The sequence below is a fragment of the Burkholderia sp. ABCPW 11 genome, from assembly GCF_001523445.1.
Lineage (GTDB): Bacteria > Pseudomonadota > Gammaproteobacteria > Burkholderiales > Burkholderiaceae > Burkholderia.
Window position 1 is genome coordinate 341,794 of the sequence record NZ_LOVM01000046.1, and the last position, 99,854, is coordinate 441,647.

Genomic DNA, 99,854 nt, shown 5'->3' on the forward strand with positions numbered 1-99,854 from the left:
AACGCGCCGCTCGACGATACGCAGCCGTTCGGCAGCGGCGACGACGACGGCGTGCCGTTCGATCGCGGCCGCCTCGTCGGCGAGCTCGACGCGGGGCTTGCGTTTTTCTCGCCGGTGTCGGTGCAGGGCCGCGTCAATCACGCGGTCGGGCAGATATTGAATGCGACGGGCATTCGAGCGCGGCTCGGCGAAATCTGCGAGCTGCGCACGCCGAACCAGCCGACGCTGCTCGCGGAGGTGGTCGGCTTCTCGCGGCAGACGACGCTGCTGACGCCGCTCGGCGACGTGGCGGGACTGTCGCCGGAGACGACCGTCGTGCCGTCCGGGCGCGAGCATGTATTTCCGGTGAGCGAAGGGCTGTTCGGCCGCGTGCTCGACGGGCTCGGCCGGCCGCTCGACGATCGCGGGCCGGTGACGGGCGCCGCGTGGGTGTCGACGCAGCAGGATCCGCCGAACCCGCTCGCGCGCAAGATGATCGACACGCCGTTTCCGACCGGCGTGCGCGTGATCGACGGCCTGATGACGCTCGGCATCGGGCAGCGCGTCGGCATCTTCGCGCCGTCGGGCGTGGGCAAGAGCACGCTGCTCGGGATGATCGCGCGCGGCGCGCAGGCCGACGTGAACGTGATCGCGCTGGTTGGGGAACGCGGCCGCGAGGTGCGCGAATTCATCGAGCACAGCCTGTCGCCCGAGGTGCGCGCGCGATCGATCGTCGTCGTGTCGACGTCGGATCGCCCGGCGATGGAGCGCGTGAAATCCGCGCTGGTCGCGACCGCGATCGCCGAGCACTTCCGCGATGCGGGCAAGCGCGTGCTGCTGCTGGTCGATTCGCTGACGCGATTCGCACGCGCGCAGCGCGAGGTCGGCCTCGCGAGCGGCGAGCCGCCGACGCGGCGCAGCTTTCCGCCGTCGACCTTCGCGGTGCTGCCGCGCCTGCTCGAACGCGCGGGGCAGGGCGCGCACGGGTCGATCACCGCGCTCTATACGGTGCTCGTCGAAGGCGACGAGGAGTCGGACCCGATCGCCGAGGAAGTGCGCTCGATCCTCGACGGCCATATCGTGCTGTCGCGCAAGATCGCGCTCGCGAACCGCTATCCGGCGATCGACGTGCTCGCGAGCCTGTCGCGCGTGATGCCGCTCGTCGCGAGCCGCGCGCATCAGCATGCGGCCGCGCGCGTGCGCGAGCTGATCGCGAAGTACCAGGAAATCGAGCTGCTCGTGCAGATCGGCGAGTATCGCGAAGGCAGCGACCGGCTTGGCGATCTCGCGCTGCGCGCACGCGATGCGATCGGCGCGTTCTGCGCGCAGGCGTCGGACGAGGACGTGCGCTTCGACACGCTGCTCGCGAAGCTGACGAAGCTGGCGAACGATCATGTCTGAAGCCGACGACCGCCTCGTGCTCGCGACGCTCGCCCGCCTCAAGCGCGTGCGCGAGATGCGCAGCCAGATCGCGCGCGTCGCGGCCGCGCGCCAGCAGGGCATTGCCGCGCAGAGCCGGCGCGCGCTGGCGGCCGCGCAGGCGCAGCTCGCGCAGCAGGTCGCGGCGAAGGCGGCGATCCAGGCGCGCCTGGCCGACGACGTGCGCGAAGCGCGTGCGTTGCAGAACGCGGCGGCCGATACGCGCACGTTCGACCGCCATATCGGCACCGCGAACGCGTCGGTGAGCGAGGCCGCGCACGTGCATCGCGGTCACGAGGCGACGCTCGCCGACCTGCAGCGCGCCGCGCGCAAGGCGAAGGCCGCCGAGGACAAGCTGGAGAAGGCCGGCGAGAAGGCGCTGCACGCGCGCGCCGCGCGGGTCGAGCGCGATGCCGACGAAGTCGCGGACGGCTACGCGGTGCGGCGCTTCGCGACGGGCGGCACTTGGTTGGCCGGCGCGGGCGATGCGTCGGGCCATGCGTCGGGCCATGCGTCCACGCCGCCGGGGGCTGCCGCCGCGTTCGATGCGGCAATGACCGAAACGGAAACGGGCGCCGATAGCGCCGCAGAAGCCGACGCCGAAGCGGGCGCCGCGCCCGACGATCCCGCCCCGCCCGCCGCCGCGGAGCGCCGATGCTAGACCAGGCCGCGGGCTTCAACGACGTCGCCGGCATGCTGCGGCCGCTGCTCTACGTGATGCCGCGCCTGCTGCCGATCATGTTCGTCGTGCCGGTGTTCAACGAACAGATCGTCACGGGCCTCGTGCGCAACGGGATCGCGGTCGTGATCGCGGCGTTCGTCGCGCCGACGATCGATGCCGCGCAGGTGGCCGCGCTGCCGTTCCTGATGTGGTGCGTGCTCGTCGCGAAGGAGGCGATGGTCGGCATGCTGCTCGCGGGCGCGTTCAGCGCGGTGCTGTTCGCGATCCAGGGCGTCGGCTACCTGATCGACTTCCAGACCGGCAGCGGCAGCGCCGCCTTCTTCGATCCGATGGGCGGGCACGAGGGCGGCCCGACCTCGGGATTCCTGAATTTCGTCGCGATCGCGCTGTTCGTCACGGCGGGCGGGTTGCAGGTGCTCGTGCAGCTGTTCGCGCAGTCGTACGCATGGTGGCCGATCGGCTCGCTCGGCCCCGATTTCTCGTCGATGCTGCAGACCTTCATCGTGCGGCAGACCGACACGATCTTCGAATGGATGGTGAAGCTCGCCGCGCCGGTCACGATCGTGCTGGTGCTCGTCGAGCTCGGCATCGGCCTGGTCGGCCGCGCGGTGCCGCAGCTCAACATCTTCGTGTTCTCGCAGCCGCTGAAGAGCGCGCTCGCGGTGCTGATGATGATCCTGTTCCTGCCGGTGGTGTACGCGTCGCTGCATTCGCTGCTGAGCCCCGACAGCGGATTGATGGCGTTGCTGCGCGCGCTGTTCGCCGCGCACGGCGGCGGCTGAGCGCGCCGGAGCCGACATGGCCGAAAAGGACCAGAAACCGACCGCGAAACGCTTGCGCGAGGCGCGCGAGAAAGGCGACGTGCCGAAGAGCGCGGAAACGGTTTCGTCCGCGTTCTTCGTCGGCGTGTGCGTGGCGCTCGCGGTGGGCATCGGCTCGCTGTTCGCGCGATTGCAGGCGCTGTTCCGGCTCGTGTTCGACGCGGTCGGCGCGGCCGATCCGTCCGCGCGGCTCGCGGTGCTGATCGATGGCGCCGCGCGCGACTGGGCGACGCTGTCCGCGCAGATCGCCGCCGCCGGCCTGCTGGCCGGATTGCTCGCGGGCTTCGTGCAGGTGGGCGGCGTGATGGCGTGGAGCCGCCTCGTGCCGCAATTGTCGCGGCTCAATCCGGCCGAGGGGATGAAGAACCTGTGGTCGCTGCGCAACCTCGTCAACCTCGCGAAGATGCTGCTGAAGACGGCGCTGCTCGTCGCGACGCTCGGCTGGCTGATCGTCGAGTCGCTCGACCCGTCCGTGCAGTCGGGCTTCACGCGGCCGGTCTCGATCCTCGCGCTGATCGTGAAGCTGCTGATGCTGCTGTTCGGCTGGGCGGCGCTGATCTACATCGTGATGGCGCTGATCGACATCGTGCACCAGCGGCACGAGTTCAACCAGAAGATGAAGATGTCGATCGACGAAGTGCGGCGCGAGCACAAGGAGGACGAAGGCGATCCGCACATCCAGGCGAAGCGCCGTCAGCTCGCGCGCGAAGTGCAGTTCGCGTCGCTGCCCGACCGGATCGGCTATGCGTCGGTGGTCGTCTATTCGCCGCGTGTCGCGGTCGCGCTCTACTATGGCGGGATCGGCTCGCTGCCGTGGGTGCTCGCGCGCGGCGAGGGCGACGCGGCCGAGCGGATCGTGCGGCTGGCCCGCGACGCGCTGCGCCCGACGCTCGCGAACGTCGGGCTCGCGCAGGCGCTGTACGAGACGACGCCCGAGAACGGCACGATCCAGCCGCAGCATTTCCGCGAGGTCGCTCAGTTGCTGAAATGGGCGACCGGCGCGGGTTGACGAAGGGCGGCATCCCCGTCGGTATGCGGCCCTTTTTTCGATTCGCCAGTATCCGCCGGGCGACCGGCCGATTCGATATGGCCCCGTCGCGCCGCCATGTGCACACGGCGCTTGACGCCTATTTTTTTCCGAATTCCGCCAACATTCACTGGTGAATTATTGCTGATTTATTTCTTCGTAATATGGCTCGACCGTCATGCCCGACGGCGGGCCGCGAGGTTGCGCCGCGCGTGACGGAACAGGTCAACAGGGGCAGACAAATCAATGTGCGGAATCGACGGCTTTCTGAATAGCGTCGCCTTCGATGAGGAGACAGCGCGCGGCACGCTCGCGCGAATGACGGCGAGCCTCGCGCATCGCGGGCCGGACGGGCAGGGCATCTGGGTCGACCCGGAAGCCGGCATCGCGCTCGGCCACCGGCGGCTCGCGATCGTCGACCTGTCGGTGCATGGCCGGCAGCCGATGGCTTCCGCGTGCGGCCGCTATGTCCTCGTCTTCAACGGCGAAATCTACAACCATCGCGAACTGCGCGCGGAGCTCGAGCGCGCGGGGCGCGCACCGGCGTGGCGCGGCCACTCCGACAGCGAGGTGCTGATCGCGGCGATCGTCGCGTGGGGCGTCGAGGCCACGTTGCGCCGCGCGACCGGCATGTTCGCGTTCGCGCTATGGAATCGCGCGTCGCGGGTGCTGACGCTCGCGCGCGACCGGATCGGCGAGAAGCCGCTCTACTACGGCCGGGTCGGCGACGCGCTCGTGTTCGCGTCCGAGCTGAAGGCGCTGCGCGGCTATCCGGGCTTCGACGGCGCGGTCGACCGCGACGCGCTGTGCCTGTACCTGCGCCAGTCGAGCGTGCCCGCGCCTTACACGATCTATCGCGGCATCCGCAAGCTGCCGCCCGGCACGTACATCCAGTTCGAACATGCGCGCGACACGCCGCGCGTGCGGGCGTACTGGACGCTCGAACAGGCGATCGAGGCGGGCCGCGCGCAGCCGTTCGAGGGCAGCCCCGACGAAGCCGTCGGCGAGCTCGACACGGTCCTGCGCCAGGCCGTCGCGCGGCAGATGGAAGCCGACGTGCCGCTCGGCGCGTTCCTGTCGGGCGGCATCGATTCGTCGACGATCGTCGCGCTGATGCAGGCGCAATCGGCGACGCCGGTCGACACGTTCACGATCGGCTTTCACGAGGCCGGCTACGACGAAGCCGGTTACGCGAAGGCCGTCGCGCGCCATCTCGGCACGCGCCATACCGAGCTTTACGTGACGGCCGACCATGCGCTCGGCGTCGTGCCGAAGCTGCCGTCGATCTACGACGAGCCGTTCTCCGATGCGTCGCAGATCCCGACCTTTCTCGTCTCCGAACTGACGCGCCGGCACGTGACGGTGAGCCTGTCCGGCGACGGCGGCGACGAGCTGTTCGGCGGCTATACGCGCTACTTCCTCACGCCGCGCCTGTGGCGCAAGCTGCATCGCGTGCCGGCCGTCGTGCGCGCGCGGATCGCCGCCGCGTTGCATGCGCTGCGGCCCGATCATGCGGACCAGCTCGCGGCCGTCGCGCAGGGCGCGTGGGGCGGCGGCGTGGAGGCGCGCGAATCGTCGTCGCGCATCGGCGATCGCCTGCACAAGCTCGGCCATGTGATGACGGCGGAGAGCCGCATCGGGCTGTACCGGCTGCTGATGTCGTCGGTGCATCATCCCGAGCGTATCGCGTTGACGGGGCAGGAGCCGCCGACGCCGCTCGACACGGTGTCCGCGTGGCCGGCGCACCTGAGCTTCGCCGAGCAGGCGATGGCGATCGACACGCTCACGTACCTGCCGACCGACATTCTCGCGAAGGTCGATCGCGCGGCGATGGCCGTGAGCCTCGAGACGCGCATGCCGTTCCTCGACCATCACGTCGTCGAATTCGCGTGGCGCGTGCCGGCATCGGTGCGCTTGCCGGAAGGGCAGTCGAAGGCGCTGCTGCGCCGGCTGCTCGACCGGTACGTGCCGTCCGCGCTGATCGACCGGCCGAAGCAGGGCTTCTGCGCGCCCGTCGACCATTGGCTGCGCGGCGCGCTGCGCGACTGGGCCGAGGCGCTGCTGCGGCCGTCGCGCTTGCGCGACGAAGGCTTCTTCGATGCGGCGGCGATCGAGCGGCTGTGGCGCCAGCACCAGACGGGCCGGATGAACTGGCAGCACCCGTTGTGGACGGTGCTGATGTTCCAGGCGTGGCTGGAGGCGCAGCGCGCGGGGTGACGGCAGGGTCGCGCCCGCCGCACGTGGCGCGCGGCGGGCCGGCCCTCATCCGACCACCAGAGGCGTGCCGATGGGCAGGTGCGCGGGATCGCGCGCGGCCGACGGATTGAGCTGCAGGATCTCGTTGAGCGCACGCGCATCCTGCTCGCCGCGCGTCATCGCCTGCTGGTCGGCGCGCGACACGTGCGCGGCATCGAGCAGCGACTGGCGATGCTGGTCCGCGATCACCCACAGCGAATCGCCGTCGACGACGATATAGGGCTGCGCGGCGTTCGACGGCGAAGGCGGGTTCGACGGCGTGCCCGGCGGCGACGGTTGCGGTTGGGACGGCGTGGCGCTCGCCGACGGCGATGGCGGGGCACTCGGCTGCGGCGCGTGCGTGACAGGCGCTGGCTGCCCCGGCGTGGCGGACGGCGACGGCGCGACGGCGTGCTGGGTCGAGCCGCCGCCCGGCTGCTGCGTGCCGGATGGCGGCGGCTTGCCGTCGTCGTCCTCGAACGCGGTGTAGATCCACTTGCCGACGTAGATCAGAATCGGCGCGACCATGAGCGAAGTCGGGATCGAGCCGGTGAGCCGCTTCGGCAGGTTCGGGAAGTGCGTATCGATACGCGCGAGTGCGAGCAGCGTCGCGGACGACAGCGACGAAATCGCGATCGGCAAGTCCGAGTGGATCGCGGGATGCGGGCCGACGAACGGCGCGATCGCGCCGCCGGCGATGCTCGCGAGATCCGACATCAGGTCGATGCCGCGCACGACGCGGCTGCGCCGCTCGATGCTCAGGTGTGCGAAAGCACTGCCCTGCACGAGGCCGGTGTACGTGATGCCGAGCAGCGCACCGGCCGCGCCCAGCGCGGGCACCACCGACGGATTCTGCAGCAGCGCATGCAGCGACAGCTCGCCGAGGCTCGCATAGCCGGCGATCGCGGCGGCCCGTCCGGCCTTGCCCATGAAGCGGCGCGGATTCCCGTAATGCAGCTGCTGGATCGAGGTGCCCGCGAGCACGCCCTGCATCTGCTGGAGCATGTCGTTGGCGATCATCTTCGTGTACTCGAGCGTCTTGTCCGCGGGCAGCGATGCGGCCTTGTGCAATGCCAGCTGGAGATGGATCTTCGCGCGCGCGCTTTCCGCGAGCAGGATCAGCGACGCGTTGCGCTGCTCGGCATGCATCTGGTGCGCATCGAGCTGATTGTTCAGGCCGTCGACGAAGCGGTCGATCACGCGGTCGAACAGCCGCGGGTCGCCGCTTTGCAGCGCGCGCACGGTGTCCTGGTGCACGGCCTGCACGAGCCGGCCGGTCCGCACGCCGACGAACGCCGCGTTCGCGGCCTGCTTGAATTTGTCCGGCGTCAGGCCGAAGTGATGGACCGCGAAGCCGGCCGCCGCGCCGATGGCGATCGACATCAGGTTCTTGCCGTTCAGCAGCGCGGCGATCCAGCTGTCCGGCTGATGCAGGCGCAGCGCATGCAGTTCCGCGGCCGCGGCGAGCGGATCGTCGGGACGCATCGGTTCGTTCGTCTGCGCGCTGACGAGCCGGCTTTCGCTGATCGGTTGCGTATCGGCGGCGACGAGGGCCGGCGCGAGGACGGCTTCGCGCCAGGCCTGCAGCGGCTCGACGCCGGTGCCGCCGCCGTCCGTCGTGACGAGCTGTTCGGGCGCCGCGAGCCGCGCGCCGACATCGGCGAGCCACCGTTCGGTGAACATCCGGGCGGCATCGCTGGCCGCGGGCGCACGGCGCGGGTCGGCGGCCCATTGGTCGACCGCGAAGCGCGACGTCGCATAGCGGGCGCGATGCAGCAGTTGCGAGGTGTTGCCTTCGTACAGTTGCTGGCGCAACGCCGCGATCCGCGCAGGCGACATGCCGCGCGCCCGGCCGATGCGGTCGACTTCCGCGAGCAGCAGGCTGTGCTGGTTCATCAGCGTCGTGCGGTCGACGCGGTCGTACACGCGTGTCAGCGCGTCGGCACCGTGCAGCCGTGCGAGCGTCGGGTCGTTCGCCCGGGCGCGCTCGACGAGCAGCGTCGCGAGCGCGGTCGTCAGTTCCTGGTTCGCGACGAAGTCCGAGCCATGCGTCGCGTACGATAACCCGACATGAACCCACGGCAGTGCCGGATGGTCGAGCAGCGATTTCGCGAGCTCCAGATGGCTCGCGCCGGATGCGGGCTCCGGCACGGTGTCCCAGCCGTGGAACGTCACCATCACGTGCGGCGCCGGCTGGCCGAGGTGCTTCCGGTTCCACGATTCGAGCAGCGCGCCGAGCCGCGCGTGGTCGTGATAGCCGGTGTTGGGGCCGGGCTGGTGCCGGTGGTCGACGGACGACACCAGCGCCCGCGCCGGCGCCATTTCGAAGCGCAGCAGGAAACCGGCCTTCGACGACGCGTCGAGCCAGTCGTGCACGTATTGCTCGGCCAGATCGTCGATACGCATCGACTTGCCGTTCGCGCCGGCGATCGTGCCGGTCCAGTAGTCGATCGTCGCGTCCCGGTGGTCGCCGATCGACTTCGCGTCGTGCACGACGGCGGGGTCGTGCTTCGCGCCGCGCGTGGCCGCGAGCGTGTGCGGATCGATCACGACCGTCACGGCCGCCATCACGCCGCCGTGCCTTTCGATCTGCGCGACGAACGTCGCGGGATCGTCGGAAAGCCGGAACGCGCGGCTCATCGGCACGACGCGCTGCTGGTACGCGGGATCGGCGGCGAGGAGCCGGCGGCGCAGCGCGCGATCGGTCGCGAGCGCGGTGCTGAAACGGCTCAGCACCTTTTTTCTGAGCGGAATCGGCGCATAGCGCGAGCCGCCGCCCGACCAGTCTCGCGCGACGTACAGCGGCATGCCGGTGTCGCGCAACGCCTGTGCGTCGGCCATGATCGCCGGCGGTACGCCGTCGACCGCATCGTCCACTTCGAGCGGCGCGGCGCGCGGATCGCGCGCGCGCTGCACGAGCGCATCGATCCGGTCGTAGTGCGCGAGCAGGGCCGACGCGTTGCCGTCGCCATAGCGCTGCAGCGATTCGACCTGCGTCGTGCTGACGAGCGACGGTTGATAGGTCCGCACGTCGAGCACCGGATGGGCCGATGCCGCCTGCCCGTTGCGCGCGGCCGCGGCGTTCGCGCGGCGGATCGCCTGCAGCGCCGCGTTGCGTTGCGACCGCAGCCGCCGCGCCTCGGCCGCGCCCCAGTTGCGCCGCGCGTCGGACGTTGCCGGCGACGGGTCCTTGGCGAGTGCGTCGACGTCCGCGAGGCGGGTCTCGAGCGTCTTGAGCCGCGTGCCGCGCGCGTGTTCCACCAGCGCATCCGGCGCGAGTTCGGTCAGCAGCAGATGGGTGTCGCCGCCGTACGGGCCGCCGCCGATCGGCGACGCTTCGAGCGGTACGCCCGGGCTGTCCGGTTTGCGCCAGTTGTCGTGCCACGTCAGCTCGCCTTCCGCGTTGGCCGTGATCACCGCGCGCGGCTTGCCGAGCCGGTACGCGATGCGGTCGCCGCCGCCATACACGTAGATGAAATGCTTGCCGGGCACGAGGCCGCGCGCTTTCGCGAGACCGAGCAGGTGCACGATGTTGTGGCCGCTGAAATCCAGCGCATGACCGGACGCCGAGGGCAGCAGGCCGGCTTCGAACGTGCGGGGCGCCGGCGCCAGCGCGGCGGTCGCGGGCGGGCGCGTGCCGCCGGCCGGCAGCGGGCGCGTCGCGGGCGACGCGCGGCCGAGCGTCGCGATCGCGCGGGCGCGGCGCAGCGCGATCGCGGCGCCCGCCCCGGTCAGCGATGCGAAGCGGCGCCGCAGGCCGTGCACGCCGCTGATCGCGACATGGCCGCCGTATTGAAGGCCGCGGCGCGGCAGGACTTCGGTCTTGTCCTTCTTCGGTGGCCGCGGCGCGTCGAAGCGGTCGCCGACCCGCGCCAGCATGGCCGGCTCGACGCTGCTGACGAAGAACGTCATCCCACGCGTGCGTGCGCGCGTGAGCGGCACGCTGTGCAGCTTGCCGTTCGGCCGCAACCGGATGCGTCCGCGTTGCGGGTATGCGGCGGCGAGCGGACGCTCCTTCACGTGGGTCTGCGTGTGCGGTGCGTTTTCCTGGTATTGCCAGACACCGGTGGCCGAGTCGTAGCGCGCATGACCGGCGATCTTGCCGGTCGCCTTGTCGACGACGTAGATCGTATCGGCGTGGCCGGCCGTCGCGACGGCCTGCTTCGCGCGTGCGAAATGCCGCGCCTTCGACAGCGCGTCGATCGCATCGACGTACGCATCGCGCACGCGGCCGTTGCGCGTGAATTCGACCGTCTCGCCTTCGCGCGCGGGTTTGATCTTCGCCGGGCCGCCGAGCGCGACCAGTTCGCGGTGCGTGACGGGCGACACATGGAAATCGAACGCGCGGCGCGCGGCGGCGGTGCCGGTCGGATCGCTGCGTTCCATCGCGCTCGACAGCGCCAGCTTCAGCGCCTGCCGTTCCTCGGCGTTCAGCGCGTTGCCGAGAAAGCGCAGGCGGAGGATCGCGCCGTTCGCATCGACGTGCGCCGTCGCGACGAACGTCGGCGGCGCGTCGGGCGTCGGCTTGCCGGCGCGCGCGATCAGCAGGGCCGTGTCGGTGCCGGTCTGCTGCACCAGGTGCCCGAGCGTGGGCGCGTGCTGGCCTTCGGCGCGCGTCAGCGTGCGCATGTCGCGCTCGTCGAGCCACGCGCGCGCGTGCTTCATCGCGTCGCCGTCGACCGCATGGCGGCCGCGCGCCGGCGCGGCGAGCCGTGCCGCGACGGGGCGGCCGGCGGCCGAGCGAACCTGTGCGCCGTAGTAGTCGCGATAGGTCGGATTGCCGGGCGTCGACGTGTGCATGTCGCCGAACGTATCCGCGAGGGCGTCGAGCGCGGCCGGGTCGCGGCTCGTCAGCGCATGCTCGGTCGCCCGGGCGAGCGCGTCGGGCAGCTTCGCGTGGGCCGCGATGTCGGGCCCGCCGGCGGCGAGGATTTCGTTGCGTATCGTGTACGCGTTGACCTCCGCGCGCGCATCCGACTTCAGCAGCGCGGCCACCGCGGCTTCGGGGCTGGCGTGTTCGGCGGCCAGCGCGCCAGTCGCGAGATCGACGCTGTGCTGCAGTTCGTGGCCCCACACGAACACGAGCGTGCCGGCGCGGCGCGTATTCCCGTCGAGCACGATCGTGCGTGTCTGCGCATCGGCGTAATGGCCGCCGCCCGGCGTGCCGACGCGGATCGTCCAGCCGTCGCTGCGGGCCAGCCGCATCTGCGCGCGGAAGGTCGGCGACTGCCGCGCGATCGCATGCGCGCGCATCAGCAGCACGCGGCCGCGGAACCGCTGCACGACGCGCCCGAGCATGCCCGGGCGTTGTGCGTACGCACCGCTTTCGGCATACGCGGGATGGGCGAGGCGAATGCGGCCCGTCGCGATGCCACGCTGGACCGTGTCGATGACCCCGTCGATCCGCTCGACGACGTCGCCTTCCGGGTCCGCCTTGTGCATGACCTGGCCGGGATCGTGCAGCAGCACTTCGCCATGACGGCCGAACAGCACCTGGAAGTCGTACAGCAACCCGTGCTGTTGCGTGACGTTGCGAATGTTCACCAGATCGCCGAGACCGCTGCGTCGGACCACCCCGGGCAGGCCGAGCCCTTTCTCCATCGCGGCGCTGCTCAGAAGGGCGGCCGGCTTGTACACGACACCGACCCGGCCCAGGTGCGAGAACGGGCCGTCGACCGTGCTGACGGGCAGGCCGAGCCGTTTCAGTTCGCGCAGGCCGCCCTGTTCGGCGCCGATCTCCTCATGCGCGACTTCCACGCCGTCCGGCGACGTGTCGCGGAAGAAGCCGATGGCCTGGCCCGTGCCGCCGTCGAATACCGTCTTGTAGAGCCCGGAGCCGACGAGCGGGCCGAGATGGTCGGCGGGGTCGACGGGGCGCGCCGGGTCGCCGGCGACGTGCAGCCGGCCGCCGGTGACCGACAGCTCGCCGAGTGCCGGTTGCGTGTAAGCGGCCGGCACGTAGCGATTCATGCCCGACAGATCGGTCAGGCTGCCGCCTGCACCGACGGCGTCCGGATGCACCGCGTAGACGGGGCGTTGCCACAGGTTCGCCAGTTGCGCGGCCGCGCCTTCGTTCGCGTGCCGTGCGGCCAGGATCACCACGCGCTGGCCCGCGTACGGCGCGTCCGACAGCAGCGAGAAGCCGTGCGGATCGATCGGCCGGCCGTCGGGGCCGAGCAGCGTGCCGTCGGGCTGCGTGTCGGCGTGGACGATCGCGAGACGGTCGGCTTCATCCATCGACACGAGGCCGCGCCGCCTGAGCTCCAGCGCATCGAGCGCCGGCGTCGCGGCGCCGAACGGCGACGCGTTGCGCTCGACATGCGCACGCGACCACGCGACGCGCTGGGCCTGGATCTCGCGCATCGAGCGCGGCGCATCGTCGCGCGGCTTGTCGCGGCCCCCGCGGTCGTGCGGCGGATCGCCCGCATCGCGCGGCGGCGCATCGCCGCGATTGCCGAGGTCGACATCGTAGCGGGCCTCGAACGAATTGAGCTGCCGGCTCGCCTCGGCTTCGAGCGCCTTGCGCGTATAGCGGCCGCCGGGACGCTTGCCGGCGGCGTTCGCGCGCGAACGGTCGCCGCCGAGCAGGCGCATCTGCTGGGCGAGCGTGCCCGACTGTTCGGCGAGCGCGCTGACCTGGTTCGGCAGCGGCGTGCCGCCGGCACGCATCTGCACGTCCGGGCGCTCGAGCTTCACGTCGCCGCGCTCGATCCCGCGCTCGAGCAGCGTGATCTGATCGTCGACGTCCGCCAGGGTCTGACGATACGCGTCGCTGTTGGTCTCGATCGGGCCGGGATCCGCGAGCAGCAGCCGGCCGTCGCGATACACGCCTTGCGGATCGAAATAGAGCCGGTCCTGCTGAATCGCGTCGCGCAGCGTGCGCAAGGTCTGCAGCGATTCGGGGTCGAGCGTCGTCGGCAGCAGCCCGCGCCCGGCATCGCCGGTATGCAGCCCGCCGCGCGGCTGGTACAGCACCGCGACGCGACCGGCGTGCGAAAACGGGCCGTCCATCGCGACGGTCGGGAGATCGTAGCGACGCCGCAGCAACGCGAGCGCCGCGCGCTCGGCGTCGGCACTGGCCCGCTGTTCGGCGCGCGTGCTGAAATCCTCGTAGAGGGCGACGACCGCGTCCCGGCCGAGCGCGAAGCCGCCCTTGTGCGCACCGAAGCCGAGCAGCGCGCCGAGATGCTCGTTCAGGTCCACGGGCTTGCCGCTGTCCGCGTGGAATACCTGCAGGCCGTCCGCCCGCAGTGGCCCGAGCGCGACGTCCGGATGCGGCGCGGGATCGAAGCGCAGGAAGCCGCTGGTCGCGCGGATCGTGCCGTCCGCCGCGAGCGCGCCGCGCGGTGCGACGAAAACCGGGCGGTTCCAGACGTTCGCGAGTTCGGGCGCGAGCCCGGCCTCCGCACCTTCCGCGACGAGCACGATCGGCTCGTCGAGCCGGGACGGCGCCGGCAGGCCGTGGCGCGTGTCGAGCGCGAGTTCGTGGCCGGACAACGGCGTGCCGTCCGGGCGCGTCAGGGGCGCATCCGCGCGGCCGTTGCGCACGACGAACAACGTGCGCCCGCCGTAGCTGTGCTGCTCGACGCGCGGGCCGACGGTCGCGACCGCGACGTCCGCATCGCGGGCGGCGAAGCCCGGCGCGAGCGGGGACGATTCGATCGCATGGAGGACGGTCCAGGCGACACGCTGGCGAAACGTCAGCGGTTCGAGCGGGCCGCTCGAACCGGCTTCGGCGGGATCGGCGACCCGCCGGTACTGGATCGTCCGTGCGTCGCCGCTGCGGCGATCCGCGCGCGATGCGGTGCGCGCATCCTGGTCGTTCTCGGCGGCGCGTTCGCGTACCTGCGCGGACGCGCGGCCCGCCTGCGCGGTCGCGCGCGACGTCGCGGCGGCCGGCTCGGCGACCGCCGCCGTCGGGTCCGTTGCCGCGCGCAGTGCGGACGGGGTCGCGCGAGCCGCATTCGTGCGCGCGCCGTCGTCGTGCGGCGGCGCGGCCTGCGCTGGCGCGGCGGGCGCCGGGGTCGCGCCGCGCGGGGTGCCGACCTGGCTCGGTGCGCGCAGCTCGATGCCGTCGGACAGCGTCAGGCTGCCGTCCCGGCCGGCCGTGATGCGGCCATCGGTGTCGTAGCGGTTGAAGCGCGTGCGCTCGAGGGTGCGCCACGAGCCGTCGACGCGCTCCGCGATCGTGATGCGGCCTTCGTGGTCGACGAACGCGGTGGTGCCGGTCTTGCCGCGTGCGCCGGTATTCACCGCATTCGCGCGGCTCAATACGCGGATCGGCACGCCTTCGTAGGTCAGCACGCGCTTGCCGACCATCAGCGTGCCGTCGCCGGCCACGGTCACGCTGCGGCCGTCGATGGTCGCGCGCGTGCGGCCGAGCCGCAGCGTGTTGGTCGCCGTGTAGCGGCTCTGGCCGATGCGCACGGTCTGGTCGCCGATCTGCACGGCCTGATTGTTCAGGTCGCGGCCGCCGAAGCCGCCGGTGCGCCGCACGATGCCGGTCGTCACGGCCTTGAGCTTCTGGTGGCCTTGCGCGAGGCCGAGATTCAGGATGAACGACGACGCATCGCCGGCGAGCCGGTCCGTATGGCCCGTCAGCGCATCGTGCACGAACTGCACGCCGGCTTCCGCCGCGCCGCCGAGACCGGTGACCGTCGTCGCGCGCCGCACGAACGTGGCGAGCCCCTTCGAGTCGTTCAGCAGCGTGGCGATCTTGCCGACGCCGCCGACGCCGGCCGGCACGAGGTTCAGGTAATCGGCGCGCGCTTGCGCGTCGAGCGGGCTGATGGTGCGATCGTGCTGGATGCGATTGGCGAGGTCGTAGCCGGAGTTCGCGACGGCCGCCGCCGCCGACGTGTAGATCAGCCCGGTGCCGGCCGCATTGAGCGCGACGCCGAGCGGCGCGCCGAACACGGTCGCATCGAGCAGGCCGCCGCCGACTTCGAGCGCGATCCCGCCGAGCAGCATCCCGAGGTTCACGTCGCCGGCGCCGAACGTGTGCATCACGCTTTCCCACCAGCTGTCGTCGTGCGCGGTGTCGTGCCGGTCGATCCGTGCGGCGCCGTTCGCGTCGTAGCCGGTCGCGATGTCGAGCGTGCCGTCCGACGACAGCGAGTTGTCGTCGATGAAGTTGTCGATGCTCGAATATTTCGCGCCCTGATCGTCGACGTAATGCGTGTCGCCGTTCTCGTTCGTGACCTTGAAGATCGCGCTCGTGACGAGGCCGGCGTCCTTCGACGCATAGACGATCGGCATCACGTTGACGCGCGTGCCGGCGCCGCCGCCCACCTTCAGCAGCTCGTCGCGCACCTTGTCGATCGATTCGAGCTTCTTGCCGTCGCTGAACTGCGCGGCGTGCGGGTCGTCGGTCGCGTGGTCCGGCGACAGCCCGAGCGCGACGCCGACGAGATTGCGCTGCTGCGTGTCGTCGAGCTTGCCGAAGTCGATCGTCGCGCCGTGCCGGGTGGCTTCGCCGGCCTTGTCGAGCAGCGACTGCGACAGCTCGCTGCGATGCGCGCCGAAGAAGTCGGACAGCGCCTTCGCGTAATCCTTCTGATCGGATTCGGTCTTCGGATTGCGCAACCGCTCGTCCAGATGCGCGTCGAATTCGTTGAACAGCACCTGCTGATGCAGCGTTTCGCCGAGCAGTTGCGCGCGCTGGACATCCTGGTTCGCCCGATCGAGTTCCGCGAGCGCATCGGCAAGCGGCTTCGCGTATTGATTGACGACGAACGGCACCGGCGCCGTCAACGGAATGTTCTTCGGGGTGCCCTGCGGCTTCGCGATGGAGAACACGCTCGGCGTCGGGCCGATGCCGTGATCGCGGTTCCACTGGTCGTACTGGGCCTGCAACCCGTCGACCTTGATCTTCAGCTCCTGCTGCTTCGCCTGCGCATCGGCGAGCGTCTGCTTCGTCGCCCGCTCGTTGACGGACACGGTCATCCGGTCGTCGGCCTGATGCAGCGCGGACGCGATCGTTTTCAGGCCCTTGATCTCGAGCGGCGTCGGATCGTTCGCGATGCACATCGTCCGGTGGTCGTACCGATCCTGCACGCCGGCGGCGAGATCGTCGTAGTGGATCGCGAGCGCGTTGCCGTAAGCGGCAACATAGCCGTCGTGCGCGAGGCTCGCGGCATCCTTCGCCTTCGACAGTTGCGTGGCGGCGTCTTCGACGCCGAGGTCGGCGCGCGGATCCATCAGCTTGACGCCGGGATGGTCGCGGCGCCATTGCGTCGCGCTCTTTTGCGTGGCGTCGTAGTGCTTCTGCTGTTCGTCGACCTGGCGATTCGCATACAGCATCTGCAAATAGCCGCCGCTCACGCGCGCGCTCGCCTGCGCGTGATTCAGCAGGTCTTTCTGCGCGGCGACCGTCGTGCTCATCACGGTCGGCCCGTACTTGCCGGACACCGCGTTGTACGTGCCCTGGATGTCGGCGACCTTCGCCGCGTCGGTGGCCGCATTCAGGCACGCGTTCGCATAGTTCGCGTCGTCGGCGCTCTGCGTCAGTTGCGTCCGCGCCTCGTCGGGCTTCAGCGCCGGCGGCACGTCGATCACGCGCTCGAGCGGCGCGAGCTGCTTGTTGATACGCGCGATGCCGGCGTCCATCGCATCCGCGTAATCGCCGTTCGACGCATACGACTGCAACTGGGCGAGCGCGAGATTCGAGTTCGCGATGTCGGCGTTGTGCAGCGCCTTCGCTTCGGACAGCTTCGCGTCCGCCCGCTGCCACGCGTCGTAGGCCTGCTTCTGCTGCGGCGTCCAGTTGTCCTGCGACGCCTGGGTCGGATCGTCGCCGATGCCGGGAACCGCCGCTTTCAGCCGGTCGAGCGCCGCATTCGCGTCGGATTGCGCGGAGCCGGCGCGTGTCGGATCGAGCGCTTCGTTGTCGTGATCGGCCTGCTGCGCATACGCGATCATGTAGCCGGCGTCGGTCGTGACGTCGAGTTCCTTTTCCGCCTTCGCGGTGGCCTTGTGCGCGTCGTCGTAGGCGGTTTGCGCGCGGGCCAGCGCGTCCTTCGTCGTGGACGGATCGTTCTTCGCGTTCGTCAGCGCGGTCTGCTTGTCCTGCTCGTCCTGCAGCGCGTTGTCGTATTGCGTCTGCGCGCCCTGGATCGCGGTCTGCGCGGCTTTGGTCAGCGGATCGTCGACCGTGATGTCGGGCGGCTTGGGCCGGTATTGTTCGGCGAGGCTCCGGATCAGCGAGGTCGCGGACGCGATTTCGGCATTGGTCGGCTTCGACGGGTCCGTATCGGGCGTGACCTGCACCGTGATCGGCGGCGGCGGGGGCGTGGCGGTCTGCTGTTTCGACGGATCGCCCGATTGCCGCGCGGCTTCGGCCGCCGCTTGCGCGCGTTCGGCTTCGAGCGTGCGCTCGAGAAACGCCATCCAGTTGGCGCCCATGCCGACGCCGTCGATATCCAGCATCAAACTTCTCCCGGTCGCGCCGTGCTCTCAACGGGGCGCGCATTACGATGCCATTACGATCAAGCTTGGAGTGTAGAAAGGCATGCACCGCGATGACGCAGCGCGTTTCGTAGCGCGACGCCGATGCGCGCGCGCCGCCGGGGCGTCGCTACGAACGGCGGCGAAGTGGAGCGGGCGCGGTGGGGGCGGGCCGACTTACTGATCGAGACACCGCACGCAGAGCCGCTTCGCCTGGTTCGCCGGCAGCCCGCGGCACATCATCAGCACCGGGCGCGCATGGCACGACGGCGCATCCGCGGACGCGGCGGCCGACGGCAGGCGGCGCGCGCGTTCGGGCGGCGTCGCGGCGGCCGCGGCCATGCGCCGCTGGCGCGCCGGCGGCGGCGTGTCGGTCACGACGGGAATCGGTTCGACGCCGCCTTCGCGCGCATTGCGCTGCGCGCTCGCGACGACGCGGCTCACGTAGCCGCTCGAAAAACCGGTCGTGAAGTTGCCGCTGTAGTAGCACGACAGCGCCGCGCGCAACGCGGCCTGCGTGGCGCGGCCGGCGCCCGACGAGCGCGCGAAGCATTCGGTCAGGATCGCGCCGCCGGCCTGCAGGTTGCGGCACGGCTCGAACATCGTCGCTTCGTCGAGCCCGTATTTCGCGAAATTGCGTTCGTTCACCTGCGCGAGGCCCACGCTGTAGCTGAAGCCGCGCGACGACAGTTCGCGCGCCGTCGCGCGCGCCTCGTCGAGCGACGTGGGCTGGCGCGTCAGGTGCCCGCCGACCACGCCGATCGCATACGGATTGAAACCCGACTCGGTGCGCACGAGTGCGGCGAGCGTCGCGGGATCGACGTTCGGTGCGCAGGCGCGCGCCAGTTGCGCGAAACCGGCGCCGCCGCCTGCCGCCTGCACGACGCGCGACGGCAGGCACGCGAGCGCGAGCATGGCCAGCGCGCACAGGCATGCGGCGACGGTTCGCAGGCGGCGCGCGTTCATCCCGCACCCGCCACGCGATACGACAGCACGAGCCCGTGCACGAGCAGCGACCAGCCGTCGAGCGCGACGAACAGCAGCAGCTTGAACGGCACCGAGATCGTCGTCGGCGAGATCATCTGCATCCCGAGCGCCAGCAGGATGTTCGCGACCAGCAGATCGACGACGATGAACACGATGTAGATCACGAAGCCGATCTGGAACGCCTTCGTCAGTTCGGCGAGCGTGAAGCTCGGCACCAGCACGAGCAGATCGTCGTCCTTGATGCCGTCCGCGCGATTCTTCGGCCAGACCGACGTCGCGGTCCGCACGAAGAATTCGCGGTCGCGCTGCCGCGTATGCGATACCAAGAAATCCTTGATCGGCGGTAGCGCCGCATCGGCGAGCACGCCGATGTCCGAGGTCGACAATTGCCCCGACGCATCGAAGTGGCGCGCCTGCAGCGCGTCGCGGATCGACATCCCGACGGGCGCCATGATGAACAGCGACAGGATCAGCGCGATGCCGTTCAGCACGAGGTTCGGCGGCACCTGCTGGATCCCGAGCGCGGAGCGCAGCAGGCCGAGCACGACCACCAGCTTCGTGTAGCTCGTCACCATCAACGCCGCGAACGGCGCGATGCCGAGCGCGGCGATCACCGCGATCAGCGCGACCGGATTCGGCAGATTGCCCATCGTTCAGCGCTCGCGCGGCGCGGGTTGCGTCAGCGTGACGACGCGCACGCCGAGCTTCTGGCCGACCGCGATCAGATGGCCGGTGCCGATCAGCATCCCGTTCGCGACGAGATGGATCACGCTCTGGTTGATCCCTTGCTGCAGCTCGATCACGGCGCCCGGCTGCAGCGCGCTCAGCTCGCCCAGCGGCATCGACGTGGGCGGCAGCTCGAAGCGCAGGTCGACGGCGAGGCCGTCGAGCGAGCGCGGCGCGTCGGCGGGCGGCGCGTCGTGCGTCGTCGGCGGCGAGTCGGTGCGGGTCGGTTCCAAAGGCATCTCCCTGATTCGTTCGACGGTCAGCCGGTTGCCCGACGGCCGTCCGGTGATCTCCCACGCCGGCGCGGCCGGCAGACGCGCGACGCACAGCAGGTTCTGCTCGTGCGCCTGCCAGCGCTCGATCGCGATGATGTCGCCGCCGACGACATCGGCCAGCTCGGCCGTCGTCAGCTCGGTACGGCCGATCTCGAACACGAGCGGCACGGGCAGGGTTGCGTAGGCCGCGCGCGCGTCGGCGAGCGCGGCCGGGGCGGCCGCGAAGAACACGGCCAGCGCATCCGGCGCGTCGAACAGCAGCGCGCCGTGGCAGCGCCACGCGGCGTCGGCGCGCCGCAGCTCGAACCGCAGCGCGGCCGGCGATGCGTGCGAGGCCGGCGCGCCGGCCGGCGGCGGCAGCAGTTCCACGCGCTGCCGCGTCGCGGCCTGCAGCACCGCCGCGAGCGGCGCGCACAGGTCGGCGAGCAATGCCGCGCGGATCACGGCCGGGACCGCCGGGTCGGCTGCATCGCCGAGCCATTCGGTTTCCGCGATCGGGTCGATCCACAGCGTGCCGGCCGCCGGGCCGACGACGAAGCGGTACGCGTGCGCATCGGCGGCCGGCTCGGCGTCGACGCGCCAGCGCACCTCGTACGCGTGCTCGCCGAGCGTGACCGGGACGGCGCCGGTCGCACAGTACGCATGCGACAGCCCGCGCGCGGCAGCGGCGGACAGGCGCGGCAGGTAGGGCGACGCGTCGAGCGCGACCGCGGCCGGCGCGGCGGCGGGCAGCGGGGAAGCGGCGGGCATGGCCCGGTTCGCGGCGTCGCCGGCGTCGGCATTCGTCAGGAACAGCGCAGGCACGGCGGGATCGGGGCGGATTCGGCGTTGGTTCGACGGATTGTTCTGGGGCCGGCGGCGCCGAGGGGCGCGCGGCTGCTGCGTCGATTGTAGGGACGGCGCTGGCCGCGTGCCGCGCCGGAATCCGTAGTCGCAACCGTTGCGTGGAGACGGCGGGAGCGGGGCGCTACGAAGCGCGATGAACGACGGCGGAGGGCGGTGGCGCGCGATGAAGCGGGGCGCTGCCACGGCGGGCGGTCAAAAGCAACCGCCGCCCGGAGGCGGCGGTTGGGGTGCGGCTGGCTGGCGGGCCGGGCGGCGTGCAGGCCGCGTCCGGCCGGCCGGTTGCGAGGTGCTGCGAATCCGCGCAGCGCGGTGGGGAAGCATTGCCGGCGCGCCGCGATCGGGCGGCGCGCGAGTGACGCGTTACGCGTAGTCGGCGGCCATCGACGGTTGCGGCGCCGTGCGCTGCATCGGCGCCGCGTCATGACGCTCGACGTGCGTCATCGCCGCACCGAACAGCACCAGGCGATAGCCGACCGCGTAGATCGGGATGATCCGCAGATTCTTGTCGTGTTCGAGCTGCAGCTTCGAACGGATCCGCGAGATATGGGTGTCGAGCGTGCGCGACGACACGCCGAGCTCGCGGCCCCACACGGCCTCCTGGATTGCCTGCCGCGGCACGATCTTGTTCATGTTGTCGAGCAGGAATTCGACGACGTCGAATTCGCGCGGCGTCACGTCGACGACCTTGTTGTCGATTTCGATCGTGCGGCGCACGAAGTTGATTTTTATATTGTCGATGTACAGGTATTTGCAATCCATGGTGGCCCTCGCATGTCCGTAAAGGAGTGTTTGCGAGCCTTGTGCTGCAACTTCCGGGCCAGGGGTGGATCGTCAGATGGTAATAACGGGCGATCGCGGCGCGGACGGCGCGGCAGCCTTGAATTTACAAGAATTTTTAACGGGAAGCCGCCGGGCGATTGATGAAAGGGTCGGACTGGCGCTGAAGGATTGTTACGTAGCATCGCGTCGCTACGTTACGGGGCGTTACGTCCGACGTAACGTGGGGAGGCGCCGGTAACATGCGCTCGACCGAGGCTGGCGGCGGGCTTCGGAAACCCTACATGGAACCCTACATCGGACCCGACATGTGTCAATGAAAACTCAATATGAATCAGTGACATACGCGATTCAATTGCCGACATCGAACCCTACATGGAACCGTACGAGGAAGCATGACGGCCGTCGCTACCTTCGAACCGTCGTTTCCCGAAGATAGCGTACTCGATCCGCTGCTCGGGCACGCCGCCGAGCGGGTCGATGCTTCGCGGCGGTGGCTTGCCGTCAGCGATACCCCGCTGGCCACCGCGCTCGTGCCGCAATTGCGTGCGATGAATTGTGTTTCCGAGGCTATGGCCTGAAGTCGACCAAGCGTGAGCGACGCCGAGCCGCCCCATGTCATGCGGACTTTGGCCCGGATAAGCGAGGTGTTCTCGCGATGCATTGAAAAACGCCGGCCCCGGGGCATGCGTCGCCCGGCAGCCGGCGTCCCCGCGCATCAGGCCTTCGCGCTATCCGCCGAATCGAACGGCAGCACGTAATGCCGTTTGCCGGTCGCCGCGAAGATCGCGTTCGCCACGGCCGGCCCGACCGGCGCGACGCCCGGCTCGCCGACCCCGGTCGGCGCTTCCGCCGACGGCACGATATGCACTTCGACCTTCGGCATCTCCGCCATCCGCAGCACGTGGTAGCCGTCGAAGTTGCGCTGCTCGACTTGGCCGTCCTTCAGCGTGATCGCGCTGTGCATCGCCGCGCCGAGCCCGAAACCGATGCCGCCCTCCATCTGCGCGGCGACGATGTCGGGATTGATCGCGATCCCGCAGTCGACCGCGCACACCACGCGCTCGACCTTCACCTTGCCGTCCGCGTCGACCGATACCTCGGCCACCTGCGCGACATAGCTCTTGAACGCCTCGGCCACCGCGATCCCGCGCCCGCGCCCCTTGGGCAGCGGCTTGGCCGGATCCCAGCCTGCCTTCTGCGCGGCCAGATCCAGCACCGCACGCATGCGCGGCTCCTTCGCGAGCAGGTCGCGGCGGAACGCATACGGGTCCTTGCCGGCCGCGTGCGCGGCTTCGTCGATGAACGCCTCGACCGCGTAGGCCGTGTGCGAGCTGCCGACCACGCGCCACCACAGCACCGGCAGGCCGACCTGGGTCGTGGTGAGTTCGACCGACACGTTCGGCACCGCGTACGGCAGGTTCGCCGCGCCCTCGACCGACGTCGCGTCGATGCCGTTCTTGACCATGAACGCTTCGAATGGCGTGCCGGCGAGGATCGACTGGCCGACGATCCGGTGGCGCCAGCCCACCAGCCGGCCGTCCGCGGTCAGGCCCGCGTCGAGCTTGTGGAAGTACATCGGCCGGTAGAAGCCGCCCTGGATGTCGTCCTCGCGCGTCCATTGCAGCTTGACGGGCTTGCCGTCCGCGCCGAGCGCCTTCGCGATCGACACGGCCTCGACCACGTAGTCCGACCACGCATTCGCGCGCCGGCCGAAGCTGCCGCCCGCATACAGCGTGTGAATCCGCACCTGTTCGGGTTTCAGCCCGGCCGTCCTGGCCGCGTTGCCCTGGTCGACCGTCTGGAACTGGTCGCCGGCCCAGATCTCGCAGCTGTCCGCCGTCAGCTTGACGACCGCGTCGAGCGGCTCCATCGGCGCATGCGCGAGATACGGGAATTCGTACGTCGCGGCGATCTTGCGCGCCGCGCCGGCGATCGCCGCATCGGCATCGCCGTCCTTGCGCGCCGACGTGCCCGGCTTCTCGGCGAGTTGCCGGTATTCGCGCATGAGCTCGTCCGAGCCGCGCTTTTCCGCCTTCGTTTCGTCCCATTCGACCTTCAGCGCGTCGCGGCCCTGTTTCGCGGCCCAGAAGCCGGTCGCGACGACCGCGACGCCGCCCGGCACCTGCACGACCGACACGACGCCCGGCACGGCCTTCGCGGCCGTCGCGTCGAACGATTTCACCGTCGCGCCGAAGCGCGGCGGCCGCTGCAGCAGCGCGACGCGCATGCCGGGGAACGTCGTGTCGAGCGTGAAATGCGCGGTGCCGTTCGATTTCGACGACGCGTCGACGCGTGGAATCCGGTGCCCGATCAGCTTGAAATCGGCCGGCTGCTTCAGCGTGACCTTGTCGGGCACGGGCAGCTTCGACGCATCGGCGACGAGCGTGCCGTACGCGGCCGTCTTGCCGCTCTTCGCGTGCGTGACGACGCCGTCGGCGGTGGTCAGCTCGGCGGCCGGCACCTTCCAGCGGGCTGCCGCGGCCGACACGAGCATCGCGCGCGCCTTGCCGCCCGCTTCGCGCAGTTGCTGCCACGAGTTCGACATGGCCGAACTGCCGCCCGTGCCCTGCATCGTGCCGAACGCGAGGTTCGCGTAGCGCTTCGCATCGGCCGGCGCGCTTTCGACGCGCACGCTCGACCAGTCGGCGTCGAGCTCCTCGGCGACGATCGTCGCGATGCCCGTATACGCGCCCTGGCCCATTTCGACGTGCTTCGCGATCACCCTGACGGCGCCGTCGGGCGTGATGCGCAGGAATGCGTTCGGCGCGAATTCGCCGGCCGGCGCGGTCGCGGCGAGCGCGCGGCGGCCGAGGCCGGCCCAGTCGAAGCCGATGGTCAGGCTGACGGCGGCGGCTGCCCCCGCGGCCTTCAGGAACGTGCGGCGCGACGGGCGCACCGAATCGGTGTGGTCGAGTTCGATCGTCATGGTCAGGCTCCCAGCGTCGCGGCTGCGTCGTGGATCGCGGCCCGGATGCGGGCGTAGGTCGCACAGCGGCAGAGGTTGCCGTTCATCGCGGCGTCGATGTCCGCGTCGGTCGGCTTCGGATTCTGTTCGAGCAAGGCGGTGGCCGACATGATCTGGCCGGACTGGCAATAGCCGCATTGCGGCACCTGCAGCTTGACCCACGCGGCCTGCACGGCCTGCGCGGGCTTGCTCTGCAGGCCTTCGATCGTCGTCACGTGCTTGCCCGCGATGCCGGCGAGCGGCAGCACGCACGAGCGGACGGCCTGGCCTTCGAGATGCACGGTGCACGCGCCGCACTGCGCCATGCCGCAGCCGAATTTCGTGCCGGTCAGTCCCGCGTGTTCGCGAATCGCCCAGAGGACGGGCATCGACGGATCGGCGTCGAGCGTGACGTTCTTGCCGTTCAGGACAAACGAGGTAGGCATTTTTGATTGTCTCCGTGGGGAAAACCCGGCGTGGGCCGGATTAGCGCGAGTGTGCGCGAGCAGCCGGTTTTTGCGTCTACCCAATCCTGCAAATTTATTGAACAATCCTGCAAATCCCCTGCACGCCGCGAGCCGTTTCGCTATGCTCGCGCGACACGGGAAATCATTCGAGGATGCGTCATGGACATGACCGATATCGTGGCGTCGCGCGAATCCGGGCGGCGCGAGCTGGCGTCGCTGATCGGCCGTTTCGCGCCGGCGGACGGCTCGCACTCGACGGCCGTGCCGGGCCTGATGCTGCATCGGCACACGCGGCCGGTCGATCTCGGCTGCGGCGTGTCGCGCGCCGCGCTGGTGATCGCCGCGCAGGGCGCGAAACGCGTGATCGTGGCCGGCCACGCCTACGAATACGACGCCCACAATTGCCTGATTACGTCGATCGACTTGCCGATCCTCTCGCGCGTGACGCGTGCGTCGGCGGAAGAGCCGTACTTGTGCCTGTCGCTGACGCTCGATCCGCAGCGCATCGTCGAACTGGCGGCCGAGATGCGGCTGCCCGAGCCCGACGCGGGCCCGGAAGGCGAAGGGATCGCGCTCGCGGAGCTGACGCCGCCGCTGCTCGATGCGGCGTTGCGGCTGCTGCGGCTGCTCGATACGCCGGCCGACATCGCGGTCGTCGCGCCGCTGATCGAGAAGGAAGTGCTGTACCGGCTGATGACGAGCGGGCAGGGCACGCGGCTGCGGCACATGGCGATCGCCGGCAGCCAGACGCATCGGATTGCGCGTGCGATCGAATGGATCCGCGATCACTTCGCGGAGCCGATGCGCGTCGAGTCGCTCGCGCAGGCGGTCAACATGAGCGTGTCGTCGCTGCACCATCATTTCAAGCACGTGACGACGCTGAGCCCGCTGCAGTACCAGAAGCAGTTGCGACTGCACGAGGCGCGACGGCTGTTGTTGCGGCAGGGCGGCGACGTCGGGTCGGTGGCGGCCGTCGTCGGCTACGAAAGCGCGTCGCAGTTCAGCCGCGAATACAGCCGGCTGTTCGGCGCGCCGCCGATGCGCGACATCGTGCATCTGCGCAAGAAGGAACTGCTCGGCTGACGGGCGGCCGGCCGGTCATCGATCGGCATGTCGCGATGACGGCGCGTTGCGGTCGAGGATATCGGCGCGACGCGCTGCGGACCGCGCCGCAATGGCCGGACGAGAGAGCGTCGTATGCGACACGGCTCGTGTTCCGCTTTCGCGAGCGTCTTGCACGGATGGCTGCCGATATAGCCCGTTCCCCCTGTCGCGAGCACCTTCATGCGACCGCGCCGGCGATGTCGACGAAGCGCCGCGACAGGCGCTCCGGTTTCGCCGACGACCCCGTTGATGCTTGAACGACGCAAGCATCGATCTATCGGTAGTGGTCTTCATCGCCTTTGTTTCAGTGATGAGAATCCTGCGGATAAATGCTCGAAAACGTTTCTTCAATGAGTCGCTCGCCAATGGCTGGTCGACTGGAAATGAAAAATGATGGCCCGTTTTTATCGGGATCGAGCGTTTACATTTGTTTTAATTATTACGCCCGCAGCGTACCGGATGGCAAAGGTTTTTCACCGCATGATCGTGTGGGTATTTTCACGGATGAATCAAATCCGTTTCGTATTTCGGACGGAACCCGTGTTCCGGCCGTGTCGCCGGCCGCGCGGCGCGGGGCATCGAGCGGCCGGCCCGCCATTCGCCGGGGGTAATGGACGGTTGCCGGCCTGCCGCAACACACGGTTCGTCAGCAGAAACGCGCGAAACGCGGGCCATGCATCGAGAGCGGGCTCTCAAATTTGCAACAACCGTCCGCAGGGACGTCCGGCGAGCCTCGGTGCGCCGGATTCGTCCGTCAAATCAAGGCATTGCGTCGCGGTGTTCAATGATCGCCGCCGCGCGGGTGCCGTTATCGCGATACATTCGTGAAACGAAAAATGCCGTTCCTGGCGAAATGGGCGGGGCTGGCGGCCGCATGCCGCGCGCAATGCGCAGTGGAATATCGCATGGCATGCGGCTTGCGAGATTGGACGCACCGGCGAGCGGTCGACACGATGCAACAATGATGTGGGGGCGGCCAGTTCGTCACGAGCCAGTCGGGGAAGCGGCGATGAACACTATAAGCAGTGGCTTGATCCGCGCGTTTCTCGCGCACCATAGGGGTAGTCGGATCGATGGGGGTAGCGCTTGCGACGCAGTGCCAGCGTCGGTGGTTGCGCCTTGCCGATTTCCCGCCCTCCGCGCGCGTCGCGTGCTGGAGCGGTTCCCGTTTCGCGCGACAACCCGGCGACAGCGATGCTCGACTTCATTCGGTGTTTCCGGATGGGGTGCGCTGTTCGTGCCGGACAGCGTGGCGCCGATTCCTCTTCAACCGTGCAGGAGCCGTTTCGATCGTGCCGGGCCAGTGCCGGCGTGGGCCGGACTAGATCGAATGCGCGTCGGCCGGGTTATCCGGAAGGCCTTTCTCCGTCAGCTCAGGGAGCGGACATGCCGTCTGGTTGCAATGCAGGCCCGTCGTCGCCTGGCTGAAGGGCGCGTGCCGAGCGGGCGCTGCAATTTTCGGTAGTCGATACGTTCGCTAATTTTCAATTCCGGAAATGGGTGCCGGTGCCGGTATCTGTTTTACACAAGGTATTGAAAATCGCAATCCGGAAAGATGTGCGCGTCATTTAGGTAAATTTAATCAATGGTGTTTTGAGTTAATCTCAATGTTAATAAGAATAATTGAAAACACCTACTCGTAAATTTTGGACAACTTAAAAATATAAAACTAGACTTCGGCTGGCCAAAAATAAAAAGTAAATTTTACGAGCCTGAAATAATTTATCTATTCGATAGCAATCCTTATTTTTAAGGGTTGCTCGAGGCGGGAAGGTCGATGGCGTGCGATCTTCCATGCTCATTCTCTCCACGCCGTTATGGAGTCGACCATGAAGAAGCTTCTGATTGCAGCAGCAGTTCTGGCGGTTTCGAGTGCAGCGTTTGCAGCGAGCGGCACGATCTCGAGCAGCAACTCGTCGAGCGGTGGCCAGACGATGGCCGGGGTCGCCGGGTTCGGCCACTTCACCGCAACCGATTCCGGCTCGGCACTCGGCGCAGCCGGCGCAATGGCCGGTGGCGGCAGCAGCGGTTCGGTCTCGTACACGAACCACACGCAAACGTCGACGGTCGGCGGCTTCGGCTTCGGCGGCGCACAAGCAGGCGGCAGCAGCGGCGCGAACGCGGGCTCGACCGGCTGGACGTATCACCACTAAGCCGCGACGCGTAGCGTTCGTCATTGGCTGGCGGCACGGATGCCGGGTTTCGTCCCGCAAGGGCAGGCCCGGCTCCGCCACCGTCGAACTTCCTCACAGCAAGGAATTGCTATGAAAGCCAAAGTCATGTTAGCGACAGCGCTCACCGTCATTTCGTCCGCTGCGTTGGCGGCCGGATCGTCCACGACCAACCAGACGCAGTCCGTTGCGGCGGGTGTTTCCGGTTCGGTGCTGGTCGGCTCCGGCAGCTATACCAGCAATTCGACCTCGACGGCCGGCGCGAATGCAGGCAGCACCGTGACACCCGCCGGCTCCGCCGGCACGGCGTCCGCTTTTCACAACTCGACTTCGACGGCCAGCGGTTCGGGCACGAACGGAGGCGCGTTCGCGGCAGGCGGCGGTATCGGCGCCGCGGGCTCGTTCGCCGGAAACGGCAGCACGAACGAGAACGCGAATGCGCTGTCGGGAGGGGTGACCGCCACGATCGTACTCGGTGCGAACCACTACACGGCCACGGGCGCGAACGACCACGGCATTGCCAACGCGGGTGCCGCGGGGTGGACGGGCGGTGGCGGGTCGGGCGCCATCGCGGGCTCGAATCACTACAACTCGTCGAGCGTGTGGAGTACCGGGCCGGCCGGTTCGCCGTCCGCGTCGGGCGGAAGCCAGGGCGACTCGAGCGCGACCGGGAGCAGTCATTAGTCAGGTGTGGGGGGACCAGTTTCCCAGCGACGCTGGTCTCTTTTCCGCATCGTTGTCACGTAAGGAGTTGGCATGAAGCAGAACCTGATTGCCGCCGCTCTGATGCTCGCGTCTCTGACGGCGTATGGCGCTGACCGTGCTGCCGATGGTGGGCAATCGAATATGCAGACGTCAAACAACCCTTCTCAGACAACCAAACCGTCAGAACAACAAACGCTTTCGTCGGGCAGTGCCATCGGCGGACCGGACACCCGGCAATGGCAGGGCATGTCGGCCGGCTCGTGGTCCCAGTTGGGCAGCGGCTGGAAGCAGTTCGGGGAAGCAGCGAAAACTGAAGGCATTCAGGGGAATTAGTACGGTTGCCTGGGTGGGAGGTCAAACCTCGTCCGGAGAGTGAAATGAACAGCAACAGGATCAAGGTGGCATGTGCGGCGATGTTCGCGATGACCACGATCGGCGCCCACGCGCAAACCGCCGATTCGACGTCGAGCGCGCAATCGTCGACCTCGTCGACGGCGATCAGCCAGGGCGGCGGCTCGAGCATGAACACGAATACGACGAGTTCGCGCGGGGGGAATGCCACCAGCTCCAGCGGGGTGCGCGGCAGCGGCAATTCGAGCGTGAACGTCAACGTGACGCTGCCGTCCGGCACGGCCGGCGGCAACGTCACGCCGCAGAGCGTGAACTCGCTGCAGTCGTCCGGCGCGCCCGGCACCAACCCGTACAACACCCAGATCTCGGAAAACGTCAATTACTCGGGCACGCAGACGATCAAGACGAATCCGTCGATCCAGGCGCCCGGCCTCACGACCACGCTGTCCGATACCTGCATGGGCTCGGTGAGCGTCGGCGTGTCGTTTCCGGGGTTCGGCGCGACGGGCGGCACGACGCTGGTCGACCAGGCCTGCGTGCGGCGTCTCGATGCGCGCGAATTCCGTGCGATGGGTCTGACCGACGTGGCGCTCGCGCTGCTGTGCCAGAGCGATGCGAACCGGCGCGCGGTGGAGGCGACCGGGCATCTGTGCCCGGGCACGACCGCGCCGCTCGCGCGTTCGAACGTGGCGCCCAGCGTCGAAGCGACCGTCGCGGACGACATCAAGTATCGCGATCCGATCGTGCGCGACCGGATGGGCCTGCCGCCGCTCGGCTCGGCCGCGCCAGTGGCCGCGCCGACGCGCCCGATCGAGACGACGTCGATGCGCGCCGCGCCGGTTTCGGTGCCGGTCCCGGTGCCGGCGATGGCGCCTGTCGCCGCCGCTCCGGCAGTTGCGACGCCGGCCGTTGCCGCCGCAGTCCCGGCGCCCGCGGCGGCTGCCGCGCCTGCCGTCGCCGCCACCGCGCCCGCAGCGTCGGTCGTACCGGGTGCCGTCATGGCCACCGTGCCGGCAGCGGCCGTCATCGCCGCACCGGTCGCGGCGGACAAGGCATCGCCAGCGCCTGCCGCGCCGGTCGCCGAGACGAAGGCGCCGGAGCCCGCGCGGCCGGTCGCCGACAAAGCGTCCGAGCCTGCCACGGCAGTTGTCGACAAGGTGTCCGCACCCGCCCCGGCAGTTGCCGACAAGGCGTCCGAGCCAGTGCCGGCCGTCGCGGACAAGACGCCCGAGCCTGCACAGCCCATCGCCGCCAACGCACCGGAGCCGATTCCGGCCGCGACCGAACCGGTGCAGGCCGCAGGCGAGCCGGTTGCCGAACCGATGCCGGCGGCAACCGTCGCCGTGGCGCCGGCCGCCGATGCGAAGGCCGTCGATGCGAAGGCCGCCGAGCCGGCGCCGCAGGCAGCCGCCGAAGCGCCGACCCCGGAGGCCACGCCGCCTGCCGTCGCGGCGGCGCCCGCCGACATGCGGGCAGCCGACGCGAAAGTGCCGGACGCGGTCGAATCCGCAGCCGCAGTGGCTGCGCCGCCGGCCGACGTGCCGGCGCTGACCGATCCCGCGCAAGCGTTGTCGCCGGCCACGGTCGATCGGCAGGCCGCACCGGCTGCACCGATCGCGCCGGCGCCGACCGTCATCTCGACGAGTACCTCGTCGTAGGCACGCGGGCCGGTTTGCCGTGCGACCGGAGCACGTGTCGCACGGCATGCGTTCGCCCCAATGCCGACGGTCTTTTCCGGTTTGACGGGTGTTGTTCCCCTCCCCGAGGTCAACACCTCTTTTTGCGTGACGACGATGCGAGGAGGCCTCGATCATGAGGATCTTTTTGGTCGCTTTGCTGCTGGCCAGCGTACAAGCCGCTGCACAGTCGCTTTTCCAGAATCCCGCGGTCTTCGTCATCCTGAACGAGCAGACCCTCGCGAACGCCGCGAGCGTCCAGCAGGCGCTGTCGACGCTCGGCCGTCCCGACAACACCGCATGCGCGCCGATGGTGATGATCGGCGACCCGCAGATGGTCTACATGATGCCGGAGGCGGGCCATGCGCTGTCGTGGCAAGCGCCGGTATACGGCCGCGGTGCGCCGTTCGACGCGCACGACGAGCCGAAGTCGGCCGGCAAGACGGTCGGCGCGACGCAGCACACCGAGGCGATGCAGACGCAACCGTGGGGCGACGGCAGCGCGATCACGCAGAAGATCGCGGGCGAGTCGAGCGTCGCGGCCGCGGACCGGGTGAACGAATGGCGGTACACCGGGCTCGACAGGATCGAGACGGCCCGCGCGTCGGACGTGACGGTGAACGGCAAGACCTACCGCGCCTATCGCGACGATCTCAACGGCGCGGCGAAGCCTGTCGTCGAGCCGCAGATCTACACGCAGCGCGTCGTGTTCTGCCGATAGCGCGGCGTAGTTCGAGGACGGAGCGGCGCCGCGCCGCGGGACCACGGGCCCGCCACGCGATCGGCAACGGCCGCTTCGATATACAACCTTATGCGGCGAGGCAATCGTGAACCATTGCTGTCAGCTCGGCATGCCGGGCCCGCACGATGTCGAACGGCAGGCGAGCACGCTGCCGTTCGTCGCGGTCCGGCGCAGTCCCGTCGCGCCGTCGCGGCCGCTCGTCTACCTGTCGCGGCAACACGATGCCGCGCTCGTCGATTCGCTCGCGTCGCGCGGCTGGGAGGTGTGGTGCGCCAAAACCGTGGCAGAAGCGCAGAATCTCGCCAAGGCGAACCGTCCGCATGCGGGCATCGTCGATTTCGGCAGCTTCGCGTCGCCGGACGTCGCGTCGTTCGAGGCGCTGCTGCGTGACCCGCGCGTCGGCTGGGTCGCGCTCGCCGACGGCGAGCGGCTGCGCAACATCACGATCGCGCGCCTGATCCGCCGCTGCTGCTTCGACTACGTGCGCCATGCGACGGCCTACACGACGATCGGCTATCTCGTCGGCCATGCATACGGGATGCTGGAGCTCGCGGACGGCGACCCGGCCGCGGAAGCGCCGCCGCCGGGCGGCGCGATGATCGGCGCGTGCGACGCGATGCGCCGGCTGTTCGCGACGATCCGCAAGGTCGCGAACACCGAGGCGACCGTGTTCATCGCCGGCGAGTCCGGCACCGGCAAGGAGCTGACGGCGGCGGCGATCCACCGGCAGTCGTCGCGTGCCGATGCACCGTTCGTTGCCGTGAACTGCGCGGCCATCCCGACGATGCTGGTGCAGGCCGAACTGTTCGGGCACGAGCGCGGCGCATTCACCGGCGCGCACCAGCGCAAGATCGGCCGCATCGAGGCTGCGCACGGCGGCACGCTGTTTCTCGACGAAATCGGCGACATGCCGTTCGAGAGCCAGGCGAGCCTGCTGCGGTTCCTGCAGGAGGGCAGGATCGAGCGGCTCGGCGGGCATGCGTCGATTCCGGTCGACGTGCGGATCGTGTCGGCCACCCACGTCGATCTCGAAGCCGCGATGCAGGCCGGGCGATTCCGCGCCGACCTCTACTACCGCCTGTGCGTGCTGCGTATCGACGAGCCGCCGCTGCGCATGCGCGGCCGCGACATCATGCTGCTCGCCGATGACGTGCTGCGGCGCTATCGCGGCGACGGCGCGTACCGGATTCGCGGCTTCACGCCGTGCGCGATCGAGGCGATCCACAACTATTCGTGGCCCGGCAACGTGCGCGAGCTGATCAACCGGATCCGCTTCGCGGTCGTGATGACGAACGGCCCGCTGATCTCGGCCGCCGATCTCGAGCTGCGTCCGTACACGTCGCTGCGGCCGCCGACGCTCGCGCAGGCGCGCCGGCAGGCCGAGCGGCACGCGATCGAGGCAACGCTGCTGCGTCACCGCCACCAGCATGCGGACGTCGCGGCGGAGCTGGGCATCTCGCGTGCGACGCTGTACCGCCTGATGACCGCGCACGGGCTGCATGGCTGACGCGCCGCTGCGCGCGTGCGCTCAAGACCTCGCGGCGGCGGCCGTTAAAACATGAAACGGCCGGGCCGGAACGCGTGCATCGACGTGCGCGCAACCGGCACGCGGCGCATCACGCTTATCCGAGGTCATCGTGGCAGAGTGCAGTCAGTGCGGCAGGACGTTCCTGGTCGGCGGGCGGTCGATCGACGGCCGCCGCTATTGCGGCCCGGTGTGCGCACAGGCGCATCCGGTCGTCGTCGAGGCCGAACGGGTGCCCGACGCGAAGGTCCGGCAGTACGTCGACGACTGGCGCTACGGGCCATGTCCGATCTGCCTGCGCGAAGGGCAACCGATCGACGTCCACGCGTCGCATCGCGTCGTGTCGCTCGTATTCGTCACGCGCTGGGCCACGCGGCGCCACGTGTGCTGCCGCCGCTGCGGCCGCCGGAAGCAGGCGATCGCGCTGCTCGCGTCGGCCGCGCTCGGCTGGTGGGGGCTGCCGTGGGGCATCGTGCTGACGCCGATCCAGCTCGCGCGCAATTTGCTGGGCCTGGCCGCGCGCGATCCCGAGGCCGCGACGCCGCAGTTCGAGGCGCTCGTGCGGCGCAAGCTGGCCGCCCGCCGGCTCGCGCGCGCGGAGCGGGGCGCCGGCGCCTGATCGCGCCCTCAGGCCGGCCGGTCGAAGCCCGATGCGGCCCAGCGCTCGGCGCTGGCCTTGTTGAGCTTGAACCCGGCCGACACCTTCGCTTCGGCCAGCAGCTCGCCATACGGATCGAACGCCTTGAGCTGCGCATACGGCTCGAACTCGTCGGGCACGATGTCGAGCGTCACCGACACATCCTGTCCGGCTTCGTCCTGCACCGTCACTTCCTTGTGCAGCATCGCGCGCCGCTGCTGTTCGTGACGCATCAGCACTTCGGTCGCGGTCTTCACGAGCGTGCGGAACGCGTTCGCATCCATCGGCTTCGGGTTCTTCTTGTCACGGCCCATGGTCCACGGCCCGACGAGCGCGGGCTCGGACTCGCCGTCCTTGACCATCTCGACGGCCCAGCCGTCGTCGTCTTCGTTCTTGATGATGCGGGCCGTCCAACCGTTGTCGCGCCAGAGGCCGTCTTCGTGGATGGAGGTGTCGTCGGATTGCAGGTCGGAATCGGTCATGAGGAAAGCGGGAGGTCGGGCAAGCCGGCGAAGGGCCGGCGGCGCGCGGCCGGCATCGGCGCGTCGCTCGCCACCGGCGGGCCGGGGTGGCATGCAAACGCGCAATTTTACCCGCTGGCCGGCCGCGCGGCGCGCCACGCCGGCCATCGGGCCGATGCCGCGACGGTCGTCCGCCGGCCGCCGGGCGTTGAACCGGCGCAAATATCAAACCCGTATTACGTCTTCGGCGGCCAATTCGTACGCCGTCCGATATCGCGCGCGCGCATACGTTCATAGAATCGACGTCCAGGCTAAAAATCGCCTGAATGTCCTTTCAACGCCCAACCGGGCGCGCGCGTTCCGCGTGGCGCGGCCGGTGAACCACCAGGAACTCCGCATGAGGAAATTCAATGTTCGCATCGTCTTCGCGTACGACTGGCCATTGACGCTGGCCGGTATCGAGCAGATCGCAGGCGGCGCCTGCGCGATCGAGCTCGCCGCGGTCTACCGGAGCGCGGCAGAACTGGTCGCATCGCTCGGCGGCATCGATTGCGACGTCGTGCTGGTCGACTATGCGATACGCGGCGACGAGCAGATGGATGGCCTCGCGCTGTTCGACTGGCTGCGCCGCACGCGGCCGAACGTCGGGATCGTCGTGCTGGTCGCGAACGAGAACCCGCTGATCTTCCGGTCGATCTTCGCGATCGGCGGCGTGAGTGTCGTCAGCAAGCTCGACGAGGTCGGCCATATCGTCACGGCGATTCATTCGAGCTACAGCGGCGCGACCTACCTGTCGCCGTCGGTGCGTCGCGCGGTCGATGCGCTCGGCACGCGCGGCGACACGCCCGTGAAGCTGTCGGCGCGCGAAATCGAGGTGATTCGCCTGTATCTGTCGGGCGTGCCGATCAAGACGATCGCGCAGCGCCTGAGCAAGGGCAAGCAGACGGTCAGCGCGCAGAAGATCAGCGCGATGAAGAAGCTCGGCGCGAGCAACGACGTCGAGCTGATCCAGCGGGCGGCGGGGCTGGGGCTCGGTAGCGGCGAGGCCGCGCTGCGGGCGGGCAGCGCGGCGTGAGGGTGGGGCGGCGCGCCGTCAAGCCGGCAGCGCGAACCGCGTCACCGCGTCGCGCAGCGCCTCGGCCTGATCGCGCAGCGAATGCGCGGCTGCCGCGGCCTGTTCGACGAGTGCCGCGTTCTGCTGCGTGACCTGATCCATCTCGCCCACCGCGCGGTTGACCTGCTCGATCCCGGCGCTCTGCTCGCGCGATGCGTGGCTGATTTCGTCGAGGATCTCGTTCACGCGCCGTACCGACTGCACGATCTCGGCCATCGTCTCGCCCGCATGCGTGACGAGCGTCGCGCCGTGCTGGACCGTCTCGTTCGACGACACGATCAGCGACTTGATCTCCTTGGCCGCCGTCGCCGAGCGTTGCGCGAGCGAGCGCACTTCGGCCGCGACCACCGCGAAGCCGCGACCCTGTTCGCCTGCGCGCGCCGCTTCCACTGCCGCGTTCAGCGCGAGGATGTTGGTCTGGAACGCGATCCCGTCGATCACGCCGATGATGTCGCCGATCTTGTGCGAGCGGTCGGTGATCTCGTTCATCGTGCGCACGACGTCGTCGACCACCGCACTGCCGCGCGTCGCGACCTGCGCGGCTTGGCCGGCGAGCGACGCGGCCTGCTCGGCGCTGTCCGCGTTCTGCTTCACGTTCGCGGTCATCTCGTCCATGCTCGACGCGGTCTGCACGAGCGCGGCCGCCTGTTGCTCGGTGCGCTGCGACAGGTCCGTGTTGCCGGATGCGATCTCGCTCGCGCCGACGTTGATGTTCTCGGTGCCGGCCCGGACGCGCGACACCATGTCGATCAGCCCGCCCTGCATCGTGTGCAACGCATGCAGCAGGCTGCCGCGATCGTCGTGCTTCACGCTCACGCGGGCAGTCAGGTCGCCCTGCGCGATGCGCCGAGCGGCGTCGAGCGCCGCTTCCAGCTCGCCGCCGAGGCTCGCGCGCACGCTTTTCAGCACCAGCACCATCACGGCCGTCGCGATCGCGCCGAGCACGGCCGTCATCGCGAGCCAGCGGCCGATGCTCGCGAGCACCGCCGAGCGCACGTCGTTCATGTACATGCCGGTCACCAGATACCAGTCCCACGGCGCGAAGCGCTGCACGGCGCTGGTCTTCTCCTGCGGCTTGTCCGCACCCGGTTTCGGCCACAGATATTCGACGAAGCCCTTGCCGCCTTCCGCGTTGCCGGCCTTCACGATCTCGACGAACAGGTGCTTGCCGTTCGGATCGGTGAAATTCGACACGTCCTTGCCGTTGAGCTCGGCCTTGATCGGATGCATCACGATCACCGGCTTCGAATCGTTGACCGAGATATAGCCGTTGGCGCCGTAGCGCATCGCGGCGATCGCCTCGAGCGCCTTCTGCTTCGCATCGGTTTCCGGCATCGCGTTCTGCTGCGACAGCTTGTAGTAATGGTCGGTCACGCTCGCGGCCTGTGCGACCAGCGATGCAAGCTGGTCGCGGCGGTCGGCGATCATCGACGCACGGGTCTGCCATGCGCCCAGCCCGGCGATCACGAGCAGGCCGAGCCACAGGATGACGATCATCGAGGCGAGTTTCTGATTCAGGGAAAGATTGCGCATGGTATGAGGTCGGTCAGTCGAGGAAGCTCGCCGGGACGGCGTGACGGGGTAAGTGTCTTGACGGCGCGCGATGTGCGGCGCTGTAGGCGGGAAATCCCTTAGAAGCGGCTCGTTTCCCGATGCCCGCGACGCGGGCGCGGGCATCTATGCATATGCATAAAAGTGGCCGCTATACTGTCGGGCGATGGTGTATGCGCCACGCCCGCACGGGCCGCGGTGCGACACCGAACCAAACCGAAAGGAGGCAACGATGCGGATTCTGGTAGTAGGGGCCGGCGCGGTCGGCGGATACTTCGGCGGCCGGCTGGCCGCGGCGGGGCGCGACGTGACGTTCCTGGTGCGCGACGGCCGCGCGGCTGCGCTTGCACGCGACGGGCTGCTGATCCGCAGCCCGCGCGGCGACCTGACGCTCGCGAACGTGCAGACCGTGCGCGCGGGCGATGCGGGCGCCGGCGTCGCGCCGTTCGACCTCGTGCTGCTGAGCTGCAAGGCGTACAGCCTCGACGACGCGATTGCGTCGTTCGCGCCGTTTGTCGGCCCGCAGACGCTGATCCTGCCGATGCTCAACGGGATGCGCCACCTCGACGTGCTGCGCGAGCGCTTCGGCGCCGCGCAGGTGCTCGGCGGGCTGTGCGTGATCGCGGCGACGCTCGATCGCGAGCAGCGCATCGTACACCTGAACGACACGCACGGCGTGACGTTCGGCGAGCTTGCCGGCGGCGAATCGCCGCGCGTGCGCGCGGTGGCCGACGTGCTCGGCGGCGCGGGCTTCGACGCGACGCTCAGCGACGATATCGCCGCGCGGATGTGGGAGAAATGGGTGTTCCTCGCGACGCTCGCCGCGAGCACGTCGCTGTTTCGCGGTTCGATCGGCGACATTCTTGCGGCGCCGGACGGCCGCCGCCTGCTCGAAACGATGCTCGCCGAATGCAGCGCGATCGCCGAACACAACGGCCACCGGCCCGACTCGTCGGCCAGCGAGCGGATGCAGCGGATGGTGCTGACGCCGTCGCCGCTGACCGCGTCGATGCTGCGCGATGTCGAGAATCATGCGCGCGTCGAAGCCGATCACGTGATCGGCGACCTGCTCGCGCGGCGCGACCCGCAGGCGGCCGATGCGTTGTCGCTGCTGCGGATCGCGTACAACCACCTGAAGACGTACGAGGCGCGCACGGCGCGCGAGCACGCGGCGGCGTAAGCCAGCGCGGGCGGCCAGCGCGGGCGGCCGTCCGCGCGATTCCGCGCCGCAACAAATTTGCCGTCCGGCGCCGTTTGCGGCCGGATCGCGCAAAAAAGTATCGGAAATCAGGCGTAAAGTTGGTGGAGCCGCGCGCTCGATCGACCTACATTGCTTCCCATGCGACCGGTCCGCATCGCCGCGCGAAACCGCCGGCGGACACGCGAACGAGCCGAACAGGCCGAACAGGCCGGCCAGCGATACATGGGAATGGAGACGCCAACATGATGCACCCCGATCTCGAAGTGGTCGAAGTGCGACGCGACGAGTCGTTCAAGGTCTGGTCGCACGGCTATCCGTATCGCACGATCCGCTGGCATTTCCATCCCGAATTCGAGCTGCACCTGATCGTCGCGACGCACGGCAAGTATTTCGTCGGCGATCACATCGGCTCGTTCGGCCCCGGCCATCTCGTGCTGCTCGGCCCGAACCTGCCGCACAACTGGGTCAGCGACATGGCCGAAGGCGAAACCGTCGAGCGGCGCAATCTCGTGATCCAGTTCGATCCGTCTTTCGTGCGCCGCTGCATGGACGCGTTTCCCGAATGCCGCGACGCGCAGACGCTGCTCGACGATGCGCGGCGCGGGGTCGGCTTCGACGCGGCGACGAGCGCCGCGATCGCCCCGCTGTTCGACGCGTTGCTGACCGCGCGCGGCATGCACCGCATCGCGCTGTTCATGACGATCCTCGAGCGGCTGTGCGGCGCCGCCGAGCGCACGCTGCTCGCGAGCCCCGCATACGACCAGGCCGACGTCACGCCGACGCGGCTCAGTCACGCGCTGTCGTATATCGGCAAGAACCTCGCATCCGAGCTACGCGAATCCGATCTCGCGCAACTGACCGGGCAGAGCGTCAGCGCGTTCTCGCGCGCGTTCCATCGCCACACGGGCATGCCGTTCGTCCAGTACGTGAATCGTCTGCGGATCGAATCCGCATGCCAGATGCTGCTCGCCGACGACGCGAGCATCACCGACGTCTGTTTCCAGGCCGGCTTCAACAACGTGTCGAACTTCAACCGCCAGTTCCGCGCGGTGAAGGGGATGGCGCCGTCCGAATTCCGCGCGCTGCAGCGCCTGAACGCGCGCAGCCGCGAGCTGGCGCTGCATGCGGCGCCCACCGGTAACCCGCTGCCGCCGCGCGTGCTGACGCCCGGCGCACCCGAGCTCGCGCCGCAGCCCGGATGATCGCCGGGCCGCCGCCCGCCCGAGTTTGCTCCGTCGTTTTACCCAGCCGATCGCGTCGCTCACGTCGCGAGGGGCGCATTCATCCACGAAAAAGCCGCACACAATTCAGGAGACACCGTCATGACGCACGCATCGCCCGCTTCATCCTCCCGTCGCGCCGCCCGCCTGGCGGCCGTTGCCGCGCTCGCCGTCGCGGCCCTGCTGCCCGCCGCCGCCCACGCCGCGCCACTGCGGATCGGCATGACGTTCCAGGAGCTGAACAACCCGTATTTCGTGACGATGCAGAAGGCGCTGAACGACGCGGCCGCGTCGATCGGCGCGCAGGTCGTCGTCACCGACGCGCATCACGACGTCAGCAAGCAGGTGAGCGACGTCGAGGACATGCTGCAGAAGAAGATCGACATCCTGCTCGTGAACCCGACCGATTCGACCGGCATCCAGTCGGCGATCACGCAAGCGAAGAAGGCGGGCGCGGTGGTCGTGGCCGTCGATGCGAACGCGAACGGCCCGGTCGATTCGTTCGTCGGTTCGAAGAATTACGACGCGGGCGTGATGTCGTGCGAATACCTTGCGAAGGCGATCGGCGGCAGCGGCGAGGTCGCGATCCTCGACGGCATTCCGGTCGTGCCGATTCTCGAGCGCGTGCGCGGCTGCAAGGCCGGGCTCGCGAAATTCCCGAACGTGAAACTCGTCGACACGCAGAACGGCAAGCAGGAGCGCGCGACCGCGCTGTCGGTCACCGAAAACATGATTTCCGCGCATCCGAACCTGAAGGGCATCTTCAGCGTGAACGACGGCGGCTCGATGGGCGCGCTCGCCGCGATCGAGGGGTCCGGCAAGGACATCAAGCTGACGAGCGTCGATGGCGCGCCCGAGGCGATCGCCGCGATCCAGAAGCCGAATTCGAAGTTCGTCGAGACGACTGCGCAGTTCCCGGCCGACCAGGTGCGCATCGCGCTCGGCATCGCGATCGCGCGCAAGTGGGGCGCGACGGTGCCGAAGGCGATTCCTGTCGACGTGAAGGTCGTCGATCGCGGCAACGCAAAGGGTTTCAGCTGGTGAACGACGTGCGACGCGACGCGAAGGGCGGCGGCGTGGCCGATGCCCTTCGCACGGAGAAGCCGATGGATACGATACTCAGGCTCGGCCACATCACGAAAAGCTTTCCCGGTGTGAAGGCGCTGTCCGACATCGATCTGGAGATCGCGCGCGGCGAGATCCATGCGCTGCTCGGCGAGAACGGCGCCGGAAAATCGACGCTGATGAAGATCCTGTGCGGCATCCACCAGCCGGATGCCGGCACGATCGAGATCGACGGCGCCGCGCGCCATTTCGCGGACTATCACGACGCGGTCGCGGCCGGCGTCGGCATCGTGTTCCAGGAATTCAGCCTGATTCCGCACCTCGATGCCGTCGACAACCTGTTCCTCGGCCGCGAGTTGCGCACGCGCTGGGGGGCGCGCGATCGCAAGCGGATGCGCGCGGCGGCGGCGGCCATCTTCGCGCGGCTCGGCGTGGCGATCGATCTCGATGCGCCGATCCGCGCGCTGTCGGTCGCGCAGCAGCAGTTCGTCGAGATCGGCAAGGCGCTGTCGCTCGACGCGCGCATTCTGATCCTCGACGAACCGACCGCGACGCTCACGCCGGCCGAGGCCGAGCACCTGTTCGCGATCATGCGCGAGCTGAAGCGGCAGGGCGTCGCGATGATCTTCATCTCGCATCACCTCGACGAAATTTTCGCGGTGTGCGACCGCATCACGGTGCTGCGCGACGGCCAGTACGTCGCGACGACCGACGTCGCGCGCACCGACGTCGAGCAACTGGTGCGGATGATGGTCGGCCGCCGGATCGAAAGCAGCTTTCCGCCGAAGCCGGTGCTGCCGGCCGACGCGCCGGTCGTGCTCGACGTCCATGCGCTGCAGATCGAGCGCGACGGCCCGGTGAGCAGCTTCGCGCTTCGCGCCGGCGAGATCCTCGGCTTCGCGGGGCTGGTCGGCTCGGGCCGCACGGAAACCGCGCTCGCGGTGATCGGCGCGACGCGCGCGCATCGCAAGGAACTGCGCGTACGCGGCGCGGCGGCGAAGCTCGCCGATCCGGCCGACGCACTGCGCGCGGGCATCGGCCTCCTGCCGGAAAGCCGCAAGACGGAAGGGCTCGTCACGTCGTTCTCGATTCGCGACAACATCTCGCTGAACAATCTCGGCAAGTACCGGTCGATGCGCTGGCTGATCGACCGGCGCGGCGAGGCGCGTACGACACACGACGTGATGCGGCGCGTCGGCGTGAAGGCGCCGTCGATCCACACCGAGGTCGCGACGCTGTCCGGCGGCAATCAGCAGAAGGTCGTGATCGCGCGCTGGCTGAACCATCACACGTCGGTGCTGATCTTCGACGAGCCGACGCGCGGCATCGACGTCGGCGCGAAAGCCGAAATCTACGGGCTGATGCGCGAACTCACCGCGCGCGGCTACGCCATCATCATGATCTCGTCCGAATTGCCGGAAATCGTCGGCATGTGCGATCGCGTCGCCGTGTTCCGGCAGGGCCGCATCGAGGCGACGCTCGCCGGCGACGAGATCGATCCCGACACGGTCATGACCTATGCCACGGCCGGCACGCGAGGAGCGACCCATGAACCTGCCTGATTCCTCTTCCACGCCTTCCACGACGCTCGCGGCCACGGCCGCCGATGCACCGCCGCCCCGCGCGATGTGGGCCCGGTTGCGCCGCTCGACGCTGTTCTATCCGCTCGTGGGCCTCGTCGTCGTGTGCATCGCGATGATGATCGCGAGCCCGAGCTTCCTGTCCGCCGCGAACCTCGAAAACGTGCTGCGCCAGGTCTCGATCAACGCGATCATCGCGGTCGGCATGACCTGCGTGATCCTGACGGGCGGCATCGACCTGTCGGTCGGATCGGTGATGGCGCTGTCGGGCACGCTCGCGGCCGGGCTGATGGTCGCGGGCGTCAACGCGGCCGCCGCGTTGGCGATCGGCATCGCGGTCGGCCTGGGCTTCGGCTTCCTGAACGGCGTGTTCGTCGCGTTCGCGGGGATGCCGCCGATCATCGTCACGCTCGCGACGATGGGCATCGCGCGCGGCCTCGCGCTGATCTACACGGGCGGCTATCCGATCGACGGGCTGCCCGACTGGGTCGCGTTCTTCGGCAGCGGCAAGGTGCTCGGCATCCAGACGCCGGTGCTGATCATGCTGGCGATCTATGCGATCGCGTGGCTGTTGCTCGACCGGATGCCGTTCGGCCGCTACGTGTACGCGATCGGCGGCAACGAGCAGGCGACGCGGCTCACCGGCGTGCGGGTCGCGCGCGTGAAGCTGATCGTCTACACGCTGGCCGGCGTCACGTCGGCGCTCGCCGCGATCGTGCTGACCGGGCGTCTGATGAGCGGGCAGCCGAACGCCGGCGTGGGCTTCGAGCTCGACGCGATCGCGGCCGTCGTGATGGGCGGCACGTCGATCTCCGGCGGGCGCGGCGCGATCCTCGGCACGCTCGTCGGGGCGCTGCTGCTCGGCGTGCTCAACAACGGGCTCAACATGATCGGCGTGAACCCGTACGTGCAGAACGTGATCAAGGGCGGAATCATCCTGCTCGCGATCTACATCAGCCGCGAGCGATCGCGGTAACGATCGATCCATCGGTTATCCGAATCAATTGAAAAAGAGACAACTCATGACGACACCCGAAGCCCAGCCGCGCATGACCGCGGTCGTCTGCCACGGCCCCGAGGACTATCGCGTCGAACAGGTCGCGAAGCCGCACCCCGGGACGAACGAGCTCGTGATCCGCATCGCCGCTTGCGGCATCTGCGCGAGCGACTGCAAGTGCTATACCGGCGCCAAGATGTTCTGGGGCGGACCGAGCCCGTGGGTGAAGGCGCCGGTGATCCCCGGCCACGAATTCTTCGGCCATGTCGAAGCGCTCGGCGACGGCGCGGCCGAGCATTTCGGCGTGGCGATGGGCGATCGCGTGATCGCCGAGCAGATCGTGCCGTGCGGCAAGTGTCGCTATTGCAAGTCGGGCCAGTACTGGATGTGCGAGGTGCACAACATCTTCGGCTTCCAGCGCGAAGTCGCCGACGGCGGAATGGCCGAGTACATGCGCATTCCGCCGACCGCGATCGTCCACAAGATCCCGCTTGGCGTATCGCTCGAGGATGCGGCGATCATCGAGCCGCTGTCGTGCGCGATCCATACGGTGAACCGCGGCGACGTCCAGCTCGACGACGTCGTCGTGATCGCGGGCGCGGGCCCGCTCGGGCTGATGATGACGCAGGTCGCGCACCTGAAGACGCCGAAGAAGCTCGTCGTGATCGACCTGATCGACGAACGGCTCGAACTCGCGCGGCAGTACGGCGCCGACGTGACGATCAACCCGCGGCGCGACGATGCGCGCGAGATCGTCCGCGCCCTTACCGACGGCTACGGTTGCGACGTCTACATCGAGACGACCGGCGCGCCGGTCGGCGTGAACCAGGGGCTCGACCTGATCCGCAAGCTCGGCCGCTTCGTCGAATTCAGCGTGTTCGGCGAGGATGCGACCGTCGACTGGTCGATCATCGGCGATCGCAAGGAGCTCGACGTGCGCGGTGCGCATCTCGGGCCATACTGCTATCCGGTCGCGATCGACCTGCTCGCGCGCGGGCTCGTCACGTCGAAGGGCATCGTCACGCACGGCTTCGCGCTTGAGGACTGGGACGATGCGATCCGCGTCGCGAAATCGCCCGAATCGATCAAGGTGCTGCTGAAGCCGGCCCGCTGACGGCCGGCGCGCGCCTCACCGGAGACATCATGGAATACGTCATAGGCGTCGACATCGGCACGCAGAGCACCAAGGCGCTGCTGGTCGACCGGCACGGCACGATCGTCGCGCGGCGCTCGGCCGGCTACCAGCCCGATACGCCGCGCCCGCTGTGGGCCGAGCAGTGGCCGCAGGTGTGGTTCGACGCGGTGCTCGACTGCATCGCCGGCTGCGTGAGCGATGCGCGCGCGCAGGGCGTGCCGGCCGATGCGATCCGTGCGGTGTGCGTGAGCAGCCTGTACGGCGGCTCGGGCATCCCGGTCGACATCGACATGCGGCCGTTGCATCCGTGCCTGATCTGGATGGACCGGCGCGCGACCGCGGAAGTCGACTGGGTCAACGAGCACGTGAATGTCGAGCGGCTGCGCGTGATCACCGGCAACGGCGTCGACAGCTACTACGGGTTCACCAAGATGCTGTGGCTGCGCGACCGGCGGCCGGACGTATGGGCGAACGTGCGCTACTTCCTGCCGCCGAATGCATACGTGATCTACCTGCTGACCGGCGAAGTGGCGGTCGATCACAGTTCGGCCGGCAATATCGGCGGCGTGTACGACGTCGCACGCCGCGAATGGTCCGACGACGCGCTCGACATGCTCGGCATTCCGGCGACGATGATGCCGGAACGGCTGGTCGATTCGACGGACATCGTCGGCGGTCTGCTGTCGCAATGGACCGCGCAACTCGGGCTGCCGGCCGGCACGCCCGTCGTCGCGGGCGGCGTCGATGCGGCGGTGGCGACCTTCGCGGCCGGCGCGACGCGTGCCGGGCAGCACGTCGCGATGATCGGCACCAGCATGTGCTGGGGCTACGTGAACCGGCACGTCGATGCGCGGCATGGCCTCGTCAGCATGCCGCACGTGTTCGACGGGCAGCGCGACCTGTACGTGTTTGGCGGTGCGATCACGGCCGGCGCGTCGGTCGCGTGGTTTCGCGATCAGTTCTGCCATGCGGAAGTCGATGCGGCGCGCCTGCTGCCGCACGGCGATCCGCATGCGCTGCTCGAGGAGGCGGCCGAATGTGTGCCGGCCGGCGCCGACGGCGTGCTGTTCCTGCCGTATCTGATGGGCGAGCGCAGCCCGGTGTGGGATGCGAAGGCGAGCGGCGCGTTCGTCGGGCTGAGTCTCGCGCATACGCGTGCGCATCTTTATCGTGCGGTGCTCGAAGGCGTCGCGTTCGCGTTGCGCCACAACATCGAGGCTGGCCGCCGTGGCGCGGTGACGCTGGACGATCGATTGATCGTCGTCGGCGGCGCCGCGCATTCGGCGCTGTGGATGCAGATCATCGCGGACGTGACGGGTTTCCCGGTATGGACGATCGAGCAGGACGTCGAAGCTGCGATGGGGGCTGCGCTGCTTGCGGGTGTCGGAGCAGGGCTCGTGTCGCGCGACGACGCGCAGGGCGGCTGGGTCACGCTCGTCGAGCGCGCACGGCCCGATGCCGACCGCGCGAAAACGTACGACGCGCGTTTTTCGCTGTACACGGCGCTGTATCCGGCACTCAAGCCGATCATGCACGGGTTGGGCACACCATCATGAACACACGATTCGATTTCGGCGGGTCAACGGTGCTCGTCACGGGCGCATCGAGCGGAATCGGCCGCGCGTGCGCGGTCGCGCTGGCGCACGCCGGCGCGCGCGTCGTCGCGGCGGGGCGCGACATGGCCGCGCTCGACATGCTCGCCGGCGAGATTGCGTGCGAGACGTTGCGCATGGATGTCGGCGAGGACGAACGCGCGATCGATGCCGCACTCGCTGCATACGACGCGTTCGACGGCCTGGTCAATTGCGCGGGGATCGCGTCGCTCGAACCGGCGCTCGATGTCGGCGCCGCGCATTTCGATCGCGTGATGGCCGTCAATGCGCGCGGCGCGGCGCTCGTCGCGCGAGCCGTGGCCCGAAAGATGATCGAGCGCGACGCACGCGGCGCGGCGCACGCCCGGGGCAGCATCGTCAACGTGTCGAGTCAGGCCGCGCTCGTCGGCCTGCCCGCGCATCTGAGCTATTGCGCGTCGAAGGCGGCGATGGACGCGATCACGCGCGTGCTGTGCATCGAGCTCGGGCCGCACGGCATTCGTGTGAACAGCGTGAACCCCACCGTCACGCTCACGCCGATGGCGCAGTTCGCATGGAGCGACCCGGAGAAGCGGGCGCCGATGCTGGCCGCGATTCCGCTCGGCCGATTCGCGGAGCCGGACGAAGTCGTCGAACCGATCCTGTTTTTGCTGAGCGATGCGGCGTCGATGATCAGCGGCGTGTCGCTGCCGATCGACGGCGGCTATACGGCACGCTAGACCGCAGTCGCGCGAGGAGCGGGTCGCGTTCGCAAAGCGGCCGGCGCGCTAGACCGGATCCTTGCTCGGCGGTTCGTCCGGCTGCTGCGGGTTGTCGTGATGACCGGGCGGCGACGAGAACGGATCGTTTTCCGGATCGCGGTTCGGGTCGGCAGGTGGCTCGGGCGTCGGGGTCGTGTGATCGCTCATGGAGAACTCGCGCGGTGCGTGACGGCGGTGGCGCGGCGGACGCGCCTCGTCTCCGTTATAGCCAATCGGGCGCGGGTTTGCAGCGGGATTCTTGCGGCGGGTGGTCGATCGTCGCGGAAATCCGCCGATCGGCGGGGTTCGTGCGGGAACGTGCGGGCCTGCGCAATCGACGTCAGCGCAAATCCGCGGGTGTATCGATGTCGCGCAGGATGCCGGGGTCGTCGACGTCGAGCAGTGTCACCGGTGCATTGGCGAACAGCGCGCGGGCGCCCGTGTCGCCGTCGAGGGCGGCGAGCGCATCGAAATGGTGCGCGGCGAAACCGACCGGATGGCCGCGCACGCCGCGATGCGCGGGCGCGACGATCGACGCGTGGTCGGCTTCGAGCGCGCGTGCGACCGTTTCGTAAGTGGACGCCGCGATCCATGGCATGTCGCCGAGCGCGACGAGCCAGCCGCTCGCGTCGGGCGTGGTGCGGACGCCGGCCGCGAGGCTCGCGCCCATGCCGCGCAACGCGTCGGGTGCATAAACGACCTGGCAGCCGGCTTCGTTCAGCAAAATCGCAAGCTTTTCGGCGCCGGGACGCACGACGGCGATCACGTCGGCGGTGGCGGCCGCGAGACGGCGGGCGGCGGCGACCGCCACCGGCGTGCCGTCGGGAAGCCGAGCGAGCAGCTTGCTGTGCAGGCCGCTCGGGTCGAAGCGTTGACCAAGGCCGCCGGCGAGCAGGACGCCGGTGGCGAGTGACGCATAGGACATCGGCGCGAGGGGAGTGAGGCAGGTGCTGCGATTGTGCGGGAGCACACGCGGATCGGCAAGTGAGGATGTTACCGGGTCACGCGTGTCGGATCGGGAAAACCGTCATCGCGACGATACGTCGAGCATGCTTTCGTCGACAGGAGCGTAAATTGCGTGCGATTCGTTCTGCATGACGGCCCAATGGCGATCGCCGAACGAGAGATCGACGAACCGTTCGTGCGACGCCCGCAGGGCGATCGACCGGACGGCGGCATCGGAGAGCGGTATCACGGTAGCGGGCCAATGGCACGAGGACGGTTGCGGGCCACGCACCGATATCGAGAGGGGCGGCCGCGGTCGTTTGGTCAGACGAATCGCCAATATGCTGGAGTCTGGCGGAAGGTGCGCCGCGGTTCGACCCGCGGGCGGGCAACGCTCACCAGAGCGTCTTGACGTGCGCGTACGCGCGGATTTTTTCGTCGCGGGTGACGAGCGGCGCGCCGAGCCGCCGCGCGGTCGCGACGATCATGCGATCGGCCGGATCCTTGTGGAACGTGCCGGGTAGATCGGTGGATTTCGCGGCGATGTCGGCATCGACCGGCACGAAGCGCATGCCGTCGATCTGCGCGACGGTGGCGAGCCATGCGTCGACATCCATCGTCAGTGCGAGGCGGTCGTTGCGCACCAGCATCGCAATTTCCCACGCGGAGATGGCGGATGCGGCGAGCGCGCCTTCGCTCCGTGCACGATCGATCGCGCTTCGCGCCTTCCTGCTGAGCGCCGGGTCGCCCGCTACCCACCACACCAATGCATGTGTATCCAGCACGATCACCGCGACGCCTCCCAATCATCTTCCGCAATCGGATCGAGAGGATTGTCGTAGCGCATGACCGAACCGCGCAATATGTCCAACGGTTGAGTTTCGCGCGAGCGATACGGCCGGATCTCGAGCGTCGGTTTGCCGTGGTCGGTGACGATCAGGCTCTCGCCCGACGCCTCGACGAGCCGGAAGTATTCGAGTGCGCGAGCCTTGAATTCGGATTTCGATACGGGAGCGTGCGGCATCATGATATGAGCATGGTCATTTGACGATGGTCATTTTAGACCTGCTTTTCGACGCGGCGCAAGCGCCGGGGCGTGACCGGCTCGCGCTACGCGTCCGCCCACTTCCTCAACAGGTTGTGATAAATCCCGGTCAATGAAATGACCATCGGATCCTTCGCCCCTTTTTCGGCGGAAAGCGCCTGAATCTGCGTATCGAGCTGAAACAGCAGCGTGCGGTCGCCATCGTCGCGCACCATGCTCTGGATCCAGAAGAACGACGCGACGCGTTCACCTCGCGTCACCGGCGTCACGTGATGCAGGCTCGACGCCGGATACAGCACGAGATCGCCCGCCGGCAGCTTCGCGCGATGCACGCCGTACGTGTCTTCCACGCACAGCTCGCCGCCGTCGTACGCTTCGGGCTCCTCGAGAAACAGCGTCGCCGACAGGTCGCTGCGCACGCGGAAATCCGTGCCGCGCAGCAGCCGGATCGCGTTGTCCACGTGCGTGCCGAACGCTTCGCCGCCTTCATAGCGATTGAACAGCGGCGGAAACACCTTGAGCGGCAGCGCCGCCGAAAAGAACAGCGGATGGCGCGCGAGCGCGTCCTGGATCGCGTCGCCCACCGCGCGCGCGGCCGGCGAGCCTTCCGGCAATTGCCGGTTGCGTTTCGCGAGCGCCGACTGCGCGCCGGACGTCGCGTTTCCGTCGACCCATTCGGCGGCATCGAGCAGGTCGCGGCATTGCGCGACTTGCGCTCGAGTCAGTACGCCGGGGATGTGAAGCATCATGGTGCGGATTCCATTGCGTGCGGCGCCAGTTGCACGGCCGCCGCCCGAAAAGCGTCGACCGGCGACGAAACGAGATACGCACGCATCTTCGCGATGAACGCGGGTGTCGCGGTGGCCGGCACGCGCGCGAGCCAGACGAGCGCTTCGTCGACGCGCCCGCGCTCGGCGAGCAGCCGCGCATAGTTGAACTGGCCGCGGAAGTCGCCGGCAACGGCGGCGCGGCGATAGTGGTCGAACGCGGCGTCGGTGTCGACGGGTACGACCCAGCCGTCTTCGTAGAAGCCGCCGATCAGGTTGATCGATTTCGCATGGCCGAGCGCGGCCGCGCGGCGGAACCAGTCGAGTGCGTCGGCGCGGTTTTCGTCGACGCCGTTGCCGAGCGCAAGGGCAGTCGCGTAGTTGTACATGCCCCAGTCGAGGCCCGCGTGTGCGGCGAGCCGGTACCAGTACACGGCGACCGGCGCGCACGCGGCCGTGCCCCAGCCGAACTCGTAGCAGCGTCCGAGCATGTTCATCGCCATCGGGTGGCCGGCTCGCGCCGCGTGCCGGAACCAGCTGAATGCGGCGGCCGGATCGCGTGCGACGCCGTGCCCGTCGAGCAGGTATTGCCCATAGACGGCCTGCGCGTCGACGATGCCGTGGTCGGCCGCTGCCGCGACCCACGCGGCGGCGCGCTCGGGCGGACCGGCCAGGATGTCGGCGAACGCGCGCGGCGATACCGACGCGAGCGCCTTCAGCGATACGGCTTGCATCGATCAGTAGCGCGCGTTCAGCGTGACGAACGCCGAGCGGCCCGGGGCGATCGACGCATAGTGCGCCGGATACGCCTGATCGAAGTAGGTGCGGTTGAACAGGTTGTTCACGTTCAGTTGCAGGTCGAGCTTCTTGTTGATCCGGTACTGCGCCATCGCGTCGAAGCGCCAGTACGACGGCACGGCGCGCAGGTTCGCGGGATCGCCGAACACTTCCGACATGTAGAACGCGCCGCCGCCGACCGTGAACTTCGGCGTGACGTCGTAGTTCGACCACATCGTGAGGCTGTGCTTCGGCGTGTTCGGGAAGCGGTTGCCGTTGTTCGCGGCGTCCTTGCCGTTGTCGCGCAGCGCGCTCTTCATGTACGTATAGCCGCCGAACACCTGCCACTGCTTCGTGATCTGGCCGGCGAGGCCGAGCTCGAGGCCCTGCACGCGCTTGTTGCCGACCATCGCGTACTGATTGTTCGGCAGCGTCACGCGTGCGTTCGTCGTATCGATCTGGAACAGCGCGGCCGTCAGCGACAGCTTGTCGTTCAGCACGTTCCACTTCGTGCCGAGCTCGATGCTGCGGTTCTTCTCGGGCGCCATCTGGTCGGCGTTCGGCCCGACGCCGCCGCGGCCCGGTGTGAGCGACTGCGTTTCGCTGCCTTCGCCGAGCAGCATGCCGGCGGGCGTCGACGACGTCGCATACGACGCGTAGATACTGCCGTTCCGCGCCGGCTTGAATACGAGGCCGGCCTGCCAGTTGAACAGCGTGTCGTCGCGCGTATAGGTCTTGCCGCCGTTGGCCTTGGTATCGGTGAAGCGGGTCGAGTAGTCGTCGACGCGTACGCCGGCGTTCACCTGCCAGCGCGGCGTGAGCTCGATCGTGTCGAAGCCGTAGATCGACTTCGTCGTCGTGCGCGCATGCGCGTAGTCGTTGTTGCGCGTGATCGAACCGGCCCACGGGTCGTTCGGATTCGGCGACCAGAGGCTCGTGCAGTTGTAGCCCGACGGCGCGCCGATGCCTTTCTGGCAGATCGTGCCCTTGTCGGTCGCGACCGTGTACGAATCGCGCTTGCCCCATTCGCGCGACAGCTCGATACCCGTCGTGAAGCTGTGCTTGAACGGGCCCGTACGGAATTCGCCGAACAGCTCGGTCAGGTTCGCGAGGCTGTTGATCGAGCTGTTGCGGTTGTTGTTGCGGCGCCAGACCTTGCCGTTCACCACGTTGCCCTGGCTGTCGTCCGGCTGCGTCCAGATGTAGTCCTGCGTCGATTCCGTGTAGCGCGTGGTGTTGCGCACCGTGAGGTTCGGCGTGATGTCGTGCTCGATCTTGATCGTGCTGATGTCCGACGTGGTCTTGCGGAAGTCGCGGTCGACCAGGCCGTAGAAGTTGTGGCGATCGACCGGCGCCGGATAGATCGTGCCGACGTTCGCGGGCTTGTTCGACGTCGTGTAGAAGTACGGGATCCCGCCGTCGGGCATGTCGTCCGTCTGCAGGTGGTAGTAGCTCGCGGTCACGCGCGTCGGCGTGCCGAGGCCGAACGCGATCGACGGCGCGACACCCCAGCGCTCGTTGTTGACGGCGTCGCGGCCGGCGACGTCGTTGTTGTGGCTCATCAGGTTCAGGCGGAACGCGGCGTGATCGGCGAACTGCCAGTTGCCGTCGGCGGTGAAGCGGCGATAGCGGTCGGTGCCGAGGCCCGCGCTCGCGGCGGCCGTCGTGCCGAGATGCGGGGCCTTCGTGATCAGGTTGATGCTGCCGCCGGCGCCGCCGCGGCCGCCGTATGCGCCATCGGAACCCTTGGTGATCTCGACGCGTTCGGTGTTGAAGATCTCGCGCGTGGTGGCGCCCGTGTCGCGCATGCCGTCGACGAACATGCTGCCCTGCGTGTCGTAGCCGCGGATGAATGGACGGTCGCCGAGCGGGTTGCCGCCTTCGCCGGCGCCGAACGTGATGCCCGGCACCGTGCGCAGCGCTTCGGTCAGCGTTGCCGCGCCGCTGCTCTGGATCAGTTCCTGCGGGATCACGGTGACGGATTTCGGCGTGTCGACGAGCGGCGCGGTGAATTTCGCGGAAGCGGAAAAGTCGGCCTTGTAGCTGTGCTCGGTCTTGCCCTGGATCTCGATCGGCGCGAGGTGGCCTTCGGTGCTGGCGGGCGCCGCGGGCGGCGTGCCGTCGGCAAACGCGGGGCTCGCGGCGAGCACGCTGCACAGGGTGGTGAATTTACCGAGCTTCAGCTCGTCGGGACGGGACTTCATGGTGCGCTTCGACCTCGCGGTGTGGCCCCGGCACTGCGGAAATGTGCATGCCGCCGGGAATTATTACGATTTGTTTTCAGGCGGCATTCTATGTAATTTTTGTTTGAATGAGAAGCGTTCTTGTTAGCGTTTGTAAGGGAATGGTTGACGAATGTTGCGGAGGGATGGCGGCGGTTGGCCGGCGGGAAACGACCGATCAGCCCACGCGAACGGCCCGATCGTCGCCACGCGAGACGTCGCGCCGTTCGCCGCGGCGGGGCTTCGAGCGATCGATCCGTGGGTGCGGCAGCGTCCGGTTGCAGCCTCCATAAATCGCGCCGAAATGAAAAACGCGCCGTGCAATGCGGCGCGTGTCGAATCGGGCAAGCGTGCCCGCTGCCCCAGGCAATGGCAGGCGGGCGCGGCACTCCGGTGCGGCGTCAGTCGATTCCGTGAAACACCGCATCCTCCGGCCCGAGGTATGCCGGCGGGCGCCACGTCGCGTCGCGCATCGAATGCTGGACGAGATTCTCGACGCCGAGCAATACCGCGAAGATCGCCATTCGCACCGGAATGCCGTTGTCGGTCTGCCGGAAGATCGCGAGACGCGGGTCGCGGTTCAGGTCGACCGACAGGTCGTTCGCGCCCGGCCGGCTGTCGCGCGGCAGCGGGTGCATGATCAGCGTGTCGGGCTTGCACACCGAGTCGACGAGCGCCTGGTTGATCTGGAAATCCGGCGTGTAGCCTTCGAACGACTCGTCGGTGAAGCGCTCCTTCTGGATCCGCGTCGCATAGACGACATCCGCGCCGCGCAGGCCGGCCGCGAGGTCGGTCGTCTGCTCGACCACATGGCCATTCGTCGAGATCTGGTCGACGATGTACGCCGGCATTTCGAGCGTCGGCGGCGACACGAGCGTGAACTTCAGCCCGCGGTACAGCGCGAGCAACTTGACGAGCGAGTGCACGGTGCGGCCGTACTTCAGGTCGCCGACCAGCGCGATGTGCGCGCCGTCGACGATCTTGCCGAGCCGCGAAAACTCGCGCTGGATCGTATAGAGGTCGAGCAGCGCCTGGCTCGGGTGCTCGCCGGGGCCGTCGCCGCCGTTGATCACCGGCAGGTTGGTCGCACGCGCGAATTCGGCCACCGAGCCTTTTTCCGGATGGCGGATCACGAGCGCGTCGACGTAGCCGGCCATCACGCGGCTCGTGTCGTAGATCGATTCGCCCTTGGCCATCGACGAGAACGTGAAGCCCGTCGTATCGCACACCGAGCCGCCGAGCCGGCAGAAGGCCGCGCCGAACGACACGCGCGTGCGCGTGCTGGCTTCGAAGAACAGGTTGCCGAGCACGGCGCCTTCGAGCACCCGCGAAATCTTGTGGCGTCGCGCGATGGGCTGCATGACATCGGCCACGCGGAACAGCGCCTCGACCGAATCCCGCGAGAACTGGTCGACCGAGATCAATTGCGGCTTGCCTTCGAACAGGAATTGCTTCGCGAGCCCTTGTTTGTCTACGCTTTGCGTATAGTTCTCGCCGTCGGGCGCCGAGCGTTCGACGATTTCCGACACGAAACGCTCGACGATCTCCGGCATGCCGCGCGATTCCTGCGAATCGTCCGGAAGCAGCCAGGTATCCAGTGCGCGCCGGCTGACGCCGATGCGATTCGCGAATGCCTCGCGGGTCATGTTGAGGCGGCGCATCGCGTCGCGGAGGAAGGCTTGCTGGGGAACGGTCATCGGCGGCTCCTAGCGGAAAATATACGCGATGCGTATATTAGTTGGTGCCGCGATGAAGTCAAGAAAAATCTGCGAGCGCGCGTGGTGTGGCGCGCAGGACACTCGGCGAGGCCGCACCGGCGCGCGTCTCCGTATAATCAGGTCAGGCCCCGTGTCCGGCAGCGTGCCGGGCGCCACGCCACAAACGATTCGCCCGGTCGGGCTTGTTGATTCGAAGGAGAATGAGAATGACGCGTACGATTGCTGCAATGCTGCTGGTGGTGACCGCCGCGCTCGCCGGTTGCAACACGGTCGCAGGCATGGGCCAGGACATTTCGAAGGGTGGCCAGGCGATCAGCGATTCGGCTGAAAAGGCGAAGTAAGCCGATCGGTTCCGGAATGCAGAAGGCGCCGGGCCTTTCCGCGATGGCGGGAAGGCCCGGCGCCTTTTTTGCGCCCGACGCGACGTCGGTGGCGTCAGGCGCGTTCCACGAACGCGTAGCGGCCTTCGACCTTGCGCGGCGTGAACCAGCCGTAGTCCGGAAACAGCCGGTTGCGGACGAACCACACGTAACCGACGAGCACGACCGTGATCGCGAGGCTCGGCAGCGCGGACGCCGGATCGCGCCCGAGATCGGCAACGGTCTTCGGCATCTGCAGCAGCGACAGCAGGATGAACGCGTGATACGCGCCGACACGATGGGTCGCAAATCCCCAGATGAACAGCAACGACAGCGGCACGGTCAACGCAAGGAAGACGGTGACGAGCACGCCGCCGGCGCCGGACGCGAAGAAGTAGTACGCAAGCATCAGGCTGATGACCAACTGGGCGACGCCGAGGCCGATCAGGATCCGGATGTGCACCTTGTTCTTGCGGCAGCGTTCGGGATCCGGGCGCGACGCGATCAAGTGCGCGAGCACGCGATCCTTGAGCCCCTGTCCGGACAGTTCGGCCAGCGCGTCGGCCTTCCTCGTTCCCGCGGATAGCAGCACCGCGATTCTTGTTTTGGCTTCCTTCCTGTTCATTGCGTGGGGATTGTCGTTCGAGGGTTGTCAAAGGGTGGGGCCACGCGAATATTGCATCTTGCGCAGTCGCGCGCAACGGTTTTGCGGTGCGCGGACACATTCCTACAGCGCCGGTTACGTCGCGGAAAGGCGGGAATCGGCGGGCGATGCGACGGAAGGAGGCCGCCGCCGTTTCCACGGGACGCGCGATGAACGCGAGTCAGTCGGTGGCGGTCTGCGCTGCGAGCGTCCCGCGTGATTCGACGGACGGCCTGCGCCGTCGCGTCGCGCCGACGAGCATGCCGGCGACGACGAGCGCGATGCCGGCGACACGCGTGCCGGTCAGCGTTTCGCCGAACAGCGCGACCGCGAACAGCACGGCCGAAACCGGCGCGACCGCCGTGAACAGGGCCGCCTCGGTGCCGCTCGTGCGCGCCGAGCCCGCATACCAGCACAGGTAGCCGAGCACTGTCGGAATCAACGCGTAGTACGCGATCGCCGACACGGCGCCGACGGTCCAACTGCTCGCCAGCGCATGCCATTCGAACGCGGCCGGCACGAGTGCGAGCACGAAGCCGAGGCCCGACATCGCGGTGGAAAGCGCGAGCGGCGGCAACGGCGCGGCGAGCCGCCGGTTGAGCAGGATGAAGACCGCTTCGCATGCGACGGCCGCCAGCACCAGCGCATCGCCGGCAAGCGTCTGGAGCGACGGCATCGCGTGGCCCGGCGCGAACGTGACGAACAGCACGCCGGCCGTGGCGAGCGCGGCGGCCAGCCAGTCGCGCGGCGTCTGCCGCTCGCGCAGCACGACGGCCGCGATCAGCGTCGACATGGCCGGCAGCGTGCCGAGCATCACGCCCGCATCGAGCGGCGACGACAGCTTCGTGCCGCTGATCAGCAGCACCGTATAGCCGACGCCGCCCGCCGCGGCCTGGATCACGAGCAGCACGGCGTCGCGTGCGCAAATGCGCGGCCAGCGCAAGCGCTGCGCGTGCATCAGCGCGAACAGCAGCGGGGTCGCGATCAGGAAGCGCAGCGCGGTGGCCGCGAACGGCGGCAGGCCGCCGGCCGCGAGACGGCTCGCGACGACGGTGCTGCCGACGCCCGCCATCGCGGCGGCGAGATAGAGATAGCCGATCAGTCGTGTCTTCATGTGCCGCATCGTCGCGCCCCGCGCAGGGTGCGTCTTGAACGAAATTGCAGCACGGAGAGGTGTCGATGCAGTGTGCCGTCGATGTGGACGGGCGCAATGGGGGCGCGGCTGCCGTCGACGCGGCAATCGCCTGCGAATGCAGTGCGCCCGGCGGCCTCGAACTGCGCGGGCGACAGCGTGGCTCAACCCGCCTGCATGAACCGCCCCGGCGTGATCCCGAACTGGCGCGCGAACGCGCGCGTCAGGTGGCTCTGATCGGCGAAGCCGGCCTCGGCTGCGGCATCGGCGATCGGCAGGCCGCCGGCCAGCAGCGCACGCGCGAGCCGCGTGCGCTGCTGAACCAGGTATGCATGTGGCGTAATGCCGAGCTCGCGCGCGAAGCCGCGCAACAGCTGGAAGCGGCTGACGCCGCTCAGGTCGGCCAGCTCGGCGAGCGACACGGGTGCGCCCGGCGCTGCGTCGAGCCGCTCGCGGGCGACGCGGACCGCCGGCGCGACGCCCGCCGCCGGCAGCGTGCGGTTGGCGTGCCGGGCGAGCAAACCGGCGACGAGCATCACGAGCGCTTCGTCGCGGGCCAGCGGCTGGGTTTCGCCTGCGACGATGCGCGCATGCAGCCGGCCGACCGCGGCCGCGAGCCGCGCGTCGCGCACGGCCGGGTGCGCGAGCTCGACGCCGCCGAGGCCTTCTTCCGCCGCGACGCCCGCGACCAGCGCAGGGGCGAGGTACAGCATCCGCCAGCGCCGGCCGGTGCCGGCCTCGAGCGGCAAGCCGTCGTGCATCTCGCCGGGGTTGACCATGATCGCGTCGCCGGCCAGCGCGTCGACTTGCCCGCGGCCGCTCCACGACCGGTGCGCACCGCTGACGATCACGCCGACCCCGAATTCGTCGTGCGCGTGGCGCGGAAACGCGCGATCGGATTCGAGGCTGATTGCCTCGATGCCTTCGTCGCTGCGTCGGTAATGGATGACACGGTGCATGTGCGCTCCTCGCGCCGGTCGCGGCGCGGATCACGTGCACTTTAGCGCGTTCCGGCGCCGCGCGCCCTTCATCCTTTTGGCGGATACCGCGCGGCGCGCGCAGCCCGCACCATGTGCGCATGAGCAGCGTACACGGCCCGCCGGGCCTGAAGCTGCGCGGGAGACGGCAGGTGGAACGACAGGATCCGGTATTCATTCAGGTGGGCGCGCTCGCGGACGGCTTCGCGCCGGAAGCGAACGTCCTCGCACCCGTCGACGCGCTCGTCGGGCGGACGCTGGCGCTCGGCGACGCATCGGGCGTGTGGCGCGTCCATACGTTCGAGCCGGGCGCGCTGCAGTGGCGCGATGCGGCGACCGATACCGGCGGCCGCGCACCGTGCCGCGTGACGCGGCTGCGCGACGGCCTGTACTTCGTCGACTACATCGATGCCACCGCACGCGCGACATCGGTGAGCCTCGTGATCGATCTCGACGCCGGCGTGTGGACGTCGGTCGTCGGTACGCTGCCCACGGAAGCCGACACGCGCATCGATGCGTTTACGCGCGTCGCGCGCGGGCTGCCGCTGACGGCCGTCGATGCGCAATTCCGGCACGGCACGCTCGGCGGCCACGCCCGGCCGGGGCCGCTGCATGCACCCACGCGCGAGCTGATCGGCAAGCGGACGATGTACCGCTACAGCCCGACCGAATGCTACGAGCACATCTACCTGAACGAGAATTTCTACGCGTGGCAGTGCCTGCAGGGTGTCGAAGGCGGGCTGGCCGACGTCGACCGCTGTCATTACTTCAGGATCGCGGACGAGCTGTATCTGTTCGTGTGGCGCGAAAAGGTGGTGCCGACGCTCGGCGTCGTGCTGATCGATCTCGCGCAGCGCAAGACCGACGGCAAGATCTTCGGCTATCAGGGCGGCGATTTCGGCACGCTGTCGAATTTCCCGATCGGCGCTTACGCGCAGGTACTGAACGAAACCGTGCACCCGCTCGGCGGCGAGGGGCAGCGATGACAGCCATGCTGGGCAGCGGCCGCGTGCGTGCGGACTTCAGCGGGCGTGTCGTGCTCGTCACGGGCGCCGCGCAAGGGATCGGCGCGGCGATCGCCCGCCGTTTCGCGGAATCCGACGCGTTCGTCGCGCTCGCCGACCTGAACGGCGACGCGGCAGGCGCGCAGGCCGACGCGCTGGTCAGCGCGGGCGGCGACGCACGCGCGTATCGGGTCGATGCCGCGAGTCGGGACGAGCTGGGTGCGCTCGTTGCGGCAGTCGAGCGCGACGGCGGCCGGCTCGATGTCGTCGTCCACAATGCCGCGTATTTTCCGTTGACGCCGTTTGCGCGGATCGACGAACCGACGCTCGACCGCACGCTGTCGGTCAACCTGTCGGCGCTGTTCTGGCTCGCGCAGGCCGCGTTGCCGGCGTTCGAGCGCGCGGGGGCCGGGCGGCTGCTCGTCACGTCGTCGGTGACGGGGCCGCGCGTCGCCTATCCGGGGCTTGCGCATTACGCGGCGTCGAAGGCCGGCGTGAACGGTTTCATTCGGGCGGCGGCACTGGAGCTGGCGCGCCGCAACGTGACGGTCAACGGCGTCGAACCGGGGATGATCCGCACGCCGGCGGCCGGCAATCTCGGCGATGCGGCGGTCGCGGCGCAAATCGCGCGCGATATTCCGCTGGCACGGATGGGCGAGCCGGAGGACATCGCGAACGCGATGCTGTTTCTCGCATCGGCCGACGCGGCGTACATCACCGGGCAGACGATCGTCGTGGACGGCGGGGCGATCTTGCCGGAGAGCGGAGCGGTGCTGGGGGACGGGTAGCGGCGAGCCAGCGAGGGCGGCGGTTGTGGCGAGGCCGTGCCCGCCGCCGCCGCGACTACAGCCAGCCGTTGCGGATGAATTCGACGATCGAATAGCGACGTTGCTCGAGATCGTGTTGCCGGACGGCCTCGACGATGCGCGATACGCCGTCCGCATAGGGCGTCGCACCGGATACGCGCGATTCGAACTGCAGGCTGCATGCGCCGTCGTCGATGCGTATCCGGTGAACGGCATGGCGGCCGAGCTGATCGTCGGGAATGCCGAATTCGCTGCGCTGCACGGCCGGGTCGCGCACGGAGCGGATGGCTGCCGGCTGCACGCCGAGTGACTGGGCGATACCGACGGCCGTGCCGGGGACGGACGTCTTGCCGGCCTGATGCGACTCGGTCACGCTGATTGCGCAGTCGCGAAACAGGTGGCCGCTGGTTTCCAGCATGCTCATGAACTTGAGCATCAGGATGTTCGTGTTCGGACACAGCACGACCGGAAAGCCGTACGTTCCGGTTTCGAGGTCGGAGCCGGTCGACAACTCGACGAGCGGCGACGCGGTGGCCTGGCAGAACGCGATCGCCGCGGCGAGTTCGCGGCCGGAGCCGGCATGGACGACGATCGACCGGGCGTCGGTTCGCGTGCCGTCCGACCACGGCATCACGCGGCAGGTGGCCGGGTCGAGCTTGTGCGAGCCGAGCAGCTCGTGGGCGAGCTTGCCGGTTCCGATGACGAGTACTTGCATGGGATTGACGGGTTGAGGTTCGGGATGCGGGTCGGCGGCGACACGGGCCGCCGGGCCGGGCGGCCCGGCTGCCGTGCCGCGCGCCGCGCGTGGCGGGCATCGCGCATTATGCCCGGCCGTCCGGCTGCGCGCTCGTCGGGCTTCGCCGGCGGTGCATGGACTGGATCCGTCTCGCGATGCCGCCGCCGCGCCGGCGCCCGACAATCACGGCGAAACGACGGGCGAACCGCATCTCCGCACCCTCGTCGCCGTGCGCACGAACGCGTGAACGGCGCTACGCTGTCGGCATTTCATCCAATCACCCTCGATCCAGGAGAACACATCGATGGAACACGACCTGAAAGGCAAGGCAGTCGCGATCACCGGCGGCTTCGGTCATCTGGGCGTCGCGACGGCCGCGTGGCTCGGCGAGCGCGGCGCACGCGTCGCGCTGATCGGCCGCGGCGCGGCCCCGGCGGCGCAGGCGCTGCCCGGCGTGCCGGCCGATGCGCTGCGCATCGGCGGCATCGATCTCGTCGATCCGCAGGCCGCCGCGCAGGCGCTCGAAACGGTCAACCGCGAATTCGGCCGGGTCGACGCGCTGCTGAACATCGCCGGCGCATTCGCGTGGCAGACGATCGCCGACGGCGACGCCGCCACGTGGGACCGCATGTACGAACTGAACGTGAAGACGGCGCTGAACGCGTCGAAGGCCGCGCTGCCGTACCTGGTGGCGAGCCGGGCCGGCCGCATCGTCAACATCGGCGCGGGCGCGGCATTCAAGGCCGGCGCGGGGATGGGCGCGTATGCGGCCGCGAAGGCGGGTGTCGCGCGGCTCACCGAGGCGCTGGCGGCGGAACTGCTCGATCGCGGCGTGACCGTGAACGCGCTGCTGCCGAGCATCATCGACACGCCGCCGAACCGCAAGGACATGCCCGACGCCGACTTCTCGCGCTGGGTGCGGCCCGAACAGCTCGCGGCGACGATCGGATTCCTGCTGTCGGACGACGCGCAGGCGATCACCGGTGCGTCGATTCCGGTGAGCGGGCGCGTCGCATAGCGCGCCGGGCAAGGGCTCGCCGAGGCAGCCGTGCGTACAATGTCGCACCGGATTGCGCGACCCGAACCCGAGACCATGACTCAGCCCACCATCCTGATCGTCGAAGACGAACAGGCGATCGCGGACACGATCGTCTACGCCCTCGGCACCGACGGCATGCAGACCGTCCACTGCACGCTCGGGCAGGCGGCGCTCGACCGCCTGCGCGACACGCGTGTCGATCTCGTGGTGCTCGACGTCGGCCTGCCGGACCTCAGCGGCTTCGAGGTATGCCGGCGGCTGCGCACGTTCACCGATATTCCGGTGATTTTCCTGACCGCGCGGCACGACGAGATCGACCGCATCGTCGGGCTCGAGATCGGCGCCGACGATTACGTCGTCAAGCCGTTTTCGCCGCGCGAACTGGCCGCGCGGGTGCGCGTGATCCTGCGCCGCTTCCACCGGGCGGCCACGCCGGAACCGGCACCCGCATCCGCGCCGGCGGACGCGTCTGCACCGGTCGCCCCCGGCTTCGCGCTCGACGCCGACGGCGCGCGCGTGTCGTGGCTCGGCCACGCGCTGGACCTCACGCGCTACGAATTCGGGCTGCTGGCGCTGCTGGTCCGGCATCCGGGGCGCATCTATTCGCGCGAACAACTGATGGATCTCGTGTGGCACGAGGCGCTCGATTCGACCGATCGCACGGTCGACACGCACATCAAGACGCTGCGCGCGAAGCTGCGTGCGATCGATCCCGAGCGCGACCCGATCCGCACGCACCGCGGGATGGGTTATTCGCTGCAACCGTAACGACCGGCACCGCCATGCATATCGGCCTGCGCATCTTCTTCGGCTTTTTCCTGATCGTCGGTCTGGCCGCGCTGATCACGCTGCGCGTGTTCGTGCAGGAGGTGAAGCCCGGCGTGCGCGAAGCGATGGAGGACACGCTCGTCGATACCGCGCAGGTGCTGGCGACGCTGGCCGCCGACGACATGGCGAACGGGCATATCGCCGACGGCGCGTTCGCACGGCAGCTCGGCAAACTGCATGAGCGCCCGGTCAGCGCGAACGTGTGGGGCATCCAGAAGAACGCGATCGGCTACCGTCTCTACATCACCGACGCGCACGGCATCGTGCGCTACGACTCGGCCGGCAGCGCGGTCGGGCAGGACTATTCGCGCTGGAACGACGTGTACCGGACGCTGCGCGGCGAATACGGCGCACGCAGCACGCGCAGCGATCCGAACGACGACGGCAGCACCGTGATGCACGTGGCGGCGCCGATCCGGCGCGGCAACGAGATCATCGGCGTGCTGACGATCGCGAAGCCGAACCAGACGGTCGCGCCGTTCATCGCGCGCAGCCAGCGCAAGATCATGCTGTACGGCGCGTTGCTGATGGGCGGCGCGATCCTGATCGGCGCCGCGTGCACGTGGTGGCTGGTGCTCGGGTTGCGGCGCCTGCAGCGCTATGCGCGCGCGATCGCGGCCGGCGAGCGCGCGTCGATGCCGCTGCAGGGCGCGAACGAGCTGGCCGAGCTCGGACGCGCGGTGGAAAGCATGCATCAGCGGCTGGAAGACCGGCAGTACGTCGAAACCTACATCCATACGCTCACGCACGAGATGAAAAGCCCGCTGGCCGCGATCAGCGGCGCGGCCGAGCTGCTGCAGGAAGACATGCCGGTCGCGAACCGCCGGCGTTTCACCGAGAACATCCGCCGTCAGGCCGGCCGCCTCGAACAGATGATCCGCAAGCTGCTCGCGCTGGCCGAGGTCGAGCAGAAGCAGCGCCTGTCGGTGCACGAGCCGGTCGCGCTGCGGCCGGTGCTCGAACAGCTCGTCGACGATATCGAGCCGCGCGCGCGGCAGCGCGGCGTGAGCCTGCACATCGATGCGAACGATGCGGCCGACGGGGGCGGTGCGGCGGTCGTCGACGGCGATCCGTTCCTGCTGCGGCAGGCGCTCGGCAACCTGCTCGACAACGCGCTGGATTTCGCGCCGCAGGGCAGCACGATCCGGATCGCGCTCGAGCGGCGGCCGGCGGGCAGGGCGCACGTCGCGGTCGTGCGCGTTGCGGACGACGGCCCCGGTGTGCCCGACTATGCGCTGTCGCGCGTGTTCGAACGTTTCTATTCGCTGCCGCGCCCCGACGGGCAGGATCGCAGCACGGGCCTCGGGCTGTGTTTCGTGCGCGAAGTCGCGATGCTGCACCGTGGCCAGGTCGCGCTCGCGAACCGGGCGGAAGGCGGCGCATGCGCGACGCTCACGTTGCCGTCGGCGGGCTGACCGCGCGCTTCACACCCGCCACACATTCACTTCACGCCGGCTTCAATCGCCCTTCACCGGGGCCGCTCATGCTGACCGTACCTTCCACTCCGGTACCTGCCAGCAATGAATCGAGTCCTGTTGTTCAAGTCCATGATCACCGCGCTTCTCGCGCTGGCGATCCTGATCCCGCTGCAGATGGTCCAGAGCATCGTGCGGGAACGCGCCGACTATCGGCAAAGCGCGCTGCAGAGCATCTGGGCGAGCTACGCGGGGCCGCAGACGGTGACGGGGCCGGTGCTCGTCGTCCGTTACACGGAAGTCACGCGCGTGAGCGAAGACGTACGCGCCGGCGGCAAGGCGAAAACCACCCTGAAAAGCGAGGCGAAGCGGCTGCTCGTGTTCCCGAAGACGCTGAAGGTCGACGGCACGCTGTCGGTCAGCGTGCGCTATCGCGGCATTCACAAGGCGCTCGTGTACGGGCTCGACAGCCGGATGACGGGCACGCTGCCGCTGCCGGACCTGAAGAAGCTGCCGCAAGCCGACGGCCACGTGAGCTTCAAGGTCGACGACGCCTATGTCGCGCTCGGCATCGGCGACCTTCGCGGGCTGAAGGCGCAGCCCGATCTGCGCATCGGCGGCAAGCGGATCGACGTGGAGCAGGGTACGCGGCTCGACGGCCTGCGCCAGGGCGTGCATGCGAACGTCGATCTCGCGGCGCTGGCGGACGCAAACGCCGGGGCGACGGTCGTGCCGTTCAGCATCGGCCTGCCGCTCGCGGGCGCGGAATCGGTCGCGTTCGCGCCGGTGGGCGACCAGAACGACTTTTCGCTGAAATCGACGTGGCCGCATCCGAGCTTCGGCGGCGAATTCCTGCCGGCGGAGCGCACGATCGATGCGCGCGGCTTCGTCAGTAACTGGCACGTGACGTCGTTCAACACGAAGGCGCGCGAGCAGGTGGCGTCCGGCAACGGCGACGGCGGGATCGAGATGGCGTCGGTATCGGTGATCGAACCCGTGAACGTCTATCTGCAGGCCGAACGCGCGACGAAATACGGTGCGCTGTTCGTGATGCTCACGTTCGCGAGCTTCTTCATGTACGAGCTCGTGAAGCGGCTGCGCATTCACCCGATCCAGTACACGCTGGTCGGCCTGTCGCTCGCGCTGTTCTTCCTGCTGCTGAGCCTGTCCGAGCACATTGCGTTCGGCTATGCGTATCTCGCGGCGAGCGGCGCATGCATCGGGCTGCTCGGCTTCTACCTGTCGTTCGTGCTGCACAGCGTGAAGCGCGGCGCGACGTTCACCGCGCTACTCGCGATGCTGTACGCGGCGCTCTACGGGCTGCTGCTGTCGGAGGACAATGCGCTGATGCTCGGTTCGCTGCTGCTGTTCGCGATTCTCGCCGGCATCATGACGCTCACGCGCCGCGTCGACTGGTATTCGCTCGGCGCCGCGTGGCAGCCGCTGGCCGACAAGCCGGCGGCGCTGAAGCCGGGCGCGCCCGCGAAGTAGGCTAGCGGGGTGCAAGCAAGCGCGCGCCGGTCGGCAAAGCCTCGACCGGCGCGCGTTTTTACGCGGGCCCGATGCTCTTCACGCATGCGACAGCGGACGACGAAACCGCGCCAGCGGAATCTCGGCGATGGCCGCGATCTCGATCAGCAGGTCGGGATGGTACAGCCGCTCGACCTGGACGGTCGTCGTCACCGGATAGGGTTCGGCGAAGTAGGCGTTGCGGATGTCGCCCGCCTGCATGAATGCGTCGATGTCGGTGGCGTAATGGACGAGCGAGATCACGTCGCGCATTTGCCCGCCCAGTGCGGCCAGCACGTCGCGGATGTTCTCGAGCGTCTGGCGAACCTGGGCGCGCATGTCGCCGGCACCGACGACATGCCCGTCGCGGTCGAGCGCGATCTGTCCCTTCAGATGCACGATCCGGCCGTCGCCCTGGATCACGGCCATCGAGAACGCGCCGAACGGCGCCCAGACTTCCGGTGGATTCACGGCTTCGGCCATCGCGCAGCTCCTGTGGGGCGGAATGGGGCGACCGCAGCGGCGTGCCGCACCCGGCGATCGCGCCATGGCGGACGCGTTCATCGTCGATCCGCCCGGCCCGCCGAACGCGGCGGCGGCCCGGATCGCCCTATACTGACCACTCCACATTACCGGAACACGCCGTGCCGAACCAAGTTTCCGGAGATTCGTCCGTCGACGATCCCCGTCCGACCCCACCCGTGCAACCCGAACTGGAAGACTGCTGCAACAGCGGCTGCTCGCCGTGCGTCTTCGACCTGTATGACGAAGCGCTCGCACGCTATCGCGTCGAGCTGGCCGAATGGGAGGCGCGGCACGCGCAGCGCGAGCCTCACCGATGAACCGGAGGCCGGCGAGGTGCCACGCCGCACCTGTCTCGCGCCTGTTGTCCGGTCCGCGTCGGGCTGACGATGCCGTTTCGTCGCGTGCTCCGTGTCACGCATCCGCATGCAGCCGCCGATGCAGTGGCCCCAGCGCCATCGACAGCGCAATGCAGCCCAGCAACACGACCGTCAGCGTGAACATCGACGCCCTGAACCCCTGCACGTAATCGAGCGCGGCCGGATGCACGCCGAGCCGCGCGAAGAACACGCCACCGATCGTCGCGGCGCCGACCGCCGCGCCGATCTGCAGCATCGCGCTGACCATTCCCGACGCGACACCGGCGCGGGCCGCATCGACTTCCGCGAGCACGATCCGCACGACCGACGGCAGCACGAGCCCTTGCCCGATGCCGATCGCCGCGATGCCCGCATAGAAGCCGGGCCCCGGCGCGCCGTCGCGGGCGAGCGTGGCGGCGCTCGCGACGCCGGCCGCGAGCATCGCGAAGCCGAGCGTGAGCACGCGATACCCGCCGAAGCGGGCGACGAGGCGCGGCATCAGCAGCGGGCTCGCGAGGAAGCCGAGCCCGAGCGGCAGGATCGCGAACCCGGACGCGAGCGGCGACCAGTTCAGGCAGCCCTGCAGATAGATCCCGTAGCTCAGGAAGAACGCGCTCAGCATGTAGAACAGGAACGCGAGCAGCAGCCCGAGCGCGACGACCGGGTTGCGGAACAGGCGCACGTCGAGCAGCGGATCGTGGCCGCGCGCGAGCCGGCGCGCTTCGACCGTCAGCAGCGCGCCGAGCATCGGCAGCGCGCCGACGCCGCACACGATCATCCACAGCGGCCAGCCGGCTTCGCGACCGTGCGTGAGCGGGTACACGAGCATCAGCAGGAACAGCGACATCAGCACCGTGCCCGGCACGTCGATGCGCTGGCCGCGCGGCGCGCGGTTTTCCGGGATGAAGCGCCAACTGCCGATCAACGCCAGGATGCCGATCGGCAGATTGACGAGGAAGATCGCGCGCCAGCCGAGCCCGAACGGATGCAGGCTGATCAGTGCGCCGCCGCCGAGCTGGCCGATCACGGCCGCGAGGCCGAACGCGAACCCGTAAAAGCCCATCACGCGCACCTGCTCCTGCGGGCTGAACACGCTGCGAATCGTCGCGAGCACCTGCGGCGCGAGGATCGCGGCGAACAGGCCCTGCAGCACGCGGCCGCCGACGAGCACCGTGCCGTTGCCGGCGAGCCCGCACAGCGTCGACGCGAACACGAAGCCGGCCATGCCGATCATGAACATGCGTTTGCGTCCGTACAGGTCTCCGAGACGCCCGCCGGTGATCTGGACGACCGCGTTCGCGCACGCATAGGCCGATACGACGAGTTGCAACTCGGCCTGGCGTGCGCCGATGCCGTCGCGAATGGCCGGGAGCGCGAGGTTCACGATGAAGTAGTCGAGCGGCGGCAGAATGGCGCCGACCAGCAAGACCACGAGCGCCCAGCCGTGGTGACTGCGTGGCGTCGCGGCAGCCGCGCCGGCCGGCGCGCAGGAAGCAAGGGTGTTGTTCGTCATGAAGGATCCGAAAAATTAGGGGCCTGATGGGTAATGGGCCCAGGCAGGCCGTTGCCCCATTATTCTGGGCATCGCCAATGGTTCGGAAAAGCGGGAAAGAGTGGTAGCATCCATCGGGTTAATCGATGGATGGGGAATGACGATGCGCGGTTTCGATCTGGATCAGTTGCGCACTTTCGCGGCGGTCGCGGATGCCGGCAGCCTCACGGCAGCCGCGCCGCTGCTGCACCTGTCGCAATCGACGGTCAGCGAGCAGGTGCGCAAGCTCGAATCGCGCGCCGGCGTGCCGCTGTTCGTGCGCAGCAAGCGCGGCGTCGAGCCGACGCCGGCCGGCTCGCGGCTGCTGCAGCATGCGCGCCGCATCGTCGCGTTGAACGAGGCGGCGTTCGACGAGTTGCGCGGGCAGGCGATCAAGGGTGAACTGCGCGTCGCGATCACCGACTATTACCGCACGAACGAAGTGGCGGGCATGCTGGCGCGGCTGCGCGAGTGCTACCCGCAGTTGAGCCTGCACGTGAGCGCGATGAAGAGCGCGGATATCGAGGCGGCGCACGCGCGCGGGCAGATCGACCTCGGCGTCGTGATGAACATGTCGAGCGGGCCGTTCCGGCCGGCGTCGGCCGACACGCGCTGGGTGCTGCGGCGCGAGCCGCTGTCGTGGGTCGCGTCGCCCGCGCTCGCCGAACAGTTGCCCGAACCGCTGCCGCTGGTGCTGCTGCCGGACGACTGCATGATGCATCAGGTCGCGGTGCGCTCGCTCGACGAACGGCACACGCCGTACGTGCTCGTGCACAGCGCGTCGGGTGTCGCGGGCTTGCAGTCGATGCTCGCGGCGGGGCTCGGGGTCGGCTGCCTGTGCGCGTCGGCGATCGGCGACGGCCTGATGCGGCTCGGCACGAAATACCGGCTGCCGCCTTTGCCCGACGCGGTGTTTTCGCTGACGCCGCCGTTGCCGGGCGAGCGCGAGACCGTCACCCAGGCGCGCGAGGTGCTGTCGCGTCAGCTGCTGATGTAACACCATGCCGCGCGTCGCGCGGCGGCGCGTCACCGACGGGCGCGCCAGGGGGCTACGGGCATGAACGACGACGAACTGAAGAACCAGATGGCCGCGAAGCTGGAGCATGCGCTGGAGCGCGTGGTCGACGAGCGCTCGCTGGTCCACTTCCTGCGGGTGCTCTGCCATGACTGGCGCACGGAGCGGCAGCTCGAGGCCGATGCGCCGCTGTCGCCGTATGCCCACGCGGCGCTCGGCTGGGAAAACCGTTCGATCGGCGAATACCTGGAAGCGATGATCGACTGGGCCGAGGCGTCGGAAGAGGGGTTGGGCTGCTACGCCATGCCCGACAATCCGTGGCGGCGCATCGCCGACATCCTGTTCGCCGGGAAAACCCACGAATGACGCGGCTCGCGCGATTCACGCACGCCGCTTTCTACTCGGCGACTTCATCGTCCGCGTCCGCATACGCACGCAACCCGTTGGCCAGTGCATCGAACACGGCCCGGCAGCGCGGGCTCGTCCGCAGGTCTTCGTGCATCACGACCCAGGTTTCCAGCCGCATCGCGGGCCCGTCCGGCAGCACGCGCACGAGCCGCGCGTCGCGTTTCGCGAGCGCCGTCTGGCAGAAGCCGATCCCGTAGCCGGCGCGGATCATCGCAAGCTGTGCGAGGTTGCTGTCGGTGCGCAGCGCGAACGCGTCGCGCTTCCACATCGGCATGCCGCGCCCCGCGGAGCGGATGAACGGCGTGACCGTATCGAAGCCGATCAGCGCGTGATGCGCGAGCGCGTCGATCGTCGCGGGCGCGCCGTGGTGCGCCAGGTAATCGTCGCGCGCATACAGCCCGACCTCGATTTCGCCGACGCGCCGCGCGACGAGCGCATCCTGCGCGGGCGGCGCCATCCGGACCGCGATATCGGCCTCGCGCTTCAGCACGTCCTGGATGCGGTCGGTCGGCACCAGTTCGATCACGAGCCCCGGATGGTCGCGCCGCAATTGCGCGAGCATCGGCGGCAGCACCTCGACGGCGATCACGTCGCTGGCCGAAATCCGCACGATGCCGCGCACGCCGGCGCCGTGGCTGGCCGCCGCACGCTCGAACGCGGCCGCCGCGCTGCGCAGCGCCTCCGCATGGCCGCGCAGCGCGAGCGCGGCTTCGGTCGGCAGCAGGCCAGACGGCGAGCGCGTGAACAACGTCTGGCCGAACGCCGCTTCGAGCGCCGCGACATGGCGGCCGGCCGTCGGCTGCGTGATGCCGAGCGCGCGCGCCGCGCCGGACAGCGAGCCTTCCGTCAGCACCGCGAGGAAGGTGCGGTAGCGTTCCCAATTCAGATCGGTGGTCATGCATAAATGTATAGCCGATCTGTCGGGTTAGGCAATTCCTTGATAGCCGGCTGCGCGCCAGAATGCGTGTCGTGATGGTTTCATTCAAGGGGAGCGGCAATGGCGAAGAACGCAGGCGGGACGCAACGGCTGGCACTCGTGCTCGGCGCGAGCGGCGGAATCGGCGGGGAAGTCGCGCGGCAGTTGCGCGATGCGGGCTGGCAGGTGCGTGCGCTCAAGCGCGGGCTCGCTGCCGAGGCCGTGGAGCGCGACGGCATCGCGTGGGTGCGCGGCGACGCGCTGGATCGCGATGCGGTGGTGCGCGCCGCACGCGGTTGCAGCATGATCGTGCATGCGGTGAACCCGCCCGGATACCGGAACTGGGCCACGCAGGTGTTGCCGATGATCGACAACACGATCGCGGCGGCCCGGGCCGCGCAGGCGACCGTCGTGCTGCCGGGCACGGTCTACAATTTCGGCGCCGATGCGTTTCCGGTGCTGCGGGAAGATGCGCCGCAGCATCCGGCGACCCGCAAGGGCGCGATCCGCGTCGAGCTGGAGCGGCGGCTGCAGGACGCCAGCACGCGCGGCGTGCGGGCAATCGTCGTGCGCGCCGGCGATTTCTTCGGGCCGCAGCTCGGCAACAGCTGGTTTTCCCAGGGGTTGGTCAAGCCCGGGCGGCCCGTCGCGGCCATCCGCGTGCCGTGCCGCGGCGTCGGCCATCAGTGGTCGTATGTGCCGGACGTGGCCCGCGTGATGGTCGAGCTGATCGAGCGGCGCGAGACGCTGGAGCCGTTCGCGCGATTTCATCTGGGCGGGCATTGGGATGAAGACGGCATGCAGATGGCGCAGGCCGTGCAACGCGTCGCGCAGCGGCACGGCATGCGGCCGGCGCTGCGCGATTTCCCGTGGTGGCTCGTGTGGGTAGCCGCGCCGTTCGTCACGACGCTGCGCGAATTGCTCGAGATGCGTTACCTGTGGCGCGAACCGGTCCGGATGGACAACGCGCGCGTGACCGCGGTGCTCGGCCGCGAGCCGGTGACGCCGCTCGATACCGCGGTGGAGGCGACGCTGGCGGGGCTCGGGTGTCTCGGGTGAACAAGGGCGGGTAGCCCGGGCTGCGCCCGTGCACGGAAACGCGTCACGGCGAACCGGAGAACGCACGGGGCCACAATTCTCCACATACCCGCGTGCGTCCGATGCGCATCATGTCGGTCAGTACCGATAAGGCGAGAACGGGGGCGCGATGGGGTATTGCGGATGGAAAATGTCGGTTGCGGGGGCAATCGTGTTCGCACTGAGCGGGTGTGCGAACCTGGCCGGTGTGCTGTACTGCGGCAACTCGCAGTTCAACTTCCCGGACTACCACTGCTTCGAGTCGTACAGGTAGGAACGGGCGCGACGACTGAACACCGTCGTGCCCGTGTTCCGTGCGATGTTCCGCTCGCCGTTACGCCACGACCGGCAACACCTCGACTGCATACCGGTGTCGCAAGCTGCGTCCGAGCACCGGATCGTGCAACTCCATCTCGAATGCGTCGCCGTCGTCCATCGCCGCGATCGCGCCGTGCACGGCGACCGTGCCGCCGTACATCGCGCAGCGTGCGGGCATCGTGCGGCGATCGTCGAACCGCTGCCACAGCACGTCGGGCGCGAGCAGGCCGCTGACCGCGCCGTGCTGGTACGCCACCCGTTCGCCATCGCGCGCAATCAGCCACGAACGCATCTCGAGCGTATCCCAGTGATCGGCGACATCCGCATAACGCCACGCGTCGCGGCCGAGCGGCTTCGCGCACACCTGCTTCGACACGGCGACGCCGTACGCTTCGACTTCGCGATCCGTGTGATCGGAGCCGACCGTGACCAGCGTGCCGGCCGGGCTGTCGACCAGCACGCATTCGATTTCGCCGCCGGAGCGCGCGCCGAGCACGCCGATCGACGGCGCCTGCGTGAGCAGCGCGGACGACACGCGATAGAAGCACGGCGTGGTCGACGGCGGTGCGACGCTGAGCGCCGCGAGTTCATCGATGTGCGCGCGGATCGCGGCCGGGTCGCGGCCGGCCCAGCCGGCGATCACGACGCGTTCGACGTCGACGTCGACGGCGGCTGGCGTGCCTTGCGGGGAAATCACGTTGAACGACAGGGTTGGCATGCGGCTATCCGTTTGAAGTGCGAAGGAATGAATCGGGGGGCGGCTGCGCTCAATCCTCGAGCGGCCGGTGCGCGGTCTCGCGCGCGGCGACGAGTGCGATCGACGTGACGACGAGAGCGGCGGCGACGTACAGCGACACGGCCGTCGTCGTGCCCGTCTGCCGGAACAACGTGGCGATCACGAGCGGCGCGAAGCCGCCGCCGACGATGCCGGCGAGCGTGTACGCGAGCGACGCGCCGGCATAGCGCACGCGCGTCGGGAACTGTTCGGTCACGAACGCGCCTTGCGGGCCGTACATCACCGCATGGATCACGAGGCCGATCGCGACGGCCGCGACGATCGCCGCGGGGCGCGCCGAATCGAGCAGCGCGAAGAACGCGAACGCCCACACGATGCCGGCGAGCGCGCCGGCGAGATACACGGGCCGGCGGCCGAAGCGGTCCGACAGCGCACCGAAGAACGGCACCGCGAGCGCGTTGCAGGCCGTGCCGATCATCACGGCCGTCAGCGCGACGGGGCGTGACAGGTGCAGCACGGTCGTCACGTAGGTCAGCGTGAACACGACGATCAGCGCATACAGCACGTCCGAGCCGATCCGCGAGCCGCCCGCGATCAGCAGGCGCTTCCAGTGGTACTTCAGCACGTCTGCGACGGGCACGTCGGCGGTCGCGTGCGATTCGGCGAGCTGCTCGAACTGCGGCGTTTCGTCGACGCCGCGCCGCAGCCAGAATCCGAACACGACCAGCAGTGCGCTGGCCGCGAACGGCAGGCGCCAGCCCCACGACAGGAACGTGTCGGACGTGGTGGACAGCGTGACGAGCGCGATGCAGCCGGTGCCGAGCAGCGTGCCGAACGACGGGCCGATCTGCGTCCACGAGGCGGACAGCCCGCGCCGTTTCTGGTCGCCGTGCTCGACCGAGAGCAGCACCGCGCCGGCCCATTCGCCGCCGAGCGCGACGCCCTGCACGAAACGCAGCGCGACGAGCAGGATCGGGCTCAGGATGCCGGCCTGCGCGTAGGTCGGCAGCGCGCCCATCAGCGCGGTCGTCACACCCATCAGCACGAGCGTGAGCATCAGCACCGCGCGGCGGCCGATGCGGTCGCCGAGGTTGCCGAACACGAAGCCGCCGAGCGGACGCGACACGTAGCCGACCGCATAGGTCGAGAACGCGAGGATCGTGCCGGCCAGCGGATCGACCGACGGAAAGAACAGATGGTTGAAAACGAGCGCGGCGAGCGTGTTGTAGATCGTGAAGTCGTACCACTCGAGCGACGTGCCGATCATGCTCGCGGTCGCGAGTCGGCTGTTGCGGACACGGCGGGGCGCGTGGGCGGCGGGCTGGACGAGAGTGCTCATGGTATCGGGCAGTCGTGACGGATGACGGGATGAAGCGCGGGGCCGGCGTGGGCGTCGGCGTCGAGCGTTCAGGCAGGCAGGGCGGCAGCGGCGGCCGCGTCGGCTCCGGTGTCGCGTCGCCGGGCAGGCAGCGGCGCGGCGGCGCGCCACAGCAGGTCGAAGGTGCGCACGTCGTCGTGCCCGGCGAGCGTCGCCGCCACGCGACGCGTGGCCGCCGCGTCGCTGCCTTCGATCAGCACGAGCGCATCGGCGGCCGGGCGGGCGGCCGCCGCGGCGCCGATCGGCGCGGACAGGTCCGGCGACGTGCGGAAGAGCCGCGCGGCGTGGATGCCCGGTTCGTGCAGCGCGGCGTCGAAGCGCTCGCGCAGGTGCGGCACGTCGATGCGGTCCGGCGGCAACACGAACAGCGCGAGATGCGCGCCTTCGCCGTCACCGGCCTCGATCGTCAGCTCGCCGACGCGCCGCTGCGTGCCCGTCATGCGCTCGAAGTTCGCCAGCGACCACGCGGTCTGCTGCGTGAACGCGCGCCGGTACGCGTCGCCGCGGAATACGTCGAGCGCGTCCGTCACGTACAGCGCGAGGTATCGGCGCGGGCCGCCGTCGGTCGCCCGAAACCGTCGCGCATGCGTGAAGCCGGGAATCGCGACACGCTCCTGCATGTGCTCGCGGTCGTACCACGCGTTGAAATCGGCTTCGTGCGTGGGGTCGATATCCGTCCAGACGCAAAGCTGGCCGTGCGGAAGGGAAAGGCGGGTCATCGCGGGGGGCCTCGTGACGGGGGTGTCAGGAACCTCAGTGTCCCGAAGGCGGGCCGCGCCCGTCCAACAAGAAAACAAATTCGCGGTGAACAGGTTTTCTTATGAGCGGCGCGGGCGGCGTTTCGCGGCGGGTGTGGCAGGCGATGCGGCCTTCGCCGTGCGCTTCGTTTTCGTCGACGTGTTCGTCTTCGTCCCGGTTGCCTTGCGCGTGGGCGCTGCGTCGACGCGATCGGGGGCGGCTGGCTTCGCGAGGTTCGCGGCGGCCGCCGTCGGGCGCGCGACTTCGCTCGCGAGTTCCGCGATGCGCGCGGCGACCGGCAGCCCCTGGCTGCGGTACGTCGCGACGAGCGGCAGCGCCGGGAACTCGGGCTCGACGTCGAGCAGTTCGAGCGTGCCTTCGTGCAGTTCGCGCCCGATGATCGCGGGCGGCAGCGCGGCCACGCCGAAGCCGTCCGCGACGAGGCGGATCATCGCGGCGACCGACGTGATGCAGTTGATGCTGGCCGGCCGTTCGACGGCTGCGAACAGCCGCTCGATCGTCGCGTGCGGCCCCGAGTGGCGCGAGAAGCTGATGATCGGAAACCCGGCCAGGCGCGCGACGTCGAGCGGCTGGCCGCCGAGCCCGAGGCGCGGGCTCGCGGCCCAGCGCACCGGGAATTCGCACAGCGGCAGGTTCGTGAAGTCCGGCCCCGGCACCGGGTCGGTCTGCAGAATCAGGTCGACGCCGTCGGTGCTGAGCAGGCGGATCAGATGCAGCGTCGTGTCGCTCGTGATCTCGACGTCGAGGCGCGGATAGCGCTCGCGCAGTTGCGCCATCAGCGCGGGGAACCAGCTGTGCACGATCGATTCGATCACGCCGATCCGGATCAGGCCCGCATCGCTCGCCGCGTCGATGTCGCGCCGCATTTCGCCGTCGAGCCGCACGATCCGCTCCGCGTAGGCCAGCATGCGCCGGCCCGCGGGAGTGAGCGTGGCCGAGCGCGTGTTGCGGTCGAACAGGCGCACGTCGAACGCCTCCTCGAGCGATGCGATGCGGCTCGACACGGCGGCCTGCGTCGTGTGCAGTTTCTCGGCCGTGAGCCGGAAGTTTTCCAGCTTCGCGAGCCAGACGAAGGTTTCCAGAAACCGGATGTTCATCGCATTCCGAACGGTGAGGCGGTGCCGCGCCAAGCGGCGGATCCGGACGATGTTAATGGATTCGGGCGCGGGCCGGCGCGTGCGACGCCTTCCGGTGGCGTCAAAGCCGGTCGAACGCGAGCGTCGGCACGTCGACGCTCGTCGCGCCGCCGTCCGCGACGAGCGTCGCGCCGGTCACGAACGATGCGTCCGGCGACGCCAGGAATGCGCACACGGCCGCGATCTCGTCGGGTTCGGCCGCGCGCCGCAGCGGCACGTCGGCGCTGACGCGGGCGTACGCCTCGTCGAGCGAATCGCCGTGCGCGGCCATCAGCGATGCCATTTCCGCATCGGCCATCGGCGTGCGGACCCAGCCGGGGCAGACGGCGTTCGCCCGCACGCCGTGCGGGCCGTAGTCGCGTGCGAGCGATCGCGCCAGCCCGAGCAGCGCGTGCTTGCCGACCGTGTAGCCGCATACGCCCGGCCCGGCCGCGAGCGCCGCGATCGACGCGACCAGCACGATATTGCCGCGCTGCGCGACCAGGTCGGGCAGGCACGCGCGCGCGCTGACGAATGCGGTGTCGAGGTTCGCGCGCATCGCGTCGCGCCACTGTGCGTCGTCGGTTTCGTCCGCACGGCCGACACCGTGGCCGCCTGCGCATGCGACGAGCGCATCGACGCGGCCGAAGCGCTCGGCGATGCGCGGCAGGAAGCCGGCCCAGTCGGCGGTGCCGGCGGCGTCGCCCGCGAGCGCGAGGCCGCCCGTTTCGGCAGCCAGCGCGTCGAGCGGCGCCTGGCGGCGCCCGATCAGCACGACGCGGTCGCCGCGACGGGCGAAGCGGCGCGCGCACGCGGCGCCGATGCCGGTGCCTGCGCCGGTGATCGCGATCGTGCGGGCGGGCGGTTGCGTCATGTCGTTCTCCGGAAAAGGGGCGTTCCGGCCACTTTATGCGGCGCGGGCGCGCCCCGGTATCCGCCGAAAGGATGAATGCGGGCTGTCCGGACGGCCGGGCGCGGCGGCCGTCGCGCATTTTGCAAAGGCTGACGATGTTCGCCGCCGAATCGCTCTATCCTCCACATTTTTGCGATAAGCCGCGAAAGCCCGGCAAAATAGCGCGGGCGCGCGCGCGCAGTGGCGCGCGGCGCGTCGGCCGGCCGGTTCCGTCGTACGAATCGGGCGGCAGGCGGGATCGGCGCGAGCGGGCGTCCGCGGCACAGGTATCGCGTCCGCCGACGGCTCGTGCCGCCACGGCGTATCGCCCGGTTGCGCGCTGGCGCGGCCGGACCATCGACAAAAGAACAGGGAGGGGCCGGCAATGAGGCTGGACGACGAAAGAGAAAGCGTCAACGTCGAGGATCGACGCGGCGCCGGCGGGTTCGGCGGCGGGCGCGCGACGATCGGCATCGGCACGATCGTGGTTGCGCTCGCCGCATCGTATTTCTTCGGCATCGACCCGCGCGTCGTGCTCGAAGGCGCGTCGGCGCTGCAGGGCCGACAGCAGCAGGCGCAGCCCGCCCCGACCCAGCACCAGGGCGCACCGGCCAACGATCCCGGCGCGGTGTTCACGCGCAAGGTGCTCGGCAATATCGAACGCACGTGGACGGGCGTGTTCAACACGCAACTGCACGCGCAGTACGAACCGCCGAAGCTCGTGATGTTCACGAACTCGACGCCGACCGCGTGCGGCACCGGCCAGACCGCGATGGGGCCGTTCTACTGCCCGGGCGATCGCAACGTGTATATCGATCTCGGCTTCTACGACGAGCTGCGCAAGCGTTTCGGCGCGGGCGGCGATTTCGCGCAGGCCTATGTGATCGCGCACGAAGTCGGCCATCACGTGCAGAACCTGCTCGGCATCGCCGACAAGGTCGACGCCGCGCGCCGGCGGTCGAGCCAGGCGCGCGCGAATGCGCTGTCGGTGCGCATGGAGCTGCAGGCCGACTGCTTTGCCGGCGTGTGGGCGAACAACGCGCAGCGCGCGAACCAGCGGCTGATGGAGCCGGGCGATTTCGAGCAGGGGCTGAAGGCCGCCGCGGCGATCGGCGACGACCGGCTGCAGCAGCAAGGGCAGGGCTACGTCGTGCCCGAAAGCTTCACGCACGGCACCAGCGAGCAGCGCGTGTACTGGCTGCGGCGCGGGATGGAGTCGGGCGAGGTGAGCGCCTGCGACACGTTCGCCGCGAACGCACGCTGAAACGACGCGCGCACACCGTCGCGCGCCGATATCGTCCCGGTTGAACCGGCCGCCGCGGCCGGGCCGGGACGATTTGCCGATTTGTGCTCACCGGCGCTTTTCGGCGCCGGTAGGCTGGCCCGACCGTCGAGATTCGATGCGTTCGCCTGCCGGCCGATTTCCCATGCCCATCTTGTCCGTTTCCGCCGACCATGCCCGCGCCGACTGGCAACGCGCGCTGCGCGCGTGCGTGGATGCGTTCGACGCATTCGCGAGCCCGTCGGCGATCGTGTTCTACCGGCTCGACCGGAGCGGCGAGCCGGCCGATTTCGAGCTGTTCGGGATGCCGGAATCGATGCATCGCACCTATGTTGCCCGCTACCGGATGCTCGATCCGCTCCATCCGTCGCGCTGCGCGGCGGGCGAATGCGCGGTCGTCACGCTTGCGTCCCAACTGCCCGACGAGCGGCGCGATGCATCCGCGTACTGGACCCGTTTCCTGCGGCGCCACGACGTGGCCGACGTCGTCGAGATCTGGCTGCGCGACGCGGGCCGGACGGTGGGCGCATTCTCGCTGCTGCGCTTCGATATTGGCGACGCGAACGGCAACGGCAGCGGCAGCTCCGGACGGTTCGCACCGGGCGAGATCGACGCGCTCGCGCGGCTGCAGCCGCTCGCCGAAGCCGCGCTGAGCCCGCTGCTGCGCGCGCGGCGCGGCATCCACCGGATCGGCTGCGAAGAACGCCTGACCTACCGCGAGGAGCAGATCGCGCGGCTCGTGCGCGACGGCCGCTCGAACAAGGAGATCGCACGCGATCTCGCGCTCGGGCAACCGACGATCAAGACACACCTGATGCGCATGTACCGCAAGCTCGGCGTATCGAACCGCACCGAGCTGGTCGGGGCGCTGTTCCTGTAATCGTTCCGCGCGCGGGCAGCCCTGCCCGCGGCGATATCGAGCCGGGTTACGGCTCCGCTCCGCCCGTGCGTCGCCGCAGGGGACGAACTCGCCCCTCCCGGCGTCCCACGCGCTGCCAATTTGCGCTCACCGGGCGCGATTCCCCGTCGATACAGTGGTCCGACGCACGCGTGCCTCACCGGCACGCGATCCAGCCACGACCATCAACGAGACGCCCATGAGCAACACGAACTTCGTCGCCGTCAGCGACACCGTGCGCACCTTCGTCGCGCGCGATTTCGGCCTCTTCATCGACGGTGCAATGCAGCCCGCACACGCGGCCGCGCGGCTCGACGTGTACGACCCGGCCACGGGCGAGCGGCTCGCGACCGTCGCCGATGCGGACGCACACGACGTCGACCGCGCGGTCGCGAGCGCGAAACACGCATTCGACGCGCGCGTCTGGAGCGGGCTGCGGCCGGCCGACCGCGAACGCATCCTGCTGAAACTCGCGGACCTGATCGAAGCCGACGCCGAAACGCTCGCGCAACTCGAAACGCTGAACCAGGGCAAGTCGATTCACGTGTCGCGCGCGATCGAGGTCGGCGCGAGCGTCGAATACGTGCGCTACATGGCCGGCTGGGCGACCAAGATCACCGGCCAGACGCTCGACGTGTCGATCCCGTTCCCGCCCGGCGCACGCTATACGGCCTATACGCGCAAGGAGCCCGTGGGTGTGGTCGCCGCGATCGTGCCGTGGAATTTTCCGCTGATGATCGCGGTGTGGAAGCTGATTCCCGCGCTCGCGGCCGGCTGCACGATCATGCTGAAGCCGTCGCCGGAAACGCCGCTCACCGCGCTGCGCCTGGCCGAACTCGCGCTCGACGCCGGCGTGCCGCCCGGTGTGTTCAACGTGGTCACGGGTGGACGCGTCTGCGGTGCGGCGCTCGCGAGCCATCCGTCGATCGCGAAGATCTCGTTCACGGGGTCGACCGCGACCGGCAAGCTGGTCGGCGCGGCGGCCGTGCAGAACATGACGCGCTTCTCGCTCGAACTCGGCGGCAAGAACCCGATCGTGATGCTCGACGACGTCGACGTCGCGCAGGCGCTCGACGGCGTGGCCGCCGGCGCGTTCTTCAACCAGGGGCAGGTATGCGCGGCAGCGTCGCGCATCTACGTGCATCGCAGCAAGTTCGCGCCGCTCGCGGAGGGCCTCGCGGGCGTCGCGCAGTCGATGAAGCTCGGCGCGGGCCTCGACACCACCGCGCAGATCAACCCGCTGGTCTCCGCGCACCATCGCGACAAGGTCGTCGAGCACATCGAAGGCGCGCGCCGCGCGGGCCTCACGTTCCTCGCGGGCGGCACGCCGGCCGACGATCTGCCCGGCTATTACGTGAAGCCGGCCGTGATTGCCGATCCGCATCCGGACAGCGCGATCGTGCGCGACGAGGTATTCGGCCCGGTGATCGTCGTCGTGCCGTTCGACGACGCGGCCGACGCGGTGCGCCTCGCGAATGCGTCGCCGTACGGCCTCGCCGCGAGCATCTGGAGCAACGACCTGAAACGCGTGATGAACCTGGTGCCGCAGATCGAGGCCGGCACCGTGTGGGTGAACTGCCATATCCCGCTCGATCCGTCGATGCCGTTCGGCGGCTACAAGCAATCGGGCATCGGCCGCGAATTCGGCCAGTACGCGATCGAAGGCTTCACCGAAACCAAATCCGTCTGCATCGCGCACTGACGCGCGGCGCTCGAACCCGAACGAATCCGAACGAACCGATTCAACCGATCCGACCATGGAGACTGCAATGAGCTACAACGAAGCGAAATTCTGGCATCCGATGCTGCACCCGAACGAAATGAAACAGCGCAAGCCGATCCGTATCGTGCGCGGCGACGGCTGCTACGTGTTCGACGAGGAGGGGCGCAAGCTCGTCGACGGCGTCGCGGGCCTGTGGAACGTGAACGTCGGCCACAACCGCCAGGAAGTGAAGGACGCGATCGTGCGTCAGCTCGACGAACTCGAATACTTCCAGCTGTTCGACGGTATTTCGCATCCGCGCGCCGAGGAGCTGTCGAAGAAGCTGATCGACATGCTCGAACCGGAAGGGATGCGCCGCGTGCTGTACAGCTCGGGCGGCTCCGATTCGATCGAGACCGCGCTGAAGATCGCCCGCCAGTACTGGAAGGTGCGCGGTCAGGCCGATCGCACGAAGTTCATCTCGCTGAAGCAGGGCTATCACGGCACGCATTTCGGCGGCGCGTCGGTGAACGGCAACACGGTGTTCCGCCGCAACTACGAACCGAACCTGCCCGGCTGCTTCCACGTCGAGACGCCGTGGCCGTACCGCAACCCGTTCACGCAGGACCCGGACGAACTCGGCCGGATCTGCGCGGAAATGCTCGAGCGCGAGATCCAGTTCCAGAGCCCGGACACCGTCGCCGCGTTCATCGCGGAGCCGATCCAGGGCGCGGGCGGCGTGATCGTGCCGCCGGCCAATTACTGGCCGCTGGTGCGCGAGGTGTGCGACCGCTACGGCGTGCTGCTGATCGCCGACGAAGTCGTGACGGGCTTTGGCCGCAGCGGCAGCCTGTTCGGCAGCCGCGGCTGGGGGGTGCGCCCGGACATCATGTGTCTCGCGAAGGGGATTTCGTCGGGCTACGTGCCGCTCGGCGCGACGGTCGTGAACGCGCGGATCGAGGATGCGTTCGCCGCGAATGCCGATTTCGGCGGGGCGATCATGCACGGTTACACGTACGCCGGCCACCCGGTTGCATGCGCGGCCGCGATCGCGAGCCTCGACATCGTCGTGAAGGAAGACCTGCCGGCGAACGCGGCGAAGCAGGGCGCGTACCTGCTCGAAGCGCTGCAGCCGTTCGCGGAGCGCTTCGCGGCAGTCGGCGAGGCGCGCGGCAAGGGGCTGATGCTCGCACTCGATCTCGTCGCGAACAAGGACACGCGCGAGCCGATCGATCCGTTGTCGGGCTATGCGAACGCGGTCGCGGAAGTCGCGCGCGAGAACGGCGTGCTGGTGCGTCCGGTCGGCACGAAGATCATCCTGTCGCCGCCGCTCGTGATCCAGCGCGAACAGCTCGACCGGATCGTCGATGCGCTCGCGGCCGGCTTCGAGGCCGTACCGTTCGCATGACGGCGTGACCGCATGAAGGCAAACCCGCGGCGGAGGGTAAACGCCATCGCGGGTTTGCCGATTTGCGCTATGACCGGATTATTTTGCCTGCGTATTTTTTCGACATCGGATCACGCCGTGATCGACAAGGGCCCCGGGTCTCGTCGGGCTGAAGCACCGCCCGGGGCCGACCGCAGAGCATCCGGCCCCGGCCGCCGATGAAGCGCCGGCTCGGGCCAACCAACGAAGGAGACAACGATGTCGGGATGGTCGGGAATGACCGGCGCCGCGGGCGATACGTCCGCCGGCTTGCCGGCTGAAGCGGGCGGCGGCGCCGCATTGAAGGCCGGTGCGGTCGGTTTCCCGACCGCGCTGGCGAGCGCCGTCGGCCTCATCATGGCGAGCCCGGTGATCCTCACCGCGACGTCGGGCTTCGGGATGGGCGGCTGGGCGTTCGCGGTCGCGATGATCGTTGCGTTCGTGATGATGCAGGCGCAGGCGACCACGTTCTCCGAAGCCGCCGCGATGCTGCCGACGGCCGGCTCGGTTTACGATTACCTGTCGTGCGGGCTGGGCCGCTTCTGGGCGATCACCGGCACGATTTCCGCGTATTTCCTCGTGCACGTGTTCGCCGGCACGGCGGAGACGATCCTGAGCGGCATCATGGCGCTCGTGAACTTCGAGTCGCTGAACGCCGCGTTCGAGAAGCACAACAGTTCATGGCTCGTCGGCGTCGGCCTCGTGGTCACGTTCGCGATCACCAACATCGTCGGCATCAAGGTATTCAGCAAGCTCGAGATCGTGCTGACGGCAGGCATGTGGCTGTCGCTGATGATCTTCGGGATCCTCGGGCTTGCGGCCGCGCCGGCCGTGCATCTCGACGGCTGGTTCGGCGGCTCGGCCGTCGGCACGTCGATCCCGGCCGTGCTGTCGCTGGTCGGGATGGCGATGTTCATGTTCGTCGGCTGCGAGTTCGTCACGCCGCTCGCGCCGGAAATGAAGGCGCCGGGCCGCACGATCCCGCGCGCGATGGCGCTTGGCCTCGTCGGCGTCGCGATCTGCATGTTCCTGTACGGCGCGGCGATCCGCCGCCAGGTCGCGAACGTGCCGGTGAGCCCCGACGGCCTCACGCACCTGCTCGACACGCCGGGCGCGATTCCCGCTTTCGCGCTGCAGGTGCTCGGGCCATTCGGCCGCGTGTGGTTCGGCATCGCGTTCCTGTGCGCGGGCGCCGCGACGATCAACACGCTGATGGCCGGGCTGCCGCGCATTCTGTACGGGATGGCGATCGACGGCGCGCTGCCGCGCTGCTTCGCGTACCTGCATCCGCGTTTCAAGACGCCGGTGGTCGGCATCGTCGCGTCGGCGGTCGTGCCGATCTTCCATGCGTGGCTGATCAACGGCAATCTCGACAGCATCCTGCATCTCGTGCTTGCCGCGACCTGCGCGTGGGGCACCGCGTACCTGCTCGTCACCGCATCGGTCGTGATGCTGCGTATCCGCCGCCCGGACCTGCCGCGGCCGTACCGTTCGCCGCTGTTCCCGCTGCCGCAGATCGTGTCGAGCGTCGGTATCGTGCTTGCGATCTGGTACATCACGCCGCCCGGGATGAACCCGCGCGACATCTACGTGCCGTTCGGCGCGATGCTGGGGCTCACCGCGCTGTACGCGCTGTTCTGGACGCTCGTCGTGCAGCGCCGGCATCCGTTCAAGCCGGTGCCGGTCGAGGACGTGCTGCGCAACGAGCACGTCGCGCCGTGAAGGCCGTACTCGCCCGATGGCGCGCGGCGGCCGATGCGCCGCCGCCCGGTCACAGCTCTGGCGCGATCGCCGCGCGCGTGCTCGCCGATCTGCGGGCCGTGCGCGATGCCGGCGGCGGTGTTGGCGGCGTCGGTGGTGTCACGGCGCGGCTGTCGAACGGCGTGCGCGTGAGCATCGACGAGCGCGTCGAGCGCCAGTTCCTGATGCATACGGTCGGCGTGAAGGTGACGGCGGCCGCCGACGGCCCGGCCGCGCGGGGCAGCGCGCGCGTGCGGCAGACCGGCTGGCTGCGTCGAACCGGCATCGAGGCGGCGCCCGCGCCCGGATGCGACCCGCGCTTCGTCGACACGCTGGCCGCATTGATCGCCGAGCCGGCGCTGGCCGACGCGCTGCGGCCGCTGCACCTGACCGACTGCGCGATCGACGCGCGCGACGGCCGCTGGACGCTCGCGATCGCGCCGTTCGGCGGCAGCGAGGTCGTGAACCGGATGCCGTCGTTTCGCCGCTATGTCAGGCTGATCGACGAGCAGGCCGCGGCGCTGTCGGCGGCCTGTCTTGCGTTCGAAACCGTACTACGCAGGATTTTGCGAGGGTAAGCTATGGCGATGCGTGCCGCGCGAACCCGGCGGCCGCGTCCAGCACCCCCAGGGTTTTACCGGAGACGCCGATGCTGTTCCAGTCACGCTCACACGAAGACGTGCACGATCACGGGCTCGCGATCGCGGGCTGGCATCAGGTCTATCGTCAGATGACGCCGGGCCGCTTCAAGGGCACCGTCACGCAGGTGCTGTACGACGATTTCCACTTCTTCCGCGAGACGACCAACCGGCGTGTCGCGCAAACGGGGCTCGCGCCGCTCGGGCGCACGTCGCTCGCGGTGCCGCTGTCCGTGCCGCTCGCGGGTACGTTCCAGGGGCAGCCGGTCGACGGCTATGCGCTGCTCGCGCTGCGCGCCGGCGAGGATTTCGAATTCCACACGCCGGAAGGGATGGGGCTCGTCGGGATCAGCGCGGCGTCCGACATGGTCGACGAGCTGTGCGAAGCCGAATTCGGTGCGGCTGCTGCGCGCAGGCTGCGGCACGTGACGCGGCTGTCCGATGCGCAGGGCGTCGCGCTCGGCATGCGGTTGTCGGCGCTGATCGACGATGCCCAGCGCAACCCGGGCTGCCTCGAATATGCGGCCACCCGCAAGATGTTTCGCGACGCGATGCTCGGCATGTTTCTCGATGCACTCGAACAGGGCATCGGCGTCGAGCGCCGCGACATCACGCACGCCACCTACAGCGATATCGTGAGCCGCTGCGAGAAGCATCTGCGCGAGCGGCCCGAAGAACCCGTCACCGTGCTCGAACTGTGCCGCGCGCTGCGCTGCAGCCGCCGCACGCTGCAAACGAGCTTTCAGCGCGTGGCGGACGTCACGCCGGTCGGCTACCTGCGCACGATCCGGCTGAACGCGGTGCGTCGCCTGCTGCGCACGACGCCGGTGCAGCAGCTCGGCGTCGGCGAAGCCGCCGCGAGCTGGGGCTTCACGCATCTCGGCTATTTCGCGCGCGAGTATCGCGACCTGTTCGGCGAATTGCCGTCGCAAACCTTGCGGCCCGAATGACGTCCTCCTGCCGCGACGGCGCCGTCGTGCGTCGTCCGTCCTCGTCACCGTTTGCTGATTTGGGATAGGGGTCCGGAATTTTCGCTGGATAAAGTCCTGCCACCCATATCGACAACACCATCGGTTCGCAGTGCAAATCGATGAACATGGAGGGGCGGGACATGAAGAACGGACAAAGACTGGCCGCAGCCGCGGTCATGCTGGGTTGCGTGCACGCGCATGCGCAGACCTCGGGGAGCGTGACGCTGTACGGCACCGTGGACACCGGCATCATCTATTCGACCAACCAGCAGTTCACGCGCGCCGACGGCAGCACGGGCGGCGGCCATGCGTGGCAGATGGGCGGCGGCAACCTCGTGCCGTCCCGCTTCGGCTTCCAGGGCGCCGAGCCGCTCGGCGGCGGCCTCGATGCGGTATTTACGCTCGAGCAGCAGTTCCTGTCGGCGAGCGGGCAGGCGCTGCAGGGTGGCACCGCATTCAGCCGGCAGGCATGGGTCGGGCTGCGCCAGGACGGGATCGGCACGCTCGGCCTCGGCCGGCAATACGACTCGTACACCGACATGCTCGGCGCGTACGTGTCGAGCAACAACTGGGCGACGCCGTACGGCTCGCATCTCGGCGACGTCGACAACCTGAATGCCGCCTTCAACTTCAACAACGCGGTGAAATTCACCAGCGCCGATTTCAACGGGCTCACGTTCGGCGGCACGTTCAGCTTCGGTGGGCAGGCCGGCGATTTTTCCGCGAAGCGCGGCTATGCGGTGGCCGCGACGTACACCCGTGCGCCGGTGGCGTTCTCGGTCGGCTATCTCGACCTGCATCAGCCGCTCGACGCGGCGCTCGGCGGCGCGAGCGGCTATATCGGCGATTTCGCGTGCAGCAACCCGGGCGCGATGTATTGCCTGCTGCAGGATGCCGGCTCGATGCGCGCGTTCGGCGCGGGCGGATCGCTCACGTTCGGCGCGGCGACGGTCGCGCTGACCTACACGCATACGCGCCTGGGCGACAGCCGCTATTTCTCGACCGCCGCACAGCCGCGCACGCAGGCGTTCACGTTCGACGTCGGCGAGCTGAACGTCACGTACATGTTCACGCCGGCGCTGCAAGGCGGCGTCGCGTACATCTTCAACGCCGCGCATACGGACGGGCGCGGTACGACGCGGTTCCACCAGATCAACCTCGGCACGAACTACAGCCTGTCGAAGCGCACGGCGCTGTATGCGGTCGCGATCGGGCAGATCGCGAGCGGCACGGGGCTCGGCACCGACGCGAACGGCAACGCGGCGAACTATGCGCAGATTCCGGTGCTCGCGAACAGCAATTCGAGCCGGCAACTGGCGGTGCTGGCCGGGATTCGCGTGAACTTCTGACGGCTGCTACTGCGGGCATGAGGCGGCCGGGCGCGCATGGCGTGCCTGGCTGACCTCCGGGCCGTCGTCGCGTCACGGCACGATCGATACGGCCGGCGCGAGCGGTACGACGGCAAATGCCGCGCACCGGCATTCGACGCGTGCCATAAATTCTTAACGATCGGCGTGAACAATGGCGTTCGCATCAGGCGGCCAGCCGCGTCTCCCGCGTTGCACACGTGTGCAACGCCTGGCCGTCCCGCCACCACGCCGAACGAGAGAGACCCCATGACCTTGCCGAGCCGCCTGCGCGCGCTGTCCGTCGCCCTTGCGCTGTCCTTCGCCGCCATGCACGCCGTGGCCGCCGATCTCGTCATCGCGGGCCGCGACGACATCTACGGCAAAGGGCTGACCGACGCCGTCGCCGGCTTCAACAAGCTGCATCCGGGCACCGAGATCGAACTGCTCAAGCTGCCGAACGCGAACCTGTACCAGAAGCTCAAGCTGTCGATGCGCGAAGGCACGGGCGCTTACGATCTCGTGATGATGGACGACACGTGGGCGCCCGAATTCATCGGCAACGGCTGGCTGAAGCCGCTGCCCGCGTCGCTTGCGGACGCCGATCTCGTGCCGTCCGCCGTCGCGCTCGGCCGCAATGCGGCCGGTGCGCTGTACGCGCTGCCGATCGTCGGCAACGTCGAGATGTTCGCGTACCGCAAGGATCTGCTCGCGAAGTACAAGCTGCAGCCGCCGCGCAACTGGGACGACGTGCTGAAGATCGCGCAGACCGTCGGTGGCGCGGACAAGAGCGTGTCGGGCGTCGTGTTCCGCGGCACGAAAGGCAACCCGGTCGTCACGGGGTTCCTGCCGATCCTGTGGGCGTACGGCGGCGACGTGTTCGACCATGCCGGCAACGTGACGATCGATTCGCGCGAAGCGCAGGCTGCACTGAAGACGTTCCTCGCGCTGAAGGCGTTCGCGCCGAAGGACGTCGACGTGTACGGCGCGGCCGAAGTGCGCGATGCATTGCAGCGCGGCACGGCCGCGCAGTCGATCGAGGTATGGCCGGCGTGGGTGCCGGCGCTCGACGATCCGAAGCAGTCGCGCGTGGTCGGGCAGATCGCGCTGCAGCCGCCGCCGGGGCAGACCGCAGGCCCGGCACCGATGCTCGGCATCTGGCAGATGGGCATTCCGAAGGACGCACCGCACGCGAAGCTCGCGCAGGACTTCCTCGCTTACCTGAGCGCGCGCGATACGCAGACGCGCCTCGCCGGCATCGGCATTCCGCCGACTCGCCGCAGCGTCTTCAACGATCCGGCGCTGGTGCGCCAGTACCGCTGGTATCCCGATCAACTGAAGGCGCTCGAGGCTGGCCGCGCACGGCCGCGCGTGAAGGACTGGCAGCAGGTCGAGAGCATTCTCGGCGATCAGTTGCAGCTCGCGTTGACGGGGCAGGCAGCGCCCGATGCCGCGCTGCGCCAGGCGCAGCAGAAGATCGCGCAGGCGACGGTCGCGGCCGGCAAGTGAGCGCGCCCGTCGATCCGCTGGCCGGGCGTTCCGCATGAAAGCGTTCGGCCGCGGCCTGCCGTTCGTCGCGCTGCTCGGGCCGGCGCTGCTGGTGCTCGCCGCGCTTGCGCTGTATCCGGTCGCGCAGGTGCTGATCGACTCGTTCTGCCGGGTCGATTACTCGGCCGGCCGCCGCGCGTTCGCGGGGCTCGCGAACTATCGCGCGGTGCTCGGCGACGATGCGTTTACGGCAGGCTTCGGCAATACGCTGCGCTTCACGCTCGTCGCGTCGCTCGCCGAAGTCGTGCTCGGTTTCGGTCTCGCACTGCTGTTCGTGCGTGCGTTTCCGGGGCGGCGCATCGCGCTGCCGCTCGCGATCCTGCCGATGATGCTGTCCACGCTCGTGTGCTCGGCGATCTGGCGCAACTGGCTGAACTTCGACGGTTTCCTCAACGCGCTGCTCGCGGCGTTCGGCATCGACGGCGTGCGCTGGCTGTCCGATCCGCACCTTGCGCTGTGGTCGCTCGCACTCGTCGACGTGTGGCAGTGGACGCCGATGGCGTTCCTGATCGTACTGGCCGGGCTGCAGTCGATTCCGCAGGAACTGTACGAAGCCGCACGCACCGACGGCGCGAGCGAGTGGCAGTGCCTGCGCGACATCACGCTGCCGCTCGCGGCGCCGCAGATCGGCCTTGCGCTGCTGCTGCGCTCGATCGACACGTTCAAGCTGTTCGACAAGGTCTATGCACTGACGGGCGGCGGCCCCGGCAATGCGACGCAGACGCTGTCGACCTATATCTACGACACGGGCTTCCGCTTCTTCAATGTCGGTCCGGCGAGTGCCGCGTCGGTGCTGATGCTCGCGGCGTCCGCGCTGCTGGTCTCGGGGTACGTATGGCAGACGGTTCGCAAGCGGCGCGCATGACGACACAATCGGCGGGCATCTCGTGCGCACGGACGGGCGCCGTATTCGGTCACGCGGTGCCGTGGGCGCTGCGCATCGTCGCACTCGCGCTGTTGCTGCTGCCGTGCCTGTGGATGGCCGGCGCGGCCTTCATGCCGACCCTCGAACGCCTCGATCATCCGTTGCGGATCTGGCCGGCCGCGCCGACCGTCGAGCATTTTGCGTCGGTGTGGTCCAACGGCGTCGGCGCGCCGCTCGCCAATTCGCTGCTGGTCGGCTTCGGCACGACGCTGCTCGCGCTGGCGCTCGCGTTTCCGGCCGCGTATGCACTCGTGCGGCTGCGATTTCCGGCGCGGCTCGACCTGCTGTTCCTGGTGCTCGTGCTGGCGTTGAAGCTGATGCCGCCGATCACGATCGCGGTGCCGCTGTTCGCGCTCGCGAAGCGGCTGCACCTGCTCGATTCGACGCTCGGCCTGACGCTCGCGTACCAGATCTACGCGTTGCCGATGGCGATCTGGATGCTGCTCGCGTTCGTGCGCGACGTTCCGGTCGAATACGAGGAAGCGGCGTGCATCGATGGCGCGGGGCTCGCCCGGCGGCTTGTGCAGATCGTATTGCCGCTGTGCGCGCCGGGGCTGATCGCGACCGCGATCTTCGTGTTCATCGCGGCCTGGAACGAATTCCTGATCGCGCTGCTGTTCGTGTCGACGCCGAGCCGCTTCACGCTGCCGCTCGCGATTGCCGGCTACGTGACGGAGAACGGCATCGACTGGGGCGACCTGATGAGCGCGGGGCTGATGGCGTCGCTGCCCACGCTCGCCGTGGCCGGCTACGTGCAGCGCTACCTGTTGCGCGGGTTCGCGGGCGGGTTGAAGTGACGCGCGGCGTGGCCGCGCCCGGTCCCGCGCCGTCACGCGCAACTGTCCCGCACCACCTGCGTGACCGGTACGACGCACGTGCGCGACGGGCCGTCGAACGTCTGGATCCGGTCGGCGAGCAGGTCGATCGCCGCGTGCGCGAGGCCGTGCGTGTCCTGCCGCAGCGTCGTCAGCCCATACGCATCGTATGCGGCGGCGGGGATGTCGTCGAAGCCGATCACGCGAAGGTCGTCCGGCACGCGCAAGCCGAATTCGCGGCGCGCGACGTCGATCACGCCGAGCGCGAGCAGGTCGGACGAGCAGAACACGCCGTCGGGCCGCTCGCCGGCCGCGAACAGTTGCCGCGCGGCGTCGATGCCGCTGGCGTGGGTGTCGGACGGCGTGTCGAGCACGCGTACGAGCGTCGCGTCGAACGCGTCGCGTTGCCCGATCGCCTGTTCGAACGCCGCGGCGCGCGATCGCGCGCTGTAGCTCGCGCTGCGCGGCCCGACGAACGCGAGCCGGCGCGCGCCGGCCCGCACGAGCCGTTGCGCGGCGTGGACGGCGCCCGCTGCGTTGTCGCTGACGATCACGTCCGCGCCCGGCAGATTCGCTTCGCGGTTGATCATCACGACCGGAATCCGGTGTTCGAGATACTGCTGCGCGACCGACAGCGGCGGCGATGCGGACGTCATCACGAGGCCCGCGATCCGGTAGCGGAGCAGTTGTTCGAGCGATTGCCGGACCTGGCGCGGATCTTCCGCATTGGTCACGAGCGGCGTGAGCGCGCGCTGCCCGAGCGCGGCCATCAGGTCCGACAGCAGCCGCGCGCGGAACGGGTTCTCGAACCCGGCCGTCACGACGCCGATCATGCTGCTGCGCTGCGTGATCATGTCGCGCGCGATCAGGTTGACCTGGTAGCCCAGCGCACGCGCGGCGACCATCACCCGTTCGCGCGTTTGAGGTGCGATGCTTGCCGTCGGCGAGAACGCGCGCGACACCGCGGAGCGCGACACGCCGGCCCGCGCCGCGACATCCGACGCCGTCACCCACGGTTTTCTTTCCTTGTCATTCATCGATTCATGATTCCTTCGCGCCACGATACGTGCATGCCGCCTGCCGACTGGATGTCGGCGCTCGACGACGCGCGGCTGCTGCATACGCTGACCCTACCGGGCAGCCATGACACCTGTGCGTATACGGTCGACGATCCGCTGGTGCGCACGCAGCGTGCGCCGCTCGACGCGCAGCTCGCGCATGGCGTGCGGCTGCTCGACATCCGCTGCCGGCACGTGCGCGACGCGTTCGACATCCATCACGGCGGCATCGCGCTCGGCATGACGTTCGACGACGTGCTGGCAACCTGTACGCGCTTTCTCGATGCGCATCCTCGCGAATGCATCGTGATGTCGGTGAAGGACGAGTGGCCGGCGCATGCGTGCACGCGCGGTTTCGATGCGACGTTCGACGCGCATCGCGCGCGGCATCCGCGGCTGCGCTGGCATGCCGGCGGCACGCTGCCGACGCTCGGCGACGTGCGCGGCGCGGTCGTGCTGTTGCGGCGCTTTCGCAGCGGCCGGCCGCTCGGTATCGACTTGACCGCGTGGTCCGACAACGCGACGTTTACGATCGATCATCCGGACGGCGCATTCGTGATCCAGGACGAATATCGCGTACCGGTGGCAGCGTCGATCGCATGGAAGTGGCGCGCGATCGACGCGCTGCTGACGCACCTGCCGCTGCCGGACAGCGGCCGCTGGGCGCTCAGTTTCTGCAGCGGAACGGGGATGGGGGCGAATCCGTCGGTAGTCGCATTCGGCGATGGCCGGGTGCAGGGGATTCATGCGCGACTGGCCGAGCGCTTGCGCGAGCAGCGCGGCCCGTACGGCGCGGTGCTGCTCGATTTCTGCGACGACGGCGACTGGGCGCTGGTGCGTGCGCTGATCGAATGCAACGATCGCGCGCCTGGGCAGGGCGGCTGGCGCAAGGCGTTTCGCTGCTAGTTAGCGAAGATTCGCGTTGAAGAACGCGAGTGCCTTGGCGTCGAGCGTTTCGTGGAATGTGGCGCGATCGAATCCCTTTGCGTCGGTGCAGATCTCGGGTGCGCTGCGTGCGAGCCCTTCGGAACACGGCGACAGAAACGCGAAATGGGCGGAATGCGGCACGACGTGGAATTCTGGCCGTTGCGGCAGCAGGGCAGCCACTTCGGAGACCGTTTGCGGCTCGACACCGCCGCCGCCCGATGCGGACGCCCACGGACGCCCACAGCTGGATCGGCGCATGCACGTCCTTCAGCATGTCGACGGTCGGAAACATGTCGAACGGATCGGCGAGCACGTAGGCCTTGATGCGCGGATCGTGCGTCAGCGGCGCCTTCGGCAGGTCGCCAGCACGGATCTGCTTCGCACGCAACTCGGGGCCGGTTGCATCGGCGGGGATCCGGACGAACTCGACACCGGCCGCGTGCGCAACCGTGGCGCACAGGCAGAGCAGGACAGCCGATAGCCAGGTTTTCATGTCGATTCCCGAGGCGACGAAGAAGGGAACCGCGCTGCGCGCCCGACGGCGGCTTACCGCGTCGCGATCGCCACCGCCGCGCCGGCCATCGCGGTCGCGCTCGTGCGGTTCGCGATCCGCTTTGCGCGTGCCGACGTGAGCAACGCACGCGCACGCGAAGCGAGCAGCGACCAGAAGCAGTCGGCGAGAATCAGGATGGCGAACATCGTGCCGACGAGCTCGGCCCACGCGACGACACCGACATGCGTCAGATCGACGATCGTCGGCAGCAGTGCAAGATAGAACAGCATGATCTTCGGGTTGCCGAGCGTGACCAGCATACCGGCCACGAACATGCGCCACGGCGACTGGCCGGTCGGCAGCTCGTCCGTGCCCGCCGACGTGGGCGCGGTCCACATTTTCCACGCAAGGAACAGCAGGTACGCGACGCCGAGCAGCTTGAGCACGATCAGGCCCGTCGCGAACGTGCGCACGAACGCGGACAGCCCCGCGACCGCGAGCGTGAGCCACAGCGCTTCGCCGAGCCACATCGCGGCGAGGAACGGCAGCACGTCGCGCACGCCGTTCGTCAGCACGCGTGCAACGAGCGCGGCAACGCTCGGGCCGGGCGTGCCGGCGGTGACGAGCAACGCGAAGGCGAAGACGGCGAGGGCGGACAACGTCATGGCAAGCCTCCTGGGTAGGCGTTCGAAACGTCTGAAGTTTCGATTATAGTGACGGCCGTTCCAGACTGTCTGCCTGAATCGCCGTCATGCCTGCATCGATCCTGATTCGTCCCGCCACGCGGGAAGACGCGGCCGCGATGGCCGCCGTGGAAGTCGCCGCCGCGCAGCGGTTTCGCGCGATCGGCATGGCCGATATCGCCGACGGTGAGCCGACCGATGCGGCCGCCGTGCTTGTGCGGATCGACGACGGTCGCGCGTATGTCGCGGTCGATCCGCAAGGCACGTGCGTCGGATTCGCGTTCTACCGGCTGCTCGATGCGCAGCGGCTGTATCTGGAGGAACTGGACGTCGCGCCGTCGCATGCCGGACAGCGGATCGGCGCACGTCTCATCGAACAGGTGATGGTGCGCGCGGCGCGGGAGCACGTCGAGCAGGTGGTGCTGTCGACGTTCCGCGACGCGCCGTGGAATGCGCCTTACTACGCGCGCCTCGGTTTCCGGATCGTCGACGATGCGGCGCTCGACGACGCGCTGCGCGCGATTCGCGCGCACCACGTCGCGCTCGGTCTCGACGAAACGCGGCGCGTGTTCATGTGCGCCGACGTGCACGCCTGAACCCGCACCGTTCTGCCGTCAGGCCGCGTCGCTCAGCGCCGGGTAGTCGGTGTAGCCCGTTTCGCCTTCCGCGTAGAACGTCTCCGGCACCGGCGTGTTGAGCGGCGCACCGATTTCGAGGCGGCGCGGCAGGTCCGGGTTCGCGATGAACAGCTTGCCCCAGGCGATCGCATCGGCGCTGCCGTTCGCGAGCGCGGCCTGCGCGGTATCGAGCGTGAACTGCTCGTTCGCGATCAGCGGGCCGCCGAACGCCTCCTTCAGGCGCGGGCTCAACTCGTCGCCCGAATACGATTCGCGCGTGAAGATGAACGCGATCCTGCGGCGGCCGAGTTCGCGCGCGACATAGCCGAACGTTGCCGCCGGATCGGAGTCGCCCATGGTATGCGCGTCGCCGCGCGGTGCGAGGTGCACGCCGACCCGGCCGGCGCCCCACACGTCGATCGCCGCGTCGACCACTTCGAGCAGCAGGCGGGCGCGATTCTCGATCGGGCCGCCGTACGCATCGGTGCGGCGATTGGTGCTGTCCTGCAGGAACTGGTCGAGCAGGTAGCCGTTCGCGCCGTGAATCTCCACGCCGTCGAAGCCGGCTGCCTTCGCATTTTCGGCGCCCTTGCGGTACGCGGCGACGATGCCCGGAATTTCGTCGAGTTCGAGCGCGCGCGGCGTCACGTACGGGCGCTGCGGACGCACGAGGCTCACGTGGCCGCCCGCGGCGATCGCGCTCGGCGCGACCGGCAGATCGCCGTTCAGGAACATCGGATCGGAGATCCGGCCGACGTGCCAGAGCTGCAGCACGATGCGCCCGCCGGCCGCGTGCACGGCCTGCGTGATCTGCTTCCAGCCTTCGACCTGTTCGTCGGACCAGATGCCGGGCGTGTCGGCATAGCCGACGCCTTGCGGCGTGACCGACGTCGCTTCGGTAATGATCAGGCCGGCCGACGCGCGCTCGGCGTAGTAGCGCGCCATCAGCGCGTTCGGCACGCGCGCCGCGCCCGCACGGGAGCGGGTGAGCGGCGCCATCACGATGCGGTTCGGCAGGGTCAGCTCGCCGAGGGTAACGGGATCGAACAACGTGGGCATGGCAGATAACCTCTTACGAAAGGCGGGAAAGCCGCCGCGTCGTGTGCGACGGCGCCCCCGCATGGCCGGTTCGGCCGTTGGCTAGAGTTCGCGGCGCAGAGCGTCGAGAAATGCGTCGATGACGGCCTCGTTGCGCTGGAAGAACGCCCATTGGCCGATCCGCGTCGACGTCACGAGCCCCGCGCGCTGCAGCGTGGCGAGGTGGGCGGACACGGTCGACTGCGACAGCCCGCAGCGCGCGTCGATCTGGCCCGCGCAGACGCCGTGTTCGTACGGCAGCGTCTGTTGCGGAAAATGCTCGCCGGGCGTTTTCAGCCAGACGAGGATCTCCCGGCGCACGGGGTTCGAGAGCGCTTTCAGGATCGCGTCGATGTCGAGTTCGGTCGGCATGGAAAGGCTGGGCGTGTCGATCAGGCAACGGGTATCGTCGATGAACGAATCTCATATCGTTATTTTGCGATATGTTTGAAAGCACTGTCGGCAATGGGGTTGATAGCGTGCGGCGATCGCGGGGGCGGATCGACGGCGGGAGGCGCCTTCGACGGAGGAGTGCCGGTTTCTGGCCATCTCGGCGACGATCTCATGTCGCCGCCCGCGTAACATACGTGGCATCGTGCTTGGCTTACGGAGTCTTTCATGCCAGTTCGGGCCGTGATATTCGATTTCGACCTGACGCTGGCGGATTCGTCCGCCGCGATCGTCGCGTGCACCGAGCATGCGCTGGACCGGCTCGGCGCCGCCGGCCCGACGCCCGCGCAGATCGGCGCCGTGATCGGGCTGCCGCTGCCGGACATGTTCCGTTCGTTGACGGGCGAAACCGGCGCGGCGCGGGCCGATGCGTTCGCGCGGCACTTCGTGGCGCGCGCCGACGAGATCATGGTGTCCGGCACCCGCATCTATCCCGAAGTGCCGCCGCTGCTTGCGGCGTTGCGCGAGCAAGGAATCGCCGTCGCGATCGTGTCGTCCAAGTTTCGCTACCGGATCGACGCGATTCTCGAACGTCACGGCTTGCAATCGCGGGTCGACGTGGTGATCGGCGGGGAAGACGTGCAGCGCCACAAGCCGGACCCCGAAGGGCTCGTGCAGGCACTGGCGCGGCTGGGTCTGCCTGCCGCGGCGGCGGTCTACGTCGGCGACCACGCAGTGGACGCGCAGGCGGCCGAGCGCGCCGGCGTGCCGTTCGTCGGCGCGGTGAGCGGCATGACGTCGTTCGAAGCGTGGGCGCGCGCCGGCAAGCAGGCTGTGCCGACGCATATCGGCGAACTGGCCGGCATCGTGCAGCAGATGCAGCGCCGCTCGGGCGAAGCGTGCGCCGACGTCGAACCGGGTGCGCAACCGGCCGGCTGACCCGTTTTCCGCAACGGGCCGGCAGCGCGCGACGGATTCTGCGACCATCGCCGTTCAAGTCATATCCGCCACTCGAGTCGCCGCCATGTCCGTCATATCCGTCGCCTTTGCCCGCATCCGACGCGCCGCGCGTGCGCTGCCGGCAGCCCGAGCGTTTTCATCCGCCGTGCCGCTTGCGGTAGCCTGCGCGGCGGCGGGTATGCTGGCCGCCACACAGCTGGCCGAAGCCGTCACGCCCACGCAGCGCGAACGCCTCGAAGCGCCGGTCAAGGCCGTCGCCGACCAACGGGTGACCGTCGACACGCCGCAGGGCCGCGCGATGCTGCCCGTCTACGCCGATCATCCGCTCGACCGGGCCGCGCCCGACGTCACGCGCGTGTTCATCGTGATTCACGGCACGCTGCGCAATGCCGACGCGTACTACGCAACGGGGCGCAAGGTCGTCGACAAGGCCGGTGCGCTCGGCGCGGGCACGATGGTGGTCGCACCGCAGTTCCTGACACGCGCCGACGTGCGCGCGTTTTCGTTGCCCGCACCGACGCTCGCGTGGACGCAGGAAGGATGGAAGGGCGGCGACCCGGCGCGCGAGCCGGGCCCGATCAGCTCGTTCGCGGCGCTCGACGCGCTGCTCGCGCATTTCGCCGACCGCAGCCTGTACCCGTCGTTATCCACGGTCGTCGTGATCGGTCACTCCGCCGGCGCGCAGTTGCTGCAGCGTTATGCAGTAGCCGGGCGCGAAGGCGATGCGCTGGCGCGGGCCGGCGTCGCCGTGCGCTACGTGGTCGCGAACCCGTCGAGCTACCTGTATTTCGACGACGAACGCCCGAATGCCGACGCGCTTGCAGGCGGCGCTTGTCCGCGCGCGACCGAATGGAAGTACGGGTTGAAATCGGCGCCGCCTTACGTTGCGTCGCAGGACGTGCGCGATCTCGAGACGCGCTACGTCGCGCGCCATGTCGTGTACCTGCTCGGGCAGGCCGACACGAATCCCTACACGCATTTCATCGATCGCTCGTGCGCGGCGATGGCGCAGGGGCCGTACCGGTTGGCGCGCGGGCTCGCCTATTTCGATTACCTGAAGAAGCGGCATCCGGACGATCTCGCGCAGCAGGTCGTCGAAGTGCCGGGTGTCGGGCATGACGGCCTCGGCATGTTCACGTCAGCCTGCGGGCTGGCCGTGTTGTTCGGGCAGGCGTTGCCGCCGTCGTGCCCGGTCGTCGCCGGCACCGCGCCGGACCTGCGCGCAGCGGGGCGGTGAGCCTGCGTGCAAGGCTCGCCCGTGACGAAAAGCGATCGAACGGAAAATGCAGGAATCGCAAGCGAATCCGTCTGCCTGGCGAGCGAAGGGGCGATGGCCTTTGCAGGCGACTGCCGCCCGTGGTTCGCCCGCGCGGTGCGTAGCGGGCCGCGTCATTCGACGGTGATCGTCTCCTTCATGTACGGATGAATCCCGCAGAACACCTTGTAGACGCCCGGCTTGTCGAAGCGGAACGCATACGTCTCGTCCTGGTCGAGCGCCTTCGAATGAAAGATGCCGGCGTCGTTGACGACGGTATGCGGCTCCGCGTCGAGATTCTTCCACGTGATCGTCGTGCCGGCCTTGATCGTGGTCGACATCGGCGAAAACATGAAATTGCGGATCGTCACGAGCGGGCCGCCCGGGCCCTGCGCGAATGCGGCGGGCGGCGTGCCGGCGGCCGCGCCGCACAGGATCAGCATCGCGACGATTCGAGCGCGTTGGAAGCGGATCATGTCGTTCTCCTTATTTTGATCACGCGAGCGTCGCATCGTGCAGCGACGACGCGACCGGGTGACCTGCGAATTCGACGGTCGTCACGCCGAGCATCGACGGCAGCCGGTCGTGCGGCACCGTGAGCGGGACGGGGCCCGGGCCGTTGCCGGCCGTCGGTTGCGGGAACGCGGTCGAGCGGGCGGTATGAAACGTCACATTGCCCTCCACCTTCGACACGATCTGATGGATGTGTCCGTTCAGGACGGTGACCGAGCCGAAGCGGCGCAGCAGCGCCATCGTCTGCGGTGCGTCGCCGGTGCCCCAGCCCCACGGTTCGTAGATGGTCCACATCGGCATGTGCGAGAACACGACGATCGGCGTGCTCGACGAGCGGCCTTTCAGATCCTGTGCGAGCCACGCGAGCTGCTCGTCGCCGAAGCTGCCGAGCCCGTTCGGCTTGAAGTGCATCACGTTGACGAGGCCGATGAAGTGCACGCCCGCATGGTCGAAGCTGTAATAGCCGCGGTTGTCCGACGCCTTGCCGAATCGGCCGAAATATTCGGCGCCCGAACCGTCGGTGACGTCGTGTTCGCCGGGCACCGTATGCAGTTCCGGCACGCGCAGCGCGGCCAGCAACTGCGACGCGTGATCGAATTCTTCCGGCTTCGAGAGGTGCGTGATGTCGCCGGTATGGATCGTCAGCGCGGGCAGCGCAGGCATCCCGTTGACGAGGTCGATCGTCTGCTTCAACGTGGCCGACACGTCGGGATTCGCGTCCTTGTTGAAACCGATGTGCGTATCGCTGATCTGGACGAACAGCGGTCGGCCCGCGTCGGCCGGGCGCGCGTCGCCGGTCTGCGCGAGCGCGAGGTCGAACGGGGTGAGGATGCCGCCCGACAGCGTGAACAGCGTGCCGAGCCCGCCGAAGGCCATGCACTGCAGGGCCTTGCGGCGCGACGGGCGGGTGGGGGTCGATGAAGACATGTAAGCCTCGCATTCGTGTAACGAAACCGGACGGCCGGATCGTCCCTGGAATAAGCCGGCGCCTTCGCATGCGATACCGGCGAGGCGGCGCATTTATTCCCGACCGTTGCGGGATCGACTCCGTGTTCGGGGCCGACGGCGCGATGCATGACGCCCGCCGGATGACCTGTCAATGTCCTGTAAGTGACACGTCACATTTGCGTCACGACCGCCCGATAGCCTCCCACTCCGAATCACCTCTCCGGAGCCCTTCATGCCGAACTTCGCGGCAACGGACACAGTCGATGCGGTCGGTCACCGCATGCGCACCCTCGGCCTCGCGCCGTTTTTTCTGATCGTTGCTGGCGGCATCGCCCATGTCGGCATTCATCCCGGTGCCGGTTTCCGTTTCGTCAAGGCAGGCTCGGTGCTGCCGCTCGCGCGGTCGGCCATCCCATACCGGGCGCTGCACGGGCTGTCCTGATTCGCACCGCGGGTGCGCCGCCCGGCCGCGCGGCACGCGGCCGGACCCATCGATTTTCAATTCGACACAAGACGCTACCGATGGATATCAGTTTCGATCCGAACCGCACCGCGAACGCCTCGGCGTGGCGCGTGCTGCCCAACCGCTGGGATGCCGTCGCGTTTCCGCTGATCATCTGCGTGCTGGCGATGGCGATCGTCGGTTTTCACCAGACGATGGCGCCGATCGGCGTGCTGCAGACGCAGAAGATCTCGCTCGATCCGGCGAGCCTGCCCGAATACGCATTGCGCACCACGCTGCGAATGCTCGCCGCGATGGTCGCGTCGCTCGTGTTTATGCTCGTCTACGGCACGCTCGCCGCGAAAAGCCGCCGCGCGGGCATGGTGCTGATCCCGATCCTCGACATCCTGCAGTCGGTGCCGGTGCTCGGCTACATCTCGTTTACGGTCACGTTCTTTCTCGCGCTGTTTCCGGGGCGCGTGCTCGGTGCGGAGCTGGCCGCGATCTTCGCGATCTTCACGAGCCAGGCATGGAACATGACGTTCAGCTTCTACCAGTCGCTGCGCACGGTGCCGCGCGACTTGAGCGAAGTGTCGCGCGGATTTCACCTGACGTCGTGGCGGCGCTTCTGGAAGCTCGAAGTGCCGTTCTCGATGCCGAGCCTGATCTGGAACATGATGATGTCGATGTCGGGCGGCTGGTTCTTCGTCGTCGCATCGGAGGCGATCACCGTCGGCAACCAGACGATCACGCTGCCGGGCATCGGCGCGTATCTCGCGCAGGCGATCTCGGACAAGAATCTCGGCGCGGTCGGCTGGGTGATCGTCGCGATGTCGGTCGTGATCCTCGCCTACGACCAGTTCCTGTTCCGCCCGCTGGTCGCATGGGCCGACAAGTTCCGGATGGAGAACACCGCGTCGGGCGATGCGCCGCAATCCTGGCTGCTCGACATGATGCGTCGCACGCATCTGATCCATCAGTTGCTCGTGCCCGCCGGCTGGCTGCTGTCGCAGGCCGCGCGGATTCCACTGCGACTGCCGGCGCTGAAGGGCACGCGTGCGCGCGGCGCATCGTCGCGCCGTTCGTCGCGCATCGGCGACATCGTGTGGGGCGCGTTCGTGATCGTGCTGACGGTGTACGTCGTGTGGCGCGTCGTCAGCTTCGTCGCGACCGGCGTGACGATGGCCGAGGTCGGCCACGTGCTCGTGCTCGGGCTCGTGACGCTGCTGCGCGTGCTGGTGCTGATTGCGATCGCGTCGGCGATCTGGGTGCCGCTCGGCGTGTTGATCGGGCTGCGCCCGAAGCTGGCCGAGAAGGTCCAGCCGCTCGCGCAGTTCCTCGCCGCGTTTCCGGCGAACCTGCTGTTCCCGGTGTTCGTGATCGTGATCGTCCGCTTTCACCTGAACGCCGATATCTGGCTGTCGCCGCTGATCGTGCTCGGCACGCAGTGGTACATCCTGTTCAACGTGATCGCCGGCGCGATGTCCTATCCGAACGACTACAAGGAAGCGACGAAGAATTTCCGCATCCGCGGCTGGCAGTGGTGGCGCCAGGCGATCCTGCCGGGCATCTTCCCGTACTACGTGACGGGCGCGATCACCGCATCGGGCGGCGCGTGGAACGCGAGCATCGTGTCCGAGTTCGTACAGTGGGGCGACACGAAGGTCGTCGCGCACGGTCTTGGCTCGTATATCGCGCAAACGACCGCCGCCGGCGATTTCCCGAAGATCATCCTCGGCATCGCCGTGATGTCCCTGTTCGTTACCTTGTTCAACCGCCTGCTGTGGCGTCCGATGTACGCCTATGCGGAATCCCGGCTCCGTCTCGATTGAGAGTAAGCGCGATGCAAAATTCGACCGTTATCAACGCCCCCGTCAAGACGTCCCAGCCGCTGCAGCCGCCCCGGCTCGGCGAGGAAATCCTGCGCGTCGAGCACGTGAACCGCGGCTTCAACAAGACGCAGGGCGAGCTGCTCGTGCTCGACGACGCGAACCTGTCGCTGCGCGAAGGCGAGATCGTCGGCCTGCTCGGCCGCTCGGGCTCGGGCAAGTC

At 68.8% G+C, this 99,854-nt stretch carries 91 protein-coding genes and 1 pseudogene (2 of these 92 only partly in view); 56 read left to right on the forward strand and 36 right to left on the reverse strand.

Annotated features, from left to right (window positions below; genetic code table 11):
• Position 1, forward strand: a 1-nt sliver of a protein-coding gene (gene sctL / locus WS61_RS19770; protein WP_059502604.1) for a type III secretion system stator protein SctL. 629 nt of this gene lie to the left of the window's left edge; just 1 of its 630 coding nucleotides falls inside the window; the start codon falls outside the window, past its left edge; the stop codon is cut by the window's left edge — 1 of its three bases falls inside, at position 1.
• Positions 1-1,380, forward strand: the 3' portion of a protein-coding gene (sctN, locus tag WS61_RS19775) for a type III secretion system ATPase SctN (RefSeq protein WP_059502605.1). The gene continues 3 nt to the left of window position 1, outside the view; only the last 1,380 of its 1,383 coding nucleotides appear in the window; its start codon lies off the left edge, out of view; the stop codon is at positions 1,378-1,380. The genes sctL and sctN overlap by 4 nt, the downstream gene beginning before the upstream one ends.
• Entirely contained in the window at positions 1,373-2,059 is a 687-nt protein-coding gene (locus WS61_RS19780; RefSeq protein ID WP_059502608.1) for a hypothetical protein, read from the forward strand. Before sctN ends, WS61_RS19780 begins: the two co-directional genes overlap by 8 nt.
• Complete coding sequence (sctT, locus tag WS61_RS19785) at positions 2,053-2,862, forward strand: type III secretion system export apparatus subunit SctT (protein ID WP_059502609.1); 810 nt, start codon at positions 2,053-2,055, stop codon at positions 2,860-2,862. The genes WS61_RS19780 and sctT overlap by 7 nt, the downstream gene beginning before the upstream one ends.
• A 16-nt stretch (positions 2,863-2,878) precedes the next feature.
• A complete protein-coding gene (locus WS61_RS19790) occupies positions 2,879-3,910 on the forward strand; it encodes an EscU/YscU/HrcU family type III secretion system export apparatus switch protein (protein WP_059502611.1) in 1,032 nt (343 codons plus the stop codon).
• Between the two features lie 264 nt (positions 3,911-4,174).
• Positions 4,175-6,145 carry an asparagine synthase (glutamine-hydrolyzing) gene (gene asnB / locus WS61_RS19795; protein ID WP_059502613.1) on the forward strand — a complete coding sequence of 657 codons (1,971 nt, stop codon included), beginning with the start codon at positions 4,175-4,177 and terminating at the stop codon, positions 6,143-6,145.
• 45 nt (positions 6,146-6,190) lie between these two features.
• On the opposite strand, the gene WS61_RS35265 is transcribed toward asnB, so the two are convergent.
• The 5 genes from WS61_RS35265 to WS61_RS19820 form a co-directional block, all read right to left on the reverse strand.
• A complete protein-coding gene (locus WS61_RS35265) occupies positions 6,191-17,590 on the reverse strand; it encodes an LWXIA domain-containing protein (protein WP_059502615.1) in 11,400 nt (3,799 codons plus the stop codon).
• A gap of 195 nt (positions 17,591-17,785) precedes the next feature.
• A complete protein-coding gene (locus WS61_RS19805) occupies positions 17,786-18,574 on the reverse strand; it encodes a lytic transglycosylase domain-containing protein (RefSeq protein WP_059502617.1) in 789 nt (262 codons plus the stop codon).
• Positions 18,571-19,245 carry a type III secretion system export apparatus subunit SctR gene (sctR, locus tag WS61_RS19810; RefSeq protein WP_059502619.1) on the reverse strand — a complete coding sequence of 225 codons (675 nt, stop codon included), beginning with the start codon at positions 19,243-19,245 and terminating at the stop codon, positions 18,571-18,573. Before sctR ends, WS61_RS19805 begins: the two co-directional genes overlap by 4 nt.
• A gap of 3 nt (positions 19,246-19,248) precedes the next feature.
• On the reverse strand, positions 19,249-20,400 hold the full coding sequence (gene sctQ / locus WS61_RS19815) for a type III secretion system cytoplasmic ring protein SctQ (protein ID WP_059502621.1): 1,152 nt from the start codon (positions 20,398-20,400) through the stop codon (positions 19,249-19,251).
• A 402-nt stretch (positions 20,401-20,802) separates the two neighbouring features.
• Positions 20,803-21,201 (reverse strand): winged helix-turn-helix domain-containing protein, encoded by a 399-nt coding sequence (locus WS61_RS19820; protein ID WP_059502623.1) that lies wholly within the window; start codon positions 21,199-21,201, stop codon positions 20,803-20,805.
• 413 nt (positions 21,202-21,614) lie between these two features.
• Between WS61_RS19820 and WS61_RS19825 the strand changes: the two genes are divergently transcribed.
• Positions 21,615-21,800 (forward strand): hypothetical protein, encoded by a 186-nt coding sequence (locus tag WS61_RS19825; RefSeq protein ID WP_059502625.1) that lies wholly within the window; start codon positions 21,615-21,617, stop codon positions 21,798-21,800.
• Between the two features lie 137 nt (positions 21,801-21,937).
• On the opposite strand, the gene WS61_RS19830 is transcribed toward WS61_RS19825, so the two are convergent.
• Positions 21,938-24,148 (reverse strand): xanthine dehydrogenase family protein molybdopterin-binding subunit, encoded by a 2,211-nt coding sequence (locus WS61_RS19830; protein ID WP_059502627.1) that lies wholly within the window; start codon positions 24,146-24,148, stop codon positions 21,938-21,940.
• A gap of 2 nt (positions 24,149-24,150) precedes the next feature.
• The gene (locus WS61_RS19835) at positions 24,151-24,612 is read right to left on the reverse strand and encodes a (2Fe-2S)-binding protein (RefSeq protein WP_006480868.1); all 462 of its coding nucleotides are present in this window, start codon (positions 24,610-24,612) and stop codon (positions 24,151-24,153) included.
• Positions 24,613-24,792: 180 nt separating this feature from the next.
• On the opposite strand from WS61_RS19835, the gene WS61_RS19840 reads away from it, so the two are divergent.
• The 9 genes from WS61_RS19840 to WS61_RS19870 all read left to right on the forward strand — a co-directional run bounded on the left by WS61_RS19840 (position 24,793) and on the right by WS61_RS19870 (position 33,526).
• Complete coding sequence (locus WS61_RS19840) at positions 24,793-25,716, forward strand: AraC family transcriptional regulator (protein ID WP_059502629.1); 924 nt, start codon at positions 24,793-24,795, stop codon at positions 25,714-25,716.
• 350 nt (positions 25,717-26,066) lie between these two features.
• Positions 26,067-26,348, forward strand: a complete 282-nt coding sequence (locus WS61_RS33845; RefSeq protein ID WP_157692757.1) for a hypothetical protein — start codon at positions 26,067-26,069, stop codon at positions 26,346-26,348.
• Between the two features lie 1,218 nt (positions 26,349-27,566).
• Positions 27,567-27,890 carry a hypothetical protein gene (locus WS61_RS19845; RefSeq protein ID WP_059502803.1) on the forward strand — a complete coding sequence of 108 codons (324 nt, stop codon included), beginning with the start codon at positions 27,567-27,569 and terminating at the stop codon, positions 27,888-27,890.
• 111 nt (positions 27,891-28,001) lie between these two features.
• On the forward strand, positions 28,002-28,592 hold the full coding sequence (locus WS61_RS19850; RefSeq protein ID WP_059502631.1) for a hypothetical protein: 591 nt from the start codon (positions 28,002-28,004) through the stop codon (positions 28,590-28,592).
• A gap of 72 nt (positions 28,593-28,664) precedes the next feature.
• Positions 28,665-28,946 carry a hypothetical protein gene (locus WS61_RS33855; protein ID WP_060034697.1) on the forward strand — a complete coding sequence of 94 codons (282 nt, stop codon included), beginning with the start codon at positions 28,665-28,667 and terminating at the stop codon, positions 28,944-28,946.
• A 44-nt stretch (positions 28,947-28,990) separates the two neighbouring features.
• Positions 28,991-30,622 carry a hypothetical protein gene (locus WS61_RS19855; protein WP_059502634.1) on the forward strand — a complete coding sequence of 544 codons (1,632 nt, stop codon included), beginning with the start codon at positions 28,991-28,993 and terminating at the stop codon, positions 30,620-30,622.
• A gap of 154 nt (positions 30,623-30,776) precedes the next feature.
• Positions 30,777-31,361, forward strand: coding sequence for a hypothetical protein (locus WS61_RS19860; protein WP_059502636.1), 585 nt, complete (start codon positions 30,777-30,779; stop codon positions 31,359-31,361).
• Between the two features lie 130 nt (positions 31,362-31,491).
• Complete coding sequence (locus WS61_RS19865; protein ID WP_059502638.1) at positions 31,492-32,889, forward strand: sigma-54 dependent transcriptional regulator; 1,398 nt, start codon at positions 31,492-31,494, stop codon at positions 32,887-32,889.
• Between the two features lie 130 nt (positions 32,890-33,019).
• Positions 33,020-33,526 (forward strand): hypothetical protein, encoded by a 507-nt coding sequence (locus WS61_RS19870; RefSeq protein WP_059502641.1) that lies wholly within the window; start codon positions 33,020-33,022, stop codon positions 33,524-33,526.
• An 8-nt stretch (positions 33,527-33,534) separates the two neighbouring features.
• On the opposite strand, the gene WS61_RS19875 is transcribed toward WS61_RS19870, so the two are convergent.
• Positions 33,535-34,026 (reverse strand): hypothetical protein, encoded by a 492-nt coding sequence (locus tag WS61_RS19875; RefSeq protein ID WP_027781097.1) that lies wholly within the window; start codon positions 34,024-34,026, stop codon positions 33,535-33,537.
• A gap of 376 nt (positions 34,027-34,402) precedes the next feature.
• Between WS61_RS19875 and WS61_RS19885 the strand changes: the two genes are divergently transcribed.
• The gene (locus tag WS61_RS19885; RefSeq protein WP_059502805.1) at positions 34,403-35,080 is read left to right on the forward strand and encodes a response regulator transcription factor; all 678 of its coding nucleotides are present in this window, start codon (positions 34,403-34,405) and stop codon (positions 35,078-35,080) included.
• A gap of 18 nt (positions 35,081-35,098) precedes the next feature.
• On the opposite strand, the gene WS61_RS19890 is transcribed toward WS61_RS19885, so the two are convergent.
• Positions 35,099-36,652 (reverse strand): methyl-accepting chemotaxis protein, encoded by a 1,554-nt coding sequence (locus WS61_RS19890; protein ID WP_059502645.1) that lies wholly within the window; start codon positions 36,650-36,652, stop codon positions 35,099-35,101.
• 250 nt (positions 36,653-36,902) lie between these two features.
• Here WS61_RS19890 and panE point away from each other — a divergent pair, with 250 nt between their 5' ends.
• The 8 genes from panE to WS61_RS19930 all read left to right on the forward strand — a co-directional run bounded on the left by panE (position 36,903) and on the right by WS61_RS19930 (position 46,179).
• Positions 36,903-37,850 (forward strand): 2-dehydropantoate 2-reductase, encoded by a 948-nt coding sequence (panE, locus tag WS61_RS19895; protein ID WP_059502647.1) that lies wholly within the window; start codon positions 36,903-36,905, stop codon positions 37,848-37,850.
• A gap of 263 nt (positions 37,851-38,113) precedes the next feature.
• Entirely contained in the window at positions 38,114-39,073 is a 960-nt protein-coding gene (locus tag WS61_RS19900; protein WP_059502649.1) for an AraC family transcriptional regulator, read from the forward strand.
• 120 nt (positions 39,074-39,193) lie between these two features.
• On the forward strand, positions 39,194-40,135 hold the full coding sequence (locus WS61_RS19905; protein ID WP_059502651.1) for a substrate-binding domain-containing protein: 942 nt from the start codon (positions 39,194-39,196) through the stop codon (positions 40,133-40,135).
• Positions 40,054-41,718: a sugar ABC transporter ATP-binding protein gene (locus tag WS61_RS19910; RefSeq protein WP_373557126.1), complete on the forward strand. Its 1,665-nt coding sequence runs from the start codon at positions 40,054-40,056 to the stop codon at positions 41,716-41,718. The genes WS61_RS19905 and WS61_RS19910 overlap by 82 nt, the downstream gene beginning before the upstream one ends.
• Positions 41,705-42,712, forward strand: a complete 1,008-nt coding sequence (locus WS61_RS19915; protein WP_059502653.1) for an ABC transporter permease — start codon at positions 41,705-41,707, stop codon at positions 42,710-42,712. Before WS61_RS19910 ends, WS61_RS19915 begins: the two co-directional genes overlap by 14 nt.
• 46 nt (positions 42,713-42,758) lie before the next feature.
• Positions 42,759-43,847, forward strand: coding sequence for an alcohol dehydrogenase catalytic domain-containing protein (locus WS61_RS19920; RefSeq protein ID WP_059502655.1), 1,089 nt, complete (start codon positions 42,759-42,761; stop codon positions 43,845-43,847).
• Between the two features lie 29 nt (positions 43,848-43,876).
• Positions 43,877-45,424 carry an FGGY-family carbohydrate kinase gene (locus tag WS61_RS19925; protein WP_059502657.1) on the forward strand — a complete coding sequence of 516 codons (1,548 nt, stop codon included), beginning with the start codon at positions 43,877-43,879 and terminating at the stop codon, positions 45,422-45,424.
• Entirely contained in the window at positions 45,421-46,179 is a 759-nt protein-coding gene (locus WS61_RS19930) for an SDR family oxidoreductase (protein WP_059502659.1), read from the forward strand. The genes WS61_RS19925 and WS61_RS19930 overlap by 4 nt, the downstream gene beginning before the upstream one ends.
• 48 nt (positions 46,180-46,227) lie before the next feature.
• Here WS61_RS19930 and WS61_RS35270 read toward each other — a convergent pair whose 3' ends face one another.
• The 7 genes from WS61_RS35270 to WS61_RS19965 form a co-directional block, all read right to left on the reverse strand.
• On the reverse strand, positions 46,228-46,368 hold the full coding sequence (locus WS61_RS35270; RefSeq protein ID WP_175888605.1) for a hypothetical protein: 141 nt from the start codon (positions 46,366-46,368) through the stop codon (positions 46,228-46,230).
• Positions 46,369-46,540: 172 nt separating this feature from the next.
• A complete protein-coding gene (locus tag WS61_RS19935) occupies positions 46,541-47,125 on the reverse strand; it encodes an NTP transferase domain-containing protein (protein ID WP_059502661.1) in 585 nt (194 codons plus the stop codon).
• Between the two features lie 415 nt (positions 47,126-47,540).
• Positions 47,541-47,936 (reverse strand): type II toxin-antitoxin system VapC family toxin, encoded by a 396-nt coding sequence (locus WS61_RS19945; RefSeq protein WP_034206140.1) that lies wholly within the window; start codon positions 47,934-47,936, stop codon positions 47,541-47,543.
• On the reverse strand, positions 47,933-48,172 hold the full coding sequence (locus WS61_RS19950) for a type II toxin-antitoxin system Phd/YefM family antitoxin (protein ID WP_034204466.1): 240 nt from the start codon (positions 48,170-48,172) through the stop codon (positions 47,933-47,935). The genes WS61_RS19945 and WS61_RS19950 overlap by 4 nt, the downstream gene beginning before the upstream one ends.
• Positions 48,173-48,255: 83 nt before the next feature.
• Positions 48,256-48,939 (reverse strand): Fe2+-dependent dioxygenase, encoded by a 684-nt coding sequence (locus WS61_RS19955; RefSeq protein WP_059502662.1) that lies wholly within the window; start codon positions 48,937-48,939, stop codon positions 48,256-48,258.
• The gene (locus WS61_RS19960; protein ID WP_059502664.1) at positions 48,936-49,691 is read right to left on the reverse strand and encodes a tetratricopeptide repeat protein; all 756 of its coding nucleotides are present in this window, start codon (positions 49,689-49,691) and stop codon (positions 48,936-48,938) included. The genes WS61_RS19955 and WS61_RS19960 overlap by 4 nt, the downstream gene beginning before the upstream one ends.
• Positions 49,692-49,694: 3 nt before the next feature.
• Entirely contained in the window at positions 49,695-51,938 is a 2,244-nt protein-coding gene (locus WS61_RS19965; protein ID WP_059502666.1) for a TonB-dependent siderophore receptor, read from the reverse strand.
• A gap of 196 nt (positions 51,939-52,134) precedes the next feature.
• Here WS61_RS19965 and WS61_RS35955 point away from each other — a divergent pair.
• Positions 52,135-52,224: pseudogene (locus WS61_RS35955) on the forward strand (VapC toxin family PIN domain ribonuclease); the annotation flags it as partial.
• A gap of 133 nt (positions 52,225-52,357) precedes the next feature.
• On the opposite strand, the gene WS61_RS19970 reads toward WS61_RS35955, so the two are convergent.
• Positions 52,358-53,653 (reverse strand): aspartate carbamoyltransferase, encoded by a 1,296-nt coding sequence (locus tag WS61_RS19970; protein ID WP_059502668.1) that lies wholly within the window; start codon positions 53,651-53,653, stop codon positions 52,358-52,360.
• A 227-nt stretch (positions 53,654-53,880) separates the two neighbouring features.
• Between WS61_RS19970 and WS61_RS19975 the strand changes: the two genes are divergently transcribed.
• Positions 53,881-54,015, forward strand: a complete 135-nt coding sequence (locus WS61_RS19975; protein ID WP_034204471.1) for an entericidin A/B family lipoprotein — start codon at positions 53,881-53,883, stop codon at positions 54,013-54,015.
• A gap of 94 nt (positions 54,016-54,109) precedes the next feature.
• On the opposite strand, the gene WS61_RS19980 is transcribed toward WS61_RS19975, so the two are convergent.
• From WS61_RS19980 to WS61_RS19990, 3 genes are all read right to left on the reverse strand, one after another.
• Positions 54,110-54,658, reverse strand: a complete 549-nt coding sequence (locus WS61_RS19980) for a hypothetical protein (RefSeq protein WP_059502670.1) — start codon at positions 54,656-54,658, stop codon at positions 54,110-54,112.
• 199 nt (positions 54,659-54,857) lie between these two features.
• On the reverse strand, positions 54,858-55,790 hold the full coding sequence (locus tag WS61_RS19985; protein WP_059502811.1) for a DMT family transporter: 933 nt from the start codon (positions 55,788-55,790) through the stop codon (positions 54,858-54,860).
• 182 nt (positions 55,791-55,972) lie between these two features.
• Entirely contained in the window at positions 55,973-56,767 is a 795-nt protein-coding gene (locus WS61_RS19990; protein WP_059502672.1) for an AraC family transcriptional regulator, read from the reverse strand.
• 170 nt (positions 56,768-56,937) lie between these two features.
• On the opposite strand from WS61_RS19990, the gene WS61_RS19995 reads away from it, so the two are divergent.
• Positions 56,938-57,771, forward strand: a complete 834-nt coding sequence (locus WS61_RS19995; RefSeq protein ID WP_059502809.1) for a molybdenum cofactor biosynthesis F family protein — start codon at positions 56,938-56,940, stop codon at positions 57,769-57,771.
• Positions 57,768-58,577 carry an SDR family oxidoreductase gene (locus WS61_RS20000; protein ID WP_059502674.1) on the forward strand — a complete coding sequence of 270 codons (810 nt, stop codon included), beginning with the start codon at positions 57,768-57,770 and terminating at the stop codon, positions 58,575-58,577. Before WS61_RS19995 ends, WS61_RS20000 begins: the two co-directional genes overlap by 4 nt.
• Positions 58,578-58,632: 55 nt before the next feature.
• Here WS61_RS20000 and WS61_RS20005 read toward each other — a convergent pair whose 3' ends face one another.
• Positions 58,633-59,310, reverse strand: coding sequence for a dihydrodipicolinate reductase C-terminal domain-containing protein (locus tag WS61_RS20005; RefSeq protein ID WP_059502676.1), 678 nt, complete (start codon positions 59,308-59,310; stop codon positions 58,633-58,635).
• A gap of 325 nt (positions 59,311-59,635) precedes the next feature.
• Between WS61_RS20005 and WS61_RS20010 the strand changes: the two genes are divergently transcribed.
• The 4 genes from WS61_RS20010 to creD all read left to right on the forward strand — a co-directional run bounded on the left by WS61_RS20010 (position 59,636) and on the right by creD (position 64,104).
• Complete coding sequence (locus WS61_RS20010) at positions 59,636-60,349, forward strand: SDR family NAD(P)-dependent oxidoreductase (protein WP_059502678.1); 714 nt, start codon at positions 59,636-59,638, stop codon at positions 60,347-60,349.
• 75 nt (positions 60,350-60,424) lie between these two features.
• A complete protein-coding gene (gene creB / locus WS61_RS20015) occupies positions 60,425-61,138 on the forward strand; it encodes a two-component system response regulator CreB (RefSeq protein ID WP_059502679.1) in 714 nt (237 codons plus the stop codon).
• 14 nt (positions 61,139-61,152) lie between these two features.
• Positions 61,153-62,613, forward strand: coding sequence for a two-component system sensor histidine kinase CreC (creC, locus tag WS61_RS20020; RefSeq protein WP_059502681.1), 1,461 nt, complete (start codon positions 61,153-61,155; stop codon positions 62,611-62,613).
• A 105-nt stretch (positions 62,614-62,718) separates the two neighbouring features.
• Complete coding sequence (creD, locus tag WS61_RS20025) at positions 62,719-64,104, forward strand: cell envelope integrity protein CreD (RefSeq protein WP_059502683.1); 1,386 nt, start codon at positions 62,719-62,721, stop codon at positions 64,102-64,104.
• Positions 64,105-64,182: 78 nt separating this feature from the next.
• On the opposite strand, the gene WS61_RS20030 is transcribed toward creD, so the two are convergent.
• Positions 64,183-64,605, reverse strand: coding sequence for a RidA family protein (locus WS61_RS20030; protein WP_059502685.1), 423 nt, complete (start codon positions 64,603-64,605; stop codon positions 64,183-64,185).
• 161 nt (positions 64,606-64,766) lie between these two features.
• Here WS61_RS20030 and WS61_RS20035 point away from each other — a divergent pair, with 161 nt between their 5' ends.
• The gene (locus WS61_RS20035; RefSeq protein ID WP_059502687.1) at positions 64,767-64,964 is read left to right on the forward strand and encodes an oxidoreductase-like domain-containing protein; all 198 of its coding nucleotides are present in this window, start codon (positions 64,767-64,769) and stop codon (positions 64,962-64,964) included.
• A 94-nt stretch (positions 64,965-65,058) separates the two neighbouring features.
• Here WS61_RS20035 and WS61_RS20040 read toward each other — a convergent pair whose 3' ends face one another.
• Complete coding sequence (locus tag WS61_RS20040) at positions 65,059-66,516, reverse strand: MFS transporter (RefSeq protein WP_059502689.1); 1,458 nt, start codon at positions 66,514-66,516, stop codon at positions 65,059-65,061.
• A gap of 142 nt (positions 66,517-66,658) precedes the next feature.
• Between WS61_RS20040 and WS61_RS20045 the strand changes: the two genes are divergently transcribed.
• Positions 66,659-67,531 (forward strand): LysR family transcriptional regulator, encoded by an 873-nt coding sequence (locus WS61_RS20045; RefSeq protein ID WP_059502813.1) that lies wholly within the window; start codon positions 66,659-66,661, stop codon positions 67,529-67,531.
• A 60-nt stretch (positions 67,532-67,591) separates the two neighbouring features.
• Entirely contained in the window at positions 67,592-67,915 is a 324-nt protein-coding gene (locus tag WS61_RS20050) for a hypothetical protein (protein WP_059502692.1), read from the forward strand.
• A gap of 31 nt (positions 67,916-67,946) precedes the next feature.
• Here the strand turns inward: WS61_RS20050 and WS61_RS20055 are convergent, their stop codons facing one another.
• Positions 67,947-68,855: a LysR family transcriptional regulator gene (locus WS61_RS20055; RefSeq protein WP_059502694.1), complete on the reverse strand. Its 909-nt coding sequence runs from the start codon at positions 68,853-68,855 to the stop codon at positions 67,947-67,949.
• A gap of 99 nt (positions 68,856-68,954) precedes the next feature.
• Here WS61_RS20055 and WS61_RS20060 point away from each other — a divergent pair, with 99 nt between their 5' ends.
• Complete coding sequence (locus tag WS61_RS20060) at positions 68,955-69,932, forward strand: NAD-dependent epimerase/dehydratase family protein (protein WP_059502696.1); 978 nt, start codon at positions 68,955-68,957, stop codon at positions 69,930-69,932.
• A gap of 352 nt (positions 69,933-70,284) precedes the next feature.
• Here the strand turns inward: WS61_RS20060 and WS61_RS20065 are convergent, their stop codons facing one another.
• The 5 genes from WS61_RS20065 to WS61_RS20085 form a co-directional block, all read right to left on the reverse strand.
• Positions 70,285-70,986, reverse strand: coding sequence for a DUF2848 domain-containing protein (locus WS61_RS20065; RefSeq protein WP_059502698.1), 702 nt, complete (start codon positions 70,984-70,986; stop codon positions 70,285-70,287).
• A gap of 49 nt (positions 70,987-71,035) precedes the next feature.
• A complete protein-coding gene (locus WS61_RS20070; RefSeq protein ID WP_373557127.1) occupies positions 71,036-72,343 on the reverse strand; it encodes an MFS transporter in 1,308 nt (435 codons plus the stop codon).
• A 68-nt stretch (positions 72,344-72,411) separates the two neighbouring features.
• Entirely contained in the window at positions 72,412-73,101 is a 690-nt protein-coding gene (locus tag WS61_RS20075) for a DUF4286 family protein (protein WP_059502700.1), read from the reverse strand.
• Between the two features lie 99 nt (positions 73,102-73,200).
• The gene (locus tag WS61_RS20080) at positions 73,201-74,238 is read right to left on the reverse strand and encodes a LysR family transcriptional regulator (RefSeq protein WP_059502817.1); all 1,038 of its coding nucleotides are present in this window, start codon (positions 74,236-74,238) and stop codon (positions 73,201-73,203) included.
• A 100-nt stretch (positions 74,239-74,338) separates the two neighbouring features.
• Positions 74,339-75,130, reverse strand: coding sequence for an SDR family NAD(P)-dependent oxidoreductase (locus WS61_RS20085; protein ID WP_059502702.1), 792 nt, complete (start codon positions 75,128-75,130; stop codon positions 74,339-74,341).
• Between the two features lie 403 nt (positions 75,131-75,533).
• Here WS61_RS20085 and WS61_RS20090 point away from each other — a divergent pair, with 403 nt between their 5' ends.
• The 11 genes from WS61_RS20090 to WS61_RS20140 all read left to right on the forward strand — a co-directional run bounded on the left by WS61_RS20090 (position 75,534) and on the right by WS61_RS20140 (position 88,421).
• Positions 75,534-76,412: a neutral zinc metallopeptidase gene (locus WS61_RS20090; RefSeq protein WP_059502704.1), complete on the forward strand. Its 879-nt coding sequence runs from the start codon at positions 75,534-75,536 to the stop codon at positions 76,410-76,412.
• Positions 76,413-76,575: 163 nt separating this feature from the next.
• Positions 76,576-77,310 carry a helix-turn-helix transcriptional regulator gene (locus WS61_RS20095; RefSeq protein ID WP_059502706.1) on the forward strand — a complete coding sequence of 245 codons (735 nt, stop codon included), beginning with the start codon at positions 76,576-76,578 and terminating at the stop codon, positions 77,308-77,310.
• A 217-nt stretch (positions 77,311-77,527) separates the two neighbouring features.
• Positions 77,528-79,030, forward strand: coding sequence for an aldehyde dehydrogenase family protein (locus WS61_RS20100; protein ID WP_059502708.1), 1,503 nt, complete (start codon positions 77,528-77,530; stop codon positions 79,028-79,030).
• Positions 79,031-79,097: 67 nt separating this feature from the next.
• Positions 79,098-80,438, forward strand: a complete 1,341-nt coding sequence (locus WS61_RS20105; RefSeq protein WP_059502710.1) for an aspartate aminotransferase family protein — start codon at positions 79,098-79,100, stop codon at positions 80,436-80,438.
• Between the two features lie 237 nt (positions 80,439-80,675).
• Positions 80,676-82,178, forward strand: coding sequence for an APC family permease (locus WS61_RS20110; RefSeq protein ID WP_059502712.1), 1,503 nt, complete (start codon positions 80,676-80,678; stop codon positions 82,176-82,178).
• Entirely contained in the window at positions 82,175-82,774 is a 600-nt protein-coding gene (locus tag WS61_RS20115; protein ID WP_059502714.1) for a DUF3156 family protein, read from the forward strand. Before WS61_RS20110 ends, WS61_RS20115 begins: the two co-directional genes overlap by 4 nt.
• 71 nt (positions 82,775-82,845) lie before the next feature.
• Positions 82,846-83,784 (forward strand): helix-turn-helix domain-containing protein, encoded by a 939-nt coding sequence (locus tag WS61_RS20120; RefSeq protein WP_034204494.1) that lies wholly within the window; start codon positions 82,846-82,848, stop codon positions 83,782-83,784.
• A gap of 161 nt (positions 83,785-83,945) precedes the next feature.
• Positions 83,946-85,154, forward strand: a complete 1,209-nt coding sequence (locus tag WS61_RS20125) for a porin (RefSeq protein ID WP_059502716.1) — start codon at positions 83,946-83,948, stop codon at positions 85,152-85,154.
• Positions 85,155-85,421: 267 nt separating this feature from the next.
• On the forward strand, positions 85,422-86,660 hold the full coding sequence (locus WS61_RS20130) for an ABC transporter substrate-binding protein (protein ID WP_059502718.1): 1,239 nt from the start codon (positions 85,422-85,424) through the stop codon (positions 86,658-86,660).
• 34 nt (positions 86,661-86,694) lie between these two features.
• The gene (locus tag WS61_RS20135) at positions 86,695-87,564 is read left to right on the forward strand and encodes a carbohydrate ABC transporter permease (protein WP_059502720.1); all 870 of its coding nucleotides are present in this window, start codon (positions 86,695-86,697) and stop codon (positions 87,562-87,564) included.
• Entirely contained in the window at positions 87,561-88,421 is an 861-nt protein-coding gene (locus WS61_RS20140) for a carbohydrate ABC transporter permease (protein ID WP_059502722.1), read from the forward strand. Before WS61_RS20135 ends, WS61_RS20140 begins: the two co-directional genes overlap by 4 nt.
• Positions 88,422-88,453: 32 nt before the next feature.
• On the opposite strand, the gene WS61_RS20145 is transcribed toward WS61_RS20140, so the two are convergent.
• Positions 88,454-89,476, reverse strand: a complete 1,023-nt coding sequence (locus WS61_RS20145; protein WP_059502724.1) for a LacI family DNA-binding transcriptional regulator — start codon at positions 89,474-89,476, stop codon at positions 88,454-88,456.
• A gap of 6 nt (positions 89,477-89,482) precedes the next feature.
• Between WS61_RS20145 and WS61_RS20150 the strand changes: the two genes are divergently transcribed.
• Entirely contained in the window at positions 89,483-90,403 is a 921-nt protein-coding gene (locus WS61_RS20150) for a phosphatidylinositol-specific phospholipase C (RefSeq protein WP_157692758.1), read from the forward strand.
• Here WS61_RS20150 and WS61_RS35710 read toward each other — a convergent pair whose 3' ends face one another.
• Positions 90,404-90,682, reverse strand: a complete 279-nt coding sequence (locus WS61_RS35710) for a hypothetical protein (RefSeq protein ID WP_257127303.1) — start codon at positions 90,680-90,682, stop codon at positions 90,404-90,406. It lies immediately after the preceding gene.
• Here WS61_RS35710 and WS61_RS35715 point away from each other — a divergent pair.
• Positions 90,681-90,905, forward strand: coding sequence for a hypothetical protein (locus tag WS61_RS35715; RefSeq protein WP_257127304.1), 225 nt, complete (start codon positions 90,681-90,683; stop codon positions 90,903-90,905). The genes WS61_RS35710 and WS61_RS35715 overlap by 2 nt on opposite strands.
• Positions 90,906-90,970: 65 nt before the next feature.
• Here WS61_RS35715 and WS61_RS20160 read toward each other — a convergent pair whose 3' ends face one another.
• Positions 90,971-91,582: a LysE family translocator gene (locus tag WS61_RS20160; RefSeq protein WP_059502726.1), complete on the reverse strand. Its 612-nt coding sequence runs from the start codon at positions 91,580-91,582 to the stop codon at positions 90,971-90,973.
• An 86-nt stretch (positions 91,583-91,668) separates the two neighbouring features.
• Here WS61_RS20160 and WS61_RS20165 point away from each other — a divergent pair, with 86 nt between their 5' ends.
• A complete protein-coding gene (locus WS61_RS20165; protein WP_059502728.1) occupies positions 91,669-92,196 on the forward strand; it encodes a GNAT family N-acetyltransferase in 528 nt (175 codons plus the stop codon).
• An 18-nt stretch (positions 92,197-92,214) separates the two neighbouring features.
• Here the strand turns inward: WS61_RS20165 and WS61_RS20170 are convergent, their stop codons facing one another.
• Together WS61_RS20170 and WS61_RS20175 are read right to left on the reverse strand one after the other, a co-directional pair.
• On the reverse strand, positions 92,215-93,276 hold the full coding sequence (locus WS61_RS20170; protein WP_059502729.1) for an alkene reductase: 1,062 nt from the start codon (positions 93,274-93,276) through the stop codon (positions 92,215-92,217).
• A gap of 81 nt (positions 93,277-93,357) precedes the next feature.
• Positions 93,358-93,666 carry a helix-turn-helix transcriptional regulator gene (locus WS61_RS20175; RefSeq protein WP_011547377.1) on the reverse strand — a complete coding sequence of 103 codons (309 nt, stop codon included), beginning with the start codon at positions 93,664-93,666 and terminating at the stop codon, positions 93,358-93,360.
• Positions 93,667-93,912: 246 nt separating this feature from the next.
• On the opposite strand from WS61_RS20175, the gene WS61_RS20180 reads away from it, so the two are divergent.
• Positions 93,913-94,623, forward strand: a complete 711-nt coding sequence (locus tag WS61_RS20180) for an HAD family hydrolase (protein ID WP_059502730.1) — start codon at positions 93,913-93,915, stop codon at positions 94,621-94,623.
• An 85-nt stretch (positions 94,624-94,708) separates the two neighbouring features.
• On the forward strand, positions 94,709-95,881 hold the full coding sequence (locus WS61_RS20185) for a hypothetical protein (RefSeq protein WP_059502731.1): 1,173 nt from the start codon (positions 94,709-94,711) through the stop codon (positions 95,879-95,881).
• Between the two features lie 152 nt (positions 95,882-96,033).
• Here WS61_RS20185 and WS61_RS20190 read toward each other — a convergent pair whose 3' ends face one another.
• On the reverse strand, positions 96,034-96,375 hold the full coding sequence (locus WS61_RS20190) for a cupredoxin family copper-binding protein (RefSeq protein ID WP_059502820.1): 342 nt from the start codon (positions 96,373-96,375) through the stop codon (positions 96,034-96,036).
• A gap of 19 nt (positions 96,376-96,394) precedes the next feature.
• Entirely contained in the window at positions 96,395-97,339 is a 945-nt protein-coding gene (locus WS61_RS20195) for a metallophosphoesterase (protein ID WP_059502733.1), read from the reverse strand.
• Positions 97,340-97,592: 253 nt separating this feature from the next.
• Between WS61_RS20195 and WS61_RS20200 the strand changes: the two genes are divergently transcribed.
• The 3 genes from WS61_RS20200 to WS61_RS20210 all read left to right on the forward strand — a co-directional run.
• On the forward strand, positions 97,593-97,802 hold the full coding sequence (locus WS61_RS20200; RefSeq protein WP_059502735.1) for a hypothetical protein: 210 nt from the start codon (positions 97,593-97,595) through the stop codon (positions 97,800-97,802).
• An 80-nt stretch (positions 97,803-97,882) separates the two neighbouring features.
• Positions 97,883-99,634, forward strand: a complete 1,752-nt coding sequence (locus WS61_RS20205) for an ABC transporter permease subunit (protein WP_059502737.1) — start codon at positions 97,883-97,885, stop codon at positions 99,632-99,634.
• Between the two features lie 11 nt (positions 99,635-99,645).
• The coding region (locus WS61_RS20210; protein ID WP_157692759.1) for an ATP-binding cassette domain-containing protein at positions 99,646-99,854 on the forward strand (209 nt) is incomplete at its 3' end.

Bases quoted from the DNA above. Each gene is read 5' to 3' on its own strand.
- WS61_RS19855 (WP_059502634.1), top strand. From the start codon at position 28,991: ATGAACAGCAACAGGATCAAGGTGGCATGTGCGGCGATGTTCGCGATG.
- WS61_RS35710 (WP_257127303.1), bottom strand. From the start codon at position 90,682: ATGCGCCGATCCAGCTGTGGGCGTCCGTGGGCGTCCGCATCGGGCGGC.
- WS61_RS20135 (WP_059502720.1), top strand. From the start codon at position 86,695: ATGAAAGCGTTCGGCCGCGGCCTGCCGTTCGTCGCGCTGCTCGGGCCG.
- WS61_RS33855 (WP_060034697.1), top strand. From the start codon at position 28,665: ATGAAGCAGAACCTGATTGCCGCCGCTCTGATGCTCGCGTCTCTGACG.
- WS61_RS19780 (WP_059502608.1), top strand. From the start codon at position 1,373: ATGTCTGAAGCCGACGACCGCCTCGTGCTCGCGACGCTCGCCCGCCTC.
- asnB (WP_059502613.1), top strand. From the start codon at position 4,175: ATGTGCGGAATCGACGGCTTTCTGAATAGCGTCGCCTTCGATGAGGAG.
- WS61_RS20160 (WP_059502726.1), bottom strand. From the start codon at position 91,582: ATGACGTTGTCCGCCCTCGCCGTCTTCGCCTTCGCGTTGCTCGTCACC.
- creD (WP_059502683.1), top strand. From the start codon at position 62,719: ATGAATCGAGTCCTGTTGTTCAAGTCCATGATCACCGCGCTTCTCGCG.
- WS61_RS19840 (WP_059502629.1), top strand. From the start codon at position 24,793: ATGGACATGACCGATATCGTGGCGTCGCGCGAATCCGGGCGGCGCGAG.
- WS61_RS19885 (WP_059502805.1), top strand. From the start codon at position 34,403: ATGAGGAAATTCAATGTTCGCATCGTCTTCGCGTACGACTGGCCATTG.
- WS61_RS20200 (WP_059502735.1), top strand. From the start codon at position 97,593: ATGCCGAACTTCGCGGCAACGGACACAGTCGATGCGGTCGGTCACCGC.
- WS61_RS33845 (WP_157692757.1), top strand. From the start codon at position 26,067: ATGCTCGAAAACGTTTCTTCAATGAGTCGCTCGCCAATGGCTGGTCGA.
- creC (WP_059502681.1), top strand. From the start codon at position 61,153: ATGCATATCGGCCTGCGCATCTTCTTCGGCTTTTTCCTGATCGTCGGT.
- WS61_RS20145 (WP_059502724.1), bottom strand. From the start codon at position 89,476: ATGAATGACAAGGAAAGAAAACCGTGGGTGACGGCGTCGGATGTCGCG.
- WS61_RS19915 (WP_059502653.1), top strand. From the start codon at position 41,705: ATGAACCTGCCTGATTCCTCTTCCACGCCTTCCACGACGCTCGCGGCC.
- WS61_RS20010 (WP_059502678.1), top strand. From the start codon at position 59,636: ATGGAACACGACCTGAAAGGCAAGGCAGTCGCGATCACCGGCGGCTTC.
- WS61_RS20050 (WP_059502692.1), top strand. From the start codon at position 67,592: ATGAACGACGACGAACTGAAGAACCAGATGGCCGCGAAGCTGGAGCAT.
- WS61_RS20040 (WP_059502689.1), bottom strand. From the start codon at position 66,516: ATGACGAACAACACCCTTGCTTCCTGCGCGCCGGCCGGCGCGGCTGCC.
- WS61_RS20090 (WP_059502704.1), top strand. From the start codon at position 75,534: ATGAGGCTGGACGACGAAAGAGAAAGCGTCAACGTCGAGGATCGACGC.
- WS61_RS19905 (WP_059502651.1), top strand. From the start codon at position 39,194: ATGACGCACGCATCGCCCGCTTCATCCTCCCGTCGCGCCGCCCGCCTG.
- WS61_RS20170 (WP_059502729.1), bottom strand. From the start codon at position 93,276: ATGCCCACGTTGTTCGATCCCGTTACCCTCGGCGAGCTGACCCTGCCG.
- WS61_RS20065 (WP_059502698.1), bottom strand. From the start codon at position 70,986: ATGCCAACCCTGTCGTTCAACGTGATTTCCCCGCAAGGCACGCCAGCC.
- panE (WP_059502647.1), top strand. From the start codon at position 36,903: ATGCGGATTCTGGTAGTAGGGGCCGGCGCGGTCGGCGGATACTTCGGC.
- WS61_RS19860 (WP_059502636.1), top strand. From the start codon at position 30,777: ATGAGGATCTTTTTGGTCGCTTTGCTGCTGGCCAGCGTACAAGCCGCT.
- WS61_RS19975 (WP_034204471.1), top strand. From the start codon at position 53,881: ATGACGCGTACGATTGCTGCAATGCTGCTGGTGGTGACCGCCGCGCTC.
- WS61_RS20190 (WP_059502820.1), bottom strand. From the start codon at position 96,375: ATGATCCGCTTCCAACGCGCTCGAATCGTCGCGATGCTGATCCTGTGC.
- WS61_RS20130 (WP_059502718.1), top strand. From the start codon at position 85,422: ATGACCTTGCCGAGCCGCCTGCGCGCGCTGTCCGTCGCCCTTGCGCTG.
- WS61_RS19925 (WP_059502657.1), top strand. From the start codon at position 43,877: ATGGAATACGTCATAGGCGTCGACATCGGCACGCAGAGCACCAAGGCG.
- WS61_RS20060 (WP_059502696.1), top strand. From the start codon at position 68,955: ATGGCGAAGAACGCAGGCGGGACGCAACGGCTGGCACTCGTGCTCGGC.
- WS61_RS20120 (WP_034204494.1), top strand. From the start codon at position 82,846: ATGCTGTTCCAGTCACGCTCACACGAAGACGTGCACGATCACGGGCTC.
- WS61_RS35270 (WP_175888605.1), bottom strand. From the start codon at position 46,368: ATGAGCGATCACACGACCCCGACGCCCGAGCCACCTGCCGACCCGAAC.
- WS61_RS19960 (WP_059502664.1), bottom strand. From the start codon at position 49,691: ATGCAAGCCGTATCGCTGAAGGCGCTCGCGTCGGTATCGCCGCGCGCG.
- WS61_RS20005 (WP_059502676.1), bottom strand. From the start codon at position 59,310: ATGCAAGTACTCGTCATCGGAACCGGCAAGCTCGCCCACGAGCTGCTC.
- WS61_RS19985 (WP_059502811.1), bottom strand. From the start codon at position 55,790: ATGAAGACACGACTGATCGGCTATCTCTATCTCGCCGCCGCGATGGCG.
- WS61_RS19820 (WP_059502623.1), bottom strand. From the start codon at position 21,201: ATGGATTGCAAATACCTGTACATCGACAATATAAAAATCAACTTCGTG.
- WS61_RS20180 (WP_059502730.1), top strand. From the start codon at position 93,913: ATGCCAGTTCGGGCCGTGATATTCGATTTCGACCTGACGCTGGCGGAT.
- WS61_RS20125 (WP_059502716.1), top strand. From the start codon at position 83,946: ATGAAGAACGGACAAAGACTGGCCGCAGCCGCGGTCATGCTGGGTTGC.
- WS61_RS20175 (WP_011547377.1), bottom strand. From the start codon at position 93,666: ATGCCGACCGAACTCGACATCGACGCGATCCTGAAAGCGCTCTCGAAC.
- WS61_RS20205 (WP_059502737.1), top strand. From the start codon at position 97,883: ATGGATATCAGTTTCGATCCGAACCGCACCGCGAACGCCTCGGCGTGG.
- WS61_RS20080 (WP_059502817.1), bottom strand. From the start codon at position 74,238: ATGAACATCCGGTTTCTGGAAACCTTCGTCTGGCTCGCGAAGCTGGAA.
- WS61_RS19830 (WP_059502627.1), bottom strand. From the start codon at position 24,148: ATGACGATCGAACTCGACCACACCGATTCGGTGCGCCCGTCGCGCCGC.
- WS61_RS20070 (WP_373557127.1), bottom strand. From the start codon at position 72,343: ATGAGCACTCTCGTCCAGCCCGCCGCCCACGCGCCCCGCCGTGTCCGC.
- WS61_RS20105 (WP_059502710.1), top strand. From the start codon at position 79,098: ATGAGCTACAACGAAGCGAAATTCTGGCATCCGATGCTGCACCCGAAC.
- WS61_RS20100 (WP_059502708.1), top strand. From the start codon at position 77,528: ATGAGCAACACGAACTTCGTCGCCGTCAGCGACACCGTGCGCACCTTC.
- WS61_RS19845 (WP_059502803.1), top strand. From the start codon at position 27,567: ATGAAGAAGCTTCTGATTGCAGCAGCAGTTCTGGCGGTTTCGAGTGCA.
- WS61_RS20030 (WP_059502685.1), bottom strand. From the start codon at position 64,605: ATGGCCGAAGCCGTGAATCCACCGGAAGTCTGGGCGCCGTTCGGCGCG.
- WS61_RS35265 (WP_059502615.1), bottom strand. From the start codon at position 17,590: ATGCTGGATATCGACGGCGTCGGCATGGGCGCCAACTGGATGGCGTTT.
- WS61_RS19865 (WP_059502638.1), top strand. From the start codon at position 31,492: ATGCCGGGCCCGCACGATGTCGAACGGCAGGCGAGCACGCTGCCGTTC.
- WS61_RS19790 (WP_059502611.1), top strand. From the start codon at position 2,879: ATGGCCGAAAAGGACCAGAAACCGACCGCGAAACGCTTGCGCGAGGCG.
- WS61_RS20150 (WP_157692758.1), top strand. From the start codon at position 89,483: ATGATTCCTTCGCGCCACGATACGTGCATGCCGCCTGCCGACTGGATG.
- sctT (WP_059502609.1), top strand. From the start codon at position 2,053: ATGCTAGACCAGGCCGCGGGCTTCAACGACGTCGCCGGCATGCTGCGG.
- WS61_RS20165 (WP_059502728.1), top strand. From the start codon at position 91,669: ATGCCTGCATCGATCCTGATTCGTCCCGCCACGCGGGAAGACGCGGCC.
- WS61_RS20185 (WP_059502731.1), top strand. From the start codon at position 94,709: ATGTCCGTCATATCCGTCGCCTTTGCCCGCATCCGACGCGCCGCGCGT.
- WS61_RS19980 (WP_059502670.1), bottom strand. From the start codon at position 54,658: ATGAACAGGAAGGAAGCCAAAACAAGAATCGCGGTGCTGCTATCCGCG.
- WS61_RS19900 (WP_059502649.1), top strand. From the start codon at position 38,114: ATGATGCACCCCGATCTCGAAGTGGTCGAAGTGCGACGCGACGAGTCG.
- WS61_RS19990 (WP_059502672.1), bottom strand. From the start codon at position 56,767: ATGCACCGTGTCATCCATTACCGACGCAGCGACGAAGGCATCGAGGCA.
- WS61_RS19825 (WP_059502625.1), top strand. From the start codon at position 21,615: ATGACGGCCGTCGCTACCTTCGAACCGTCGTTTCCCGAAGATAGCGTA.
- WS61_RS19955 (WP_059502662.1), bottom strand. From the start codon at position 48,939: ATGATGCTTCACATCCCCGGCGTACTGACTCGAGCGCAAGTCGCGCAA.
- WS61_RS20140 (WP_059502722.1), top strand. From the start codon at position 87,561: ATGACGACACAATCGGCGGGCATCTCGTGCGCACGGACGGGCGCCGTA.
- WS61_RS20095 (WP_059502706.1), top strand. From the start codon at position 76,576: ATGCCCATCTTGTCCGTTTCCGCCGACCATGCCCGCGCCGACTGGCAA.
- WS61_RS20085 (WP_059502702.1), bottom strand. From the start codon at position 75,130: ATGACGCAACCGCCCGCCCGCACGATCGCGATCACCGGCGCAGGCACC.
- WS61_RS20075 (WP_059502700.1), bottom strand. From the start codon at position 73,101: ATGACCCGCCTTTCCCTTCCGCACGGCCAGCTTTGCGTCTGGACGGAT.
- creB (WP_059502679.1), top strand. From the start codon at position 60,425: ATGACTCAGCCCACCATCCTGATCGTCGAAGACGAACAGGCGATCGCG.
- WS61_RS19930 (WP_059502659.1), top strand. From the start codon at position 45,421: ATGAACACACGATTCGATTTCGGCGGGTCAACGGTGCTCGTCACGGGC.
- WS61_RS19920 (WP_059502655.1), top strand. From the start codon at position 42,759: ATGACGACACCCGAAGCCCAGCCGCGCATGACCGCGGTCGTCTGCCAC.
- WS61_RS19805 (WP_059502617.1), bottom strand. From the start codon at position 18,574: ATGAACGCGCGCCGCCTGCGAACCGTCGCCGCATGCCTGTGCGCGCTG.
- WS61_RS20055 (WP_059502694.1), bottom strand. From the start codon at position 68,855: ATGACCACCGATCTGAATTGGGAACGCTACCGCACCTTCCTCGCGGTG.
- WS61_RS19890 (WP_059502645.1), bottom strand. From the start codon at position 36,652: ATGCGCAATCTTTCCCTGAATCAGAAACTCGCCTCGATGATCGTCATC.
- WS61_RS20000 (WP_059502674.1), top strand. From the start codon at position 57,768: ATGACAGCCATGCTGGGCAGCGGCCGCGTGCGTGCGGACTTCAGCGGG.
- WS61_RS19965 (WP_059502666.1), bottom strand. From the start codon at position 51,938: ATGAAGTCCCGTCCCGACGAGCTGAAGCTCGGTAAATTCACCACCCTG.
- sctR (WP_059502619.1), bottom strand. From the start codon at position 19,245: ATGGGCAATCTGCCGAATCCGGTCGCGCTGATCGCGGTGATCGCCGCG.
- WS61_RS19850 (WP_059502631.1), top strand. From the start codon at position 28,002: ATGAAAGCCAAAGTCATGTTAGCGACAGCGCTCACCGTCATTTCGTCC.
- WS61_RS35715 (WP_257127304.1), top strand. From the start codon at position 90,681: ATGCACGTCCTTCAGCATGTCGACGGTCGGAAACATGTCGAACGGATC.
- WS61_RS19935 (WP_059502661.1), bottom strand. From the start codon at position 47,125: ATGTCCTATGCGTCACTCGCCACCGGCGTCCTGCTCGCCGGCGGCCTT.
- WS61_RS19875 (WP_027781097.1), bottom strand. From the start codon at position 34,026: ATGACCGATTCCGACCTGCAATCCGACGACACCTCCATCCACGAAGAC.
- WS61_RS19970 (WP_059502668.1), bottom strand. From the start codon at position 53,653: ATGACCGTTCCCCAGCAAGCCTTCCTCCGCGACGCGATGCGCCGCCTC.
- WS61_RS19835 (WP_006480868.1), bottom strand. From the start codon at position 24,612: ATGCCTACCTCGTTTGTCCTGAACGGCAAGAACGTCACGCTCGACGCC.
- WS61_RS20045 (WP_059502813.1), top strand. From the start codon at position 66,659: ATGCGCGGTTTCGATCTGGATCAGTTGCGCACTTTCGCGGCGGTCGCG.
- WS61_RS19950 (WP_034204466.1), bottom strand. From the start codon at position 48,172: ATGATGCCGCACGCTCCCGTATCGAAATCCGAATTCAAGGCTCGCGCA.
- WS61_RS20110 (WP_059502712.1), top strand. From the start codon at position 80,676: ATGTCGGGATGGTCGGGAATGACCGGCGCCGCGGGCGATACGTCCGCC.
- WS61_RS20195 (WP_059502733.1), bottom strand. From the start codon at position 97,339: ATGTCTTCATCGACCCCCACCCGCCCGTCGCGCCGCAAGGCCCTGCAG.